At 43.0% G+C, this 115,343-nt stretch carries 122 protein-coding genes, 1 other RNA gene, 2 pseudogenes and 1 other annotated feature; of the genes and pseudogenes, 41 read left to right on the top strand and 84 right to left on the bottom strand.

Annotation, left to right across the window (positions count from 1 at the left end):
• Positions 1 to 118: 118 nt before the first annotated feature.
• Complete coding sequence (locus FB592_RS12870) at positions 119 to 490, bottom strand: YrdB family protein (RefSeq protein WP_072174161.1); 372 nt, start codon at positions 488 to 490, stop codon at positions 119 to 121.
• A gap of 683 nt (positions 491 to 1,173) precedes the next feature.
• On the opposite strand from FB592_RS12870, the gene FB592_RS12865 reads away from it, so the two are divergent.
• Both FB592_RS12865 and FB592_RS12860 read left to right on the top strand, forming a co-directional pair.
• A complete protein-coding gene (locus tag FB592_RS12865; protein ID WP_141949569.1) occupies positions 1,174 to 1,971 on the top strand; it encodes a Hook-associated protein 2 in 798 nt (265 codons plus the stop codon).
• Between the two features lie 25 nt (positions 1,972 to 1,996).
• Positions 1,997 to 2,263: a hypothetical protein gene (locus FB592_RS12860; RefSeq protein ID WP_049141109.1), complete on the top strand. Its 267-nt coding sequence runs from the start codon at positions 1,997 to 1,999 to the stop codon at positions 2,261 to 2,263.
• A gap of 52 nt (positions 2,264 to 2,315) precedes the next feature.
• On the opposite strand, the pseudogene FB592_RS21120 reads toward FB592_RS12860, so the two are convergent.
• From FB592_RS21120 to aadK, 3 genes and pseudogenes are all read right to left on the bottom strand, one after another.
• Positions 2,316 to 2,561 (bottom strand): annotated as a pseudogene (locus tag FB592_RS21120) (MFS transporter); the annotation flags it as partial.
• Between the two features lie 190 nt (positions 2,562 to 2,751).
• Positions 2,752 to 3,255, bottom strand: coding sequence for a DinB family protein (locus FB592_RS12855; RefSeq protein WP_015251612.1), 504 nt, complete (start codon positions 3,253 to 3,255; stop codon positions 2,752 to 2,754).
• A gap of 219 nt (positions 3,256 to 3,474) precedes the next feature.
• Positions 3,475 to 4,329: an aminoglycoside 6-adenylyltransferase AadK gene (aadK, locus tag FB592_RS12850; protein ID WP_021480175.1), complete on the bottom strand. Its 855-nt coding sequence runs from the start codon at positions 4,327 to 4,329 to the stop codon at positions 3,475 to 3,477.
• Between the two features lie 395 nt (positions 4,330 to 4,724).
• Here aadK and FB592_RS12845 point away from each other — a divergent pair, with 395 nt between their 5' ends.
• From FB592_RS12845 to FB592_RS12825, 4 genes are all read left to right on the top strand, one after another.
• On the top strand, positions 4,725 to 5,768 hold the full coding sequence (locus FB592_RS12845) for a nitronate monooxygenase (RefSeq protein ID WP_019712534.1): 1,044 nt from the start codon (positions 4,725 to 4,727) through the stop codon (positions 5,766 to 5,768).
• Positions 5,769 to 6,108: 340 nt separating this feature from the next.
• A complete protein-coding gene (gene murI, locus FB592_RS12835; RefSeq protein WP_041850111.1) occupies positions 6,109 to 6,906 on the top strand; it encodes a glutamate racemase in 798 nt (265 codons plus the stop codon).
• Positions 6,907 to 7,286: 380 nt separating this feature from the next.
• The gene (locus tag FB592_RS12830; RefSeq protein ID WP_032726255.1) at positions 7,287 to 7,994 is read left to right on the top strand and encodes a YrpD family protein; all 708 of its coding nucleotides are present in this window, start codon (positions 7,287 to 7,289) and stop codon (positions 7,992 to 7,994) included.
• Between the two features lie 571 nt (positions 7,995 to 8,565).
• The gene (locus FB592_RS12825; protein ID WP_072175780.1) at positions 8,566 to 8,643 is read left to right on the top strand and encodes a YjcZ family sporulation protein; all 78 of its coding nucleotides are present in this window, start codon (positions 8,566 to 8,568) and stop codon (positions 8,641 to 8,643) included.
• Between the two features lie 287 nt (positions 8,644 to 8,930).
• Here FB592_RS12825 and FB592_RS12820 read toward each other — a convergent pair.
• The 3 genes and pseudogenes from FB592_RS12820 to sigZ all read right to left on the bottom strand — a co-directional run bounded on the left by FB592_RS12820 (position 8,931) and on the right by sigZ (position 10,574).
• Positions 8,931 to 9,091 (bottom strand): annotated as a pseudogene (locus FB592_RS12820) (hypothetical protein).
• Positions 9,092 to 9,154: 63 nt separating this feature from the next.
• Positions 9,155 to 9,910 carry a metal-binding protein ZinT gene (locus FB592_RS12815; RefSeq protein WP_141949568.1) on the bottom strand — a complete coding sequence of 252 codons (756 nt, stop codon included), beginning with the start codon at positions 9,908 to 9,910 and terminating at the stop codon, positions 9,155 to 9,157.
• 133 nt (positions 9,911 to 10,043) lie between these two features.
• A complete protein-coding gene (gene sigZ, locus FB592_RS12810) occupies positions 10,044 to 10,574 on the bottom strand; it encodes an RNA polymerase sigma factor SigZ (protein WP_141949567.1) in 531 nt (176 codons plus the stop codon).
• 135 nt (positions 10,575 to 10,709) lie between these two features.
• Between sigZ and FB592_RS12805 the strand changes: the two genes are divergently transcribed.
• Positions 10,710 to 11,690: an aldo/keto reductase gene (locus FB592_RS12805; RefSeq protein WP_029318151.1), complete on the top strand. Its 981-nt coding sequence runs from the start codon at positions 10,710 to 10,712 to the stop codon at positions 11,688 to 11,690.
• Positions 11,691 to 11,848: 158 nt separating this feature from the next.
• Here FB592_RS12805 and csn read toward each other — a convergent pair whose 3' ends face one another.
• Positions 11,849 to 12,664, bottom strand: coding sequence for a chitosanase (gene csn, locus FB592_RS12800; protein WP_041850117.1), 816 nt, complete (start codon positions 12,662 to 12,664; stop codon positions 11,849 to 11,851).
• A 443-nt stretch (positions 12,665 to 13,107) separates the two neighbouring features.
• On the opposite strand from csn, the gene FB592_RS12795 reads away from it, so the two are divergent.
• Complete coding sequence (locus FB592_RS12795) at positions 13,108 to 13,371, top strand: CD3324 family protein (RefSeq protein ID WP_021480187.1); 264 nt, start codon at positions 13,108 to 13,110, stop codon at positions 13,369 to 13,371.
• Between the two features lie 136 nt (positions 13,372 to 13,507).
• Positions 13,508 to 14,323 carry an alpha/beta hydrolase gene (locus FB592_RS12790; RefSeq protein ID WP_041850118.1) on the top strand — a complete coding sequence of 272 codons (816 nt, stop codon included), beginning with the start codon at positions 13,508 to 13,510 and terminating at the stop codon, positions 14,321 to 14,323.
• Between the two features lie 407 nt (positions 14,324 to 14,730).
• Here the strand turns inward: FB592_RS12790 and FB592_RS12785 are convergent, their stop codons facing one another.
• The 4 genes from FB592_RS12785 to FB592_RS12770 form a co-directional block, all read right to left on the bottom strand.
• Complete coding sequence (locus FB592_RS12785; protein WP_004398671.1) at positions 14,731 to 15,087, bottom strand: SH3 domain-containing protein; 357 nt, start codon at positions 15,085 to 15,087, stop codon at positions 14,731 to 14,733.
• A gap of 52 nt (positions 15,088 to 15,139) precedes the next feature.
• Complete coding sequence (locus FB592_RS12780) at positions 15,140 to 15,499, bottom strand: SH3 domain-containing protein (RefSeq protein ID WP_004399021.1); 360 nt, start codon at positions 15,497 to 15,499, stop codon at positions 15,140 to 15,142.
• Positions 15,500 to 15,770: 271 nt separating this feature from the next.
• On the bottom strand, positions 15,771 to 15,872 hold the full coding sequence (locus FB592_RS12775; protein WP_119123071.1) for a hypothetical protein: 102 nt from the start codon (positions 15,870 to 15,872) through the stop codon (positions 15,771 to 15,773).
• Between the two features lie 142 nt (positions 15,873 to 16,014).
• A complete protein-coding gene (locus FB592_RS12770; RefSeq protein WP_004398984.1) occupies positions 16,015 to 16,401 on the bottom strand; it encodes a VOC family protein in 387 nt (128 codons plus the stop codon).
• A gap of 262 nt (positions 16,402 to 16,663) precedes the next feature.
• Here FB592_RS12770 and FB592_RS12765 point away from each other — a divergent pair, with 262 nt between their 5' ends.
• Genes FB592_RS12765 through FB592_RS12745 form a run of 5 tightly spaced genes read left to right on the top strand, consistent with a single transcriptional unit; the run spans position 16,664 to position 18,981 of the window.
• A complete protein-coding gene (locus FB592_RS12765; RefSeq protein WP_141949566.1) occupies positions 16,664 to 16,909 on the top strand; it encodes a spore gernimation protein GerQ in 246 nt (81 codons plus the stop codon).
• A 17-nt stretch (positions 16,910 to 16,926) separates the two neighbouring features.
• The gene (locus FB592_RS12760) at positions 16,927 to 17,295 is read left to right on the top strand and encodes a spore coat protein (protein ID WP_009967868.1); all 369 of its coding nucleotides are present in this window, start codon (positions 16,927 to 16,929) and stop codon (positions 17,293 to 17,295) included.
• Positions 17,296 to 17,313: 18 nt separating this feature from the next.
• A complete protein-coding gene (locus FB592_RS12755) occupies positions 17,314 to 18,450 on the top strand; it encodes a zinc-dependent alcohol dehydrogenase (protein WP_014477471.1) in 1,137 nt (378 codons plus the stop codon).
• Between the two features lie 18 nt (positions 18,451 to 18,468).
• Positions 18,469 to 18,666 (top strand): hypothetical protein, encoded by a 198-nt coding sequence (locus FB592_RS12750; protein WP_021480190.1) that lies wholly within the window; start codon positions 18,469 to 18,471, stop codon positions 18,664 to 18,666.
• 15 nt (positions 18,667 to 18,681) lie between these two features.
• Positions 18,682 to 18,981 carry a spore coat protein gene (locus tag FB592_RS12745; protein WP_003246006.1) on the top strand — a complete coding sequence of 100 codons (300 nt, stop codon included), beginning with the start codon at positions 18,682 to 18,684 and terminating at the stop codon, positions 18,979 to 18,981.
• A 261-nt stretch (positions 18,982 to 19,242) separates the two neighbouring features.
• Here the strand turns inward: FB592_RS12745 and adhR are convergent, their stop codons facing one another.
• On the bottom strand, positions 19,243 to 19,665 hold the full coding sequence (gene adhR / locus FB592_RS12740; RefSeq protein ID WP_004398725.1) for an aldehyde stress transcriptional regulator AdhR: 423 nt from the start codon (positions 19,663 to 19,665) through the stop codon (positions 19,243 to 19,245).
• Between the two features lie 182 nt (positions 19,666 to 19,847).
• Between adhR and FB592_RS12735 the strand changes: the two genes are divergently transcribed.
• From FB592_RS12735 to yraA, 3 genes are all read left to right on the top strand, one after another.
• The gene (locus FB592_RS12735) at positions 19,848 to 20,042 is read left to right on the top strand and encodes a carboxymuconolactone decarboxylase family protein (protein ID WP_041850119.1); all 195 of its coding nucleotides are present in this window, start codon (positions 19,848 to 19,850) and stop codon (positions 20,040 to 20,042) included.
• A 129-nt stretch (positions 20,043 to 20,171) separates the two neighbouring features.
• Positions 20,172 to 21,221, top strand: coding sequence for an NAD(P)-dependent alcohol dehydrogenase (locus FB592_RS12730; RefSeq protein WP_141949565.1), 1,050 nt, complete (start codon positions 20,172 to 20,174; stop codon positions 21,219 to 21,221).
• 132 nt (positions 21,222 to 21,353) lie between these two features.
• Complete coding sequence (gene yraA, locus FB592_RS12725; RefSeq protein WP_141949564.1) at positions 21,354 to 21,863, top strand: cysteine protease YraA; 510 nt, start codon at positions 21,354 to 21,356, stop codon at positions 21,861 to 21,863.
• 36 nt (positions 21,864 to 21,899) lie between these two features.
• Here yraA and sacC read toward each other — a convergent pair whose 3' ends face one another.
• From sacC to levR, 7 genes are all read right to left on the bottom strand, one after another.
• The gene (gene sacC, locus FB592_RS12720; RefSeq protein ID WP_260438896.1) at positions 21,900 to 23,903 is read right to left on the bottom strand and encodes a levanase; all 2,004 of its coding nucleotides are present in this window, start codon (positions 23,901 to 23,903) and stop codon (positions 21,900 to 21,902) included.
• Positions 23,842 to 23,973, bottom strand: coding sequence for a hypothetical protein (locus tag FB592_RS21115; protein ID WP_223497671.1), 132 nt, complete (start codon positions 23,971 to 23,973; stop codon positions 23,842 to 23,844). Before FB592_RS21115 ends, sacC begins: the two co-directional genes overlap by 62 nt.
• Positions 23,974 to 24,089: 116 nt before the next feature.
• Positions 24,090 to 24,917, bottom strand: coding sequence for a PTS fructose transporter subunit IID (levG, locus tag FB592_RS12715; protein ID WP_003229834.1), 828 nt, complete (start codon positions 24,915 to 24,917; stop codon positions 24,090 to 24,092).
• 21 nt (positions 24,918 to 24,938) lie between these two features.
• Positions 24,939 to 25,745, bottom strand: coding sequence for a PTS fructose transporter subunit IIC (gene levF, locus FB592_RS12710; RefSeq protein ID WP_014477476.1), 807 nt, complete (start codon positions 25,743 to 25,745; stop codon positions 24,939 to 24,941).
• Between the two features lie 16 nt (positions 25,746 to 25,761).
• Positions 25,762 to 26,250, bottom strand: coding sequence for a PTS fructose transporter subunit IIB (levE, locus tag FB592_RS12705; protein WP_004399158.1), 489 nt, complete (start codon positions 26,248 to 26,250; stop codon positions 25,762 to 25,764).
• Positions 26,250 to 26,690, bottom strand: a complete 441-nt coding sequence (gene levD, locus FB592_RS12700) for a PTS fructose transporter subunit IIA (RefSeq protein ID WP_003246144.1) — start codon at positions 26,688 to 26,690, stop codon at positions 26,250 to 26,252. The genes levE and levD overlap by 1 nt, the downstream gene beginning before the upstream one ends.
• A 189-nt stretch (positions 26,691 to 26,879) precedes the next feature.
• Entirely contained in the window at positions 26,880 to 29,687 is a 2,808-nt protein-coding gene (gene levR, locus FB592_RS12695) for a transcriptional regulator LevR (RefSeq protein ID WP_141949562.1), read from the bottom strand.
• 556 nt (positions 29,688 to 30,243) lie between these two features.
• Here levR and FB592_RS12690 point away from each other — a divergent pair.
• Positions 30,244 to 30,384: a hypothetical protein gene (locus tag FB592_RS12690; RefSeq protein ID WP_121517033.1), complete on the top strand. Its 141-nt coding sequence runs from the start codon at positions 30,244 to 30,246 to the stop codon at positions 30,382 to 30,384.
• Between the two features lie 38 nt (positions 30,385 to 30,422).
• Positions 30,423 to 31,811, top strand: coding sequence for an amino acid permease (locus FB592_RS12685; RefSeq protein WP_032726277.1), 1,389 nt, complete (start codon positions 30,423 to 30,425; stop codon positions 31,809 to 31,811).
• A gap of 93 nt (positions 31,812 to 31,904) precedes the next feature.
• Here FB592_RS12685 and FB592_RS12680 read toward each other — a convergent pair whose 3' ends face one another.
• Positions 31,905 to 32,537: a LysE family transporter gene (locus FB592_RS12680; protein ID WP_003229828.1), complete on the bottom strand. Its 633-nt coding sequence runs from the start codon at positions 32,535 to 32,537 to the stop codon at positions 31,905 to 31,907.
• A gap of 153 nt (positions 32,538 to 32,690) precedes the next feature.
• On the opposite strand from FB592_RS12680, the gene FB592_RS12675 reads away from it, so the two are divergent.
• The 5 genes from FB592_RS12675 (at position 32,691) to FB592_RS12655 (ending at position 37,507) form a co-directional block, all read left to right on the top strand.
• The gene (locus FB592_RS12675) at positions 32,691 to 33,518 is read left to right on the top strand and encodes a TrmB family transcriptional regulator (protein ID WP_004398526.1); all 828 of its coding nucleotides are present in this window, start codon (positions 32,691 to 32,693) and stop codon (positions 33,516 to 33,518) included.
• Between the two features lie 193 nt (positions 33,519 to 33,711).
• Positions 33,712 to 34,212, top strand: coding sequence for an RNA polymerase sigma factor SigV (gene sigV / locus FB592_RS12670; RefSeq protein WP_004398891.1), 501 nt, complete (start codon positions 33,712 to 33,714; stop codon positions 34,210 to 34,212).
• Positions 34,212 to 35,069, top strand: a complete 858-nt coding sequence (gene rsiV / locus FB592_RS12665) for an anti-sigma-V factor RsiV (RefSeq protein ID WP_014480396.1) — start codon at positions 34,212 to 34,214, stop codon at positions 35,067 to 35,069. Before sigV ends, rsiV begins: the two co-directional genes overlap by 1 nt.
• A 109-nt stretch (positions 35,070 to 35,178) precedes the next feature.
• Positions 35,179 to 37,083, top strand: coding sequence for a peptidoglycan O-acetyltransferase OatA (oatA, locus tag FB592_RS12660; RefSeq protein ID WP_141949561.1), 1,905 nt, complete (start codon positions 35,179 to 35,181; stop codon positions 37,081 to 37,083).
• Positions 37,084 to 37,216: 133 nt separating this feature from the next.
• Positions 37,217 to 37,507, top strand: coding sequence for a YrhK family protein (locus FB592_RS12655; protein ID WP_087614863.1), 291 nt, complete (start codon positions 37,217 to 37,219; stop codon positions 37,505 to 37,507).
• 243 nt (positions 37,508 to 37,750) lie between these two features.
• On the opposite strand, the gene cypB is transcribed toward FB592_RS12655, so the two are convergent.
• The 7 genes from cypB to FB592_RS12620 form a co-directional block, all read right to left on the bottom strand.
• Entirely contained in the window at positions 37,751 to 40,915 is a 3,165-nt protein-coding gene (gene cypB, locus FB592_RS12650) for a bifunctional cytochrome P450/NADPH--P450 reductase CypB (RefSeq protein ID WP_141949560.1), read from the bottom strand.
• Between the two features lie 15 nt (positions 40,916 to 40,930).
• Positions 40,931 to 41,515, bottom strand: coding sequence for a transcriptional regulator FatR (fatR, locus tag FB592_RS12645; RefSeq protein WP_141949559.1), 585 nt, complete (start codon positions 41,513 to 41,515; stop codon positions 40,931 to 40,933).
• 221 nt (positions 41,516 to 41,736) lie between these two features.
• Positions 41,737 to 42,279 carry a class I SAM-dependent methyltransferase gene (locus FB592_RS12640; RefSeq protein ID WP_046160639.1) on the bottom strand — a complete coding sequence of 181 codons (543 nt, stop codon included), beginning with the start codon at positions 42,277 to 42,279 and terminating at the stop codon, positions 41,737 to 41,739.
• Between the two features lie 188 nt (positions 42,280 to 42,467).
• Positions 42,468 to 42,626 carry a hypothetical protein gene (locus FB592_RS12635; RefSeq protein ID WP_003229817.1) on the bottom strand — a complete coding sequence of 53 codons (159 nt, stop codon included), beginning with the start codon at positions 42,624 to 42,626 and terminating at the stop codon, positions 42,468 to 42,470.
• Between the two features lie 156 nt (positions 42,627 to 42,782).
• On the bottom strand, positions 42,783 to 42,932 hold the full coding sequence (locus FB592_RS12630; protein ID WP_004399102.1) for a YrzI family small protein: 150 nt from the start codon (positions 42,930 to 42,932) through the stop codon (positions 42,783 to 42,785).
• Between the two features lie 389 nt (positions 42,933 to 43,321).
• Entirely contained in the window at positions 43,322 to 44,122 is an 801-nt protein-coding gene (locus tag FB592_RS12625; RefSeq protein ID WP_046160640.1) for a formate/nitrite transporter family protein, read from the bottom strand.
• A gap of 262 nt (positions 44,123 to 44,384) precedes the next feature.
• Positions 44,385 to 44,753, bottom strand: a complete 369-nt coding sequence (locus tag FB592_RS12620; protein WP_003229814.1) for a Na-translocating system protein MpsC family protein — start codon at positions 44,751 to 44,753, stop codon at positions 44,385 to 44,387.
• Between the two features lie 315 nt (positions 44,754 to 45,068).
• Between FB592_RS12620 and fdhF the strand changes: the two genes are divergently transcribed.
• The gene (fdhF, locus tag FB592_RS12615; RefSeq protein ID WP_134991384.1) at positions 45,069 to 48,011 is read left to right on the top strand and encodes a formate dehydrogenase subunit alpha; all 2,943 of its coding nucleotides are present in this window, start codon (positions 45,069 to 45,071) and stop codon (positions 48,009 to 48,011) included.
• Positions 48,012 to 48,029: 18 nt separating this feature from the next.
• Positions 48,030 to 48,512, top strand: coding sequence for a helical membrane plugin domain-containing protein (locus FB592_RS12610; RefSeq protein ID WP_103330419.1), 483 nt, complete (start codon positions 48,030 to 48,032; stop codon positions 48,510 to 48,512).
• A gap of 36 nt (positions 48,513 to 48,548) precedes the next feature.
• Here the strand turns inward: FB592_RS12610 and FB592_RS12605 are convergent, their stop codons facing one another.
• The 5 genes from FB592_RS12605 to FB592_RS12585 all read right to left on the bottom strand — a co-directional run bounded on the left by FB592_RS12605 (position 48,549) and on the right by FB592_RS12585 (position 52,348).
• Complete coding sequence (locus FB592_RS12605; protein ID WP_003237358.1) at positions 48,549 to 48,779, bottom strand: YrhC family protein; 231 nt, start codon at positions 48,777 to 48,779, stop codon at positions 48,549 to 48,551.
• Between the two features lie 82 nt (positions 48,780 to 48,861).
• Positions 48,862 to 50,001, bottom strand: coding sequence for a bifunctional cystathionine gamma-lyase/homocysteine desulfhydrase (locus FB592_RS12600; RefSeq protein WP_015714422.1), 1,140 nt, complete (start codon positions 49,999 to 50,001; stop codon positions 48,862 to 48,864).
• A 1-nt stretch (position 50,002) separates the two neighbouring features.
• On the bottom strand, positions 50,003 to 50,926 hold the full coding sequence (locus tag FB592_RS12595) for an O-acetylserine dependent cystathionine beta-synthase (protein ID WP_141949558.1): 924 nt from the start codon (positions 50,924 to 50,926) through the stop codon (positions 50,003 to 50,005).
• Between the two features lie 64 nt (positions 50,927 to 50,990).
• Positions 50,991 to 51,686, bottom strand: a complete 696-nt coding sequence (gene mtnN / locus FB592_RS12590) for a 5'-methylthioadenosine/S-adenosylhomocysteine nucleosidase (protein WP_009967881.1) — start codon at positions 51,684 to 51,686, stop codon at positions 50,991 to 50,993.
• A gap of 20 nt (positions 51,687 to 51,706) precedes the next feature.
• Complete coding sequence (locus FB592_RS12585; protein WP_015714425.1) at positions 51,707 to 52,348, bottom strand: class I SAM-dependent DNA methyltransferase; 642 nt, start codon at positions 52,346 to 52,348, stop codon at positions 51,707 to 51,709.
• Between the two features lie 192 nt (positions 52,349 to 52,540).
• Here FB592_RS12585 and FB592_RS12580 point away from each other — a divergent pair, with 192 nt between their 5' ends.
• Entirely contained in the window at positions 52,541 to 52,744 is a 204-nt protein-coding gene (locus FB592_RS12580; protein ID WP_014477495.1) for a YrzA family protein, read from the top strand.
• Positions 52,745 to 52,780: 36 nt separating this feature from the next.
• Here FB592_RS12580 and FB592_RS12575 read toward each other — a convergent pair whose 3' ends face one another.
• The 13 genes from FB592_RS12575 to FB592_RS12515 all read right to left on the bottom strand — a co-directional run bounded on the left by FB592_RS12575 (position 52,781) and on the right by FB592_RS12515 (position 66,063).
• Complete coding sequence (locus tag FB592_RS12575) at positions 52,781 to 53,482, bottom strand: YrrS family protein (protein ID WP_003246156.1); 702 nt, start codon at positions 53,480 to 53,482, stop codon at positions 52,781 to 52,783.
• A 64-nt stretch (positions 53,483 to 53,546) separates the two neighbouring features.
• Positions 53,547 to 55,301, bottom strand: a complete 1,755-nt coding sequence (locus FB592_RS12570) for a peptidoglycan D,D-transpeptidase FtsI family protein (RefSeq protein ID WP_024572771.1) — start codon at positions 55,299 to 55,301, stop codon at positions 53,547 to 53,549.
• Positions 55,302 to 55,354: 53 nt separating this feature from the next.
• On the bottom strand, positions 55,355 to 55,828 hold the full coding sequence (gene greA, locus FB592_RS12565; RefSeq protein WP_004399078.1) for a transcription elongation factor GreA: 474 nt from the start codon (positions 55,826 to 55,828) through the stop codon (positions 55,355 to 55,357).
• 250 nt (positions 55,829 to 56,078) lie between these two features.
• On the bottom strand, positions 56,079 to 56,714 hold the full coding sequence (gene udk / locus FB592_RS12560) for a uridine kinase (RefSeq protein WP_003225916.1): 636 nt from the start codon (positions 56,712 to 56,714) through the stop codon (positions 56,079 to 56,081).
• A 6-nt stretch (positions 56,715 to 56,720) separates the two neighbouring features.
• Positions 56,721 to 57,989 carry a peptidase U32 family protein gene (locus FB592_RS12555; protein ID WP_003229802.1) on the bottom strand — a complete coding sequence of 423 codons (1,269 nt, stop codon included), beginning with the start codon at positions 57,987 to 57,989 and terminating at the stop codon, positions 56,721 to 56,723.
• An 18-nt stretch (positions 57,990 to 58,007) separates the two neighbouring features.
• Entirely contained in the window at positions 58,008 to 58,937 is a 930-nt protein-coding gene (locus FB592_RS12550) for a peptidase U32 family protein (RefSeq protein WP_046160679.1), read from the bottom strand.
• 5 nt (positions 58,938 to 58,942) lie between these two features.
• Complete coding sequence (locus FB592_RS12545; protein WP_014480416.1) at positions 58,943 to 59,596, bottom strand: O-methyltransferase; 654 nt, start codon at positions 59,594 to 59,596, stop codon at positions 58,943 to 58,945.
• Between the two features lie 151 nt (positions 59,597 to 59,747).
• Entirely contained in the window at positions 59,748 to 60,830 is a 1,083-nt protein-coding gene (mltG, locus tag FB592_RS12540; protein WP_003229799.1) for an endolytic transglycosylase MltG, read from the bottom strand.
• A gap of 130 nt (positions 60,831 to 60,960) precedes the next feature.
• The gene (locus tag FB592_RS12535; protein ID WP_003246199.1) at positions 60,961 to 61,242 is read right to left on the bottom strand and encodes a DUF1292 domain-containing protein; all 282 of its coding nucleotides are present in this window, start codon (positions 61,240 to 61,242) and stop codon (positions 60,961 to 60,963) included.
• A gap of 17 nt (positions 61,243 to 61,259) precedes the next feature.
• Positions 61,260 to 61,676 carry a Holliday junction resolvase RuvX gene (gene ruvX, locus FB592_RS12530; RefSeq protein WP_003229795.1) on the bottom strand — a complete coding sequence of 139 codons (417 nt, stop codon included), beginning with the start codon at positions 61,674 to 61,676 and terminating at the stop codon, positions 61,260 to 61,262.
• Positions 61,677 to 61,683: 7 nt separating this feature from the next.
• The gene (locus FB592_RS12525; RefSeq protein ID WP_003225903.1) at positions 61,684 to 61,950 is read right to left on the bottom strand and encodes an IreB family regulatory phosphoprotein; all 267 of its coding nucleotides are present in this window, start codon (positions 61,948 to 61,950) and stop codon (positions 61,684 to 61,686) included.
• A gap of 84 nt (positions 61,951 to 62,034) precedes the next feature.
• Positions 62,035 to 64,671 carry an alanine--tRNA ligase gene (gene alaS / locus FB592_RS12520; RefSeq protein ID WP_015714431.1) on the bottom strand — a complete coding sequence of 879 codons (2,637 nt, stop codon included), beginning with the start codon at positions 64,669 to 64,671 and terminating at the stop codon, positions 62,035 to 62,037.
• Between the two features lie 330 nt (positions 64,672 to 65,001).
• A complete protein-coding gene (locus FB592_RS12515; RefSeq protein ID WP_033881628.1) occupies positions 65,002 to 66,063 on the bottom strand; it encodes an AI-2E family transporter in 1,062 nt (353 codons plus the stop codon).
• A gap of 155 nt (positions 66,064 to 66,218) precedes the next feature.
• On the opposite strand from FB592_RS12515, the gene FB592_RS12510 reads away from it, so the two are divergent.
• Genes FB592_RS12510 through FB592_RS12495 form a run of 4 tightly spaced genes read left to right on the top strand, consistent with a single transcriptional unit; the run spans position 66,219 to position 69,173 of the window.
• Positions 66,219 to 66,947 carry an amino acid ABC transporter ATP-binding protein gene (locus FB592_RS12510; protein ID WP_014480419.1) on the top strand — a complete coding sequence of 243 codons (729 nt, stop codon included), beginning with the start codon at positions 66,219 to 66,221 and terminating at the stop codon, positions 66,945 to 66,947.
• 20 nt (positions 66,948 to 66,967) lie between these two features.
• Complete coding sequence (gene glnH / locus FB592_RS12505) at positions 66,968 to 67,789, top strand: glutamine ABC transporter substrate-binding protein GlnH (protein WP_015251575.1); 822 nt, start codon at positions 66,968 to 66,970, stop codon at positions 67,787 to 67,789.
• Between the two features lie 60 nt (positions 67,790 to 67,849).
• The gene (locus FB592_RS12500; protein WP_038829647.1) at positions 67,850 to 68,500 is read left to right on the top strand and encodes an amino acid ABC transporter permease; all 651 of its coding nucleotides are present in this window, start codon (positions 67,850 to 67,852) and stop codon (positions 68,498 to 68,500) included.
• A gap of 16 nt (positions 68,501 to 68,516) precedes the next feature.
• Positions 68,517 to 69,173, top strand: coding sequence for an amino acid ABC transporter permease (locus FB592_RS12495; RefSeq protein WP_003229784.1), 657 nt, complete (start codon positions 68,517 to 68,519; stop codon positions 69,171 to 69,173).
• 34 nt (positions 69,174 to 69,207) lie between these two features.
• Here the strand turns inward: FB592_RS12495 and FB592_RS12490 are convergent, their stop codons facing one another.
• From FB592_RS12490 to cymR, 8 genes are all read right to left on the bottom strand, one after another.
• The gene (locus tag FB592_RS12490; protein ID WP_003229780.1) at positions 69,208 to 69,339 is read right to left on the bottom strand and encodes a YrzQ family protein; all 132 of its coding nucleotides are present in this window, start codon (positions 69,337 to 69,339) and stop codon (positions 69,208 to 69,210) included.
• Positions 69,340 to 69,360: 21 nt separating this feature from the next.
• Positions 69,361 to 69,552 (bottom strand): hypothetical protein, encoded by a 192-nt coding sequence (locus FB592_RS12485; protein ID WP_003225893.1) that lies wholly within the window; start codon positions 69,550 to 69,552, stop codon positions 69,361 to 69,363.
• 11 nt (positions 69,553 to 69,563) lie between these two features.
• Entirely contained in the window at positions 69,564 to 70,088 is a 525-nt protein-coding gene (locus tag FB592_RS12480) for a PRC-barrel domain-containing protein (RefSeq protein WP_072173323.1), read from the bottom strand.
• Positions 70,089 to 70,143: 55 nt separating this feature from the next.
• Positions 70,144 to 72,540, bottom strand: coding sequence for an SF1B family DNA helicase RecD2 (gene recD2 / locus FB592_RS12475; RefSeq protein ID WP_124072897.1), 2,397 nt, complete (start codon positions 72,538 to 72,540; stop codon positions 70,144 to 70,146).
• A gap of 24 nt (positions 72,541 to 72,564) precedes the next feature.
• Positions 72,565 to 73,185: a tetratricopeptide repeat protein gene (locus tag FB592_RS12470; protein WP_166444025.1), complete on the bottom strand. Its 621-nt coding sequence runs from the start codon at positions 73,183 to 73,185 to the stop codon at positions 72,565 to 72,567.
• An 85-nt stretch (positions 73,186 to 73,270) separates the two neighbouring features.
• Complete coding sequence (gene mnmA / locus FB592_RS12465) at positions 73,271 to 74,386, bottom strand: tRNA 2-thiouridine(34) synthase MnmA (protein WP_014480424.1); 1,116 nt, start codon at positions 74,384 to 74,386, stop codon at positions 73,271 to 73,273.
• A 30-nt stretch (positions 74,387 to 74,416) separates the two neighbouring features.
• A complete protein-coding gene (locus FB592_RS12460; protein ID WP_041850172.1) occupies positions 74,417 to 75,556 on the bottom strand; it encodes a cysteine desulfurase family protein in 1,140 nt (379 codons plus the stop codon).
• Positions 75,557 to 75,574: 18 nt separating this feature from the next.
• Positions 75,575 to 75,991, bottom strand: a complete 417-nt coding sequence (cymR, locus tag FB592_RS12455) for a cysteine metabolism transcriptional regulator CymR (RefSeq protein WP_003225879.1) — start codon at positions 75,989 to 75,991, stop codon at positions 75,575 to 75,577.
• A gap of 202 nt (positions 75,992 to 76,193) precedes the next feature.
• On the opposite strand from cymR, the gene FB592_RS12450 reads away from it, so the two are divergent.
• The gene (locus tag FB592_RS12450) at positions 76,194 to 77,459 is read left to right on the top strand and encodes a replication-associated recombination protein A (protein ID WP_014480427.1); all 1,266 of its coding nucleotides are present in this window, start codon (positions 76,194 to 76,196) and stop codon (positions 77,457 to 77,459) included.
• A gap of 39 nt (positions 77,460 to 77,498) precedes the next feature.
• On the opposite strand, the gene FB592_RS12445 is transcribed toward FB592_RS12450, so the two are convergent.
• From FB592_RS12445 to FB592_RS12425, 5 genes are all read right to left on the bottom strand, one after another.
• Positions 77,499 to 78,263 (bottom strand): tRNA threonylcarbamoyladenosine dehydratase, encoded by a 765-nt coding sequence (locus tag FB592_RS12445; RefSeq protein ID WP_014480428.1) that lies wholly within the window; start codon positions 78,261 to 78,263, stop codon positions 77,499 to 77,501.
• A gap of 81 nt (positions 78,264 to 78,344) precedes the next feature.
• Positions 78,345 to 78,537, bottom strand: a non-coding RNA gene (gene ssrS / locus FB592_RS12440) — 6S RNA.
• Positions 78,538 to 78,597: 60 nt separating this feature from the next.
• Complete coding sequence (gene aspS / locus FB592_RS12435) at positions 78,598 to 80,376, bottom strand: aspartate--tRNA ligase (RefSeq protein WP_015714438.1); 1,779 nt, start codon at positions 80,374 to 80,376, stop codon at positions 78,598 to 78,600.
• A 13-nt stretch (positions 80,377 to 80,389) separates the two neighbouring features.
• Complete coding sequence (gene hisS, locus FB592_RS12430) at positions 80,390 to 81,664, bottom strand: histidine--tRNA ligase (protein WP_038829644.1); 1,275 nt, start codon at positions 81,662 to 81,664, stop codon at positions 80,390 to 80,392.
• Between the two features lie 89 nt (positions 81,665 to 81,753).
• Positions 81,754 to 81,986, bottom strand: a binding site (T-box leader).
• Positions 81,987 to 82,045: 59 nt separating this feature from the next.
• Positions 82,046 to 82,216 (bottom strand): YrzK family protein, encoded by a 171-nt coding sequence (locus FB592_RS12425; protein WP_004399157.1) that lies wholly within the window; start codon positions 82,214 to 82,216, stop codon positions 82,046 to 82,048.
• Positions 82,217 to 82,348: 132 nt separating this feature from the next.
• On the opposite strand from FB592_RS12425, the gene FB592_RS12420 reads away from it, so the two are divergent.
• Positions 82,349 to 83,905, top strand: coding sequence for an N-acetylmuramoyl-L-alanine amidase family protein (locus tag FB592_RS12420; protein ID WP_029727135.1), 1,557 nt, complete (start codon positions 82,349 to 82,351; stop codon positions 83,903 to 83,905).
• Positions 83,906 to 83,931: 26 nt separating this feature from the next.
• Here FB592_RS12420 and dtd read toward each other — a convergent pair whose 3' ends face one another.
• The 8 genes from dtd to comN form a co-directional block, all read right to left on the bottom strand.
• Entirely contained in the window at positions 83,932 to 84,372 is a 441-nt protein-coding gene (gene dtd / locus FB592_RS12415) for a D-aminoacyl-tRNA deacylase (protein WP_004398689.1), read from the bottom strand.
• Between the two features lie 12 nt (positions 84,373 to 84,384).
• Positions 84,385 to 86,589 carry a GTP diphosphokinase gene (gene relA, locus FB592_RS12410; protein ID WP_003229747.1) on the bottom strand — a complete coding sequence of 735 codons (2,205 nt, stop codon included), beginning with the start codon at positions 86,587 to 86,589 and terminating at the stop codon, positions 84,385 to 84,387.
• Positions 86,590 to 86,756: 167 nt separating this feature from the next.
• Positions 86,757 to 87,269 (bottom strand): adenine phosphoribosyltransferase, encoded by a 513-nt coding sequence (locus tag FB592_RS12405; protein ID WP_003229745.1) that lies wholly within the window; start codon positions 87,267 to 87,269, stop codon positions 86,757 to 86,759.
• Between the two features lie 5 nt (positions 87,270 to 87,274).
• Positions 87,275 to 89,635 carry a single-stranded-DNA-specific exonuclease RecJ gene (gene recJ, locus FB592_RS12400; protein WP_015714440.1) on the bottom strand — a complete coding sequence of 787 codons (2,361 nt, stop codon included), beginning with the start codon at positions 89,633 to 89,635 and terminating at the stop codon, positions 87,275 to 87,277.
• A 66-nt stretch (positions 89,636 to 89,701) separates the two neighbouring features.
• A complete protein-coding gene (locus tag FB592_RS12395; protein ID WP_003229740.1) occupies positions 89,702 to 90,025 on the bottom strand; it encodes a LapA family protein in 324 nt (107 codons plus the stop codon).
• A gap of 75 nt (positions 90,026 to 90,100) precedes the next feature.
• A complete protein-coding gene (locus FB592_RS12390) occupies positions 90,101 to 90,598 on the bottom strand; it encodes a cation:proton antiporter regulatory subunit (protein WP_015714441.1) in 498 nt (165 codons plus the stop codon).
• 157 nt (positions 90,599 to 90,755) lie between these two features.
• Positions 90,756 to 92,969: a protein translocase subunit SecDF gene (gene secDF / locus FB592_RS12385; protein WP_015714442.1), complete on the bottom strand. Its 2,214-nt coding sequence runs from the start codon at positions 92,967 to 92,969 to the stop codon at positions 90,756 to 90,758.
• A gap of 38 nt (positions 92,970 to 93,007) precedes the next feature.
• Positions 93,008 to 93,304 carry a post-transcriptional regulator ComN gene (gene comN / locus FB592_RS12380; RefSeq protein WP_003229735.1) on the bottom strand — a complete coding sequence of 99 codons (297 nt, stop codon included), beginning with the start codon at positions 93,302 to 93,304 and terminating at the stop codon, positions 93,008 to 93,010.
• A 115-nt stretch (positions 93,305 to 93,419) separates the two neighbouring features.
• Between comN and spoVB the strand changes: the two genes are divergently transcribed.
• Positions 93,420 to 94,976 carry a stage V sporulation protein B gene (gene spoVB / locus FB592_RS12375; protein WP_015251562.1) on the top strand — a complete coding sequence of 519 codons (1,557 nt, stop codon included), beginning with the start codon at positions 93,420 to 93,422 and terminating at the stop codon, positions 94,974 to 94,976.
• Between the two features lie 3 nt (positions 94,977 to 94,979).
• On the opposite strand, the gene FB592_RS12370 is transcribed toward spoVB, so the two are convergent.
• Positions 94,980 to 95,636 (bottom strand): DUF421 domain-containing protein, encoded by a 657-nt coding sequence (locus tag FB592_RS12370; RefSeq protein ID WP_015483509.1) that lies wholly within the window; start codon positions 95,634 to 95,636, stop codon positions 94,980 to 94,982.
• Between the two features lie 197 nt (positions 95,637 to 95,833).
• Here FB592_RS12370 and FB592_RS12365 point away from each other — a divergent pair, with 197 nt between their 5' ends.
• Positions 95,834 to 96,223, top strand: coding sequence for a TIGR04086 family membrane protein (locus tag FB592_RS12365; RefSeq protein WP_031315243.1), 390 nt, complete (start codon positions 95,834 to 95,836; stop codon positions 96,221 to 96,223).
• Between the two features lie 57 nt (positions 96,224 to 96,280).
• Here FB592_RS12365 and yajC read toward each other — a convergent pair whose 3' ends face one another.
• From yajC to iolG, 9 genes are all read right to left on the bottom strand, one after another.
• A complete protein-coding gene (yajC, locus tag FB592_RS12360) occupies positions 96,281 to 96,547 on the bottom strand; it encodes a preprotein translocase subunit YajC (RefSeq protein ID WP_004398708.1) in 267 nt (88 codons plus the stop codon).
• A 36-nt stretch (positions 96,548 to 96,583) separates the two neighbouring features.
• Positions 96,584 to 97,729: a tRNA guanosine(34) transglycosylase Tgt gene (tgt, locus tag FB592_RS12355; protein ID WP_003229725.1), complete on the bottom strand. Its 1,146-nt coding sequence runs from the start codon at positions 97,727 to 97,729 to the stop codon at positions 96,584 to 96,586.
• A gap of 26 nt (positions 97,730 to 97,755) precedes the next feature.
• Positions 97,756 to 98,784 carry a tRNA preQ1(34) S-adenosylmethionine ribosyltransferase-isomerase QueA gene (queA, locus tag FB592_RS12350; protein ID WP_124072893.1) on the bottom strand — a complete coding sequence of 343 codons (1,029 nt, stop codon included), beginning with the start codon at positions 98,782 to 98,784 and terminating at the stop codon, positions 97,756 to 97,758.
• A gap of 29 nt (positions 98,785 to 98,813) precedes the next feature.
• Positions 98,814 to 99,014 carry a DUF2905 domain-containing protein gene (locus tag FB592_RS12345; protein ID WP_003222669.1) on the bottom strand — a complete coding sequence of 67 codons (201 nt, stop codon included), beginning with the start codon at positions 99,012 to 99,014 and terminating at the stop codon, positions 98,814 to 98,816.
• Positions 99,007 to 100,011 carry a Holliday junction branch migration DNA helicase RuvB gene (gene ruvB, locus FB592_RS12340; RefSeq protein ID WP_141949557.1) on the bottom strand — a complete coding sequence of 335 codons (1,005 nt, stop codon included), beginning with the start codon at positions 100,009 to 100,011 and terminating at the stop codon, positions 99,007 to 99,009. Before ruvB ends, FB592_RS12345 begins: the two co-directional genes overlap by 8 nt.
• A 10-nt stretch (positions 100,012 to 100,021) precedes the next feature.
• Positions 100,022 to 100,627 (bottom strand): Holliday junction branch migration protein RuvA, encoded by a 606-nt coding sequence (gene ruvA / locus FB592_RS12335; protein ID WP_141949556.1) that lies wholly within the window; start codon positions 100,625 to 100,627, stop codon positions 100,022 to 100,024.
• A gap of 138 nt (positions 100,628 to 100,765) precedes the next feature.
• Positions 100,766 to 101,278, bottom strand: a complete 513-nt coding sequence (gene bofC / locus FB592_RS12330; RefSeq protein ID WP_141949555.1) for a sporulation cell-cell signaling protein BofC — start codon at positions 101,276 to 101,278, stop codon at positions 100,766 to 100,768.
• A gap of 47 nt (positions 101,279 to 101,325) precedes the next feature.
• Complete coding sequence (locus FB592_RS12325) at positions 101,326 to 102,633, bottom strand: MFS transporter (RefSeq protein WP_085186634.1); 1,308 nt, start codon at positions 102,631 to 102,633, stop codon at positions 101,326 to 101,328.
• Between the two features lie 70 nt (positions 102,634 to 102,703).
• A complete protein-coding gene (iolG, locus tag FB592_RS12320; RefSeq protein ID WP_032726305.1) occupies positions 102,704 to 103,729 on the bottom strand; it encodes an inositol 2-dehydrogenase in 1,026 nt (341 codons plus the stop codon).
• A gap of 237 nt (positions 103,730 to 103,966) precedes the next feature.
• Here iolG and FB592_RS12315 point away from each other — a divergent pair, with 237 nt between their 5' ends.
• Entirely contained in the window at positions 103,967 to 104,614 is a 648-nt protein-coding gene (locus FB592_RS12315; protein ID WP_103803779.1) for a phosphotransferase, read from the top strand.
• A gap of 45 nt (positions 104,615 to 104,659) precedes the next feature.
• On the opposite strand, the gene FB592_RS12310 is transcribed toward FB592_RS12315, so the two are convergent.
• On the bottom strand, positions 104,660 to 104,782 hold the full coding sequence (locus FB592_RS12310; protein ID WP_141949554.1) for a hypothetical protein: 123 nt from the start codon (positions 104,780 to 104,782) through the stop codon (positions 104,660 to 104,662).
• On the opposite strand from FB592_RS12310, the gene FB592_RS12305 reads away from it, so the two are divergent.
• The 3 genes from FB592_RS12305 to FB592_RS12295 all read left to right on the top strand — a co-directional run bounded on the left by FB592_RS12305 (position 104,762) and on the right by FB592_RS12295 (position 107,078).
• Positions 104,762 to 105,313 carry a DUF5412 family protein gene (locus FB592_RS12305; protein WP_374953981.1) on the top strand — a complete coding sequence of 184 codons (552 nt, stop codon included), beginning with the start codon at positions 104,762 to 104,764 and terminating at the stop codon, positions 105,311 to 105,313. The two genes, FB592_RS12310 and FB592_RS12305, sit on opposite strands and share 21 nt — an antisense overlap.
• Positions 105,314 to 105,319: 6 nt before the next feature.
• Complete coding sequence (locus FB592_RS12300; RefSeq protein ID WP_029727127.1) at positions 105,320 to 105,460, top strand: hypothetical protein; 141 nt, start codon at positions 105,320 to 105,322, stop codon at positions 105,458 to 105,460.
• A gap of 163 nt (positions 105,461 to 105,623) precedes the next feature.
• On the top strand, positions 105,624 to 107,078 hold the full coding sequence (locus FB592_RS12295; protein ID WP_021480230.1) for an alanine/glycine:cation symporter family protein: 1,455 nt from the start codon (positions 105,624 to 105,626) through the stop codon (positions 107,076 to 107,078).
• Positions 107,079 to 107,118: 40 nt separating this feature from the next.
• On the opposite strand, the gene FB592_RS12290 is transcribed toward FB592_RS12295, so the two are convergent.
• The 6 genes from FB592_RS12290 to nadB all read right to left on the bottom strand — a co-directional run bounded on the left by FB592_RS12290 (position 107,119) and on the right by nadB (position 113,479).
• Complete coding sequence (locus FB592_RS12290) at positions 107,119 to 107,841, bottom strand: YebC/PmpR family DNA-binding transcriptional regulator (protein ID WP_038829636.1); 723 nt, start codon at positions 107,839 to 107,841, stop codon at positions 107,119 to 107,121.
• Positions 107,842 to 107,943: 102 nt separating this feature from the next.
• Positions 107,944 to 108,540, bottom strand: a complete 597-nt coding sequence (sgpA, locus tag FB592_RS12285; RefSeq protein ID WP_038829633.1) for a spore germination protein SgpA — start codon at positions 108,538 to 108,540, stop codon at positions 107,944 to 107,946.
• Positions 108,541 to 108,687: 147 nt separating this feature from the next.
• Positions 108,688 to 109,851 carry a spore coat assembly protein SafA gene (gene safA / locus FB592_RS12280; protein WP_021480233.1) on the bottom strand — a complete coding sequence of 388 codons (1,164 nt, stop codon included), beginning with the start codon at positions 109,849 to 109,851 and terminating at the stop codon, positions 108,688 to 108,690.
• 116 nt (positions 109,852 to 109,967) lie between these two features.
• The gene (gene nadA, locus FB592_RS12275; RefSeq protein ID WP_021480234.1) at positions 109,968 to 111,074 is read right to left on the bottom strand and encodes a quinolinate synthase NadA; all 1,107 of its coding nucleotides are present in this window, start codon (positions 111,072 to 111,074) and stop codon (positions 109,968 to 109,970) included.
• Complete coding sequence (gene nadC / locus FB592_RS12270) at positions 111,061 to 111,930, bottom strand: carboxylating nicotinate-nucleotide diphosphorylase (RefSeq protein WP_103803778.1); 870 nt, start codon at positions 111,928 to 111,930, stop codon at positions 111,061 to 111,063. Before nadC ends, nadA begins: the two co-directional genes overlap by 14 nt.
• Positions 111,884 to 113,479 carry an L-aspartate oxidase gene (nadB, locus tag FB592_RS12265; RefSeq protein ID WP_103803777.1) on the bottom strand — a complete coding sequence of 532 codons (1,596 nt, stop codon included), beginning with the start codon at positions 113,477 to 113,479 and terminating at the stop codon, positions 111,884 to 111,886. The genes nadC and nadB overlap by 47 nt, the downstream gene beginning before the upstream one ends.
• A gap of 102 nt (positions 113,480 to 113,581) precedes the next feature.
• Between nadB and nifS the strand changes: the two genes are divergently transcribed.
• Complete coding sequence (gene nifS / locus FB592_RS12260) at positions 113,582 to 114,769, top strand: cysteine desulfurase NifS (protein ID WP_103803776.1); 1,188 nt, start codon at positions 113,582 to 113,584, stop codon at positions 114,767 to 114,769.
• A complete protein-coding gene (locus FB592_RS12255) occupies positions 114,729 to 115,271 on the top strand; it encodes a transcription repressor NadR (RefSeq protein ID WP_004398582.1) in 543 nt (180 codons plus the stop codon). Before nifS ends, FB592_RS12255 begins: the two co-directional genes overlap by 41 nt.
• Positions 115,272 to 115,343 lie beyond the last annotated feature (72 nt).

Below are 115,343 nucleotides of genomic sequence, written 5' to 3'. Positions count from 1 at the left end.
ATGCGTTCTAAACTGCAACTGTGTCCAAGCCGTTAACCTTCAATAATCTAATCTGAGAATCACTGGCTCTACAGAGAATGATAAAAAGCACTCTAATAACGAGTGCCGATATGAAAAACTATTGATTTAGAAGCCATTTGATACGCTCAGCTGAAAAGATGTAGTGGAGTATTATTAGACATAAAAAGACAATACCAACTGGTTTTAAATGACTAAAATAAAGCGCTGCAACAGCCATTGCAAAGATCAATAATTCAATAACTAACCTTGTTACCCCGTTTACAGCTATTACAGTTTGTCCACTTCGACTAGGATCATTAGGTACTGCAAATACAGACCAGACAATCATAACTGCAATAGGTAAAACCCAAGTTAAAACATATTTAAAATAACCATTAAAGCTTATCCAAGCAAACACCCCTAAGGAGATTAGTGCAGCGATTTCAAGGGTGAATCTTAAAAGTAAATTAGTCTGATTCAGTTTTTCCAACTCCTCTATAAAAAACACCCCCGTAGGAGATGCTCTTTCTCTGCTTTATTTCAGCGTATAAAAACTTTTCTGTTCTTCCTCTTTAGATTTTATTGTAGTTTTCGGCGAGATTACCTCTACTTTTGAAGAGATGATACCGACTGCTGCTGTTACCAATGCTCCGATAATAGAACGATGATAAGTATAATGAAATATGACAACTTTTCCCCTCCTATCCAGTTAATTATCCAAATAATTAGGAAGTTGTCTACAATTTGCAGAATTTGTCGAACGAAGTAAAGATTATACCTGGGAGGCTTTACTCATTGTATGAATTACAGTAATACACTACCTTCCCTTTTGAGAAAACGTTCCCCTCTTGTATCCATTTGTTGCAACTTAGCTAGACTCTTCCAATAGGCTTCCTTTTGGCGCAGCTGCTTCTAGTCGAAATTGAGCAACACCTGAATGTTTCATTGGAATTTCTGAACCATAGAGTAGCCTCCGCAATCGATGAACCTCAATAATATGGTTCTCCTAAGTTGTGAATATTATCTACTCAATTCATCTTTTCATATATTGAATATCTCTCAATCCCTCTTTATCATTTTTTTCAATCAATTGAAAATTTATGATGAAAATACTTTTTTTTCTTGTTAGTTGCGTTATAATACTTGAGTAACAGATAAAAAGGAGGAAAAAATATGAAGAAAGTTTTATTGACAATACTTACTTTCAGTCTACTTATTTCTTTATTTGCTATTGATGGCAGTGAAGTCAAAGCAAAAGAAGTAGAAAGTGCGCATCTCCAAAAATCAATAATTAATGGTTTAGATAAAATTGTTGATAAAAACGGCAAAAAACTTATAACTGAGGAAGAGTTATTAGAATTATTTAATTCAAGCGATTTTAGTCCAAATTCAACAAACCAAGTAAATTATTTCTATACTAATATTGATAACAAAACAACCATTTTAAAGTTAAATTTAGTTGTACATAACAACAAATTAACTTCAGTATCTTTAACAGATACCGAAGAACAATCAGCGACAATTACAACAGCAGTTACAAATCAAGAAAAGGCATCGCCACAGTTTCAAATGCTTAGAAAGGTGCCAAAACCTAAACCGAAGCCTAAGCCGAAAAAACCAAAAATCACTAAAGATGTTCCATATAAAAAGAATGGTGGTACAATTAAAAAAGATTTTATAAGTGAACATGCGTATAAAAGACACAAGTATGACGCAAGCCGAAAATCTACAAGTAATAGAACTCAATATGGAAAAGATGTAGATGTCGCTGAACTGAGAAGATTAACGATGACACAGCCCGATCAAGCTTGGTCTTCTCGTGACAAAGGTGGTCCATGGCGGACATTCTATAGAAAGCAATTTAATAAAAATATAAGCACAAAAGACACTTCTACGACTCATCATCGTGTCATTATTAATACAGCAGACAGTAGTAAAAATACACAATTTCCGTTATCCTTTAAGAACTAAAACATTCATTAGCGGGGAGCTAACCATGATTGAAAAATATACAACTGAAGTTTCTTTAGACTTTTTTAATGGTGACGAGACAGATTTAAAGGATACAATTGAGGAAATTAGACTTTTTGCAAAGACATATGAGAACGATAAAGTAACCGTCCTAAGTGTTATTGAAGACGAATCTTCAAAGGGAAAAAACTATAAGGTCCTTTTACAGCACGAAAGAGATACAGATAATCTAGGACGTAAATATGAATATGATGAAGAAAAACTATTTGGTTTCTTTGAAGATGAAGAATAGTTAACACCCTTAAAACGAATTCAAAAAAACCCCACTTTTAAAAGCGGGGTTTTTAAAGCAAATGTATTCCCTGTCTAGAAAGTTGTTGTGCAGAAGAGAACATATAAGTTCTTAGAAAAATACTTACCCAACTTAGTATCAATGGTAGAATTCCCACCAATATGACGTTTTTTGTACCCATTTCTGATATAAATAACCCGCCTACAGCTGAACCAATTGTTGTTCCTATGTTACAGGATGATATAAATAAGCCATTTGCGAAATCAGGAGCTTCAGGGGCTGAAGGTGCAATCAAATATTAATTAATATTAGCCATTGATAGTGCCGTTTCGTATGAAATGGCGATGGCATTCTTGTTTGGAATAAAAATGATTCGAATATGTTCTTATCATTGGTAAACGAACAAAAAAAGAACATGTTTTGAAAAAAGATTGATCAAAACATCTTCTTATATGTTGTCATAGCGTAACTTTTTATAAAAAGGTTGATTACATTTTCGGGGCTTCCAAACCAAATTTTGCCCATTCTTCTTTTGCTGGACCATAAATACCTGGAACAGTTAAACCTGCTTGTCTCATAAGAACAGTCATTTGTCCCCGATGGTGATTTTGATGTTGAATTAAAAACATCAAAAGTGAACCGTTAGGCAATTGTTGTCCGATAAAGTTGATACGTTCTTGAAGTGTATGGTCAGTCCATTGGGTTTTTAATGCCTGTACAAATGCATTACTGGCTTGATGATAGCTGTCAGCTATAAACTGAGCCGAAGTTGGAACAGGATAATCTTCAGCTGGGGCATGGAACGTTAAGTCTGTGTTTGAGGTAATGATGCGAATGGCAGCAACAGTATGCCAAGCAATACGGCCTAGAGTCCAATTTTGTGAAGTTATTTCTTGTTTAAGTGATTCATCAGTCAGACTATTTAATAGTTTCTGTGTAGCATCTGCTTCGAACTCCCAAGATTTCAAAAAATGGTCTAAGGTTTGAAACACAAAAATCCTCCTTTTTGTTTTTTCAATGTGCCTATAGGTTAATTATAATGCCTCGTTTCGTTAAAAAGAACAAAAAATTTTGGACAAGAATAATCATAGTAAAATGCGTAGACATTCTTAAACATAATGATTTACGCATCTTTTTAAAAACATGGTGACTCCTTGGTCTCCATTGTCAGCGAGAATCAAATATCATATGAAGACAATCCTATATTCTTATCACTTTACTGAGCAATAAATACCTTCCGTATACTTAGTGATGCCTTCATCGTAATCAGGATACTGATATGCAAGACTTTCTGATACAGCTTTTGAATACTTTCTAAATAATGCATAGCAAGTAAATAAAGACTTCCACATTTCCTGATACCCATTCACAGAATATGTAGACATGAGTTTCTCCCATTCTTTATATGAAAGGTACCGTTTCATAAATTTATAGTTCTTCCCCATACTAAATGAATACCCTTTCTGAGATGCGATATGCCAGGCCATCATTCTCAATAAATTAGGACGTACAATTTCATTTAAATGGTCAATGGCAAAAAGGATTTCATTTCTTGCTAGTCCTTTTACTACGTAAGTCGAAACCATCCAGAACTCATTACAGCAATCATCAAATTCCCTTGCAGTCGGCTTTTTCATCCAGTATTGGCGATCATTTGGGGTCACTTTATAGTTGATGAACGAATCCTTATCGAGCAAGACCTTAACCAAACCATCGTTATTAGCAAAATAATCTTCTGCTTCACGAATTGGAATAAGGGTTAGATCTAATTTGTTGCCATCCTCAAAAAGAATGATGTATGAAAACCAATTACCTAATTCGGGAGGAAAAAGCTCCATATCTTCTGGTTTTTGCATCATAATGCGCTTCCCAAAGATTTCGAGCCACTGATCATTTTCTTTAAAAGATTCTACATCAGTTACAAAATACGAGATGTCATAATCTTGGAAGTTGTCAGGAGGGATATTTCTGTTTGTACGTGACCCTTCCAAAGTGACCAATCGGATTCTCTCATCGTTCAAAGCAAAGTCCAAGAAAATGTCCATCATTTCCTGCTCACTTCGCATCGCATGTTCCTCCGTTTCAGCCTTAATATCTAACTGTAAAACCGAATATTGATCTGTACGTCTTATAGATTTTTTTACTCTTGAATGTGATGTATTCTTCTAAGCTTTATTTTACATGAAGTCCTTCTATATATCATTCAAAATTAAGATGCAAGACATCTCAAAATCAGATATCAACTATGAAGGACTACATGAATATTCAGTTTTTTGTAGAGCCGCCATGGGACGACACTATCTTTGACACACTTTAATCCCCCCTGCTTTATCGACATGTTAACTGGTATGAGAGATTGACAAAAAGAAGGAAAACGATATATTTAAGCGAATACGAGTTTTTGAGCAAATTTTAAAATGACACTTTTTTCAAAAATCATGTCTTAACGGGGGGATTCGGTATGAATGAATTTATGAAGAAGTTTTCCTTAACAAAACCGATTATTCAAGCTCCAATGGCTGGCGGTATTACAACGCCCCGACTTGCATCTGCAGTTTCGAATCAAGGTGCTCTTGGCAGCTTAGCATCGGGGTATCTTACGCCAGACCTGCTAGAACAACAGATAAAAGAAATGTTTGAGCTGACAGACGCTCCTTTTCAAATTAATGTGTTTGTTCCGCTTGGTCTAGAAATGCCACCAGAAGATCAGATTAAAAAGTGGAAAGAAAACATACCGTTAGCTAATCAAGTAAATCAATTCACATCTGTACAAGAAGAGTGGGATGACTTCTATCAAAAAATTGATCTAATTTTAAAATATAAGGTTAAGGCTTGCTCATTCACTTTTGATCTGCCGCCTGAAGACGCAGTAAAGGAGCTAAAAACCGCTGGATGCTGTTTAATAGGAACCGCTTCAACAGTAGAAGAAGCATTGTTAATGGAAGAACGGGGAATGGATATAGTAGTCCTTCAAGGAAGTGAAGCCGGTGGACATCGCGGAGCATTCTTACCTTCCAAAGGTGAATCTGCCGTAGGTTTAATGGCTCTGATTCCACAAGCAGCAGATGCACTGAGCGTACCTGTCATAGCTGCTGGGGGAATGATAGACCACAGAGGAGTAAAAGCAGCTTTAACCCTTGGAGCCCAAGGCGTTCAAATCGGTTCTGCCTTTTTAATTTGTCACGAGAGTAACGCACATCCAGTACATAAACAGAAAATACTAGAGGCAAACGAAGCAGATACAAAGCTTACGACATTATTTTCAGGTAAAGAGGCCAGAGGAATCGTAAATAAATGGATGGAAGAAAAAGAACAGTTTGAGACACAAACCCTTCCGTACCCTTATCAAAATACACTAACGAAGGCAATGAGACAGAAGGCTTCACTTCAAAATAACCATGATCAGATGTCTTTATGGGCAGGTCAAGGGATACGGTCATTGACTGAGGAAATATCGGTTAAGCAGCTTTTAAATCAGCTTTGCCAAGAGGATATAAAAATATAGGCACACCTCATTGATAGAGCAAAAAGCAAACTTCGACAGGCAGTTTGCTTTTTTTTCGTAATTTCATCCTCTGACTCTGGAAATCTCAATACTCCTACATTTTCAAAGCTAATTGATTCGGGTTATCAATCATCCCATTGATTTGGTGTGATCTTGATGAATTCACCACAATACATCACCAACATTTCGATCTTATCTCCCCTTCTCAAGTTTTGCTACCTATTCGAAAAATCGATAACTCCCATATTAAATCCGAATAGTAAAATGGTTTTTTTCGTTTGATTTAGATGATATAAAGTCATATGATAAAAAAAGAATGAGACAGAAAGCGTGAGAAGTGATGAAAATAGGATTTTTTGATTCTGGAATTGGTGGCATGACTGTATTGTATGAGGCCATAAAAGTTCTTCCTAATGAAGATTACATTTTTTATGCAGATACGGTAAACGTTCCATACGGTGAAAAATCAAAGGGTAAAGTTAAAGAATATATTTTCAATGCAGCTGAATTTTTGGCCAGTCAAAATATCAAAGCTCTTGTTATTGCGTGTAATACAGCTACTAGCATTGCGATAGAGGATCTTCGGAGAAATTTCGACTTTCCGATAATCGGAATCGAACCCGCTGTAAAGCCTGCTATAAATAAATGTACAGAGGAAAGAAAAAGAGTTCTGGTAGTTGCTACTAATTTGACCCTTAAAGAAGAGAAATTTCATAATCTAGTTAAAGAAATTGATCACCATGACCTTGTTGATTGCTTAGCTCTTCCAGGACTAGTTGAATTTGCTGAGAACTTTGATTTTGGTGAAGACAAGATCATTAAATATCTAGAGAACGAACTATCTTCTTTTGATCTGAAACAATATGGAACGATTGTGTTAGGATGCACTCATTTTCCGTTTTTCAAAAACAGTTTTGAAAAACTGTTTGGGATAACAGTTGATATTATTTCAGGCAGTGTCGGTACTGCAAAACAGTTGAAAAAAGTTCTTACAGATCGTAATCAGCTTGGTAAAGGATCGGGCTCAATCACCTTTTTCAATTCTGGCCATAAAATTGTGGACCAAGAAGTCATATCAAAGTACAAAAGATTGTTTGAAATATTAGATGAAACTCAAAGGAGTCATGTTGGATATTGAATGTAAATGAAAAAGACAATCTCCTGAAGAGAAACATGAACTAAGAAGCGGGCTTAAAAAGCCCACTTTTTTTCTAACAAACAATTGAGTTATACACACATATCTGATTACAGTGTTTTCTCTCTTTCCCCTCTTATTTCTCCCCCCTCTCTATAGCTTTTCTATTTCAATAAAACACAAGTCTCGATTGAAAAGTTATCGTAACATTTACACTTCACAGGAGATTTTTCACGATTGCGAATCGACCGTTTGCCAGATGCACAAAGTCATAATGTGTAAATTCTGTATCTATGTGCATGTTTATTATGGAATTATTTTCATAATGTTTTATAATACAAGATGATAGCGTTTTCTAATTATAATGATAGGGGGAAATAATGATGATGAAAAAAGGTCTGCTTGCGGGTGCGCTTACGGCAACCGTGCTTTTTGGCACATGTGCAGTAGATGTGCCGGGTATTATTAGTCCAAAAACCGCAGAAGCTGCATCACAGCTAACTGATGGAATCGGCGGGAGGGCTTACTTGAACAGTAATGGTGCCATTCTTGTTACGAAAATCCAGCTTCCTAGCTCCACTCAGGTTTCAAATGGGACAGCCTACATCTACTCTGGTTTTAGCGGAGGCACAGAATCCGATATTGGGCTTCAGTACAGTGATAAATATAATGTATGGAAACCATATATGAAAGTTGGTTCAAAAGGACAGGATCAGGTTCAGTACCTCGAAGGAGGAAGCCAATTCACGAATACGAAAGGCTTCCGTCCCGGCAGCACCGTACAACTTACCATCTACAAAAACCTTAACGGCAATACCCGCGCTACATACTGGGGCACGAACAATGCCGGATACAACGGCCGTCTCATCTCAGAAATCAGCAAAACAAATGTCGGCTCCATCTCAAAATGGAAAGCGCTCGCTACAGTTGCAACAACAGGGTCACGCCAATCTATCAAATCAAATTTTTCAACATCTTTTACAAACATCACCATCGACAACAAAGCAATAACACCTGTAATTGATACACAAGACTTCGCTAAAGTAACAGTCTCAGGCAACAGTGTCAGTTTGTCCGTTGTCAAAAATTAAAACATGTTAAACATACAATGCGTTAGGCTATTGAGAAGCTCTCGATAGTCTTAAAGGGGGCTTAACATGCCCCTTTTTTCATTTCAATTTAACTTTCAGTTAGCTTCGGTACATGCCGTCTATCTCCGTCTTTTATCTGGGTGAAGTAAGGGCAGCTTGCCCCTTCTGAACCTATTCCATTTGCTCAACGCAAAAGGTGTGCATCACTGTCTTAAAAATGTTAAAACAAATGGCAGATGGTGCACTTTATTTTTAGATGAGGCATGCTTACGCTCGATATGCAAGTCAAATGATTAAGGGTCTGCAAGAGAGAAGTTTTGGGTGTACTTTCATAAAAGAGGGATGTCCATATGGCTCGATTGCATCAGGAAGATTAACCAGCGATTGGCCGAGAACAACACATCACTTTGAAACGGATTCATTCCAAAATGATAAGTATGATCCAATAACTAATAAAGATCAGTTAGCAGTCCAGCCTTAAAAATATTTTTACATCAATTAAACTAGCATCACTATCGAATAAGCTCGATCTGCATATCATGTACTATCCTCTTTTAAGGAAGGTGATGTTATGAGGTCATTTCCATTAATTGTAGTTCTATTCATCCTATTAATCATCGTTGGGACATCTTTCTTTGGTGGCTATTAAGAACACACCTTACCTCATATCCATCAGACGCCATAAGAAATCTTTATGGCGTCTGTTTTTTATTAGATTTAAACAAAACCATTAAAGTGGGGCCATGCAAACACACCTATGGAGATTACTGCCACGACTTCTTTGTGAGGGAAATATCCTTCCCTTTATGGACTATTGTCGATCAAAAGAGAAAGTTGAAATACCTTTTTATGGTGAGATGAATCGAGGCTTAGACATATAAAAAACCGCAAAGCTTTCTTGAAGAAGCTTTGCGGTCTTTGGGTCTCTTCTTTGCTTCATATAAGCCAATAGATTTCAAGCGTAATCCACTGCCATACATCCAATGATTTTTTATTTTGAAATAGGTTTCTTCTACTCTTCCTGTGAGATGCTCAAGGTATGCCACGTCACAATAATGTGGCGGATCCTGAGTGGTCTCAATCAGTTTTTTCCCCATTCTATCAATTCTCCACAGAAAAAAATGGCTATGGCAGAACAACTTTCATAGAGTAATCATCATTTAATGAGCCATCATCTCATGGGCAATATCGTGTCCATCCATTTTTGACGGGTAGTAGGTAGGCCAGTTTTTGACTTCATCAAGTAAAGCTTCACGGTCGTCCCCCCAATAGAGATGGTAATGACTAGCTTTAGTCGAGTAAATACTATGATCACTAAACTGAATATACTGAGGCAGCCCTTCTGCTTTTTTAGCTAGTTTGAATATGTATCTTACCCCTCTATTGCCCGCATCATAGGTTAGAATTTCGTATCCGTCATACGTATACTTACCAGAATATTCTTTTCCATTTTTGAAGAACGTTACAGTATCTTTCTGGATTACAATACGGTCAACATCTGTTTGATAGCCCTTTTTATAATACTCTTTATATTCTTCAGCTGTCTTGCCGCCATCGTGTTCTGATTTATATGAAAACACTTCGTCAAGAGTACCATCTTGCAGGTATGGATATACAGATTGCCAATCTCCTTCCCAATCAGAAAGTAAGCGATCCTTTACTTGGCTGTTTTTAAAATAGCCTTCATATATTTTTTCTGTTTCTTCATCATGCGCATGACTATGATCGTGAGAATGTTCGTGTATATGCCTGTCAGATGTTTGCTCTTGCATTTTGGAAGAGTCTTCTTCAACTGCTGAGGATGATGTTGTTTGATTAGACTCACCTGCAGAAGAACCGGAAGTCTGACATCCTGCCAAAACTAGTAATGAACCAATCGTTAATATGCCTAGCGGCTTTGAAAATAAAATGTTCATTCCAACACTCCTTTTTTATTAAATCGAAAACGTTACGATTTATATTATACATACATCTTTTGCAAACATCAAAGGGAAAATGCTCTTCATGCGGATGGCCTATTTTAAAGGAATAACTGACTTTGTTCATCAGTTATTCCTTTAAAATACGAAAGTCTACGATATTTCCATATCGATCCGCTTCAATATGACAGCACCCCTCAAGCAGCTGTTTTAATTTTCTCCGTCCGCGTTGTACCCTTGATTTTGCTCCCGAGTAAGAAATGCCGAGCTTTTCACTCAACTCTTTTTGTGATAACCCCTGAAATTCAGTTAACTCGAGAGCCTCTCGATACTTTTCAGGCAACCGTTTGATGGTCGATCGAATACACACAGTTGCTTCCTTGGTGAAATTTTCTTCCTCTGCACTGTCATTAAAATGTAGAACATCAGGCAATATTTCGCTCGTTTTTTTTGTACGGTAAAAATCAATAATCGTATTTCTAGTGATCCGATAAATCCAGCTGTCGATCTTTCGTTCATCGATCAGATTTGGGAGATGCACTTGTATTTTCATAAATACGATTTGCAAGAGGTCATCAACGATAGATTGATCGTTAACCCTATATGAAATATATGTTTTTAACGGCTGATGAAATTGATCCCATAGATCCTCTATATTCATTTGAAAAAACCTCCTATAATTTTGCGTCTGCTTTACATTTGCTTCGTCTTTTTAATCGTAACAAAGAGCGAAACAATTGTTGAATCAATTGTATTGCAGCTGTTGCAAAAAATAATGATAAAGGAGAGGTTTGTTGTGGAGTATACCTATTTAGGGAGAACAGGATTGCGGGTGAGCCGTTTATGTTTAGGCACGATGAATTTTGGAGTTGATACAGACGAAAAGACTGCGTTCCGTATCATGGATGAAGCGCTTGATAACGGCATTCAATTTTTTGATACTGCCAATATTTACGGCTGGGGCAAAAACGCAGGATTGACAGAGAGCATCATTGGAAAATGGTTTGCACAAGGAGGACAGCGCCGCGAGAAAGTTGTTCTGGCGACAAAAGTATATGAACCGATTTCTGATCCGAATGACGGACCAAATGATATGAGGGGCTTGTCTCTATACAAAATCAGACGTCATCTGGAAGGATCACTGAAGCGGCTTCAGACAGATCATATCGAATTGTACCAAATGCATCATATCGATAGGCGGACACCGTGGGATGAGATATGGGAAGCTTTTGAGACTCAGGTTCGCTCCGGCAAAGTAGACTATATTGGATCCAGTAATTTTGCAGGCTGGCATTTAGTTAAAGCGCAAGCTGAAGCTGAAAAACGGCGATTCATGGGACTCGTCACTGAACAGCATAAGTATAGTTTATTAGAACGAACAGCTGAGATGGAAGTGCTGCCGGCTGCACGGGATCTTGGTTTAGGAGTAGTGGCGTGGAGTCCCCTTGCAGGAGGGCTTCTTGGCGGGAAGGCATTGAAAAGCAATGCCGGAATTCGTACAGCAAAAAGAGCAGATTTAATTGAAAAACATCGTTTGCAACTCGAGAAATTTTCAGATTTATGCAAAGAACTAGGAGAAAAAGAAGCAAATGTGGCTTTGGCATGGGTGCTGGCGAATCCAGTTTTAACTGCGCCGATCATTGGACCACGAACGGTTGAGCAGCTGCGTGATACGATAAAAGCCGTTGAAATCAGTCTGGATAAGGAGATTCTCCGCATGTTAAATGATATCTTTCCCGGACCTGGAGGAGAGACACCTGAGGCATACGCCTGGTGATATATTCATTACTCAATACTAACATTTTTCTTATATATTTATACTGAACTATCATATTAGGAAAGACAAGAGCTTGTTTGTCTCTTGTCTTTTCCACATCATGCTGAAAATGCTGGCTAAACATCGACAAAAACGCTGCCGTTTTATTCATTTAATGCTTATTTGATTACGAAATTACCGTACTCGTTTGAACGAACATGAATCGGTCCGTTTAAATTGTAGTTGTTCTCCTTGGCGATAGATCGAAGCACGTCCACACGGGCAACTGATTCTCTCCATTCGTCACGGGTGTCATGATTGGCCGGATTCATCAGATCGTCATAGCGTACGTCCAAGAATTTATTTAACCACTTCTTCTCGTCTATTCCTTCTTTAGGTGATCCGCCTGCTTTTTTGTTCGTACGTTTAATCAAGGCATAAAAAGAGTCAGGGTCATCACCATCGCCATGTTGAATAACCGTATCGTACATCACAGCTCTAGCCAATGCTGTTTTTAGTCCGGCATTGTCCGATCGTTTCATAGCAGGCTGATAATACAAATGGTCATTTACTTTGTCTTGAGCGGCGCGAAATTCCTTATCATTTGCAAGCGACTTCCAGGCAGAAGCGAATCCCTTGAGATTGCTTGTATCATCGCTTTCTTCCTTGGCCAGACGGCGCAATTCAGGCAGATACTTTTTCAGTTTGTTATTCGGAACTGCCTTTGTGTATACTTCCACTACTTCCAATGCATCCCCGGTAGCCGTTGTAAAGCCTGCCCGTCCGCATGTATAGCCTCGCCCGTCATCCAATCGCTCTACATATCCATATTGGATCTCCGTTGTGCCGTTTTCAAAGATACTTGTCAGCTGTTCCGCCCGGCGCTTTTGATCTTTATTCAGTCCCGCCGCAAAAACCGTTTCGCTCATCATCAGGGTAAAAAACATGGTGAAAACAAGTAATGAGATCGCTGCTTTTTGCATACTGATTTTCATTGCACTTCCCCTTTCCAAATATTGTAAATACAGACTCAGTATACATGAAGAGACTGCCCTATTGTTGAAAATACATCAATTTGTCAATATTTTGAAACTAAAGTAATATAGCTTGAATCTTACTCTTTTCATTGCCAATCAGCCTTAGCCCCTTTCACTGGGAAGGTCCCTTGATTTTCATACTGCTTCAACTTTCATTAACAAGATGCCATAAGGCTTTACTCTATTTTATAATGGAAGTGATCATCGAAAATCGTTAGGGAGGTGATGTAAATGGCAAGCAAGATGAGAATGCCAGATTCCGCAACGTCCCATGCAAAGCCTACTATTGGGAAGGCAATACTTTGCATGGGGTAGACTTTCTAAAAGATCGCCCAAGTAAGCTTTTCTGATATAGTGGCTTTGCACCTTATTTGACATAAAAAAATAAGGAGCTGGCAGAAATGGCATATGTAAAAGCAACCGCTATTTTACCTGAAAAGCTGATATCGGAAATTCAAAAGTATGTTCAAGGAAAAACAATATATATCCCTAAACCTGAATCCTCTCATCAAAAATGGGGTGCGTGTTCAGGAACAAGAAAGCTGATCGATGACAGAAACGCTTCTATTAAAAAAGCATTTAAAAACGGCAAAACCATTCATAATTTATCTGATGAATATCACCTCTCTATTGAAACAATAAAAAAAATTGTCTACTCTAAATAAACAAAACGGAAGCACTGATGAAATATAATCAGTGCTTTTTTTATGGCGAGTTTGTTTCTTAGCTATTTCCTGCATATGAACATTTTGGCCAATTGTGTAAAGTTAAAGGAGATGAGAAGAAAGGAAGGTCCTACAAATGACGATAAACAATGGAACGTTGCAAGTACCTGGAGCGAACATCCACTATAAAGTGCGTGGCTCAGGTCCCATCATTCTTTTGGTCCACGGCGGAGGCGGTGATGCCGACAAGTTCCATCATATTGCCAATCATCTGGCTAACAGGTACACGGTTGTTACTTACGATCGCCGCGGCCATTCCCGCAGCAATCTCACCAATCAGATTGAGGATTACCGTGTGGAAACACACAGTGACGATGCTCACCGTCTTCTAGCCAAAATCACCAATAAGCCGGCATACGTATTTGGAAGCAGCTCCGGGGCTGTTATCGGGCTTGATCTGTGCATACGCCATCCCGAACAAGTACATGTCATGATCCCACACGAACCGATCTTATTGCAGCTTCTGCATGGAAATGAGCTGAAACAAGCCGAGCAATTTATGGAAGACCTTAAGAAAAATCATCGAAGTGAAGTCATTAAGTTAATGTCAAGATTAGAGACAGACGAACAATCAAAGGCTGTGCTGACAAAGCGGCTTCTCGGCAATTCAACGTATTTCACTGAGTATGAAATTCAAGGAATTCTCAACTATACATTAGATTTCGAAGCATTAAAAACTGTGTTTACATCTTCACCGATGAAGGTACTCCCAGCTGGCGGAAGTGCTTCTCGGGAGCTTTTTCCTTATCGTTGCGCGAACGCCCTAGCGGAACAATTGAAAACAGAATTGGTTGAATTCCCCGGAAATCATACGGGGTACACAATATACCATAAAGAATTTTCTGAGAGGTTACACGACATGTTAGAAAAAGAAAAGAAACATACGTGTTAAGGATTAATTAAAATTTTCATAATAGGACAGGTAAAACTAACTATGGAATTAGAGAAGATTTCACGAAGCGTAAAAAGAACTTTTCACTAACGAGAACGCAATGTGAGATGTTTAACCAAAGTGATATTAGGAATTTCATCGAAAAATAGGTTTGTACATTACGTTCTCCTATTGATTATTTCCTATCTTAATTCCGTATTTATACCATTAGATTACAACTCTAAAGCGGCTCGTTATTTTGTCCTCAACAACAACCAGTGTCTAACATCATGAATCTCTTTTGAAAATCACCACAAATGCAGATATGGAAGACTTCATCGCAACAAAAACCATACCAACTATTGTTGTTGGTATGGTTCGTCCTAGATAGGCCCTTAAGAAGAGATTCTATTGTACGGAGTATTTAGCTAATTGCATTTGTAACCGACAGGGCCGTCTGATCCTGTGTACACATATGTGTCAGACACATATCCAATATTCACGACACCCCGGGAATCTTTCCACTGGATTTGGTCCCAGATATTACTCGTTCCATACTTCCCTGTAACAGTCGTTCCATAAGCGTAACAATAATAAGGAACACGGGAGCCGCTCGGAATGGAAAGCATAATAGGATAATTTGTACCAGGACCGCTGCGCATATTGACAGGCGCACCGCTGCTTGTTGAGACAGTAAAGTATTGAACGGCAAGTGCCTGACTGGAAAAAATAAATAATGATGCAATCATAACGGTTAACATACTCAGCATTTTCAGTTTAGTCAATGTCATCCCTCTTTCTTCAATTCCTTCATTTTAAAAAACGATAGAACATAGGCTACCAGCTGCATTTAGGAACAACCGGACCGTCTGAGCCTGTATACATATATGTATCAGAGACAAATCCAGGAACGATCTCCCCGCTGGCAAGCGTCCGCTCTGTGTAATTCCAAATATTACTCGTTCCATACTTTCCAGTTACAGTTGTACCGGTTTTGTAGCAATAGATCGGGATGCGGGTTCCGCTCGGAATGGTCGTTACAATTCCCCAACTTGTACCTGGGCCGCTGCGCATGTTGACAGGAGCACCGCTGCTTGTTGAAACCGTATAATACTGAGCCGCAAGTGCATGGCTAGAAAAAATGAACACAGATGCAATCATCACCGTTAGCATACTTAGCCTCTTTAACTTATTCACCTTATACCCTCCCCTTATAAATGCCGTACGTTTGACTTTCTTACATCCAGTTAAGGATTTACTTTCAGATACCATGCCCCCTCCCCTCCCATATATTTATCAATGTACCATAAACTAGATCTTTCAAAAGTGGAATTATTCCTATGTTTTCGACAATTAAGGATACAAAATAAATGGTAGTCAGGCTTGATATTGATGGTGTGTTACATTTGGCTCTTAATCATTTGTCCAGTCGGTAATCACGATTGACAATCAGGAAAAAGGACATGGATCAAGCGGCTTCGTTTCCACCAATTAACTCAATCAGTGTACTGCTTCCTTGTATCCACGCTTCTTCTCGATTCATAGATACTCCACCTTTTTCACCAATCAAAAACGGACACCATACAAATCAGCGTAAATGCTGCAAGTTCAGTGTCCGCAACCTATTATGACTTTGCTTTCTTTTACCAGGGCGTATAAAAATGATAAGGTACGTTATCAAACGTTATTCTATGATTTTGCGAGTCGAAAAATCATAACATTTTATATATTTCAATCAGATTATGATCTGGATCTCTAAAGTGAGCAACTCGGGCACTCCATTCCTTGCGATCATGCGGTTTATTCTCACATTTAACTCCTTTTTCGTGTAAATCGTCATACGTTTTATCAACATCTTCTACCTTAAACTGAAGCAAAAATTTTGATTGAGCTTCTCCTTCCAAGGACTTTTTTTCCTCTCCAACGATTTCAGCCATCGTTTCTCGAGATAAAAGCTCTATTTTCGTTTCCCCATTATCAAAGAGTGCATATTCCATTTCATTCTCTAACCAACTTATTGGAAGTCCTAATGAATCTTTATAAAACTCGACGCTTTTCTTAAAATCATTCACCAACAGTCTAATTTGTAACAGCTTCATATCGAGTGCCTCCTATAAAACCATACTTTTACTGGTCATCCAATTTAATGATACCAAAGAAACCTGACAGCCCTATGTCAAGTTTCCATAAATAAATTTCCACACTTCACCCTTATATCTGATTTAAGTGCAGTTTAGTCCATGTCATAAGAACGAGCAAAAACAGCGATTCTTAAAACAAAAAATGATACCGAGTGTATTTTCTGTATGCTTCAACTTCATTTCGGGAAATGTAACGTTGATAAAAGGAGGTTACATCAATATGGATCATCAAACATTGGCAGCTCATGAGGCTGTTGACTTACATGAAATCGTGAACTTTAAAACACTTTGTATAGCGAAATCAAAGTTAATGCAAGGGCTTGTGTTTGACCAAGAACTGAAGGAATTGATGGAAAAAGATGTACAGCAATCCATTCAAGACCTTACTGAATTACAAGCGGTTTATGAGCGTGCCTCATTTCAGGCCCCTGTCCCTCAAAGCCGCCCAACGCCAATCATCAATTGAAAGGAAGGTAAGCCTCTTTGAATAATGATCATTTAGACCCCATTAATTCGCTGAATGTGCCTGAACTAGCAGACACTACATTCGCGATGGATTTTCTTATACGAGCTAAGGAAGGCGTAAGGAATACTGCTGTAGCTTTGACAGAAACCGCTTCACCAGATGTAAGAGCACTGCTTCGGAAACAGCTGATGCAAGGAATTGCGATGCACCAAGAGATTACGGAACTGATGATCAGCAAAAAGTGGTTCCATCCATATGAGCTGAGCGAACAGTATAAGCTGGATCAGCTCTCTGCAAAAAACACGATCATGGTCGGCAATATGAACCTCTTTCCTGATGAAACAAATCGCAAAGGAATGTTTGACCGGACACCTGATGAACACTAACACTGGAGGTTTTACAGCATGAAGGCAGTAACGTATCAAGGCATTAAAAATGTTGTTGTCAAAGATGTCCCCGATCCAAAGATTGAAAAATCCGATGACATGATTATCAAAGTCACCAGTACAGCCATTTGCGGATCAGATTTACACTTAATCCATGGATTGATTCCTAATCTCCATGAAGACTATGTCATCGGCCATGAACCGATGGGAATTGTTGAAGAAGTTGGGCCAGGGGTTACAAAGGTCAAAAAAGGTGACCGCGTCATTATCCCTTTTACGATCGCCTGCGGTGAATGTTTTTTTTGTAAAAACCAACTGGAAAGCCAATGTGATCAGTCTAATGACAATGGGGAAATGGGTGCTTATTTCGGCTATTCAGGGCAAACTGGCGGTTATCCAGGCGGGCAAGCGGAATATTTAAGAGTGCCGTTTGCGAATTTTACCCATTTTAAAATCCCTGAATCTTGTGAGGAACCCGATGAGAAATTAAGCGTGATTGCCGATGCCATGACCACCGGCTTTTGGAGTGTGGATAATGCCGGCGTAAAAAAAGGCGATACAGTTATCGTTCTCGGCTGCGGACCAGTCGGCCTGTTTGCTCAAAAGTTTTGTTGGCTAAAAGGCGCAAAACGCGTCATAGCAGTTGACTATGTAAACTATCGCTTACAGCATGCGAAACGTACAAACAAAGTAGAAATCGTTAATTTTGAAGACCATGAGAATACAGGGAATTATTTAAAGGAAATCACGAAAGGCGGAGCGGATGTAGTCATTGACGCTGTTGGGATGGATGGTAAAATGAGCGATCTCGAGTTCCTTGCCAGCGGATTAAAACTTCATGGCGGAACTATGAGTGCATTGGTCATTGCCTCTCAAGCTGTACGCAAAGGAGGAACCATACAAATTACAGGTGTGTACGGAGGCAGATATAACGGTTTTCCGCTAGGAGATATCATGCAGCGAAACATCAATATACGCTCTGGACAGGCTCCTGTGATCCACTATATGCCGTACATGTTTGAACTAGTATCAACGGGCAAAATTGACCCGGGAGATGTTGTCAGCCATGTCCTGCCGCTTAGTGAAGCCAAGCATGGCTATGACATTTTTGATTCAAAAATGGATGATTGTATCAAAGTTGTGTTAAAGCCTTAAAAAACGGAGGTTACAGAAATGGAATACGCCTTACACGAAGTGCTTGAGGTTCAGGAAATGACTTCATTTAAGACACTTTGTTTGACGAAATCTAAAACAATGAAAGCACTGGTATCTGATCCGAAGCTGAAAGAAATCATGCAGCAAGATGTTGATATCACCACACGCCAGCTGCAGGAATTTGCCTCTATTTTATCTAATGCAAAGCACGAATGAGGAGATGAATAAATCATGAATCCTATCATAGAATATCTGACTGGCATGAATGTTCTAACAGACCAAATCATTGCTATGGACTTATTAATTTCAGCAAAAAACGGAGTCAGAAATTATGCGATGGCAGCCACTGAAGCCGGAACGCCTGAAGTAAAAGAAGTCCTTATCCGCCATTTGGAAGAAGCACTCGATATGCACGAACAACTCTCGAGCTATATGATGGAAAAAGGCTGGTACCATCCTTGGAACCCTGACGAACAAGTCAAGCTGAATTTAAAAAATATTGATACAGCCATTCAATTGCCGACCCTTTAACATACAATGACTGATTTGCTGAGGAACAGTATTGATTGGCCACAACTGTTCCTCAGCTTCAAAATGAGCACTGTTTGTTCGGGTCCTATGACCGTAAATAGATTAACCGCTTTTCTCCATCTGATCTCCGATAATGTTTGCAATTTCTCCAATCCAAATAAGGAATCGTAACCACCTCTTTTTATGCGATCTCTTGATGGAGAAAACAGGCCAGAATCAAAATCCTTCGTTTTAACCTGCCCTCTTCAAACGCAAGGAATGCTACCTTCTTTGCTCCACTGATCCGTGAAGACTTTCCGTTTTAGGCCTGCTTTTGAGCTTTGCCTCGTTTTCGCGCAATTTCCCATCATAATCTTTAATTTTTGTGTCTAATCTTTTAATTGTTTCATCAATTTCTTTCCGCTTCTCTATCAGCCGCTGTCGTTCGTCAGCCAGGATATTTTTTCGAGCTTCTACTGTACGGTCACCTTCGGTAAATAATGTTGTATATTCAATTAGCGCTTCTATCGATAGTCCCGCATTTCGCATGCATTTAATGAATTCAATCCATTTGATATCTTCTTCATCATAGTCGCGAATGCCGCTGTCTTTTCGTTTTACAGGCGGGATTAATCCTACACGTTCGTAATATCGGAGTGTTGCGGCTGTCAGGCCAAACTGCTTTGCCACCTGAGCAATATTCATGATCTTCACCTCTCTATCCTGTATGTTGTGAAGGTAACACTTAAAGTTAACTTTAAGTCAAGCTCAAAACAAGTGGTTAGCTGCTGAATCTGGGTTTATATATTCGGGACTTGCCTTAAAGCACACTTTAAACTCTATACTTCTCCATGCAATAAAAACAGGTTAGATGGAGGGATTGCTGAATGGCAAATAAACAAACTGCCGGAAGAGAACAATTAGGAGAATTTACGCCAAAGTTTGCTGAACTTCATGATGATGTTCTATTCGGTGGCATTTGGGCAAGAGAGGAACAACTTTCACCCCGGGATCGCAGCATGATTACAGCTTCTGCATTAATTGCTGACTGTATCTCACCTTATAAATCAGGTTCATTTTAAATGGTTTTTTAAAAAACCCTTGCCTTAAAGCAGACTTTAAGGTTTATCGTTATGTTGAAGACACCATAAAACATAAATAAGTGCATGTTTTTATTTACAACACTTATGATGAAGAAAGGATAGGTTCATATGTGTAATCAACATCAAACCCGTGTATTAAGCGTGTCACATGCAAAAGCCAAATTTGAACAAACGACGATTGAGCGAAGAGAATTACGGCCGCACGATGTCTTAATCGATATTAAATTCAGCGGTATTTGCCATTCAGACATTCATAGTGCTTTTGATGAATGGGGCGGTGGCATCTTCCCAATGGTGCCTGGACATGAAATAGCCGGTGTTGTAACAGCCGTTGGAACAGAAGTCACCAAGTTTGCTGTCGGAGACCGCGTTGGTGTCGGCTGTTTTGTTGACTCTTGCGGAGAATGCGAATACTGTCTCATCGGAGAGGAACAATTCTGCACGAAGGGTGTTGTTCAAACGTATAACTCAGTAGACTACGACGGAAACCCCACTTATGGCGGGTACAGCCAAAAAATCGTTGTCACTGACAGATTTGTTGTTCGAATCCCAGATCGTTTGGAAATGGATGTTGCCAGTCCGCTGTTGTGTGCAGGTATCACAACATATTCTCCGCTGAAACACTGGAATGTTGGCCCTGGTAAAAAGGTTGCGATTGTAGGCGTGGGTGGCCTTGGACATTTGGCGATTCAATTTGCACATGCGATGGGTGCAGAGGTAACCGTTCTGAGCCGCTCCATGAATAAGAAAGAGGAAGCTCTGGAACTCGGGGCAAATCATTACTTTGCAACAAGTGACCCAGCCACATTCACTACATTGGCCGGGCGTTTTGATGTGATCTTAAATACGGTATCGGCAAATCTCGATGTAGATGCCTATTTATCAATGCTTCGTATAGACGGGACACTTGTAAACGTTGGAGCTCCTGCCAAGCCGGACACATACAGTGTGTTTTCCCTAATCATGGGGCGCCGCAGCATTGCAGGTTCTCTAGTCGGCGGAATTCAAGAAACTCAAGAGATGCTGGATTTCGCAGCTGAGCATGGCATCGAACCTAAAATCGAAGTCATCGGAGCTGACCAAGTGGACGAAGCATACGAACGTATCCTCCGAAGCGATGTCCGTTATCGATTTGTGATTGATATTTCCACATTGTAATAGGTTAGTCCTTATATGGGCTGAACCGCTTATAATGAAACTCACGAAAAACGATCTCGTTAAGCAAATGTTTTGAAGGTCGGTCAATCTTCCTGTTATTCTATGAATAGAGAGTTATTAGGAGGGTTTTTTATGAGCAAAAAAATTGCAGTTCTTGTTACAGACCAATTCGAAGACATCGAATATACAAGTCCGGTAAAAGCATACGAAGAAGCTGGCTACAATGTTGTGGCTATCGATTTGGAAGCCGGCAAAGAAGTTACCGGTAAGCATGGCGAGAAAGTAAAGATTGACAAAGCCATCTCTGATGTGGATGCAAGTGACTTTGATGCACTTTTAATTCCTGGGGGATTCTCTCCGGATTTGCTTCGTGCAGATGACCGTCCGGGTGAATTCGCAAAAGCATTTGTCGAAAACAAAAAACCTGTTTTCGCAATTTGCCACGGCCCGCAAGTACTGATTGATACGGATCTTCTAAAAGGCAAAGATATCACAGGCTACCGCAGCATCCGCAAAGATTTAATCAATGCCGGTGCAAACTACAAAGATGCAGAAGTAGTCGTCAGCCACAACATTGTCACAAGCAGAACACCTGATGATTTGGAAGCATTTAACCGCGAATCATTAAATTTGTTAAAATAAAACGAGAAGGCACAGACTGTTCAGGTCTGTGCCTTTTTAAGACTCCTTCTTTACATTCTGAAAGACAGCAGTCGCGTCCCACACATTCAAGCCAAATTGGCCTTCTGAAAATGCGGAATCATTTGCATCAATCACAAGACGATCATCTAAATAGATTTTAAAGCGATCGCCCTCGGCCTCTGTTTTCAGATGATACTTTTTATTAACGTCTATCGGTGTTTTGTATTCAGCAATGACAGAAGCAGCACCATTCTCAAATTTAAAGAATTTCACTAGATCATGCTTCGCATCCACATTGGCAAGGTAACCGTTTTTGGCATCTTTGTCAGAGCGAAACATAAGTGCTCCTGCCCCTCTTCCGTTTCCATCCTTAATGGTGATATCAGATTCATAAGTGAAGTCTGACCCGGATGCTGAAGACAAGATAAAGGAATCTCCGTCCGACCTCCCTTGTTTCCCCTCAATTGTGTCGGCCCATGTGCCATTTACAGTCGTCCAGCCGGTCAAATTGGACATAAAAGGTGACGTTCCCCATACCTTTTTCAAAGGGTGTATCGTTAAAGATTTTACCTTTACACCGCCATTTGCAGCATATAATTCAAGCCCTTTGCTTGATCGGTCTGGGAGAATAATATCCGTTATGACCTGCTTTCCGTCATTCCCAAATACTTCAACCGAAGAGCGGTCAACAAAAATGCGCATCTTAACCTTCCCATTTACCGGCTTCAATGGGGCTGTTTCTTTTCCGGTGTTAAAGGCCGGATTAAAGGTGTTGTTGCCCGACTCGCTCCGGTCAACGAACAATTTGGCGTTCCTTCGGTCATAGCCGACCTTCGTAAATTGATTTTCACCTGTTCGGACCTTAAAACCAAATTCAGCAGCTGAACCAGGGCTTACTTTAAATTCTGCATTTATTTCATAGGCATCTCCAGATTGCCCTGCTAACACATTATGACTTGCAGGCGATATGGTCAGATTCTTCCACTTCTTAGAGGTCCCGCGAATGGTTTCCAGCTCTTTCACTGGTGTTTGGACCACTCTAACCCCTTCGGTAAACGCTTTCAATTCTAACTCTCTTGGAATGGACGTTGCACTTCTCCATGGGGATGTCGGAACATCATTCGCATATTGCCAATTGCTCATCCACCCTAACCATAGCCGGCGGCTGTCTGTTGATGGAATATCGGACCAGGATACAGCCGCATAAAAGTCTCTGCCGTAATCCGTCCAGAGAACTTTGTTTGACGGGTTTTCATTTTTAAAATGAGTTCCATCAAAGTCCCCTACAAAATATTGCATGCCTGATCCTCCCGAGACCGCTCCGTTTCCGACACTGACCTGCATGACCCATTTCTTTTGATTCGGATTGCCGTCTACCGGAAGCTCAAATAAATCCGGGCATTCCCATACTCCCCCGTGGCTTCCTTGATCCTGTCCAAATTCACTTGCATACGTCCACTGCTTCAGATTTTTTGATGTATAAATGAGGATACGGTCACCGGCCGCAAGCACCATTACCCACTTTTTTTCTTTTTCATACCAAAAGACTTTTGGATCGCGAAAATCTTTTTTACCCGGGTTTGGAATGACAGGGTTGCCAGCGTATTTCGTCCATGTTCTTCCTTTGTCGTTGCTATAGGCAATACTTTGCACTTGATGGCCTTCCCGATCCTGTGTATAAATGGCCACAAGCGGCTTCTCTTTGCCTGTTTGAAAACCGCTTGTGTTATTTTTATCTACAACTGCGCTTCCAGAAAAGATCGTGCCTTTTTCATCCGGATACAGCGCAACAGGAAGGTGTTCCCATGTAACCAAATCTTTGCTGACGGCATGCCCCCAATGCATGGGCCCCCACTGAAGCCCGTATGGATGGTATTGATAGAACAAGTGATATTCCCCGGCATAATATACCATTCCGTTTGGGTCATTCATCCAGTTTGCCTCTGGTGTGAAGTGGTATTGAGGACGGTAATCCTCATCATAGTAGCTTGAATCGGCTGCATCTGCCGAAAATGCCATAGTCAACAGCAGGGTGAACATGATCATGACTTGAATAAGTCTCTTTTTCATTTGTTCCTTCGCTCCTCTCTTCATGTTTGAACACTTTCAAGAGAGACTGCTAAGCAAGCTGGTCCGTTTCTGGCAATTCTCCTCTGTTTCGCTGTTATCCGAATGATTTATATATGAAAAGACTGCTGCAGTTTCTCTCTTTTTCCTTCACACACCTTATGCTAAGAATCCAGCCCAATACCCGAGAATCCCGATGACAAAGATGCCGCAAATAATGAGAAGAGGATTCACCCCTTTGCGAAGCATCCATGCCACCAATAACGTTAATCCGAGAGGCAGCGCACCCGGCATAATGCTGTCTAACACATTTTGTACCGTTTGAACATCTACTTTTCCGCTTTCATCCTTAATCCTGGATACAACGATTGGAATGTTGATGGTGGTCCATTTGGACACGAGAGCCCCCATAACAAATAATCCGAGAATCGAAGCGCCCTCTGTAAGCTTTTGAATGCGATTCCCCGCTAAATCCTGAAGAATCTCCATTCCTTTCACATAGCCATACTTTAATCCATAATATTTTGTGCTTAATCTTATGGCATTCAGCAAGAAAAAGAATAGCAAAGGGCCGGCAATGTTTCCTCCTAAAGCAAGGGAGGCTCCTAGCGCAGCTAAGACAGGACGAATCGTTCCCCAGAAAATTGGGTCGCCTACGCCCGCTATTGGTCCCATCAAACCAATTTTCATTCCGCTTATCGCTTTTCCGTCAATTCCTTTATTGTTCGCCATTTCTTCTTCCATGGCTGCCGTCACACCAAATATAGGCGCTGTCAGCCACGGATGTGTATTAAACCATTCCAAATGCCGCTGCAAGGCTTCGTTTCTTTTCGCTCCGGGACCGTACAATTTTTTGATCGCCGGTATCATGACATAACAATATCCCATTGCCTGCACACGTTCGAAGTTAAAGGAACCGAGTAAAAAATTTGAACGAATAAACATGCTGAAAATTTCTTTCTTCGTTAATCGTTTTTCTTTCTCCATTTTTTCTTCCCCCCTCATCGTTTAGGCATCAAGATCATCATCGTCATCATAAACAGCAACACTGCCACTGTCTGATGCGGCCGCGACTGCTCCGTGAGCGCTTTGTTTTTGCATCACCTGCTGGTATAAAAGCGCCAGACAGAGACCAAGGGCTCCAAATCCCACTAAGTTAAAATCGGTAAACGCCGCTAATAAGAAACCAATATAGAAAAATGGCTTTAAATAAGGAATATTCATCATATTGATCACCATGGCATACCCGACAACCACAATAATGCCTCCGCCTATTTGCAGTCCTTTTGTAATGACATCAGGAATATTTCCCAGGAACGCCTGAACAGCGCTGACACTAATTAAAGCAACAATCAATGTAGGAATCATGACGCGCAAAGCTTGAAACACCATCGCGGTAATATGCATAATTTCAATTCCTTTTATATTTCCCGCTTTCGCATATTGATCAGCGCGGTGGATGAAAAAGACAGTGATCGTCCGAACAAAAATCGTCAGCGCCTGACCCGCAGCTGCTAAAGCAACAGCGACAGCAATCCCTTCGCCAATTCCTTGATCAGCGGTAATAACTAAAATGGTTGAGATGACAGAGGCGATCGCTGTATCAGGTGCCATGGCAAGCCCGACGTTCATCCAGCCGAGCGCCATCAGCTCCAGTGTGCCTCCAAGAATAATTCCCGTTTTTAAGTCCCCGAGCACCAAGCCAACCAACGTACAGGCCACAAGCGGACGGTGTGTCTGCCCTTCATCCAATACACTTGCGATTCCGGTGATTGCTGCAATGATTAACAACAAAATAATTTGTAATGAAGACATATTCTCATCCCCTTGATTATTTTGTTACGTTCCGTAAAATCTGCACAAAATCCTCACTGGCATCTGAAGGCAGCTGCCTCAATTCCAGTTTCACGCCCTTGTCACTTAATGTTTCAAATGCCTTTATATCTTGTTCTGTGACACTGACTGATTTTGTGATTTGCCTGCGGTGATTTTCAAAACGCATTCCCCCGACGTTTACGGTTTTGATCGGTACACCTGCTTCTATAAGAGATACAATATCGGACGGATTTTCAAACAAGAGCATTGCCGTTACCCCTTCGTAGCGCGGACTATGAAATGCTTTTGCCATTTTAGAAACCGAGACGGCACTCGCCTTTACATTTGAAGGCGCAACAGAAAGGATCAGCGTTTTTCTCATTTCGTCCTGAGCAATATCGTCGGAGACAACGATGATTCGGTCGGCTGCATGGACTTTTATCCACCTTGTCAGGATTTGGCCGTGAATAAAGCGGTCATCAATTCTTGCTAACACAATGTTCATCATAATTCATCCTCTCTTGTATCTTGATTGGCTGTTTTTACTTTTTCTAAATGTTCACTGCACACTTGAAAGCTTTGCTGACTCATTGCTTTTAAGTTGTTCAGCAAATCTTTGAGAGCCAGATGTTCTCTCAGGCTTAATACCTCCAGCAGAATCGGCAGGTTTACGCCGGCTGCCATATCCATTCTTTGATCCTCAGCAATAAAGGAAGCTGCCGCGTTATATGGCGTCCCTCCAAAAATATCGACTAAAAAAAGCACTTCATGTTCTTCCGGGATATCCTTGAGCGCCTGATGATATTTTTCTTGCAGCGTTTGTATTCCTTCCCCTTTAAAAAACGGCACTGCAATCAGGTTATTTTCTTCACCGAATATCATCCCTGAAGACTCTTTTAATGCTATGGGAAAATCTCCATGACCGCTGATAATAACTGAAATCATGTCTATTGCTCCTTTCCTGTTTTGTACATCCATATATAATGCAAGGATCGTGCCAACACAGTTGTGTTAAGCGTTTTCATTGTTATTTCAGCCAATCGCAATTTGTTGTTGAAACACTTAAAACGAAAAAAATAAACCTGTATTAAAATGGTGTTCCATTTAATACAGGTTCATATGAAAATACTGTTTTTAAAACAGCTGGCCATGCACTTCTTCAGCAAATATGGCGGCTATAAATAATTTTTCATCATCACTTATGCGAAGTCCGAGCTTTTCTTCATAAGGGGCTAATGTTCGCTCTGTCACGTACACCATTTCCTTCAGCTGATCATTGATCTCTTCTTCCTCTGAGAAAGCGATCGGATTTTGCTTAATTACCCTTTCAAAGGCGAAAGCCGTGTGCATAATGACTTTGATCAAAACCGCATTATTGAAAATGACCCCCAGCTCATCTTGAACGGTTTGCAGCCACTCCAATAACATTTCGATCACATGATGGGGATTCAAGAAGACAAGGTATTTTTTCAGGCTATCCTCGCAAAGCTCCCTAACAATAATATTTGCTTCGTTCAATCCATTGCTCAAGGGGATGCTTCCTTTTGTAATCGCCTGTTGAATCAGCTTCTCTCCCTCCCCTTCAATTAACACTTCTAAAGATACATGTGGAGCATTGATTTTAGGGTCTTTCGTTCCGACTGTCGCAAGGATTTCATACTCTTTTTCGATTTCTTTTATGCTGTTGGCCAGCTTAATCGATGATACGGTCAATATGTGAATCGGTGTATCATAGGCCTTGTTTACGATCGTGGTTAGAATGTCTTCCAGCTTTTTGGCCGTCCCGCTGCCCGTGGTGCAGATGGATACCAATGCCTTCTTTTTGCCGGGTGCCGCTGGCTGACGCTCCCACAACTCGATAAAATCCTTCGTGACCGATTGATAGATCGCATGCAAATTTAAATTCAAATAGTTGACCTTTCTGACAGCATCCAGCACCATTGAAGTCGTAACATTGCTGATCGTTTTAATAGAAATACCTGTCTTTTCCTCCAGCCTGCTTTCCAGCATTGCAAGCGACCCCATATCTACCAGCATTAAAACACCTTCGCCTTCATCAACCTGTTTCATTTTTTCTGCTACGCATTCAAGAATGTCCGAAGGTGAAACAGTAAGCGGCATGTCAACTGCTGCAATCGGCGTACTCCCCAGCAGTTCTGTCGCGACTTCAACCATTGAACTCGCCGTGCTGTTTCCATGAGCAGCCACGATAATACCGACTCTTTTGTTCTCCTTTAACGATTTGATGGAATGAATTAACATCGTTAAGTAGATGACTTCTATTTCAGGAATAGCCACTTTAAAATATTCCTGAATTTTATCTTTAAAAATCAACGCCACCCGATATTCTTTCACATGAGTATCACGAATTTCATCTGTCTCCTGTGTATTCAAAACATCAATTTGCTTTCCTCGCTTTAAAAATGCGTCAATATGCATACTCAAGAAATAAATAAACTTACGGTCAAATGTGCAATCAAGCTCATGTTCAGCTATTTCTTTTAACTGTTTTGTCATTTGAATCACATCATCTTCAACGAATGTCAGCAGGTTGTCTTTTTGAAAAGCTTGATGATGAAAAAAACTTCTGACATGCAAATGGACATCAGTCAAGATGTACTGGTTAATATCCTTTTTGGATAAACCTTCTTTCATAAGCGTTTTCACTTTTTCCTCAATCAAATGATATAAGTTAAATGAGAGGTCTTCGTCAATTTTTGTTGTTTCATCTTCTACAATCGGAGAGATAATCGTTGTAATATTGACATATTCAGAAATGGCTTTGCTTCTTTGCATGTTTTTGCTGCTGGACATCCATTCTTGCTTGATTTCATCAGGCAGATCGCGAACAGTCAGTTCAATAACTTCATTTCTGTCAAGGTTATGCAAAAATCCGTGTGCGCAAACTAACTGGACATTTGATTTCAGCTGTCCGACATTCCCAAATTTCGCAGAGTGAATAAGCGCATTATAGACATCGATATGCACACTCAGATTCTTCTTAATTCGCTCTGCTTCTTTCCCTAATAAAAACGTCGTCAGATCCACTCTTTCTTTAAGCGATCGTTCTTCAAGCGAAGGAATATGAATGGTCATTGGGATTCTTCGCAAAAACGTTTTCAATAGTGCAGAACTCGGATTTTCTGTAGTCGCACAAATAAACAATACGTTCGATGTTCGTTTATGTTCAGATTCTCCAAGCCTGTTATAAGAACCGCTGTCAATAAAATAAAACAGCATTTCTTGTCCCTCGGGAGGGAGACGGTGGATTTCATCCATAAAAAGAATGCCCCCATTGGCCTGTTCGACTAAACCCGCCTTATCCTCGGCAGCACCTGTAAATGAACCTTTTTTGTGTCCGAATAATTGAGAAAGCAATAATTGAGGATTGTTGTAGTAGTCTGCACAGTTAAATGTAATAAATGGTGCGCCGGCCTTCAATATGTCAGAGTAAATGGCAAACTGGTAAATTCGGTTCGCAAAAAGGGATTTACCGGAACCAGTCGGCCCTAGGAGGAGCATATGCAGACCGTTCGGCGGATAAAAGACAGCTGCTTTTGCCTGGGAGATCGCTTTCTTCAAACTCCCTTTTGCCCCTATCATAAGCTCTAGGGGATTCGTGGAAATGTGTTGATGATTTTGCTTTGAATTTCCGGAAAACGCCTGAAGGTCTTTCACTTCCATCATCTCTGTTTCCCATTTCTTGTTGAATAATTTTTCTGCTATCTCGACTGGGATGTATCTTACAGGAAACGTTTTAATTTTGATGACCTTTTTGGACCGGACGAGATTGTTCAATTCAAAGCTGACATTGGACCGCTCCATTTTCAGCTGCTCGGCAATCTCCTTTGCTGAATTCCCTTGTATTTTTAAAAGATGATCTAAGGTTGAATCATGAAAATTATGCTTGAGCTGATGGTATATTTTATCTATTCTTCTCACGTCTATCATCCTTTGTCCTTATTAGATAAGCCATTAACAAGAATATTTCGAAACTTTATAGTCCGCGTTGAGATTATCTGCTGATACACGTTTAAAAAGGTCTCTATAGCAGATTGACAAAACTGGCTTTTATGCGTATATGTTTACATGTTGAATCATTTGCATCTCATATTAGTATGATAGATGCTCAGTTCTGGAGGGCCAGTCCCCTTCAAAAGTAATAATCAGTAAACAGTTTATCATTCTCGGGGAATGTAATGATGTCAAAATCATCAATGACAAAAAATGAATCTTATAGATCATGACAAATTACCCAAATATAACCCCTTAAGTTCGCTCACAACTAAAAAGACGGACACAATATGTGACCGCCACAGTATTACAATTTGCAAAACTTCGTCATTTTTGCAATCCACTTTGAAGGTTAAGAAATCTGTAAGCTTAAAAACTTTATCTCCGATTCTCTCGATTTGATCCCCCCTGCAGGTCTCAAACATAGTGGGTATGCAATTATACAAATCGTTACCGATTCAAACTAGCCTGTCAGATTGTCCAAATGACTTTCCTGTTTTACTCTGCTATTCAGGTAGAATCACGAGTGAAAAATAGAGCCAGAAGACATGTAACAGCACTTAAAATAGTTTTAAAATTTAAAAATAAAAGTATCTATTCTTTTAAATGTTATAATATCCGATAAAACTTTACTCATCTTTTTATTACTGGAGGAAAATAAAATTGATAGGCAATTCTAGCAAAGACAATTTTGGCCAGCAACAGAAATTGTCTAGAGGCCTTAAAAACAGGCATATACAATTAATGGCGATTGGAGGTGCAATCGGTACAGGTTTATTTTTAGGTTCAGGTAAATCCATCCATTTTGCAGGACCATCCATTTTATTTGCTTACTTGATCACCGGCGTATTTTGTTTTTTCATTATGCGTTCGCTCGGAGAACTGCTCTTATCAAATGCGGGATACCACTCTTTTGTTGATTTTGTAAGGGACTATTTAGGAAACATGGCAGCATTTATCACTGGGTGGACCTACTGGTTCTGTTGGATTTCCCTCGCGATGGCTGATTTAACGGCGGTCGGCATTTATACGCAATATTGGCTTCCCGATGTGCCTCAATGGCTGCCGGGTCTTCTTGCGCTTATTATCCTGCTGATCATGAACCTTGCCACCGTTAAACTTTTCGGAGAATTAGAATTTTGGTTTGCATTGATCAAAGTCATTGCCATACTGGCTCTGATCGTAACTGGCATTTTCCTGATTGCAAAAGGTTTTTCGGCAGCTTCCGGCCCTGCCAGCCTCACCAACCTTTGGAGCCACGGCGGCATGTTCCCAAATGGATGGCATGGGTTTATCCTTTCTTTCCAAATGGTCGTCTTCGCTTTCGTGGGTATTGAACTTGTTGGACTGACAGCAGGTGAAACAGAAAATCCCCAAAAAGTGATCCCTAAAGCCATCAATCAAATCCCTGTCCGGATTTTACTTTTTTATGTTGGCGCACTTTTCGTGATTATGTGTATCTATCCTTGGAATGTGTTGAATCCAAACGAAAGCCCATTTGTTCAGGTCTTCTCTGCAGTAGGCATCGTTGTGGCTGCCAGTTTGATCAATTTTGTTGTATTAACATCAGCCGCATCAGCTGCAAATAGCGCTTTATTCAGCACAAGCCGAATGGTCTATTCGCTTGCAAAGGATCATCACGCACCTGGACTATTAAAGAAATTAACTTCTTCTAACGTGCCAAGCAATGCGCTGTTCTTTTCATCCATCGCCATTCTGATTGGCGTTAGTCTGAATTATTTAATGCCCGAGCAAGTCTTCACACTGATTACAAGTGTTTCTACAATATGCTTCATTTTTATTTGGGGCATCACGGTGATTTGCCATTTGAAATATCGAAAAACAAGGCAGCATGAAGCGAAAGCAAACAAATTTAAAATGCCTTTTTACCCATTATCCAACTATTTAACACTTGCATTTCTCGCGTTCATTCTTGTCATATTGGCACTCGCGGATGATACACGTATTGCTTTGTTTGTCACCCCGGTCTGGTTTGTTTTATTGATTATTTTGTATAAGGTGCAAACCCGCAGAGGACATAAGATGAAATAAAAAAAAGACAAGGGATACTCACTCCCTTGTCTTTTTTATGGGTCAAACACAAATTAAACTTTGGTTTCAAATTTCATTCACTTCATTTAAGTGTTAACTCAAACCAGTTTTGATGCCGAAACCTACTAATATTATTCCGGTAATTTTTTGAAACACTTTCTGGAACTTCGAGTTTTTCATCCATTTTTTTGCGTAATCAATAATATAAACAAGAAACAGGAACCACAACACCGCTAATAAGGTTAGGATTGAAGCTAAAATAATGAGCTGCTGGTTTATATTTCCGTTCAAATTGATAAATTGGGGCATGATTGTAACATACACCAAAACAGTTTTAGGATTGAGAATGTTACTGAGTGATCCCTGCATAAAGGAAGTTTTATAATAACGTTTCGGAGAACTTGCCATATTTTTTGCTTGGGATTGCATGTCATCTAACGAAAACATACTTTTAGCAAAAAAACTTTTTACACCTAAATAAATTAAGTATGCCGCTCCCAAATATTTGATCGTTGTGAAAAGAATCACTGACTTTGCGATCACCACTGATAATCCTAAAATGGCAATCACCGTCCAAAAGGAAAGTCCTGTTGCCAATCCGAGAATGTTATAACGGCCGGCTTTCGGGCCATACCTAAGCGTATTTTTCATCACAAGCATCGTATCTGCCCCCGGTATGATAACCATCATGGCAGCAATCGGTATGTATGCGAGTAAGCTGTGCATTGTTCTCTCCCCCTTTAAAAATCCCCTTAATCATATAGTGGCTACAAAAGTAACTACTTATAAAAAGTGTATCAATGTGTTTGGAATAAATCAATATGGTTTGTTAAAATAGCGATTACTAAGGCAGCGATTGCTCTTTATATTGGAGGATATATGAAAGAAAATATGTTAGACATTTTAAAAAACCTCAATTTTACAGAATATGAATCGAAAGCGTATTTGGCATTATTGCAAGAATCACCTTTAACAGGCTATGCCGTTGCTAAAAAATCCGGAGTTCCCCGTTCTAAAATTTATGAAGTCTTGGAAAGCCTTGTCATAAGGGGAGATGTTTTTGTCAGTCATGGAAATACGCCTCAGTATGTTCCTGTCCCCGCAAAAGAACTGATTAAAAACCGCCGGCTCAAAGCGGAAGAGCATTTTGATCAGGCTGAGAAATATTTTGAAAAGTTCGAGCAGACTGCTAATGACCGGGAAAACATCTGGAATATCACCGGCCGCAGTGAAATTCTTGAAAAGGTGAAGGCTTGTATCTTATCTGCCAAAAAAAGAATCCTCTTAGAAATATGGAAAGAGGATTTTAAGGAGATAGAAGCAGAGCTCAAACAGGCGGCAGAACAAGGCGTTATTGTCACCATTATTGCGTACGGAGACATCGTATCTGATTTTGCCAATGTTTATCTTCATGATATGAGCAGTGAAATTACAGAAGAGTATGACGGACGGTGGCTTGTCTATAGCGGAGATGATTCAGAAGTCGTAGCAGGCATTGTCTCACTTGGCAACGACAGCCGTGCTGCATGGACGATGCATGTAGGTTTAGTCATGCCTATTACTGAAGTGATCATTCATGATCTGTACCTCATGGAAATTCTGAAAAAGCATAGAGAGCTTTTAGAAGAGAGCTTCGGGAAAAATCTCATCCAGTTGCGCCGTAAATTTTCTATCCATTCAGATTTCAAAAAACATTATTTGGAATAATATTCGCATCGCTTAACCAAAACAAGGCTTGTACAAAACAAGCCTTGTTTTTTTATGCATAACCCCCCCATGCTGATTTACTTCTCTCTTTTAAAAAAATGTGATTCTGCGCAAACTATTTTTCAGCCTGCCGCGTCTATCCTAGGTAACAGCCTACGATATACGTATATTCAAAAAGGAGCCCTTTATTGCAATGAAGAAAAAACAAACAACAAAAGCGTTGCTTGTCACATGCATAACTGACCATAAGCAAGATTTCTACAGGTTGGCTTTCAGTTATGTGAAAAATCAAGATGACGCATTAGATATTGTTCAGGAATCGATAAAAAAAGCGCTGAGCTCAGTTGAAACGGTCAGGAACCCTGAGACGATAAAAAGCTGGTTTTATAAAATTTTAGTGCGGACAGCCATTGATTTTTTGCGCAAACAAAAAAAGATAAGAGTGATGGACGACGAAACGATAGAATTTTTAAGCAAAGGAAAGGAAGACCATTACAAGGATACTGATCTCCATGAAGCGCTTGACGAATTGCCGTACCGCTATAAAACCATTATTATTTTACGCTTTTTTGAAGACCTCAAATTAGAAGAAATTGCGGAAATTACAGGAGAAAACACGAATACCGTCAAAACGCGCCTATACAGAGCATTGAAGCTGATGCGCATTCAGCTGACGAAGGAGGATCTTTCTTAATGGATAAGAGATTACAGCAATTAAGAGAAGAATATAAAAATGTTCCGATTCCTAAAGAATTGGATATCATTGTTGAAAAAGCCCTTCAGCAAGAACCAAAAAAGAAAAGAATCGTCATGTGGCCGACATCAGCAGCAATCGCTGCAGCTATTTTATTCACTGCGCTTGTTAATATCAACCCTGACGCTGCTCAGGCTATGTCAAGGATCCCTGTCATCGGCAAAATCGTCAAAGCGATCACCTTTATTGAAATCAAAGAGGAAAAAGACCAATCAAGCATTGATGTCAAAACACCTGCTTTGTCCGGGCTTTCTAATAAAGAGCTGGAAAACAGCATTAACCAAAAATACTTGAAAGAAAGCCAGCAGCTGTATAAAGAGTTTATACAGTCCACATCCAAAAACAAAAAAGGGCATCTCAGCATCTACAGTGATTACGAGACGGTCACAGACACGCCAGATTTACTCTCGATCCGGCGCAATATTGAAAAAACACAAGCATCTTCCTACACACAAAGCCGTTATATTACAATTGACAAAAAGAATGATATTTTACTTACATTAAAAAGCTTATTCAAAGATGAGCGCTATATTAAAGTCATCAGTCAAAATATTAGAGAGCAAATGAAACAGCAAATGAAGGAAGATCCAAATAAAATATATTGGCTCACTGACGAAGATGCAGAACCGTTCAAAACGATTCTTCCTGATCAGACGTTTTACATTACTGAAGACCATAAACTTGTGATCTCATTTGACGAATATGAAGTCGCCCCCGGCTATATGGGCGTTACCGAGTTTACAATTCCAACCAGCGTCATTTCTAACTTGCTCGTGGGAGAACGTTATATTCGATAAAATAAAAACATCCATCTAAGATTATGGATGTTTTCTCTCTTCTCTTTCGAGGTCGTAACCTCGCTATCAAAAACAACGAGAATATTTGCATACTATTGGAGGAATTCCCATGTATCACAAGACACAGCATCATCGATACATCCCTGGACTTGATGGCCTTCGCGCTTTTGCCGTCCTGTCAGTTATCGCTTATCACCTAAATTTCAATTGGGCTAACGGAGGTTTTATCGGAGTTGATATCTTTTTTGTTTTATCCGGATATTTGATTACATCTATTCTATTACCGGCATATGGAAATGATATCAATCTTGATTTTCGGGACTTTTGGGTGCGCCGCATTCGGCGGCTTCTGCCGGCAGCGTACCTTATGATCTTTTCCACTGTTGTGTGGGTCGTATTGTTTGATCGAGAACTATTGCACACTGTACGTGGAGATGCGATCTCTTCTCTCTTTTATATGAGCAATTGGTGGTTTATTTTTCACAAGCTATCATATTTTGATAGTTTCGGTTCCCCATCACCTCTAAAAAACCTTTGGTCGCTGGCGATTGAAGAACAATTTTATATCATATGGCCGATGTTTTTAGTTGTTGGAATGTACATAATGAAAAGCCGCGCCAGATTGGCTGCGGTGATATCATTGCTTGCGCTTTGTTCAGCCGTGATGATGAGCGTACTGTATGAACCTGGCGGAGATCCGAGCCGCGTTTACTATGGCACAGACACTCGTTCGTTTGAACTTCTCATCGGATGTGCCTTGGCTTTGGTATGGCCAATGAAAAGGCTGTCTTCCAACAGGCTGCCAAGCAAACTGAAGCACACTTTGCACGCCACTGAATTTTTGGCATTTTGTATTTTAGTGTTGTGTGTCTATTTCACAGATGAATACGAGCCTTTTCTTTACAGAGGCGGAATGCTATTCATTAGCGTGACTGCCGCAATCCTTATTGCATGTGTTTGCCATCCGAGCAGCTTTTTAGGCAATCTGCTTTCATGGAGGCCGCTTCGGTGGCTTGGAACGAGGTCTTACGGAATTTATCTTTGGCACTACCCTGTTATTGTGTTAAGCACGCCAGTTCAAGAAATCGGAAACCCTGTTCTTTGGCATATCGTGCTAAAGGTCATTGTGACATGTATACTTGCCGAGCTTTCCTATCATTTTATTGAGAAGCCGATACGGACACAGGGATTTAGGTCATTTTTCCGCCGTGTTTTTATACATAGAATCAAGGAATGGAAAACGACATCTGTCATCAGCAAACTGTCAATTGGTTTCGTCATTTTCGCTATACTTATTTTTGCAGGAGGGCTGTCTGGGTTAGCCGGAGAGCAAAAGCACCCTACCAAATGGACCTATAGCTCACAAGAAACAAATGCTGACACCAGCCAGGCTTCTGGGGATAAAAAGAACGCTGCAGCAGATAAAAAACACAATCCTGAACAAAAGACAACAGAATCGGATCAACGTCAAAAGGAAAACAAAGATAGTGGGCAAGAGACTCATAAAAAGAAAGACACGCAATCCCAACAGCAGAAAAAACCAGCAGACACTGCGAAAGAAGTTTTAGCTATAGGAGATTCCGTCATGCTTGATATTTCTTCACACCTGCGTCAGTCATTTTCAAATGTGACGATTGATGGAAAGGTAGGAAGACAAATGTCTCAAGCTTTGGAACTCGCAAGGGAGTACAAGTCTTTTAATCAGCCGAACAAGGCTGTCATCATTGAGCTTGGAACCAATGGCTACTTTACAAACAGCCAAATCGAACAACTGCTTCAATCTTTCTCAAAAGCCCATATCTATCTTGTCAATACACGGGTTCCCCGCCAATGGGAAAGCAAGGTTAATGAATCTTTACAGCACCAGGCAAGCGCACATCAAAATGTTACGTTAGTTGACTGGCATACAGAAGCCCTTCAGCATCCGGAATATTTTACCCCTGATGGTGTTCACTTGGTTCCTAAAGGGGCAAAAGCTTTGACCGCTCTTATTGTTCAGGCGATGAAATCATAAAAAAGAGATCCTATGCGGATCACTTTTTCACTTTAGTTTCTGATCGTTGATTATGTCTCCTTTCAGCAAGGCTGCCCTTATGTTTACATTCCGTTTACGTAAGGGTAAGCCAAAATAGAATGGAGGGATGATGGTGACAGTAAATGAAGAACATGACTTCCAAAAAGAGCTGAAACGATATGAACTTTTTTTCAAAAAACGATATAAGATTCTTTATACAGTAAACGATTTTATCATTGGTGCTTTGTTTCTCGTCGGGAGCTTTTTCTTTTTTTATGACCGATTAATGTCGGCAGGGATATGGCTGTTTGCGATCGGAAGTTTGCTGCTGTTAATTAGGCCGACCATTCGGCTGATTCATGACTTTCATTACCGTAAGCATGTGGAACAGCAATTCAAGCATCAATCTTCAACAGATGACTGATCTTAAGGAATAAGCAAGAACAAAATGCCAAAAGCCTGAGTTGAAAATCAAAAACAAGACTTTTAGACTATTTATTTTTAAAAATAAGGTAAAAAGAACTAAACTTTTGCCTCTGCATGCCGATATGAATAATAAGGCCGGCACGATACTCCCTATAACATCCTTTTCAGTAGATTTCATTATCGTGCCGGTTTTCTCATATGCAAAGCAATCCCGCCAATCAGATTGGCGGGATTTTATATTTTACATTCCTGTCCAAACGTCTTTCACATAACGTCTTTGATCTTGCAGCTTTTGCAGCCATTCAGCTGATTCTTCCTGACTTGCTCCTTTTTCAGCTTCATACGCCAATCGCAAAGTCTTCTCTACATCAGGAGCCATTTGTGATCCATCACCGCATACGTAAATATGAGCCCCTTTTTCAATGAGTGTCATCAATTTCTGCGTATCTTGCTTGAGCAAGTGCTGGACATATTCTTTTGGTTCGTTTTTGACGCGCGAGTAGCATCGGCGGATTGTGACCAAACCTTCCTGTTCCGCTTGATCCAGCTCTTCTCTGTAAAGGTCGTCATGGTCCGGGCGGCGGCAGCCGAAGTATAAAAGTGCTTCACCAAGGGTGCTTCCTTCCTTCTTCAAAACCGATCTTGCCTGAATAAAGCCCCTGAATGGCGCAATTCCTGTGCCCGGCCCGACCATAATCATAGGCGTTTCAGGCTCATCCGGCATCTGGAATCCGGACTGCGGCGTACGAATGAAGCAGGCTGCTGCATCACCTGTATTCAACTCTGCTAAATAATTAGAGGCGACACCCCGGTATTCACCTCGGCCGCTCCATGCTGAGGCTTTCACAACTCCTACCGTCATGCTCACGATATTTGCATGAACTTTCGGTGAGCTTGAAATGGAATAGTATCTCGGTTTTAGTGATGGCAAAAGTGCTAAAAACCGTTCAAACGGCATTTCGCAAGCAGGATAATCCTCTAAAAAATCAAGCATGGTAAGACGTTTTGCAAGTACCTGCTCTTTGTAAATGCCATCATCTGAAACGAGCTGTTCCAGCTCTTTTTGATGCGGCGGACAAACTGTATAAGAGGCCAGCTCCCGAAGCTGAAGCCTTGATGCCGGTTCCTGCAGCTCTACATAGGACGACAATAAATCCACTACTTTGATCGGCCGATCCATCGGCAGATGAGCCATATGAGCGCTTCCGCTTACTTTTATCACATGATTGGACTGCAAACCGAATCGGCTGAGAACCCGCTGAACAAGCTCCCTGCTGTTCTTCGGCAGGATTCCGATATGATCGCCTTCTTTATATGTTTTACCAGCCGGAATTTCCAATTCAATATGGCGGGTTGAACGCGTGCTGTCAGCTGTCTGGAGTTCTCGATTCTCTAACACAACCCCTTCAAACGCGCCATATGCTTTAGCAACCGGCGTTTCCGTCGCTTCACTGAGAAAAGCAATCGATAATGAAGGCCTGTCTTCTTTCTGGGCTATTTCGTTAATATCAAATGCGTCCATCGTTTCCTTCCAGAAGCGGTTTTCCCAAGACTCGCGATCGCTTTCAAAATCATCGGCGGCGTCACCTTCCCCAATCTCTGTTAAACGCGATGCCCCCTTTGCTTTCATCATGTCATCAATCAGGCGGGGAATCCGCTGATACGTGCTGGCCCAGCTCCGGTTCCCGCAGCCGAATACCGCATAGGAAACACCTTTCAATTGGCCTTCCTCAAGCTCTTTCAGCCACTCTACAAAGCCGGCAGCATTATCAGGCGGCGACCCATTATAAGAAGCCGTTACAATGACGACTGCCCCTTCTTCAGGGAGCTTGCCGATATAATCATCAAGCGGAGCCGTTTCAGCTGTAAAGCCCATCTGGCGGCCTTGAGAAGCCAATTCACCGGCTATTCCCTCAGCTGTCCCAAGGTTTGAACCGTAAAGAACGAGTAAAGGTGTGCCGTGTTTAGGTTTGGTTTCTTTTGGCTTTGTTTCTGATTTGATTTCTGCCTGTTCTTTTCTCTGTACATTGATTGCCGCTGTTTTCCGCGGTTTCACAGTAATTTTAAAATCATCCGGCTTGATCGTTAATGCTTCTTTGATTTTTAGTTCGTAGCCAGTATGGTTAATCAATTCAAAATGCTTTAATACAAGACCGAGAACCATTGTCGCTTCTTGAAGAGCAAACTGCATGCCAATACAAGCGCGCTGTCCGTTTCCAAACGGCTTATACGCATGGTGAGGGATACTTGAAGGATCCTCAAACCGTTCCGGACGGAAATCTTCCGCATCCGGCCCCCAAGCGTTTTGGTCCCGGTGCAGTTTTGGAATTAAAACAGTGACTGGCTGCCCTTTGCTGATCGGATATTCCCCGCCTAGAACAGTATCCTCCTTCGCATATAGAGAAAAAGCCGGAGCTGTTGGATACAGTCTGAGGGTTTCATTTAAAACCATCCGAGTGTATTTGAGCTGCTGGATTTGTTTATATTCAGGCGTGTCATCCGTTAACACGCGATCCGCTTCCTCCTGAGCTTTTTTCAGTTTTTCTGGATGTGTAAGCAGACAATAAATCGCAAAGGAAAGCAAACCGCTTGTTGTCTCATGTCCAGCAATTAAAAATGTGATGATTTGATACCTTATGTTTTCATCATCCAGCGTTTCACCGGTTACTGGATCTTTGGCATAAAGCATGAGAGACAAGAGATCCTTGATGTTATCATCCGGATTCGCCTTTCGCTCCGCTATCATTCTATCAACCAGGGAGTTCATGACTTCTATATCCTTTTGAAACTGCAGCTTCGTTTTCACCATCATCTTATCTTGCAGGCCCAGTCTTTTTGATTGATTCATCGCCTCTTTTAAGGCACGGAGCATACTGGTGATAAACGGATGCTGTGAATCACGGTAAAAGCTGTTGAATCGATAGTTAAATCCGCATAACCCAATCGTATCAAGCGTCAGACGTGTCATATCGTCTGCTACATCAATTTCTTCATTAGGGTTTAACCGGCTCCATTTTTGAATCAGCTGGGTTGCGATATCCAGCATCATAGAATGGTAGCCTTTCATCGCTTTTTGACTAAAACTCGGCAGCAAAATGCGGTGGGCTTTTTGCCAGTTCGGTTCGTGCGTCCAGCTTGTAAATAAGCCATCTCCCCCGAATTCGCGCACCTTTTGCAAGCCTTTGCCAAGGTTCTTGTCAAAGCGGCTTTCATCACACACTTCAGCCACAAGATTGTGGCCCGATACAAAAACACTGGATACTCCCGGAAAATCAAAACGGAAAATCGGCCCCAATTCATCAGCTATCCGCCATAAGGATTGAGAAAGCTGTTCTTTTTCAAGATGCGGAAGATTTTTTAAAGGTCCGTATGTTTTGGGCTGAGGTATTGCGCTTGCCTGTTTCATTAACATCTCCCTTTCCTATTTTTGTGATGAATGAAGCTTAATGGCGTCCCAGCAGCATTGTTCCAATTCAGTAATTAAATCAGTGTCCATCTCTATATCACCTGTTTGAACGAGCTGATATATCTTGAGAAACGCCCCTAATACAATCGCAATTAACACATTAGAGGGCAGGCTGCGAATCACGCCTTCCGCTTTTCCCTTATTAAAATAGTCATCAAGCATTTGAGTCAGATTTTCTATCAGTTTTTTGCTTGTATGATTTAAGTAATGAGCATCTTTTTTGGTTTCAAGAAAAAAAAGCGCATAGTCGCTCTCTTTCGTAAACTGAACGAGACAGCAAAATACGTGGTGAAAGCCTTCTCTGACAGGCAATTCTGAAACGTCTTGCTTCAGTTTTTCCGTAAATCGCTGGATGCTTTCTTGAAACAGCACGTTTACGAGTGTTTCTTTGCTGTCAAAATAACGATAGATCGTTCCTGTCCCTACATGAGCACGTTCAGCTATCATAGGAATAGTGGTAGCGTCAAAACCCCTTTCCGTAAAAAGTGAGACCGACGCTTTCATAATCATGTCGTATTTACTGCTGGATGCGGATAGCATATAATGTTACAACCTCCGATTCGTTGCGGAATGAATATTCATTCCTTTTGTTCACAAAGAATGTCTGCCCTGTCTGAAATCACCTCTTTGTTCTCTCTTCTGTTATAAGTTTAAATGAAAAAAACTTTTTTTAATATAAAGTATATGCAAAAAATAAAAAATTAAGAAAATATACCCAAATCCAGATGTAAGAATCTTGGATATATTTCCCGAGAAATTTTTTATTTAACAGCCACAATACATAGACAGGAATCACGCCTGATAACAGAAAGATCCCTAAAATGCTGATCTTTCAGCAGTTGAATATACGTTTTCTCTTTTTCACCGGTATTTGTGTCAATACTGATATAAAACCGGCCGTCAATTTGAAGCACCCTGTAAATTTCTCTTAATGCAAGCCTAATATCGGTGCAGCTCTGAACTGTATGTAAAGAAAAGACTTTATTAAAGGTACGGTCATCAAAGGGAATGTCCTCTGGATAGCCATGAAAAACCTCCCCGTTCCCCATATTCTTTCGATTCGCACGTGATATCTGTCTTACCTTTCGCTTTGAAGGATCAATGCTTTTTAGGCTTCCCTTTTCTAGTTTCTTGGTTATGCTTTTAAAGACAGTGCCATTTCCGATTCCAATTTCTAAAATTCTGTCATTTTCTTGTATATCTATAGAGTCAATCATCATATGCTCAATTGTTTTGGTTAGCTTATATTTCCGAGAAAATAATTTCCGAAAATTGGATCGTTTATAGAGTCTATTTTCTAGCAATTTAAACACCTGCTTTTGGTTTCCTATGTTTATTTATTATCTTAAAAAAATAAACATCATCTTCATTTCTAAAAGTGAAGGAAGGTACCAACTAGACGGCAATGTATTGAAAAATGTTTCAATAGAACTAAACTTTTTCATTTTTTTCCGCAAAAAAAGCAGAAAACATAATGTTTTCTGCCCTCTTTCTAATGCCAATGATAAGGGAATACATACAGCCTTTGCTGCTGCATTGCCATCAGCCTCTGCTGTCGGAATGGATTTCCATAACCATGTTTGAAGGAATGCGGCATGGACGCATAACCATGGCCAATCGACGGCAGTCTTTTTTGATAATCGTTCATCATGCCATCACCTGCCTCACAATAACGTTGATTTACTATATGCAGGCGCGCATTTTCTTGACAGCTATTTCGCTAAACTTGGTCCTTCTCCATTGTATAATGCATCAATAATTCCCTTCTAAGCATATGCCATTCCCCCTTCAGTTTTTTTCGTTGCTTTTAGCGCCAGTTCGTTAAATAAAGATGCTTTAACTGAGACTCTTTCATTTCATCATAAATCTGCTCAATCTGCTGTTCTCGTTCGAATTCTTCCAGGCTTTTAAACCGTTTTTTAATCGTTAACGTTAAAAAGAATAGGTTAATCGTCATATCGCTCACCCCCTTTCAAAGTCCGCATCAAGCGAAATAACCCGCGGCACAACCCTTCTGCCGCGGGCAAATAAAAACCGCAGACAAAAGAAGACACCAATGCCTCTACTGCCTGCGGGGAGTTGCGTATGTCCGACTATTCCGAATTTAATGCGTGCGATAAGCATCGGTTAAGGAAGGACACGAACTCTTCCACAGGCTGAATAAATCATGAACTTTTACATGTGTATCACGTACAGGTTGACGTCGTTGTCTCATTGTCATTTTGGTTCAGCCTCCTTTGCTTTTTTCTTACTTTGTAAGTATATCCACCAAATTCCATTTTGTAAACATCTTTTTCTAAAAATGGACGGAAATTGTGCAAATCATCGAATGGATTTGCCCGTTGGTCATGACACCTGCTTCATTTCTTTTCTGGAGTGGTCTTTCTTATGATATGCAATAAAATAAATGAGACCGACAAATACAGCTCCGCCGATGACATTACCGATAAAAGCCGGAATGATGTTTCCGATGAACTGCCCCCACGTGAATGAACCTGCAAAAATGGCAGCAGGAATCACAAACATGTTGGCGACAACGTGCTGAAATCCGATAGCCACAAAAGCCATGATTGGGAACCAGATGCCAAGGATTTTTCCTGCTGCGTCTTGGGCGCCGAAAGAAAGCCACACTGCAAGACATACAAGCCAGTTACAGCCGATGGCGGAAATGAGAACCTTGCCAAAGCTCATATCAAGCTTTCCTTGGGCAACGGCAATCGTTTTTTCTAAATAAGGACCTGTTTCAGTCAATCCAACCAAATGCCCGAAAAAGTAAGCAACAAACAATGCGCCGATTAAGTTCATAATTGTGACGATTCCCCAGTTAATCGCTAACTCTTTTACTGATATTTTTCTCGAAAATAACGCCATCGCAACTGACATCATATTGCCTGTGATCAGTTCAGCGCCAGCGAGAACGACAAGGATCAGGCCGACTGGAAATACTGCTGCACCAATCAAACTGGACAGGCTCCCCCATTCTTTCGGAAGATCGCCAATTACCCTGATATCAAGCAAATACCCAAGCGCGATAAATGCACCGCCTAAAAACCCCAGCACAAGCAGTGACGGCAGCGGGAGCTTGATTTTTTTCATCCCTGCTTCAATTGCTGCTTCCGCTATTTCATCCGGTTTTCGAAAAGCCATAATTAAACGCCTCCATTACTTCTTCTTTTCTGACAGTTATGCAAGAAAGGCAATAAAAAAGGCAGCACTCAAATAACCTGTGTCAAACCAGGCGTTTGAATGCTGCCTAACTTGTATGCATACCCATACAACAATATCAAGCAGTATATAAGATATTGAAAGAGAATATATACAGTTCGTGCATACATTCCATTGCTTTAGCCTTCTATAACTGTAGCAACATCATAACAAATGTGACAAATTTGTGTCAATGACAAATATACTAGCTTTGCAGAACTTCTTTTTGCTCATCTATTTTTCGGTCAAAAACAAATACAGATACAGCTATGTTTTCCTCAATTTTAATATCAGAAAACAAATGGACTAGCTTAGCTCCCATGAGTTCCTCCATTCCTTCCGGTGTTTGTTTGGAATAAAGGTCTTGAATTAGGCTTGTCCGGGCCGCATGTACCATCTCTCTTCCTTCAGGCGTGCGGGCGATAAACTGCTCGCTTGCACTCAGATTTCCGTATAGTGTTGAAACTGCCATGTTTTCTACAAATACAGTATGAATTCTCTCAGGCCCTTTTCCGAACAATTCTTTACGAAGTTTTCGAATAATATCATTGAATTCATGAATTTTTTTAGACATGCTGATTACCCCTTCCGATATTGCCTTATAAAGGCTTTTCCCGGTTCCCCTCAGGACATTTCACTTGGTTAAAATTTTCCTGCCATATTGTATTATAATAAATATCACATTATAATAAAAGCAGTGTTGATGGATTTGTAATAGGATCTTGTTATGAGTCTATCGTTTTATAAAAATCAAGGATTGGTCTGTTAGTAAGACTTGCTAGTGAACTATTCCGCCATGTGTGTTTACACCTTCTTAGAATTAAGGGCAGGTGTATCTATACATGGCTTTTTTTGACTTCTTGAAAGAAAGATGGAGGGGAATATGAATATGATGGACGTTAAGTCGATCAGTGTCCGTGTAGACGGAACAGAAATTCAAGCACGAGCAGGGGCCACAATTTTAGATATTTTAAATGAAAACGGAATTGAGTACCCGCAGATTTGCCACGTACCAGAGGTTGACCCGATTCAAACTTGTGATACTTGCATAGTAGAGGCAAACGGCAAGCTGGTTCGTTCATGCGCGACGGTTGCAGAAAACGGGATGTCTATTGATCTTTCAGGAAATCGAGTGAAAGAAGCGCAAACCGAAGCGATGGACCGCCTTCTTGAAAATCATTTGCTGTATTGTACAGTTTGCGATAACAACAATGGCAACTGTACGCTGCATAATACAGCGGAAATGATGGGGATCGAGCATCAAAAATACCCATACACGCCAAAAGAAGATCCTTCTTGCGCGGTTGATATGTCTCACCCTTTTTACCGCTATGATCCAAACCAATGTATTGCCTGCGGCCAGTGTGTTGAGGTCTGTCAAAACCTTCAGGTAAATGAAACACTCTCAATCGACTGGGAACGCGAACGCCCTCGCGTCATTTGGGATGAGGGAGTTCCGATCAATGAATCTTCCTGTGTCAGCTGCGGTCAGTGTGTAACAGTATGTCCATGTAATGCACTGATGGAAAAATCAATGCTCGGGCAGGCTGGTTTTATGACAGGCATTAAAGAGGACGTCATGGAACCGATGATTGATCTCGTGAAAAATGTTGAACCGGGGTATGGCAGCATTTTTGCCATTTCTGAAGTCGAAGCGGCAATGCGTGAAACAAGAACGAAAAAAACGAAAACTGTATGTACGTTCTGCGGTGTCGGGTGTTCATTTGAAGTATGGACAAAAGGACGGGATATTTTAAAGATCCAGCCTGTTTCTGATGCTCCGGTTAACGCTATTTCCACATGTGTCAAAGGGAAATTCGGCTGGGATTTTGTCAATTCAAAAGAGCGGATCACAAAGCCTTTAATCCGTAAAAACGGAGCCTTTGTGGAATCTTCTTGGGAAGAGGCCCTCGATCTTGTCGCAAGCAGATTAGGATCAATTAAAGAGCAGTACGGTAAAGGCTCTGTCGGGTTTATTTCTTCTTCTAAAATTACGAATGAAGAAAACTACGTCATTCAAAAACTAGCGCGTCAGGTATTTGAAACAAACAACGTCGATAACTGCTCACGCTACTGCCAGTCTCCTGCTACAGACGGATTGTTCCGCACTGTCGGCATGGGCGGTGACGCCGGCACGATTAAAGATATTGCCAAAGCAGGTCTCGTCATCATTGTCGGTGCCAATCCGGCGGAAGGACACCCAGTGCTCGCAACACGCGTCAAACGGGCACACAAGCTCCACGGTCAAAAACTGATTGTTGCCGACCTGCGTAAAAATGAGATGGCTGAGCGATCCGATCTGTTCATCAGCCCTAAACAAGGCACAGACCAAGTTTGGCTGATGGCTGTTACGAAATATATGATCGACCAAGGCTGGCACGATCAGGCGTTTATTGATGAGAACGTCAATTACTTTGAAGATTATAAAGAAACCCTTAAAACGTATACGCTTGATTATGCAGAACGCATCACAGGCCTTTCAAAAGAAAACATCATTCAAATTGCTGAAATGATTCGTGATGCTGACGGCACTTGTGTCCTTTGGGGAATGGGTGTCACACAAAATACAGGCGGTTCTGATACATCAGCAGCCATTTCAAACCTGCTTCTCGCTACGGGCAACTATCGCCGTCCAGGTGCCGGCGCTTATCCTCTGCGCGGACACAATAACGTGCAAGGCGCATGTGATATGGGAACATTGCCAGGCTGGCTGCCGGGATATCAGCATATTACAGATGACAAGGCCCGTGCTAAATTTGAAGAGGCATATGGTGTCGAGATTGATGGAAAGCCTGGTTTAGATAATATTCAAATGCTTCATGCCATTGAAGAAGGAAAAATGAAAGCTATGTATCTTGTCGGTGAGGATATGGCACTGGTCGATTCAAACGCGAACCATGTGCATGATATTTTATCAAGCCTTGATTTCTTCGTGGTACAGGACATCTTCCTGTCAAGAACAGCTCAATATGCTGATGTCGTCTTGCCGGCCACTCCTTCACTTGAAAAAGACGGAACATTTACCAACACAGAACGCCGTGTCCAGCGATTGTATCAGGCGCTTCCGACGCTTGGTGACGCAAAACCGGACTGGTGGATTATTCAAGAGGTGGCAAACCGTTTAGGAGCGAATTGGAATTACAGCCATCCAAGTGACATTTTCTCTGAAATGGCGAGTCTTTCTCCTCTGTTTGCCAAAGCAAGCTATGAGGTGCTTGAAGGCTGGAACAGCTTCCTATGGGGCAGCTTCACAGGTGAAAGCACACCGCTTCTGTATGAAGACGGATTTAATTTCCCTGACAAAAAAGCCCGTTTTGCCCTTTCTGATTGGACCGAGCCAGCGGCATTTCCGGAGGAATATGACCTTCATATCAATAACGGCCGGATGCTGGAGCATTTCCACGAAGGAAACATGACAAATAAATCGAAAGGCATCCAAGCGAAAGTGCCGAATGTATTCGTTGAGATCTCACCTGAGCTTGCACAAGAGCGAGGTGTTTGTGACGGTTCGCTTGTACGGCTCGTTTCTCCGTTCGGAGCAGTCAAATTGAACGCGCTGATCACAAATCGGGTACGGAAAAATGAACTCTATCTGCCAATGAACTCGACAGACAAGGAGTCAGCGATTAACTTCTTGACGGGCCCTGCAGCTGATAAACGGACGAACACGCCTGCTTATAAACAGACAAAGGTCCGCATGGAAGTGCTTGGCGGCTGTGAAACAGCGCCGCTTCCAAAAACAAATCCGCGCAACAAAAAACGGCATCCGCAAAACGGAGTCGAAGCGGAAAGAAAATGGAACCGCCCTGGCTATGTCCATCTGACTGATTAAACGATAGGAGGAAAACGAATGGCCACTCCGATTACAACGATCAAAAAAGAAACAAAAACAGCTGAGCAAATTAAGCTTGAAAAAATAGAAGAACTGAAAGAGCTGCTGGCGGAAAATGAGGACTCCGTCTCTAAAACGATGACGTTAATGAATGAACTCAATGATCTTGGAATTTTTGATGCGGCAACAAGCATGCTCAGAGCGAAGGAAGACATTGCCAAGATTGCGCTTGGCCAAGTTTCCCGCGAGCCTGTCACCAACCTCATCAACACGATGATGGCCGCCGGAGGCGCATTGACAAAAGCCGATCCTGAGTTTACAGCAAAGCTTTTAGAAAGCGTAATGGCTGGGACTGAACAGGCACAAAGCTTTTTAAAAGAAGACAAGAAAGTCGGGGTTCTCGACCTGTTAAAAGCAATGAACGACCCTGACATTAACAGAGCCGTCGGCTTCGGCCTTCAGTTTTTAAAAGGCATGGGAAAAGAACTTCGAGAACAATAACAGAAAAACAGCCATCGCTTGATGATGGCTGTTTTTTTATTCGTCGGCTTCTTCCAAACGCTTCTTGTAAATAAGTGAACGGTCAGCGCAAAAGAAGGCACCGGCTAAAAATACGCAATCCGCTAAAAACATCGTCGATTTCTGGCCTAATGTTAAGCCTTGATCAGGGAGAACTGCGCCTATATATAAAAAAGTGCTGACTGCAAGCAATGTAAAAGCAAAATGCTTGTAGTCTTCTTTTAAAGATTTCATTCTATTTTTGTTCAAAAGAATCACCTGCCAGATTCATAGTATACGACTATTATAATATAATCCGGCGACTTACAGAGAAAGTAATTCTATCCATTTGTTATATATTTTCAAGCGCTTGGCCGATATCTTCCAACAAGTCTTGCGCATCTTCAATTCCTACAGAAATTCTGATCAAGCCGTCCGTAATGCCGAGCTCAAGCCGGCGTTCTCTCGGAATAGAGGCATGTGTCATTCTTGCAGGAACAGAAATTAAGCTTTCAACCGCCCCCAGGCTTTCAGCAATGGTAAACAGTTTCAGATTTCCTAAAAACGCATCAACCCGTTCTTCACTGCCAATATCAAAGGAGATCATGCCGCCGAAGCCCGATCCTTGCGTTTTTGCAAGCTCATGTCCGGGATGATTTGAAGAACCAGGGTAATATAACGTTTGGACAGCAGGGTGATTCTCAAGAAAGCTTGCGATTTTCCGCGCATTTTGATCGATCGCTTCCATTCTGAGTCCCAACGTTTTGATTCCTCTCATTAACAGCCAGGAATCTTGAGGGCCAAGCACGCCGCCTGTGGAGTTTTGCACAAAATGCAGCTCTTCTCCAAGCTCTTTCGAAGCTGTCACAACTAAACCTCCGACGACATCACTGTGTCCGCCAAGATATTTTGTCGCACTGTGAAGTACGATATCAGCGCCTAAAGTAAGCGGCTGCTGAAAATAAGGAGTGTTAAAGGTATTGTCTACAATAAGCAGAACACCCGCTTTTTTTGCGATATCAGCCATGAGCGTCAGGTCGGTGATTTTGAGCAACGGGTTTGTCGGTGTTTCAATATAAATGGCTTTTGTATTAGGGCGAATCGCTTTTTCAACTTCTTCCCTGCTGCTCGTATCAACAAATGTTGATTCAATGCCAAGACGGTTAAGCACCTTTGTCATCACGCGATATGTTCCGCCGTACACATCATCAGTCAACACGACATGATCTCCGCTGTTAAACAGCATCATAACCGCTGTAATGGCAGCCATTCCTGAGCTGAACGCATAGCCTGCTTCCCCGCTTTCCAGTTCTGTCACAAGTGCTTCGAGAGCGGTTCGAGTAGGATTGGCCGTTCTTGAATACTCGTAGCCTGTATGCTGTCCTGCTTTCGGCTGCTTGTACGTGCTTACTTGATAAATGGGCACGGAAACTGCGCCTGTTTTCTCATCACCTGTGATTCCGCCATGTATCATCAATGTTTTTTTCTTCATATCAGATGCCTCCTTCGTATATTTGTTTGCTGATATATCGATCGCTGCTGTCAGGAAATACTGTGACAATGTTAGTTCCAGCGGATGCTTTTTTCGCTTCCTCCAATGCCGCATAAAGCGCTGCACCTGAAGAGCTTCCGATCAGCAGGCCTTCTTTTTCTGCCGCTTCTTTCACAAGTCTAAACGCATTCTCATCTGTTACGGTGTAGATCTCGTCAAAATGGCTCTTATCCATATAATCGGGGATAAACTCCATGCCGATGCCTTCTGTTTTATGAGCGTGAGGCTCTCCTCCGTTTAAAATCGAGCCCTCCGGTTCAACAATCACCGTTTTGACTGCTGGATTTTTTTCTTTTAAGAAGGAAGCTGTTCCTGCGAACGTGCCCCCTGATCCTGCCCCTGCGACAAACGTATGAATATTCCCGTCAAGCGCTTCCCACATTTCAGGTCCAAGCGTCTTATAGTAAGTCGATGGATTTACTTGGTTTTTGAATTGCAAGACGCAATAAGAATTTTCAATTTCAGTCTCCAGCTGAATGGCTTTTTGAATGGCTCCCTGCATTCCGTCTTGACGCGGTGTATGAATGATTGATGCGCCAAGCGCTTGCATAATTTGCTGTTTCTCTCTGCTGAAATGTTCAGGGACACAGAAAATCGCTTTCAGCCCATATTTTCTGGCACTTAACGCAAGGCCGATCCCTGTATTGCCTGCCGTAGCTTCTATAATCACTCCGCCGGGTTTCACCTTGCCTGAATCGAGCGCGTCACGAATCAGCATATCTCCCAGTCTGTCTTTGATGCTTCCCCCTGGATTCATAATTTCAAGCTTGGCATACACCGCGACTCCTTCTGGAACATCAAAGTTCTTCAAGCGGAGAAGCGGTGTATTCCCAATCAGCTCGGTAATGTCCGTAATCACTGTCATATATGTCCTCCTCCTAATTAGAGGTTGTTTTTAGAGAAAAACGGAGGAGAACGTTCTCCCCGTTTTAATGAATTCGTTTGATCACCTTTAACACAAGCTCTGTTGAATGGACAGCCGCCTGCTCTAAAAATTGGTCAAATGAAACATGTGATTCTTTTCCTGCAATATCAGATAACGCTCTGATGACGACAAACGGCGTTTTAAATTGATGGCACACTTGAGCCACTGCCGCAGCCTCCATTTCAACCGCGTACAGATCAGAAAATCTCGCACGCACCTCTTCAACCCGCTTCGGATCGTTCATGAAAGAATCGCCTGTTGCAATTGTTCCTTTTGCAACCTGAATGCCGTCGAGTTCAGATACCGCTTCTTCAGTGATGCTAATCAGCTTTTCATCCGCTGCATAAGCAGCCGGAAGACCCGGCACTTGGCCGTATTCATAGTCAAAAGCCGTTACGTCTACATCGTGGTGACGAACGTCAGTGGAAATAACGACATCCCCTACATTCAATGTATGATGAAATCCGCCGGCTGAGCCTGTGTTAATGACATAATCAGGCTTGTAACGGTCAAGCAGAAGCGTCGTGCTGATAGCAGCATTTACTTTTCCAATTCCTGATTTTAAAAGAATCACTTCAGTTCCTTCATATTCGCCTGTTGTAAATTCACAGTGTGCGATCGTTTCTGTTTTTGCATTTTCAAGTTTGTTTCTTAAGATGGTAACTTCCTCTTCCATTGCTCCGATGACTGCTAGTCTCATCTATTCACATTCCCTTCACTTTACCGTTTGATCGCCTCCATTATCCACACGAAGTCGTTTTGCTGAGTGAATCGGACTGCAAAACCTTCAGCTGTAAACATTTCTTTCAACGCATCCAATGTAGGATAATGCTCTGTCTCTAAATCATTTGCAAGCTGATAAAAGCCTTGAGAACGGGCTTTATCGATAGCCTGTTGATACGCTTGCGCATTTTCAAAGACGGTATCGGCAAACACTATTTTATCATGCAAGTGAAGGTATTTGCCATATTGCTTTATGGCAGCCCGCTTTTCTTCGTCAGTCAAATGATGAAAAGCATATGAACTGACAATTGTATCAGCCTGAAATGGCGGCTCAGGGAATGTCAGGAAGTCTCCATCAACGATTTCCGACCTGCCTGAAAGCTTGTCAGAAGCCAGTTTACGCATTGCTGGAGAAGGTTCGATTCCAAATACAGTTTTGCCTGCATCGAGCAGCTTAGCCGTCAAATTCCCTGTCCCCGGGCCAAATTCTAACACATGCGTTCCAGATTTGCTGACGATGGCATCAAGGATATGATCGTAGCCTCTGAATGCTTCTTTATACTGAATATCTAAACCTTGTACTGTTTGATCATAAGTTGCTGCCCAATCTTCAAAGAGAGGGATAAATTCACGTCCCATATTTGTCACACTCCATATTTAATAATTCCTATAAGCATACTATGAATTAATGATGGAACAGTTCCTATAATACCACATCTTCTGAAAAGCAGGTACTAAAACACTTTGTGTATTTTATGCCATCTCATATTGCGCATTGACCGCAAAAAAGCTTATACTTCATATGACTTGTGAAAGCTGGAGGGTCAAGACATGAATTTTCAATTAGATCTGATTAAAGACAAAGTGGAATTTTTTGAAGCGGCTTCATTGCAGGAGCTTGAAAAGAAAATCAATACACAAATTGAAAACAATAAAGCCATCATGCTCCGGGTGAAATCTGTTTCACACCAAACTGCTGTGGCAGAAGGAAGAATATTGTACAGCGCGGTGGTTCATTTCGCAGCTGAAGCCTAAAACAAAAGCAGCCGGTTGTAACCCGGCTGCTTTTGTTTATTTTAGCTTTTCTACTTTTGTCGGCTTCCAGCCTTTTTCATCGACCCATGTAATCGTGACTTGATACTTATTCCCAGTCGCCTTGTCCAAAATTTTGCCTTTGGCATCCTGAGGGCTGCCGTTATTTCCAAGCCAGAGCACCGTCATGTTATCTGTTGAGACACCAGTTGCGTACGAAATGGCTTTCAGCATCTCAGCCCAGTCTTGCGAGCTTGAATCATAAGTAGCGGCATGCTCGCCTGTTTGCTCAGTTCCGACTGCTTTCCAGTCAGGATTTTCATACGTTTTTTCCACATCGCTCGATGAGCCGCCTTCTGTTACTTTTGCATCTTTAAGCCCATCACCGGCTGAATCTGAGCTTGAATCTGAATCAGAATCATCCTTTTTAGAAGAAGAATCATCTTTTTTGGAATCAGAGTCAGAAGACTTCTCAGAATCCTTTTCGCTGTCAGATGTATCTTTCTTGCTGTCTTTTATATCCTCATCCGATTTCTTTTCCGTCTTTCCTGAAGCCGGAGATTCCTGTTTTTGCGCCGTTTCAGAATCCTTGCTGACATCTTTGCTAGAAGGACTGTTAATGAAGAGATTCGCTGCTACTACGACAATTAGTATGGATACGATTGCGATTAAAATGTTAAGCACTAAATTGGCTTTTCTGCGTTTATCACGATTTTCATAACGAGATTGATTATTGCTCAATAATTCTGCACTCCTTTATCCCTCTTGGCTCAGCATATATTTTAACATGTGCTGAGAAGTTGTTCTATTTCTGATTGATTTCAATTTCGTGTACTTTTTTAACAATATCATAAAACACCGAATTTGTCAGAGCCTTATCGCCCGGTGTATCCATGTGTAAAACAACCAGAGCGTATTTCGGCTTATCCGCGGGAAAATATCCGGCAAACCATTTTTCATAGAGCGTTTCCTTCTCTTTTGAAAGCTTGCCTGTCTGGGCTGTGCCCGACTTCCCTGCTACAGTATACGGAAGATCTTGAAACCTTCTGCCCGTTCCGGAAGGAGATTCTACCACCCGCCGCAGTATTTTTTGAAGCTGCTGTGACGTATATTTGTCTATCGTCTCCCCTTTGAGCTTCTGATCTTTAAACGTAACGAGCGTTGTGCCGTTCTTATACTCAATTTGTTCGGCAATTTTCACCTGCCGTTTTTCTCCGCCGCGGGCGATTGTCGCCATCATATTGGCTACCTCCAGCGGGGTTACCTTTACATTTTTCTGCCCAATTGCTGTTTGCGCAATGGCTTTTTTGACTGATTTGTCTTTTTCATCCCCCCAAATCACGCCACTTTTTTCGTTATACAGCTGGCGGAAATCGGTTTCGTGGTACAGTTTTCCCTCCCAGCCTGCCCGATCAGTGAGAGCCAGCTTCTCGGACATATCTTCAATAACCGAGCTGTCTTTTTTCATTAATTGTTCTGCAAGACTCGTAAATGTGTAATTACAGCTTTGTGCAAAGCTTTCATCAAAAGACAAGGTTCCTTTGTCGTCCCCCGGTTCCCCGTACAGGTTTAAATTGCAATTAAAGGTTTGACTAGGCTTCACCATATTATTTTCGATTGCAGCTGCGGCAATGACTGTTTTAAAAACTGATCCGGGATAGATTGGCGTCAGCATATAATTTTGAAGTGTGTTTTGCCGGGACACATCCGCATCTGGTTTGCTTACAATTCCCAGAACACTGCTATTTTCGATGTCCAGCAGCACAGCTCCTCCTTTTTTCAGCCCCTGTTCATCCAATACCTCCTCCATCGCTTTTTGAATGCTTTGATCGATCGTTGTTTTGACCTGGAGCGGATAAAATGTATTGGCTTCAGCTGTATATTTGACGTCCATGCCAAACAAAGGGTTTCCTTTTCCGTCCACATGATATAAAAGCTTTGTGTCTTGTTCCGGAAGCAAAAACTCGTCAAATGTCCGTTCTAAACCGGTTGTTCCGATTTCTGTTGTAATCGGAAGGCTCTCCTTGTCAGGATATTTCTTGCGAAGCAGCGCCGGATCTTGGTTCGTGCTCCCTATCGTATGTGAAGCAAGGCTGGGCTTGTCTTCATTCTCCATATATACGCCGTAAATGCCGGGATATTTCAAAGAATTGATTTTTGTGATAGATTGTTTTGAAAGTGTTTTGATTTTCTTTTGCTGCAAAATGACCGGTTTTTTTGCCTTACCTAGTGTCTGGCGCAAATCATCTTCAGACATGCCGAGGATGTCCGCAACTTTTTTGATCGGCCAATCCTGCGTCAGCAGAAAAGGGAACAAAACAACCGCAGGCTCGCTTTGTCCTGTCAGCGCCCGCCCGTTTCGATCTAAAAAAGAGCCTCTTCCATCTGAAATGAGCACTTCCTCCGTCCGCTGTTTCACGCTTTCTTGAATCAAATTAATTTTCTTTTTAGAAAATGATTCTGTGAAAAACAGCTGGATTTCTGCAAGCCTCAGCAGAAGCAGAAAAAATACAATCAAAAATGCGATGACTGCCAGCTTCATTCGTTTCGATATCTTCATAAAAAAACACCTCACCCACATTGTGGACGAGGTGTTTCGCTGCTAAACAAATATTATGAAATTTTCACAATTTTCACGAGCATTTCTCCGCCCGGTGTTTGTACTGTGACTTCTTCATCTACTTTTTTGCCCAAGAGGCTTTTTGCGATCGGTGAGTCGTTTGAGATTTTCCCTTCAAACGGGTCAGCTTCCGCGCTTCCGACGATCGTATATGATTCTTCATCACCGTCAGGCAGTTCGACGAAAGTGACGGTTTTACCCAAACCGACAACGTTAGAGCCGCCGTCATCTTCAATGATTTTCGCATTGCGAATCATATTTTCAAGAGTCGTCACGCGGCCCTCTACAAATGCCTGCTCTTCTTTCGCTGAATCGTATTCAGAGTTCTCGGAAAGGTCTCCGAAGCTTCTCGCAATTTTGATTCGCTCTACTACTTCTTTTCGTTTAACCGTTTTCAAATATTCTAATTCTTGTTCAAGTTTTTGTTTTCCTTCTGCAGTCATAGGAAATACTTTCTCTTGTGCCATGTCCCTTCACTCCTTCTGGTTGTCCCTCAACATCTTCGATTATGTATGAGAGCATAAACTAAAAAATACAAGAATGAGAACACAGGGCAGTCCTCGTTCTTCTCTCCCATATAGGTACTGTTTATCTTAAACTGAATCGTGTCGTTCTGCAAATATTTCGCGTTTATAAACAGGGAAAGAAGGGAATTCGCACATTCCCTTCCTGCCTATACATAATATGGTCAGAGTTATTTATGTCTATGCTATGGTATTACAAAATCGCGTTTTGTTCAAGAATGGTTTGAATTTTTGTGACCATCAGATCAATTGCGACGTGATTCTGACCGCCTTCCGGGATAATAATATCAGCGTATCGTTTCGTCGGCTCGACGAATTGGTTATGCATCGGACGGACCACTGACACATATTGTTCAATGACAGAATCAATAGAGCGTCCGCGCTCATTAATATCTCTCATAATCCGTCTGATGATACGCAAGTCAGCGTCCGTATCAACATAAAGCTTGATATCCATCAGATCACGAAGCCTTTTGTCTTCAAGAACAAGAATGCCTTCAAGGATAATAACATCCTTTGGCTCTACGTGAACCGTTTCTTCTGAACGTGTGTGAAGCTTATAGTCATAAATCGGCTTTTCAATCGGGCGGTAATTCAATAGATCCTGAATATGCTCGATTAAATAGTCATTATCAAACGCAAGCGGATGATCATAGTTTGTGTTCAGCCTTTCTTCAAACGGAAGATGGCTTTGGTCTTTATAATAAAGGTCCTGCTGGATCATTAAAATTGAGTGTCCTTTAAACTGTTCATAAATGGACCGTGTGACACTCGTTTTTCCTGAACCGGAACCTCCTGCGATTCCAATGACTACTGGATTCTTACCCATGGGCTGTTACTTCCCCTTTCTCATCATGTTGCTCGGATAAATCTTTTTGTCTAGTTTGAATTTGACAATTTGCAGGGGATGGCGGGCAGCATCTAGCTCATTTCCGTCTTCGTCCCAAATGGTTTCAATCGTATGTGTAAAGTTTTCGATTTCTGGACCGAAAAATTCCACTTCGTCGCCTTTTTTGAAGAAATTGCGCTGCTGAAGCGTGACCATTTGTGTATCTTCATCATAATTCAGCACTAAGCCGACAAAATCATATGTCGTTTTCTTGGCGTGTTCGCCGAACATTTGCTCTTCATAGCCTGGCGTTCCTTCAAAGAAAGCTGTCGCAGTGTCCCTGTTGGCGCACTTATCAAGCTCTTCAAGCCATTCTTTTTGAATCACAAAGTTTTCTGGATCAGCGCAATAAGCATCGATTACTTTGCGGTATACGCTGACAACAGTTGCTACATAGTGAATGGATTTCATGCGGCCTTCAATCTTTAAGCTGTCGATCCCCATTTCAATCATTTTTGGAATGGATTCAATCAGCTTCAAATCTTTCGGGCTCATCGCAAATGGTGCATCTTCTTCACCATACAAAGCAACGGCGTTGGCACCGTCTGTTTGGTAGAGATCATAATCCCAGCGGCATGACTGGCAGCAGCCTCCGCGATTGGAATCCCGCGCTGTCATGTGATTGCTCAGCACACAGCGGCCGGAATATGCAATACACATTGCGCCATGAATGAAGGATTCGATTTCGATATCTACCTTTTCTTTCATTTCTCTGATTTCAAGAGCGCTAGTTTCACGTGCCAGCACGACGCGGTCGAGACCTTCTTCCTTCCAGAATTGGACAGCCTTCCAGTTCGAAAGAGACTGCTGTGTGCTCAAGTGAACCTCAACATTCGGCGCAACTCTGCGGCATGTTTCGATAATAAGCGGATCTGCCACAATGATACCGGCAACGTTGGCGTCTCCAAGTGCTTTTAAATAGTCTTCAAGCCCGTCCATATTTTCATTATGGGCGAAAATATTCGTTGTTACGTAGATCTTCGCGCCATATTTCTTTGCGAATTCAACGCCTTCTGCAATTTCTTCGATCGTAAAGTTATCGGCATTCGAGCGCAGCCCGTATTCCTGTCCCCCGATAAAGACCGCGTCCGCTCCGTAATGAACAGCGATTTTCAGCTTTTCAAGATTACCCGCAGGTGCGAGAAGTTCCGGCTTTTTCGTAATCACACGCTTTCCATTAACGATTGTGGATATTTTATCATTTACGGCAGTCATAGCTTAACCTCCTTTTGATTAATAAACCGTTTCCTTGAAGAAGAATCCGGTATCAATTTTTCTGTTTACTGGCTGGATGCTTTCAATGTGTTCGATCCAGTCTTCTTTTTTCGCTTCGTATTCGTCACGGTTTTCCACGCACAAATCAATTGCTTCTCTGTACATTTTGGTGACTTCTATTAGGTATTCAGGCGTTTTCAAAACACCATCGATTTTGAAAGAATCAATTCCGGCATCTATCAATTCCTCGAGCTCATCAATGATGCACACATCGTTCGGGCTCATGATGTGAGTGCCGTTTTCATCTTCGAAAATCGGATATTTATTATCGCGTTCTTTATCGTGTAAAAACATGCCTGATTCTTTTTTCTTTCTTTCAATGTCCATGACTTTGCCCTGATATTCAAAATAGTTTCCAATCAAAGAACGCTTCGATTGGAACATGCACGTCATTCCATGCACCTGGATTTCAATTTCGACTTCAGCATTTTCTTTAATCTCAACAATGCTGTCCATGTTTAATTCTCTGGCAAGCACAGAACGCGCCGCACCCTTGCGTCCCCAGTAGTTGCATGTATAATAGTTGGTGCCTGTCGTTTCTGTGCTCCAATGAAGCTTCAGATCAGGCGCAGATTCACGGGCAGCCATCAGCACGGCAGGATCGCCGAATACCGCTGCATCGACACCGGCTTCTGCTAAGAAAGCCAGATATTCGCCAAGCTCACCCACTTTATCGTTATGGAAAATTGCATTTACAGCAACGTATATTTTTGCCCCTTCTTTGTGAGCAATCTCTACGGCTTTTGTTACATCTTCACGAGAAAATTCTCCGGCTAATCTCAAGCCGTATCTCTGTTCCCCAACTAAAAACGCAGTTGCCCCAGCCTGTATGAGCGGCAAAATGTCCGCTGTACTCGTCGGCGTCACCAAGAGCTCTGGTTTTTTCATGACGTTCACCTCTTCTTTTTACTAATCGCAAGTCCGTCCCCGACAGGAATAATCGCAGTTTGATAATCCGGATGATTCATCAGCCAATGATTATATTCATCAATTTTTGCTACAAGCCTGCGCCTTCTCTTCGGTTCTATTTTGCTGTAATCCTCTGCCACCAGACCTTTAAACAGCACGTTGTCTGTTATAATCACCCCGTCCGGTGAAAGCATCGGTTCATATAAATGAAAAAAGTTTTGATACTGACCTTTTGCAGCGTCAATAAAAATGACATCGTAAGGCGCGGTTACATGAACGGCGTCGGCTAATTCAAGCGCATCTCCGTAAAAAACATGAATCCGGTCATCAAGCTGAAATTCCTTGATATTGTTTACCGCTTCTTCATGCCGTTTCTCATTGCGTTCAATTGTATATATTTCAGCAGACGGCAGCTCCAGCGCCATCCGAATGGCTGAATAACCAATGGCCGTTCCGATTTCTAGTATTTTTTTCGGCTGTTTCACAGACAAAATTTGAAGCAGCACCTCCATGCCCGCTTTTTCCATAATCGGGACATGATGTTCTTCTGCATATGCTTCAAGCTTCTTCACGTTATCCGGCCGAGGCTTTAATAATGCTTCTATATAGTCATTTATTTGTTCATACCGGTCAGTCACTACAAACAGCCTCCCGTTCTAAAAAGGAGTGCCCCAGTCTTATGCGCAGGACACTCTCTGAATACATCATGATACATCGGTAAACAACCCGATATATTTTATCATAAAACCTTGCGGAAAGCGAACAAAAGGAGAGCTTTTTGCTCTCCTTTTATTTCTCATTTTTTGAGGAAATGTATTTTTCTTTTGCTTTATTATGCTCTTTTAGCGTTTTTGTAAATACGACCTCACCATTTGATTTGGCCAAGAAATACAGATAGTCCGTTTTATCCGGATGCAGCGCCGCTTCCCATGACGACATGCCGGCATTGGCAATCGGCCCTGGCGTCAGCCCTGTGTTTTTATACGTATTGTATGGTGAATCGATTTCCAGATCCTTATAAAGAACCCGATCTTTATGCTTGCCTGCCGCGTACAGGACGGTCGGATCTGTTTGGAGCGGCATTTTCTTTTTCAGGCGGTTATAAAAGACGCTCGCAATTTTATGGCGGTCGGCTTTTTCAGTCGCTTCTTCTTCTATCAAAGAAGCCATTGTCAGCAGCTTATGCACAGAAACTTTGTTTTTCTTCATTTCTGATTTATATGTTTCCACATAAGAATTTGTCTGCTTAATCATTGCCTTGATAATGTCTTCAAGTGATGTGTCCGGATCGTTAAAAGGGTATGTAGCCGGGAATAGGTACCCTTCAAGCGGGTGCTTAATGTTTTTATTGAAAACATCATTTGTCACAGTGTCCGGGAATTCTTTCTTCAGCTGATTGATAAATGTTTCATCGTCCAGCTTCGCTATGACTTGTTTTTTAGAGTATTTTGTTTCATCCGCAATAGCAGCCGCGATTTGGGTCAGCTGTGCTCCCTCAGTCACTGTGATTTGAAAAGCGTAACCTGTAGCCCCGCTTGTCAGCTTCTGAATAATGGCATCTAAATCCATACCTTTATTCAGATGGTAGAATCCGGCCTGAAACCCGGAAGCACCTTTATATTTCACATAGTACTGAAACGCCTTCTCGCTTTTTATGACATCATTTTTCTTTAATATCGATGCGATGGCTGAAACAGACGAACCGCTCGGAATGTTAATATTAACTGTCGTTTTACTGTCTTTTTCAACAGGTTCAAGCAATGATTTCCCATATAAAAATGCCCCGCCAATGATGAGAAACAGCACAACAATGGAAGACAGTATGATTCTTTTTTTATTAAAAAACGATTTTTTTTGCTGATTGATATACATTAGGTCTCCTCCCATCAGCTCTTATACTACATGATTCATTGTATTTCGGCAATTTATTACAAAAAGAGGCCTGCATAAAGCAGAAAAAAGCCGGAGCAGTATAGCTCCGGCTTTGGTTTGGCGCGATGTTTTACTCTTCGTCTTCGTCCGCTAAGAATGTGTTTAATGTTTCTTCGATCATATCCCATTCTTCGTCAGTTTCAATCGGGAATAGCTCACCGTTTTCACCGTCTTCGTTTGGCGTGAAGCTGGAAGCAAGAATTTCTACTTCTTCGTCATCTTTTGATTCGATTGGATAGTACAAGACATAAGACTTGCCAAACTCTTCGTTTTCAAATGTAAACAGCACTTCACAAAGCTGTTCATTTCCTTGATCGTCAACAATTGTAATATTTTTTTCGCCGTGTTCCATTTTCTTCACCTCTGGCTTTAATTTAAGCTGTCAAGATATCCTTGTAAAATCATAACAGCCGCCATTTTATCAATGACTTTTTTTCGTTTTTGCCTGCTGACGTCAGCTGCAATCAGCATTTTTTCAGCCGCCATTGTGGTAAGACGCTCGTCCCACAGCACAACAGGAACATTGTACGTTGTTTCAAGCACTTTCGCAAATGTTTGGCTGGCTTCGCCTCTCGGGCCGACTGTTCCGTTCATGTTCTTAGGAAAGCCGAGCACGATTTTATCTATAGTATAGTCCTTTATCAGTTCAGATAAACGGGATAAACCATAATCGCCTTCTGCTTCATTTATCTTTATGGTCTCAATGCCTTGAGCAGTCCAGCCCATTTCATCGCTCAGAGCTACACCGAGTGTTTTGGTTCCTAAATCGAGTCCTAATATTCTCATTCTTTATTTACGCCTCTTTATGCTGTTCTAAATAAGACTTTACCAATTCCTCGATTAATTCGTCTCTTTCAAGTTTGCGAATTAAATTGCGAGCGTCACGATGCCTAGGAATATAAGCGGGATCACCTGACAGCAAGTATCCGACAATCTGGTTGATTGGATTGTAGCCCTTTTCCTGAAGCGCGTCATACACTGTAATCAGCACCTCATTTACGTTAGTCTCAGCAGAATCATCGGAGAAATTAAATTTCATCGTTTTATCAAACGAGCTCACCGTTTTGCACCTCTTTCCCAAATTCGCAGGCAAAGTTCAGCCTGGGGTCCTAATCTTACCATCATTCTACACTACATGGGCGAATTATAAAACGGATTTCACCCAATCTTCTACAGAAGCCAAAGCTTCTTCTAATTTTTCCGGCTGTTTACCGCCTGCCTGCGCCATGTCCGGACGGCCTCCGCCGCCTCCGCCGCAAACTTCCGCAGCTTGTTTAACCAGCTTGCCGGCGTGAAGGCCTTTCTCAATGAGGTCCTTTGTGACTCCGGCAGAGATATTAACTTTATCGTTTTGTACCGCACCAAGCACGATCACCGCAGAGCCAAGCTTTGCTTTGAGTTCATCGACCATAGTGCGGAGATGATTCATGTCTTTTGCATTTACTTTTGCCGCAAGCACGTTTACGCCGTCAACTTCTTTTACTTTCGACAGGATTGCTCCTGCTTCCACGTTGCCTAGTTTTGCAAGAAGAGATTCATTTTCTCTTTGTGCATCCTTCAGTTCAGCCTGCAGAGCCGCGACCCGTTTCGGCACTTCTTTGATATTTGTTTTCAGCTCGTCAGCGGTCTGCTTCAATACAGAAATCTGGCTGTTCATTTCGACGTAAGCGCCTTGTCCCGTTACAGCTTCAATCCGTCTTGTGCCTGCTCCGATTCCGGATTCAGAAACGATTTTAAACAAGCCGATTTCTGCTGTATTTCTGACATGGCAACCGCCGCACAGCTCTAAGCTGTAATCTCCAACTTGAACGACACGGACAATATCGCCATATTTCTCGCCGAACAGTGCCATCGCACCCATTTCTTTTGCTTCAGCGATCGGTTTCAAATCAATGCTGACCGGGATGCTCGCCCAGATCTTTTCGTTTACGATTCTTTCAATTTGTTCGAGCTCTTCTTTTGTCACTTGGCCAAAGTGCGAGAAGTCAAAACGAAGACGGTTTTCCGTTACAAGAGAGCCCGCCTGATTGACATGAGTTCCAAGAACATCTTTTAGAGCCTGATGCAATAAATGCGTTGCCGTGTGGTTTTTAATGACGCCGCTTCTCATATGGTCTTCAACTTCAGCCGTAACATGCAGGCCTTTTTGAACAGTACCGCTCTCTACAACACCTTCATGCACATGCTGGCCGTTCGGCGCTTTTTGAACATCTTTAATTCTTACAACTGCCTGCTCGCTTCGGAGATAGCCTTTATCGCCAATTTGGCCGCCGCTTTCTGCATAGAACGGTGTTTCATCAAGAATGATTTGAACGCTTTCTCCTTCATGAGCCTCTTCGATTAATTGGCCGTCCTGAAGAAGCACAATGATATTGGCATCAGCTTGGGTTTGAGAGTAGCCGACAAATGTGCTTTCATCTGTCACGTCGCGCAGTGCGCCGCCCTGCACCTGCATGCTGCCGACATCCTGGCGGGCGTTTCTTGCCCGTTCACGCTGCTGGTTCATTTCCTCCTCAAAGCCCTCATGGTCAACCGTCATGTTCTCGTCTTCTGCGTATTCTTCAGTCAATTCAACCGGGAATCCATACGTATCATACAGTTTAAACACATCAGCACCTGAGATAACGCTGCTGCCCTTGTCTTTTTCTTTTTTGATCATTTCTGACAGGATCGCAAGCCCTTCATTAAGGGTCTCATGGAAGCGTTCTTCCTCGGTTTTAATGACTTTTGCGATGAAATCCGCTTTCTCTTTCACTTCAGGATAGAAATCAGCCATGATTTCTGCGACAACCGGCACTAAATCAAACATGAACGGACGATGGATGTTGATCGTTTTGGCATAACGCACGGCACGGCGTAATAAGCGTCTTAATACATAGCCGCGGCCTTCATTTGACGGCAGCGCACCGTCACTGACAGCAAAGGCAACCGTTCTGATATGGTCAGCAATCACTTTAAACGCAGTGTCTTTCACATTGTCTTTGCCATATGTTTCACCAGAAATCGATTCTGTTGCTTTAATGATCGGAACAAACAAATCGGTGTCAAAGTTTGTCGGAACATTCTGGATGACAGATACCATTCTTTCAAGACCCATGCCTGTATCAATGTTTTTCTTTGGAAGCGGTGTGTACGTTCCGTCAGGGTTATGGTTGAACTCTGAGAACACAAGGTTCCATACTTCCAGGTAACGGTCGTTTTCCCCGCCTGGGTAAAGCTCCGGATCTTCTGGATCATTACCGTATGCTTCACCGCGGTCGTAAAAGATTTCCGTATTCGGTCCGCTCGGCCCTTCACCGATATCCCAGAAGTTCCCTTCCAGACGGATAATTCTTTCTTCAGGAATACCGATTTTTTTCGCCCAAAACTCATATGCCTCTTCATCTTCAGGATGAACCGTAACAGAGAGAAGCTCTTTGTCGAAGCCAATCCACTTGTCGCTCGTTAAAAACTCCCAAGCCCATGTAATGGCTTCTTCTTTGAAATAATCGCCGATGGAAAAGTTTCCGAGCATTTCAAAGAAAGTGTGATGGCGCGCAGTTTTACCTACATTTTCTATATCGTTTGTTCTGATCGCTTTTTGAGCGTTTACGATTCTTGGATTTTCCGGCACGACACGGCCGTCAAAATATTTTTTCAGTGTCGCAACACCGCTGTTGATCCAAAGCAGTGAAGGATCCTCATGAGGCACTAATGACGCGCTTGGCTCTACCGCATGTCCTTTTTCTTTAAAGAAATCCAAAAACATTTGACGCACTTCCGCAGAAGTTAAGTGTTTCATTGTATTTCCTCCTCTATAAAAATCGAAATTCTCTTCAGTGACAGCAAAAAAGCCCTCCCCCTATGCAAACCAACGTTTACACAGGGACGAGAGCTGTCTCGCGGTACCACCCTGATTACGGGCATTCATGCGCCCGTCACCTTTAACCCTGTAACGCAGGATAAGCGGCAGTGATTAACTGCACTCAGGATTAGCTTCCTCCGATCTTCTGATAAAGCTCCTTTCAGCTTATGGAGCTTCTCTCTTTAACAGGGCTTCGGCGTACTCAGATCCGTCACTCGAGATTCGTATGTATTCTACGAGAAATTATAGACAAGCGGCACGCCGATGTCAATGCTCCGTCCTCATCCGCAAAAAATGGATCATCATTACTTTTAAAACAGCCGTCGCAGGAACAGCCAGAATCATCCCGACGATTCCCGCAAGCTCCCCTCCGGCAAGGAGTGCAAGCATGATAACGACCGGATGCATTTTAAGGCTTCTGCCGACAATGAACGGACTGAGGATATTTCCTTCCATAAACTGCAGAATAAACACCGTAATCACCACAACAAGAACCGCCTTCACTGAGATCGTCATCGCAATTAACAACGCAGGAACAGCTCCGATGAAAGGGCCAAAATACGGGATGACATTCGTTACTCCAGAGATAAGGCCAAGTATCAGTGGATACGGAAGCCCAAATACCCAGAACGAAATGCCTGCAATCACGCCAAGAATCAAGCAGACCAAAAGCTGGCCGCGGATATAATCGCCAAGCGAATCATCCACATCCCGCAAAAAGGCGCTGCCCCGCTTTCTCCACGACTTCGGAGTCAAGTACCATACTGTCTTTTTCATTAATTCAATGTCCTTCACCATATAAAACACGAGAAAAGGGATTGTTGCAGCAATTAAGAAGTAATCAAGCACATTGCGGATCCCGCTGATCGCACCCTCGATCGTTCCCGCAAAAAACGTCTCCGTCTGGCGGATCATTTTATCTATACGGTGATGCATACCATCAGGCCAGTCATCCGTATGGTTATGCACATGAAGAAGAAGCCCGTTATACGTTTCGGCAAACATGGGTATATTTTCTGACAAATCCGTCAGCTGCACGATTAAAACAGGCACCCCTTTATACAACGCCCAGCCAATCCCGCCAAAAAAAAGTACATAAATGACCAAGATGCTCAAAGTCCTAGGCAATCCTTTGCCATGCAGCCATTCCGTGACCGGAAGCAATAAATAAGATATAAAAATAGAAATGATCAAGGGAATAAAGATCGTTTTTATGACGAGCCAAAAGGGTGACCATAACATATCAAGCATAAAAAAGACATAGACTGTTAACAGAACCAGCAAACAAATAGCCACCCACAACAAAAGCTGCACCGGTTTTTGGAGCATCTGCTTTCACCTCACCTATATCTTTTGAGGTTTACACGGAATTATTCTTTATGTTTCTTTAGTTAGTCAGAAGTCATGGACATTTTTTCACATTTAATTTTCAGAAAAGTTTGATCATTTACTTTTTGGTCAAATTTTCTGATAGGAGGATTGCGATGATCACATTTCAAAATGTAAACAAGCATTACGGAGATTTTCACGTGTTAAAACAAATTAATCTTCAAATCGAAAAAGGTGAAGTCGTTGTTATCATCGGCCCATCCGGTTCCGGTAAAAGCACATTGCTCAGATGCATCAACAGACTTGAGACGATCAATGAGGGAGTGCTCACAGTAAACGGCACCGCCATTAACGACAGAAAAACTGATATCAATAAAGTGCGGCAAAATATCGGGATGGTGTTTCAGCACTTTCATTTATATCCACATAAAACAGTGCTGCAGAACATCATGCTGGCTCCGGTAAAAGTGCTTAGACAATCACCTGAACAAGCAAAGGAAACGGCGCGGTACTATCTTGAAAAAGTCGGCATCCCAGACAAGGCTGACGCCTATCCTTCCCAGCTTTCCGGCGGGCAGCAGCAGCGTGTTGCCATCGCAAGAGGACTGGCGATGAAGCCGGAGGTCATGCTGTTTGACGAGCCGACATCAGCACTTGATCCTGAAATGATCGGTGAGGTGCTAGATGTCATGAAAACACTCGCCAAAGAAGGCATGACAATGGTTGTCGTGACACACGAAATGGGGTTTGCCAAAGAAGTTGCCGACCGGATTGTCTTCATTGACGAAGGAAAGATTTTAGAAGAAGCAATGCCGGCTGAGTTTTACGCGAACCCAAAGGAAGAACGGGCCCGCTTATTCTTAAGCCGTATTTTAAATCATTAAAACAGAATGGGGGAGCTTGTATGAAAAAGATTTTTTCTTTAGCATTGATTTCTTTATTCGCTGTCATCTTGCTTGCCGCTTGCGGCAGCAAGGGATCAAATGGAGAAGCCTCAAAGGAGAGCAAAAAAGATACGCTAGCCGCCATTAAAGACAATGACAAAATTGTCTTCGGTGTAAAAACGGACACTCGACTGTTCGGTCTTAAAAATCCAAGCTCAGGTGAGATTGAGGGTTTTGATATTGATATTGCCAAACAAATCGCTAAAGACATTTTAGGTGATGAGAAAAAAGCTGAATTTAAAGAGGTCACCTCAAAAACAAGGATTCCTATGCTGCAAAACGGGGATATCGACGCCATTGTCGCCACAATGACGATCACTGATGAACGAAAAAAGGAAGTTGACTTTTCTGATGTCTATTTCGAGGCCGGGCAATCGCTTCTCGTGAAAAAAGGCAGCAAAATCAAGAGTGTCGAGGATCTTGACAAAGGCTCAAAAGTTCTTGCAGTAAAAGGCTCCACCTCCTCTCAAAACATTCGTGAAAAGGCGCCTGAAGCATCTGTTTTAGAATTTGAAAACTACGCAGAAGCCTTTACAGCCCTTAAATCGGGGCAAGGCGATGCCCTCACCACAGATAATGCGATTTTATATGGAATGGCCGATGAAAATAAAAATTATCAATTAACAGGAAAGCCTTTTACAGATGAGCCTTACGGGATCGCCGTGAAAAAAGGGCAATCTGCTCTCGCGAAAGAAATCAACGCTTCACTTAAAAAGATGAAGTCGGATGGCAGATACGATGAAATTTATAAAAAATGGATCAAAGAAGACCCAGCTGAATAACAACCATCCCGGGATGAGCAGGCGATGCTCATCCCAATTTGATAAGGAGTGAATAGGCAGATGAATGTGTCAATTCTTTTCGATAACTTCGGCATGTATATGGACGGTTTTTACCATACCTTGCTCGCAAGTGTTATCGCGCTGGCCGGCAGTTTTGTCCTCGGCGTCGCTGTAGCGGTTATGAGAATAACAGTCTTTAAGCCGCTGCAATGGCTAGGGACCGCATATGTAGAATTCATCCGCAACATCCCTCTTCTTTTAATTACCTTTGTTTTCTATTTCGGACTTCCAAACGCAGGCCTGAGGCTTGACGGTTTTCAAGCGGGAACGGTTGCTCTCACCATTTATACCTCTGCGTTTATCGCTGAAGCCATCAGAGCAGGAATCCAGTCTGTTTCAAAAGGGCAGATGGAAGCGGCACGCTCGTCAGGCTTTACCTACAGCCAAGCCATGCTCCATATCATTTTGCCGCAGGCAATCAAAATCGTCATTCCGCCTTTAGGCAATCAATTTTTAAACTTAGTCAAAAACTCTTCGATTCTTGGGGTTGTGGCCGGATTGGATCTTATGTACCAAGCCGATTTAGTTTCGTCGAGCACACTCGTTGTATTTGATGTTTATATTTTTGTGGCGCTTTTTTACTTAGTGCTGACGATTCCGCTTAGCATCGGTGTTAACTATCTGGAAAAACGGCTGGAAAAAAGCTATTGATAAGGAGTGAGTTACATTGGATTTCATCGGTGCTTATTCACAGGAGCATTTAGCGTTTTTATGGGATGGCTTTCTCGTCACCTTGTACGTTGCTTTCATCTCCATCATTCTGAGCTTTTTCTTCGGTTTAATCGCAGGCACCCTGCGTTATGCGAAAGTTCCCGTTCTTTCTCAATTGATTGCGGTTCTCGTTGAAACGATCAGAAACCTCCCCTTGCTGTTAATTATTTTCTTTACGTTTTTTGCCCTTCCGGAAATTGGTATTAAGCTTGAAATTACAGCTGCTGCAATTACAGCACTAACGATTTTTGAATCCGCTATGCTATCTGAAATTATCCGAAGCGGACTGAAATCAATTGACAAAGGACAAATTGAAGCGGCGCGCTCCTCCGGGCTGAGCTATACACAGACCCTGTTCTTTATCGTTATGCCGCAAGCGCTTCGCCGCATGGTTCCGCCCATCGTAAGCCAGTTTATTTCTTTATTAAAAGATACATCGCTCGCTGTTGTGATCGCCCTGCCTGAACTGATTCACAACGCGCAAATTATTAACGGCCAAAGCGCAGACGGCAGTTATTTTTTCCCGATCTTTTTACTTGCGGCCCTTATGTATTTCGCAGTCAACTACAGCCTTTCACTCGCAGCAAGACGCCTCGAGGTCCGGCAAACATAGAAAAGGATACTCTTTGGAGAGTATCCTTTTTGCATTAAAACATTTTCGTAATTCTTCTTCTCATCCGCTTCATGCTTCGATTATTCAGCATGTCAGATTGAGTCGCCATTCGGTACACGAGAGCTCCGGCTCCCATTGCCAAAAGAGAAGTCATCGTCCGATTCATCCTGCGCATCTCCTTTCATGATTAAAAATTGATGCTGCGTTCATCCTCAGAAAACAAATCATCCAAGCTGCTTAACGTTCCGTCTTCTTCCACCTGATGAGTTGCAATCTTCCCTTTCGCCACTGTCAGTTCAATAAAACAGCCCCAACAATAATATTGGTTCACGCCGATTTTGCCGATATCCTTACTTTTGCAATTCGGGCATATAAGCATAACTCACACCTCTATCCGTTCAGAACGATCTCGTCTTTCCGCACCTCGACAAGCGAATCCGCTCTTTGGATCTGGCGCTTGCTTCCCGCCAGGTCAGAAAAGAAACCGTCCGAGAGTTCATATGCTACGATTATGCCCCTGTCCAAACAAAAGTATACATCTTCCAGCATCCCCAATATATCGCCCTCTTGCGATTTCACAAGCTTCATCTTCATCTGCTCGTATGTGAAGCATGATTTCGGAAGAGGCAAAAGCTGTTCTGAACTGACCGAAGCCAATATGCGGTCATCAAGAATGGAAGAGATATCACACGCCCGTAATAGCGCATGATGATGATGCAAAAAGCGTTTTTGTGCAAGAATAAACCCAAGACAATCTCCTTTCAGAGAAAAACAAATATCGGAAATTGTCCCAAGATAACTAGAAGTTCGTTCTGAGTATACTGGGAATCCTTCTACTTCATGGCATGTTCTCAAAGTGTGATCAACCACCTTTTGTTGAACAGGCTTAGGTTTTGCTTTGCGCCTTAGACTCATACGATGAAATCAATTCCACTGCAAATGAAAAAACTCCCGCTTGCACGGGAGCATTTTATTGCTGTTCTTCTTTCATAAAATCGAATGGTGTAATGCCTTCCATGCCAATGTTGGCGTCGTGTACGCTGAACGGGAGCTCTTTTTGCAAAGCTTCAAGCTCGGCATCCATTTCCTCAACCTGTACGGACAGCCTGTTTTTCAAAGAGGTCTGTCTGACAGTTGCATCATTATTTTTTACGCCCCACTCCAGCGCCTCCTCCTCACCGCATAAAATGAGAAATTTCTTCGCTCTTGTAATCGCGGTATAAAGAAGGTTTCTTCTGAGCATTCTATAATAGCCTTTCACAACAGGCAAAACCACAATCGGAAATTCACTTCCCTGCGATTTATGAATAGAACAGCAATACGCATGGGTAAATTGATTAAAATCTTTTTTCGTAAACGTCATTTCATTGCCATCAAAAGAAACAACGGCCATGTCTTCTTTTTCTGTATTTTCCTTTGCATAAAATATCGACGTGATTTCGCCAATATCTCCGTTGAATACATTGTTTTCCGGCTGATTGACAAGCTGCAAAATTTTATCTCCGGTTCTGTAGACAACATCCCCGAACTTCAATTCTCTTCGTTTTTCTTTAGGAGGATTTAAAATGTCCTGCAGCATCACATTCAATTCATTAATGCCGGCTTTTCCTCTGTACATCGGAGCGAGGACCTGAATGTCCTTTGCTGTATAGCCTTTTTTCAATGCATTGGCGACAACCTTCTCAACTACTTCTTTGATTTGCGACCCGCCGCAGCGAATAAAGGAACGGTCCTTTGTCGGGGCAGTCAAATTGTTCGGCAGCAATCCATTTTTCATCTGGTGGGCAAGCTCGACGATTGATGACCCCTCCGCCTGGCGATAGATGTCTGTCAGTCTCACAGTCGGAATCACCTGGGATGCCAGCAAGTCTCTGAGCACTTGTCCCGGACCGACAGAAGGCAGCTGGTCTTCGTCTCCGACAATGATGATTTGTATATGATCAGGGATCGCCTTGAACAAATGATTCGCCAGCCAAATATCAAGCATACTGGCTTCATCGATAATTAACAGCTTCCCTTCGATCGGCTGATCCTCTGTATGAGTAAAGCCTTCAGCACCGTTCCAGCCAAGCAGCCTGTGTATCGTGACTGCAGGGAGTCCCGTTGATTCACTCATCCGTTTTGCTGCTCTCCCTGTCGGAGCGGCCAAAACAACCGGAAAAGCTTCATCCTTTTTATAAGCTGACGGATCTAGTGACACACCGTGAAGCTCTCCGTAGAGCTCGACAATCCCTCTGATTACCGTCGTTTTTCCTGTTCCCGGGCCGCCTGTTAAAAGAAGCATCGGCGAGGAAAGGGCTTTTTGAATCGCTTCCTTCTGGCTGGGGGCATACTGAACGTTCATCCGTTCTTCCAGTTCTCCCAACGCGAGCAAAAACTCTGATTCGGGAAACTGGTTCTCATATTCGGTTTGGCTAGCGATATGTTTCACACGCTTTGCAACGTTTTGTTCTGCGTAAAACAGCGAAGGAAAATAACAGCGGCCATCTTCTATGACAATGTCTTTATTTTCTCCAAGGGCAATAATCGCGTTAGCGGCATCCATTTCTGTGATGCGCTGCCCTTCCCTTGCTGACTGGTTTAACAGTGATTGAGTGTCGATGATCAGCTGTTCCGTTTCTATGTACGTGTGCCCCTCTGACAGACAAGTCGTTTCAAGCGTGTACAAAATAGCAGCTTTTACCCGCTCAGGATGGTTACCCGAAAGACCCATTCTGCTGCCCAGCTCATCCGCTTTCCCAAACCCGATGCCTTCTACATCCTTCACAAGCTGATAAGGATTTTCCTGAATCTTTTCAAGCGTCTCGGATTCATAGGCTTGATAGATTTTCATAGACAGCTGCGGGCCAAAGCCAAACTGATTCAAGGAAATCATGATTTGCTCCAGTCCCTGATGCCGCTGCAATGCGCCAGCCAGCGTGTCGGCTTTCTTTTTTGAGAGTCTGGGAACATCATAAAGCACTGAAGCATCAGCCAATATTTTATTAATGGCGCTGTCGCCCAGCTTTTTCACAATTTCTTCAGCTGTTTTTTTGCCGATCCCCTCGAATAAATCACTCGATAAATATTGAATGATGCCTTCCTTAGTCGTTGGAATCTCCTTTTTGAAATGCTCCGCCTGAAATTGGAGCCCGAACTTTGGATGGGTTACGATCTTTCCGTAAAACGTGTAGGTCTCTTCTTCTTGAAGCGCAGGGAAGTAGCCCGTCACGGATACGGCTTTATCTTCAATGGCTTCGGAGGTCTCTGTGACTTTCACTTTCAGAACCGTATATAAATTGGTGTCATTATGATAGATGACTGTGTTGACTGTCCCTTTTAAATAGGGCTCTTCCTCCAGTTTAAGCTGATCCGGATGCTGCTGCACGAGCTGTCCCTCCTCCTGTGCCTGTTATGATGGATCAATCAGTTTTTTAGCATGAAGCGCAAGCATATGATCTGGCTGGATATCGATTGCCTTGTCCAGCATTTCAATCGCTTTTTCTCGGTTTTCTTTATAAGCATAAGCGACACCGGCATTATAAAATGCATCTGCATGCCCCGGGTCTTGCTCTGTCACAGCTGCGAATTGGCTGAGCGCTTCGTCCAGCATGCCCTCGTTGGCTAAGCACATCCCGAATTGAAAACGCGCTTCCGTATCGTTTTCATTCAGTTCGACCGCTCTTTGTAAATATGGCAGTGCAAGCTTAGGCTGTTCGAGCTTGACAAGTACCGTTCCGAGCATGTAAAACAGGTCACCGTTTTCCATCCCCGCACGTAACGCTTTTTCAAACATGTCTTTGGCTTCTTTGTACATTTCTTTTACAACATAGACATTTCCTGCTCCATAATAAGCAGTGGCTGCGCTACTGTCTAATTCAAGCGCTTTATCATAAAACGCAAGCGCACGTTCCAGCTCGTTTACGGATGAAAGCAGGTTGGCAAAATTGATATAGGGAATCGCGTCTTCTTTATTTTCTTCAATCGCTTTTGTAAATGCCTCTGCCGCTTTCTCGTAATCGCCTTCCTGCATCGCCTCTATACCGAGTTGATTATAATCCACCGATCATCTTCCTTTCATTAAAAAACCCCAACTCAGTGTTGAGGTTTTTCATCTTTTATACGTACCACAATTTTGTTCCGTCTTTGTACACATCATCAATTGTCCCGCCGCCAAGGCATTCTTCGCCGTCATAGAAGACAACGGCTTGTCCCGGCGTTACAGCGCGGACTTGTTCATCAAAGATGACTTCCGCTTCACCCTCGCCAGTCATGCGCACCGTTACTTTATGATCTTCTTGGCGGTAACGGAATTTAGCCGTGCAGGAAATCTCTTCGCCCTTCATGATATCCGAACGTACCCAGCTGATATTTGTTGCTGTGATTTTATCGGAATATAAAAGAGGGTTATGGAACCCTTGATCTACGTAGAGGATGTTCTTTTCAAGATCTTTCCCTACCGCAAACCACGGCTCGCCGCTTCCGCCGATGCCAAGGCCGTGACGCTGTCCGATCGTGTAGTACATCAACCCGTCGTGGCGGCCTTTTACTTCGCCGTCCATCGTCATCATATCGCCCGGCTGTGCAGGGAGATATTGGCTGAGAAACGTTTTGAAGTTGCGTTCGCCGATAAAGCAGATGCCTGTACTGTCTTTTTTCGTCGCCGTTGCAAGTTCTGCTTCTTTGGCGATTTCACGCACACGGCTTTTTTGAAGTTCGCCGATCGGGAACATGACTTTGCTCAGCGTATCTTCTGTCAGCTGATTCAAGAAGTACGTTTGATCCTTGTTTTCATCAATGCCGCGCAGCATTCTGACTTTTTCGCCGCTTCTGTCTACTCTTGCATAGTGGCCAGTCGCTAAATAGTCGGCGCCAAGTGACAATGCATGCTCTAAAAAGGCCTTGAATTTAATTTCTTTGTTGCACAGTACATCCGGGTTTGGTGTTCTGCCTGCTTTATATTCATCAAGGAAGTATTGAAATACCTTCTCATAATATTGCTTTTCAAAGTTTACGGCATAATACGGAATTCCGATTTGGTTGCAGACGCGGATCACATCTTCATAATCCTCTGTCGCCGTGCAAAAACCGTTTTCGTCCGTATCATCCCAGTTTTTCATAAAGATTCCGATTACATCATAGCCCTGTTCTTTTAACAGCAGGGCCGCCACAGATGAGTCTACTCCGCCGGACATGCCGACGACGACTCTTGTATCCTCCGGCCGTTTTTCCATTTCATTCACTCCAATTACTACGCCGCCTTATTATGTCAGCCGTTTGACAACGTCGGCCACATGTTTGGCAGCAGTTTTCACTTGCTCAGCCGTATTGCCGAGGCCGAAGCTGATTCGAATAGAGGACGTCAGCCGGTCACTCTCTTCTCCGAACATAGCAGTCAGAACATGTGACGGCAGGACTGAACCGGCCGTACACGCTGAACCGCTGGAGACAGCGACACCCGCCATATCAAGATTGACCAGCAGCGCTTCCACTGACACACCGGGGAAATAAAGATTCAGAACATGCGGCAGACTATGCTCTTTGTCCCCGTTGATCTCGAATGCCACACCTGCATCTCTAAGCGTGTCGGCAAAGATTGCTTTAAACGATTGATACTTCTCGTTTTTTTCGTCCCGTTCTTCACTTGACAGCTTGATCGCTTCTTTCAGCCCGACAATGCCTGGAACATTTTCGGTTCCGGCACGGCGTTTTCTTTCTTGCTCTCCTCCGAATAAAAGCGGTGAAAGCTTCACATCTTTACTAGCATATAAAAAGCCTGTCCCTTTTGGCCCGTTGAGCTTGTGCCCGGAAACAGACAGAAGGTCAATATGGCTGTTTTTCACGTCAATTGGCAGCAACCCGAATGCCTGAACAGCATCGGTATGAAAATAAGCTTTGTGTTCCTTTAACAGCTCACCGATTTCTTCGATCGGCTGCACTGTTCCAACTTCATTATTTCCATACATCACTGTCACAAGGATTGTATCATCACGCAGTGCTTCTATCACCTGTTTTGCACTGACTCTTCCATTTTGGTCAACGTCCAGATACGTTATGTCAAATCCGTCTTCCTCAAGTTTTTCACATGTGTGAAGCACGGCGTGATGCTCAATTTTTGTTGTGATGATATGTCTGCCAAGATCTTTTCTTGCAAGTGCGGTTCCCATGATCGCCAAGTTATCAGCTTCCGTTCCCCCGCTTGTAAAAATGATCTCCTGCTCTGCCGCTCCGATTTCTGCTGCGATCTGCGCTCTTGCTTCATCCACCCATTTTCGAGATTCTCTGCCAAATGAATGAATACTGGAGGGATTACCGAAACTGCCGGAGAAGTGCGGTATCATTTTTTCCAGCACGCGCTCATCCATCGGAGACGTTGCGGCATGATCTAAATAAATCCGTTCCATTATGTTTACACCTCTGATCTAAATATAGAACATATAAGCTTCTTGCTCTCCGTCTGTATAGCTGGCAAGATCCTCTAATGTTGTACTGTCTAAAACCTCTTTTACAGCATCCCGGATGCGAATCCAGAGCTCACGCTTGGCAGGCTCCTCATCTTCCAGCACTTCAACAGGGCTGATCGGCCCCTCAAGCACACGGATAATATCTCCCGCGGTAATGGCATCCGGCTCACTGCCTAATACATATCCGCCATATGCGCCTCTGATGCTTTTCACTAAACCGGCATTTCTGAGCGGCGATACCAGCTGCTCCAAATAATGCTCGGACAAATTATTCGTCTGTGCGATGCTTTTTAATGAAGTCGGGCCTTCACCGTGCTTTTTTGCAAGCTCGATCATAATGGTGAGCCCGTATCTTCCCTTAGTTGATATTTTCAACATGAACACCTCTGTTATTTCATGATTTTCCACATTTATAATGGTAATTTCTATATGTTTCGTCCGTTTATTATCTTATAGACCAACTGTTATTATAACATACCTTCAGCGAATTTTCATTGAGGCAGAAGGAAAGGGGCCTTTACCCTTTTCTAATGTACGGTTTTCCGTTACCCTGTAATTAAGTAAGGAGAGATGATAGATGAAGCCATTGGCATATCGGATGCGTCCGACAAAAATAGAGGATATTATCGGCCAGCAGCATCTGGTGGCTGAAGATAAAATTATTGGCAGAATGGTCCAGGCAAAACATTTGTCATCCATGATTTTGTACGGGCCGCCCGGAATTGGAAAAACATCAATCGCAACAGCAATCGCCGGTTCAACAAGTATTGCTTTTCGAAAGCTGAATGCTGTCATTAACAATAAAAAAGATATGGAAATCGTAGCTCAGGAAGCCAAGATGTCCGGCCAAGTGATTTTGATTCTGGATGAAGTCCACAGGCTGGATAAAGGAAAACAGGATTTTCTATTACCCTATTTAGAAAACGGGATGATCATTTTGATCGGAGCAACGACGGCTAACCCGTATCATGCCATTAATCCGGCGATCAGAAGCCGGACCCAGATTTTTGAGCTTGAACCGTTAACACCTGATCTGATTAAACAGGCACTGGAACGCGCGCTCCATGATGAGCATCGGGGCCTTGGCACCTATTCTGTATCCATTGATGATCAGGCGATGGAGCATTTTGCCCACGGATGCGGAGGAGATGTCCGCTCCGCTTTAAATGCGCTTGAGCTTGCCGTGTTGTCAACGAAGGAGTCAGCAGACGGTGAAATTCACATTACATTAGAAACCGCGGAAGAATGCTTGCAGAAAAAAAGCTTTTCTCACGATAAAGATGGTGACGCGCATTATGATGTACTGTCCGCTTTTCAAAAATCGATCCGCGGCTCTGATGCCAACGCTGCTCTTCACTATTTGGCTAGATTAATTGAAGCCGGTGATCTGGAGAGCATCGCAAGACGATTGCTTGTTATCGCCTATGAAGATATCGGTTTAGCAAGCCCGCAAGCCGGCCCTAGAGTGCTGAACGCTATTCAGACCGCTGAGCGAGTCGGGTTTCCTGAAGCGCGAATCCCGCTGGCCAACGCAGTTATTGAGCTTTGCCTCTCACCGAAATCAAACTCTGCCATTCTGGCAATCGATGAGGCCCTGGCAGATATCAGAGCCGGAAAAATTGGTGATGTCCCGAAGCATTTAAAAGACGCGCATTATAAAGGAGCTCAGGAATTAGGAAGAGGAATCGACTATAAATACCCGCACAATTACGACAGCGGTTGGGTCGAACAACAATACCTCCCTGATTCTCTGAAAAATAAGCAATACTATAAGCCGAAACAGACAGGAAAATTCGAATCCGCCTTAAAGCAGGTGTATGATAAATTAATGAAAAGAAAATAAAACAAAAACAGCCTTGATCATCAAGGCTGTTTTTATACATTATTTATCCTTCACACGTTTGATTTCTATGTCTTTCAAAAGATCCATGACAACATGTCCGCCCATAATCAAACCTGCAACTGACGGCACAAAAGCATTAGAGGAAGGCGGCATTTTTGCTTTACGGATTTTCGCTTCGTCATTTCCCACTTCTTTTCTGACATCTTCCCGAATGACAATCGGGCTTTCATCAGAGAAAATCACTTGGACGCCTTTTTTGATCCCCTCTTTGCGTAATTTCGTACGGACGACCTTCGCAATTGGATCAGTGTGCGTTTTTGAGATATCAGCGATTTGGAAGCGTGTCGGATCCGTTTTATTTGCAGCACCCATGCTGGAGATGAGCGGAATATCCCGTTTTAGACATTCTTTCATTAAATGAATTTTATAACAAATGGTGTCTGACGCATCAATGACATAGTCAAGATCATAGTCAAAAAACTGCTCATACGTTTCCTCCGTATAGAACATTTTTAACGAGATTACTTCACACTCCGGGTTAATGTCTGCGATCCGCGCCTTCATTAAATCAACTTTCGGCTGTCCGACAGTTGAAAGCAGCGCGTGAAGCTGACGGTTTACATTTGTAATGTCGACATCATCTTTGTCGACAAGCAGAATGCGGCCGACGCCTGACCGCGCGAGCGCTTCCGCCGCGAACGACCCAACTCCTCCGACTCCAAGCACAGCAACTGTGCTGTTTTTCAGCGTTTCAAGGCCTTCTTTTCCGATAGCTAATTCATTGCGTGAAAACTGGTGTAACAAGAACCTCACTCCACATTCGTATTCTGGTTTCATCTATAAAATGGCTGATCCATGAGCAGCCGTTTTTCTGCGCACAAAAAATAAAGTCCCAATAGTGCCGTTGCAGCTTTCCTTTGTTTTGAACCCGCTCTCAGCAGGTGGGTGCCCTCTTTTAAATCTTGTAAGTCCTCTTTACCGAATGAAAAGAGGCATGTACGCCATTTAAAAATGCGGGCTCCCAAATCAAAAAAATGTTCGGTCAAAACTAGGTGTACAACTAACACATCAGGACTTTATTTAACTTGTCAAAATCATATCACAGACGATTTTGATTTTCAAGAATCGAACTGCACATTCAGTTCTTAACTTTTTTCTTGATAGAAAGATGAAGCTCGTCAAGCTGAGCGTCACTTACTTCTCCAGGCGCCTCTGTCATCAGGCAGCTTGCACTTGCCGTTTTCGGGAATGCAATCGTATCTCTCAGGTTCGTACGTCCTGCGAGAAGCATAACGAGACGGTCTAAGCCAAGTGCGATTCCGCCGTGCGGAGGAGCGCCGTATTCAAATGCTTCCAGCAGGAATCCGAACTGTTCAGCCGCTTCTTCTGGTGAGAAGCCGAGAAGCGCAAACATTTTTTCCTGAATATCCTTTTCGAAAATACGGATTGAACCGCCGCCAAGCTCATAGCCGTTTAAGACGAGGTCATAAGCTTGTGCTTTCATGTCTTCAGGCGCTGTTTCAATCAGCTCAAGGTCTTCCCGGACAGGCATTGTGAACGGATGGTGCGCTGCGTAGAAACGGCCTTCTTCCGGATCATGCTCTAATAGCGGCCAGTCAATGACCCATAAGAAATTGAACAGGTTTTCGTCAATCAGCCCACGCTCTTTCCCAAGCTTTAAACGCAGCGCGCCGAGTGATGCGGCCACAACTTCAAATTGATCCGCTCCGAACAGCAACAAATCACCTTCAGCAGCATCAAGTGCTTCAATCAGCTTAGACTGCTTTTCTTCATCAAAGAATTTAGCGATCGGTCCTTTCACTCCGTCTGCTTCAACTTTCACCCAGGCAAGTCCTTTCGCCCCATAGTTTGCAGCAAAAGCGCCAAGAGCATCGATGTCTTTTCTGGAGTAATCTCCGGCACCGCCTTTTACGTTGATGGCTTTGACCACACCGCCGTTTGCTACAGCTGATGAGAATACTTTAAATTCCGTATCCTTCACAATGTCAGACACATCTGTCAAAAGCATGTCAAAACGCGTATCCGGTTTATCAGAACCGTACTTGTTCATTGCTTCGTCATACGTCATTCGAGGAAGAGGAAGCTTAATTTCCACGCCTTTTGTTTCACGCATAATCTTTGCCATCATATCCTCAGCCAATGACATAATGTCTTCCTGGCTCATAAAGGACATTTCAATATCAATTTGCGTGAACTCAGGCTGGCGGTCCGCACGCAAGTCTTCATCACGGAAACAGCGGGCAATCTGATAATACCGTTCAATGCCTGATACCATCAGAAGCTGTTTAAATAGCTGCGGAGACTGCGGCAGCGCGTAGAACTCACCTTCGTGCACACGGCTCGGCACCAAGTAGTCACGTGCGCCTTCAGGCGTGCTTTTTGTTAAAATCGGCGTTTCAATATCAAGAAACCCGTTTTCATCTAAAAAGCTGCGGACAGCTTTCGTCACATTATGACGCATCTGCATCGTTTGAAACATAGCCGGTCTGCGCAAATCTAAGTAACGGTGTTTTAAACGAACGTCCTCTGACACTTCTTCTGCTTGATCAGAAATCGCAAATGGAGGCGTCTTTGCAGCACTTAGTACTGTCACTCCGTCAGCGTGAATTTCGATCGCACCTGTCTTCAAATTCGGATTGACTGTTCCTTCTTCCCGCGCCACTACTTTTCCTTGAACATCAAGCACGTATTCATTTCTGATGCCTTCCGCAACAGCAAGCGCTTCTTTTGACACATCAGGGTTGAAAACGACTTGAACAATTCCCGTACGGTCACGCAAGTCAATAAAAATCAATCCGCCGAGGTCTCGTCTTTTTTGGACCCAGCCTTTCAGCGTTACAGATTCGCCAATTGCTTTTTCAGTTATATCACCGCAATAATATGTTCTTCCAAACAATGCGTTTCACTCCTTATCCCTTTTGGTTTGCCTTCATCACATGTATAAATTCATCAAGTGCCACTTCAATCTGTTCGCCCGTCTGTGCATCCTTTACATTGATTTTGTTTTGGGCAAGCTCATCTTCACCCAAAATCGCAATAAATCTGGCCTTTAAGCGATCAGCTGTTTTAAACTGGCCTTTCATTTTCTTATTTTCATAATCGATTTCACTGGAAATGCCTGCTTCTCTCAGTTTGTACACCAATGAAACAGAATAATCCTTTGCTTTTTCGCCGAGTGTGACGATATAGCAGTCGATTCCCTTATCAACAGGCAGCTCTCTTTTTTCAGCATCAATTGCGGCAAGCAAGCGTTCGATGCTCATCGCAAATCCGATGCCCGGTGCTTCAGGTCCGCCGATCTGTTCGACAAGCCCGTCGTAGCGTCCGCCGCCGGCAAGTGTCGTAATCGCGCCAAAGCCTTCCGCATTGCTCATAATTTCAAATGCGGTGTGGTTGTAATAATCCAGCCCTCTCACAAGGTTCGGATCGATTTCATACGAAATGCCAAGATCATTTAAGTATTGTTTCACTTTGTCAAAATAAGCGGCTGATTCTTCATTTAAATATGTCAAAATCGAAGGTGCCGATTTCATCAGCTCATGATCTCGGTCTTTTTTGCAGTCCAAGATTCTAAGCGGGTTCGTGTGCAGACGGGACTGGCAGTCTGAACAAAATTCTTCGATGCGAGGCTCGAAGTGTTTCACGAGCGCTTCTCTGTAGCTTTTGCGGCTATCTTGATCGCCGAGACTGTTTATGACAAGCTTAACGTTTTCTAAACCTGCTTTTTCATAAATACTCATCGCAAGCGCCATTACTTCAGCGTCGATTGCAGGGTCTTTCGAACCAATCGCTTCAATTCCAAACTGATAAAACTGGCGGTAACGGCCCGTCTGAGGACGTTCATAACGGAACATCGGCCCGACATAATAAAGCTTTGTCGGCTGTACAGGATTTGCGAACAGCTTGTTTTCATTAAAAGCGCGAACCGCAGCAGCTGTTCCCTCCGGACGAAGCGTCAGGCTTCTGCCTTTGCGGTCCTCGAAGGTATACATTTCTTTTTGTACGATATCCGTTGATTCTCCGACGCCTCTGGCAAACAGTTCTGTATGCTCAAAAATCGGTGTGCGGATTTCTTTATATTGATAAGTGCGGCAAGTGTCTCTCATAATTTGTTCAACATACTGCCAGCGATCTGATTCTCCAGGCAGAATATCCTGTGTTCCTCTCGGAATGTTATATCCCATAGGTAGACCTCCTTATGTATTCCTTATAAAATATCCAATGATCGTTAATGATGAAAATGAAAAAAACTCTCGCCCCTACTATACATGATAGTAGGGACGAGAGTTATACCCGTGGTGCCACCCTAGTTGGAATACGTTCATATTCCCGCTCGATCCTTTAACGCAGGTTCACGTTCACTGCCTAATGGCGTTATTCACGCGTTCAGCAGGAAACCTCCGGAGTGTTGTTTCGAGAAAGACGCAATGGGATCCGCTTTCAGCCTGGGGCGGGTTCCTCTCTAATCATGCAATCTGACCTACTCTTCTCCATTATTGGTTCAAATCTTTCATCATTTGCTATGTACTCAATTTCTATTATAATAATGGGATTGGGGTTCTCTGTCAAGCTTTATTCCGGTTGTTTTTCCTCAGCGCTGCTTCTTTGGACATAAGACCAAATTCAGATGCTGTTTCCGTAAGATAACCAGTCGTATCGGGATCTGCGTGATCGCTGTAATGCAGATTCGCTTCACCGTCGTGAAATGCACGTCCCATTTTTGGATGATATTTCATGATTTGCACACCTTTTTGATTGTATTTACGCTTAGTATAAACAAATCATTTTATTTTTATTTAAAAATCAGAAAGGACTTTACGATATTAAACAAGAATGCTTTTTTAATGATCATCAGAAAGGAGGACACAATGAACAAGAAATACTTTGTCCTTATTGTATGTATTATTTTCACCGCAGCGCTATTCCCGACCTTTTCATCCGTTACAGCTGCTCAAGGAGAAGCGGTCATCGCAACAGATGAAATGAACGTCAGAAGCGGCCCTGGGCTTAGCTACGGCATTACAGCGGAAGTAAAAAAGGGAGAACGCTATCCGATTTTAAAGGAAGATGGAGACTGGGTGCAGATACAGCTTGGTTCCGGAGAAAAGGGCTGGGTAGTCTCCTGGCTTATTACAAAGGAAGACCAGGCCAGCACAAGCTCCTCAGGAAGCAGTGACACTGTGACATCAACAGACCCCGATCTGCGGATGAGAAGCGGCCCGGGCACTTCCTACGAAGTCATCGGCAAATTCCCGCAAGGCAGCCAAGCATCTGTCATTGATAAAGATTCGGGCTGGATCAAGATATCCTATCACAGTGCCACCGGGTGGGTATCATCTGAATATGTCACATCAGGAGGCAGCAGTTCAGCGTCTGATGAGAGTGACCAAACCGAGGATTCCGGTGCGTCAACGACGGGCACAGTCGGTGTTTCTTCGCTAAATGTAAGAGCCTCCGCCTCACATGACGCGGCAATTATAACAAAACTTGATCGCGGAACGAAACTGACGGTTCTCAACGAGAAAAATGGCTGGGCTCACATTGAGGTGAACGGGCTAAAAGGCTGGGTTGCAAGCCATTACCTTTTGACTAGTTCTGTTCCAGCTGATGATTCAGCAAATGCCGGCAGTTCATCCTCCGCTAAAAAAGCCTATATCATGTACGGAGGAACGAATCTAAGAAGTGATGCGTCAACATCAGCTTCAATCGTTGAGCGTGCTGCCAAAGGAGATTCATACACCATTACCGGTTCAAAGGGAAGCTGGTATGAAATAAAGCTTGATAACGGGCAAACTGCTTATGTAGCCAATTGGGTGGTCCAAACGTCTAAAAGCGCAGAAGAAGCAGGTGAACCGCCAGTCTCTGATTCCCCGTCTGGAAACGGCTCTCTAAACAATAAAACGATTATTGTTGACCCGGGACATGGAGGAAAAGACAGCGGAACGATCGGGTATTCGGGGAAATTCGAGAAAAACCTGACGATCAAAACGGCAAAACTGCTCGCCAGCAAACTTAGATCGGCTGGAGCGGATGTATATGTGACACGCCAGGATGATACCTTTGTCAGCCTGCAGTCACGGGTCTCTACCTCTCACTACCGTAACGCTGACGCCTTTATCAGCATTCATTATGACAGCTATGCGGATACCTCTACAAGAGGCAGTACAGCATATTACTACAGTCCTGCCAAAGATCAGGAACTCGCATCAGATGTCCACTCAGAAGTGGTGAAGCGTTCTTCCATTCCAGACCGCGGCGTATTATTCGGAGATTATTATGTGCTCCGGGAAAACAGACAGCCCGCTATGCTGTACGAGCTGGGATATGTAAGCCATCCGCAGGAAGAAGCCATTGTACATAGCAATTCATACCAAGAAAAAGTAACAGATGGGATCGAAAGCGGATTAGAGAAATACTTCCAATAAAAAAAGCTGCCTTTTGGCAGCTTTTTTTATTTTGAATCCATAATGAGCGTAACCGGTCCGGAGTTTGTAAGCTGAACATCCATCATTGCTCCAAACGTTCCGGTCTCCACTTTGATTCCTTTTTCACGAAGCAGGTCATTCCATTTTTCATAAAGACCTAAAGCTTTATCAGGTTTGGCCGCGTTCATGTAGTTCGGCCGGCGCCCTTTTTTCGTATCTCCATAAAGCGTAAACTGTGAGACGGATAAAATCTCTCCTCCTATATCTACAAGAGACAGATTCATTTTTCCTTCACTGTCATCGAAAATACGGAGATTGACAACTTTATCGGCTAAATAAGCTGCATCATCTTCTGTATCATCATGAGTGATGCCGACCAGCACCATGAGGCCTTGTCCAATTTGGCCGACGACCTCTTCGTCCACTGTAACGCTTGCTTCTGTTACTCGCTGAACAACTAATCTCATTTTCTAACCCCTTTAGTTCATGACGCGGCGCACAGAGTAGATATCTCTAATCTGTTTAATACGCTCGACGACTTTGTGCAAGTGATTGATATTCTGAATAAAAATCGCCATATGAATGGTTGCCACTTTATTGCGATCCGATTTGCCAGAGACAGATGAAATATTTGTTTTCGTTTCATTCACTGCCTGCAGCACCTCGTTCAGCAATCCGCGGCGGTCATACCCAAGAATCTCTATCTCAACATTGTATTCTTTGCGCTTTTGAACCTGTGACTCATGCTCCCACTCTACCGGGATCAGCCGCTCTTGGGCTTCATTCGTTTTGACATTCGGACAGTCTTCGCGATGGACCGAAACCCCTCTGCCTTTTGTGATAAAGCCGACAATATCATCACCTGGCACAGGATTGCAGCATTTTGATAAACGGACAAGGAGGTTGTCGATGCCCTTGACACGAACGCCAGCTTCCCGTTTTCTTCCTTGCGGGTACGGCTTAGGTTCCCCAGTAACTTCCTGAACGATCTTTTCCTGTTCTTCCTGATCGCGCTGCTTTCTCTCTTTTTCTGTTAGGCGGTTCGCCACCTGCAGAGCCGTAATGCCGTTGTAACCGACCGCCGCGTACATATCCTCTTCATTTGAGAAATTAAATTTGTCAGCAACCTTTTGAATATTCTCCGGCGTTAAAACATCCTTCAATTCAAAATCCAGGTTTTTAATTTCTTTTTCGACCAACTCACGGCCTTTTTCGACATTTTCTTCACGCCGCTGTTTCTTAAAGAATTGACGGATTTTATGCTTCGCTTGGGATGTTTGGGCAAGCTTCACCCAATCCTGGCTCGGACCGTAGGAATGCTTAGAGGTGAGAATTTCAACGATATCACCTGTCCGAAGCTTATGGTCAAGCGTAACCATTTTTCCGTTTACTTTGGCACCGATTGTTTTATTGCCGATTTCAGAGTGAATCCGGTAAGAAAAATCAATCGGAACAGAACCGGACGGAAGCTCGATTACATCTCCTTTTGGCGTAAAGACATACACCATATCAGAGAACAAATCAATTTTGAGCGATTCCATAAATTCTTCTGCATCTGTCGATTCATTTTGAAATTCTAAAATTTCACGGAACCAAGAAAGCTTTTTCTCAAAGGTTGCACCTTCATTGGCTGCTTTTCCTTCTTTATAAGCCCAGTGAGCCGCAACCCCGTATTCCGCTATTTCATGCATTTCAAAGGTGCGGATCTGCACTTCAAGCGGATCGCCTTTAGGCCCAATAACCGTTGTATGAAGCGATTGATACATATTCGGCTTCGGCATTGCGATATAATCTTTGAATCTGCCGGGCATCGGTTTCCAGCATGTGTGAATGATGCCAAGCACCGCGTAGCAGTCCTTTATGCTGTTCACAAGAATACGGACAGCCAGCAAATCGTAAATTTCATTGAATTGCTTATTTTGCAGCACCATTTTTCGATAAATGCTGTAAATATGTTTCGGGCGTCCCGAGAAGTCAGCCTTGATATTTACTTCTTCGACACGTTTCTTCACTTCATTGACAACCTCATCAACATAAAGCTCACGTTCTGCACGTTTCTTCTTCATGAGGTTGACAATTCTGTAATATTGTTGAGGGTTCAAATAACGGAGCGCCGTATCTTCCAATTCCCACTTAATTTTTGAAATCCCGAGACGATGCGCCAAAGGAGCAAAAATTTCCAGCGTTTCATTGGAGATTCTCCGCTGTTTTTCCTGAGGCAGATGTTTCAGTGTCCGCATATTGTGAAGACGATCCGCCAGCTTGATCAATATGACCCTGATATCTTGAGCCATAGCGACAAACATTTTGCGATGATTTTCCGCCTGCTGTTCCTCTTGAGATTTATATTTAATTTTGCCGAGTTTCGTTACGCCGTCTACAAGCATTGCCACTTCTTCGGAAAATGCTTCTTTCAGGTCATCGAGCGTCACATCTGTATCTTCCACGACATCGTGCAAAAATCCGCCCGCGATTGTGGAAGGGTCCATTTCAAGATCGACGAGAATCCCCGCAACCTGAATCGGATGAATAATATATGGCTCGCCCGATTTGCGGTATTGCTCGCGATGAGCATCTTCAGCGTACAGATATGCTTTTTCGACAAATGCGATATGCTCATCAGATAGATAGCTGCGCGCTTTATCTATAACTTGCTCGGCAGTCAATACTTGTTCGTTCGCCATGGAATCACCTTTTTTAAAATGTAAACTGTATTGTAGTTTATTATCAAGAAAAAAACGAAAGATGTAAAGAGCAGAAGTTCAAATAGCCAAATATTATATAAAATAAATGCAAAACAATAGGAAAAAAGCACCCTGACATGGAGTGCTTTTTCGTTATGCGGTTATCCTTAGTATTTCATCAATGTTAAGATGTCGTAATCTTCGAGCTTATTTCTGCCGTCAAGGTAAGAAAGCTCGATTAAGAAAGCGATACCAGCAACAACGCCGCCAAGTTCTTCAACAAGTTTGATTGTCGCTTCAATTGTGCCGCCTGTCGCAAGCAGGTCATCTGTAATAAGCACACGCTGACCAGGCTTAATCGCATCTTTGTGGATCGTTAATACGTCTTTTCCGTATTCCAAGCCATAATCCACTTTGATTACTTCACGAGGCAACTTGCCTTCTTTGCGGACCGGCGCAAAACCTACGCCAAGCGCGTAAGCAACGGGACAGCCGATAATAAAGCCGCGCGCTTCAGGGCCAACGACCAAATCAATTTGCTTTTCTTTCGCATATTCAACAATTTGATCTGTGGCATAGCGGTATACATCGCCTTTATCCATCAGTGTCGTAATATCTTTAAATTGCACGCCCTCTTTCGGGTAATCCGGTACAATTGTTACGTATTGTTTTAAATCCATCTGTTTTATGTCCTCCTCGTACTTTCATAAGCCTCTGAATCTTGTTTCATCAGCTTATTCAGCCATTCCTTCAGCTCTTCAGCAGAAGAATAATTCAGCTTTTGATCCAGTTCCATCAGCTGCTGTTTCGCCTGATATGTTTGTGAGTCTGTTAAGTCGCGTTTCTTTGCTCCGCTCACAACAGACAGCACACCATTCTCTATTTTAACAAAACCGAGATCAAAAAACACCTTTGTCATGAAATTGATTGTTTCAACGGACCAGCCTTTATGTTTTGCAAGCTCTGAACCGTGTTTTTTCACGTCAAAAGCGCCTCTTTTCAGCAAGAACGCATAATACCATTTAAAGTGGTCTCTTGCGGGAAAAGTTGATAAAAAGTGGTCCTCATGATTGAGAAAAATAAAATATATCCGCTCAGGCGCCTTGCCTTCCAGCAAACGGGCGAGCATGTCCAGCGAAGGCGGCGGATCCAGTAATACAATATATGCACCATCGAGGTCAAACGCCTTTGCTTGATCTTTAGAACTGATGACGTGCACTTCTCGGCGAAGGTCTTCAGTTTGAAGTAATGTTGTTGAGTCTTCTTTGAAAGAGACAATGGCCCGTTTAGCAGATGGAAGGGCGGAAACTGTGTCTTCCCACGTCCGTTTTCCCCTTAAATCAAACAGCTGCCATTCAGAAACAGCGGCATCCTTTATCATAAGCTGCGGCTTTTTTCGATTGTTCCATTCGTTGATTGACATCTCACCGACAATGGAAATTCTTGAACCCGGTACGATGCCTTCTTGAAGCTCGCCTTTATTAAAACCGACGCAATCAAGCTGGGACGACTCGTTTCTGATCGTCATTTTGACATGAGTTTTATTTGCCCCTATCTTGCGGACATCTTCCAGTACTGCGTTTTCTACGAGAACGTGCGGTTTCGGGTTAAGCATGCCAAAAGGAGACAGCATGTTCATTTCTGCGATGCTTTCAACTGTAATGTCCTCGACGCTGCAGACAAGGTCGACTTCCTGTACGGGAATAAAATCCTCTTCCGTAAGCGTATTGTCCGCTATTTCGTTCAGCCTGCTTCGCAAATCCGGCACATCTTCAGCTTTCAGCGTCATCCCCGCAGCCATTGGATGGCCGCCGAAATGAGGAAGAATATCTCTGCATTCAGAAAGGCTCTCAAATAAATTAAAGCCTCTGATGCTTCGGGCCGAACCTTTAGCGATTCCCTTTTCTTCATCAATGCCAAGAACAATGGCCGGTCGGTAGAAGCGGTCCACAAGCTTTGAAGCCACAATCCCGACGACTCCCGGGTTCCATCCAGCTTTGGCCACGACAATTGCAGTTTGATCGAGCCCTTGCTGTTCAACCATTTCAATCGCTTCATCCGTCATTTTGCTGACCATTTTTTGGCGCTCTTTGTTCAGCTGGTCAATTTCTGCGGCAAGCTCTTCCGCTTCAAACGAATCCTCTGACATAAGCAAATGAACAGCGGGATCCGCCTGTTCGATTCTTCCGACGGCATTCAGCCTTGGTGCGAGCTGAAATCCGACTGTTTCTTCGTTCGCTTCTCCGATGTCTCCGCCTGACAGCTTAATCAGCTCTTTTAAGCCGAGCCGATTTGTCCGTCGAAGCCTTTCAAGTCCTAGTGTTGCAATTAATCTGTTTTCGTCATGCAGCGGGACTAGATCGGCAATGGTGCCGATAGCCGCCAGGTCAAGCAGTTCATCAGGAAGTTCACCCAATAAAGCGTGGGCAAGCTTAAACGCGACTCCAACCCCGGCAAGCTCTTTAAACGGGTAAGTGCAGCCAGGCTGCTTCGGGTGGACGATCGCATGGACATCCGGAAGCTCCGGTCCCGGTTCATGATGATCGGTAATGATGACATCCAGTCCGAGTTCCTTTGCCACCTTCGCTTCATGCACAGCGGCAATTCCTGTATCAACCGTAATGATCAAAGAGAAGCCCCGATCTTTAATCGAACGAAACGCCTGTTCATTAGGTCCATATCCTTCTTTAAAACGGTCAGGTATATAAAAATCAACTTGAGCCGACAGTTTTTGCAGCGTGTGAAGCATCACTGACGTACTTGTAACCCCATCGGCGTCATAATCGCCATATATCATAATCTTTTCTTGTTGTGAAATCGCCTGTTTTATTCGATCTGCCGCTTCTTTCATGCCTTTCATTTCAAAAGGATCATAAAAATCGGCATCCTTTGTATGTAAAAACAGCCTAGCGCTTTCTGCCGTATCAAAGCCTCTTTTTACAAGCAGGGACGCAACAAGAGGTGTTATATGCAATTGTTCTGTGAGTGATTTGACCTTATCCTGATCTGGTCGCTGGATTTCCCATCGCATTTTTGACGCTAACATAAATTCACCCCTCAACCACCCTATTATACTAGAGCAGGCTGAGGGGTTTCAAATAATATTCGAAAACTAGTCTTTTTTCTCAATCATGGCTGATGCATCCTGTGTGTCAGTCTGATCAGCAAGATGAGTATCCTCTTGTTTATGTATTGCTGTTCTATTTTCTTTCCGCAAGGTTTTTATTTCCCGCTTCAATTTCATTACCTGAAAAATGCCGACAGAAAATACGATCAGCGCTCCCATTAAAACTGAGCCCAAAATAACAAGAATGAGCGGCCATTCTGATCTTCCAAACAGGTAATCAACTTCTACGGATCGAACATTAATGACTGCGAAAATAGCGACAATTAAGGTGAAAATAAGTGCGAAAATAATGGTCCATTGTTTATTCATTCTCTTTTCCCCCAAACTTCTTATTGAGGTAACTTTCCCCATCAAGACTGGTTTTAAACATGGCTTAACACTAGGTTAAGCTCCCTTTGCTGTTAATTTTTCCCAGATCAGCCTCTTCAGTCCGGTTCCCTCACCGGAAATCACAAGTGTATCGCCTTCGTCAATGACTGTTTCAGAGCTCGGATTCAGTTGTTTATCCTGATTCTTTTTTACAATTGCAATGACCGTTACATGATATTCCTGACCCACATTCAAATCACCAATCGTCTGATGAATGGCAGGCGCTCCCGCCTCTGCTTTACACCACTCTATAATCAAATCATCAAGGGCTGACTCGACCTGTTCTAACGCTTTCGGTTTATATGCCATTCCGCCAAGAATTGCAGACATTTGCCTTGCTTCAGCGTCATCAAACTGCACGGAGGCAACACATTCCTCATGGTCGTTTTCGTCAAAATAGTAAAGCTCTCTTCGTCCGTCATGATGAATGATAATTGAAATTTTATCACGGTTTCTAGTAATCATTTCAACTTTTTGTCCTATGCCCGGCAGCTCTGATTCGCGAACCCTCATATATAAACCCTCCTACATATCTGAAAACCAGTCATAAACACTTTTAATACCATATATATGTTTAAATGTAAGCGTATTTCATTATAGCAAATGTCTATTTTAAGTTCAATGAAACTTCAAAAAACAGGCTGCCCTGCAGAGGACAGCCTGATATTTTTTATTGCGCCGAATCTTTTTTCAGTTCTCTTCCTTTCCATGCAAGCCAAATTTGTGCGGCAATGTATAGAGAAGAATAAACGCCTGTTAACAGCCCGACCAATAAAGCAATTGAGAAGTTAGTAATAGAAGATGCTCCAAAGATCAGCAATGTCACAACAACAATCACAACAGTTAATACAGTGTTAATTGAACGTGTAAAGGTTTGCTGCAGGCTCAGGTTTACAATATGGTTCAGATCGGCAAATGTTTTCGGCTTGCGCTTTTTCATATGCTCGCGGACCCTGTCAAATGTAACGATTGTATCGTTAATGGAATACCCGATTATCGTCAAGATGGCCGCGATGAACGTAACATCTACCTCAAGCCTTGTAATACTGAAGAACGTGACGATAAAGAATGCGTCATATAGCAATGAGGCGATGGCAGCAATCGCCATTTTGTATTCGAATCGGATTGAAACGTAAATAATGATGCCAATAGAAGCTATAGCAACTGCGTACAGCGCATTTCTTGCCAGCTCCTTACCGACTGTCGGTGAAACTGTGCTGACATTTGGCTCTGATCCGTATTTGTCTTTAAAATACGTTTTTACTTTTGCTATGGTTTCTTTATCTGGCACCCCGACAAAACGGGCAACACCGATATTGCTCTTTTCGCCTGACAGAACTACAGTATCAGGGTCCATACCCAGAGATTCAAAATCCTTCTCAACTTGCTCTGTTGTCAGCTTATGGTCGCTTTGCACTTCAATCCGTGCACCGCTAGCAAAGTCAATGCCAAGATTCAGCCTGAACACAAGCAGGATAATAATCCCGGCAACCGTGACTGCACTGGAGAAAATAAAGAAGTATTTGCGTTTGCTCGTGAAATCCCATTTTTGGAATGGCGTATGCGGCTCTGTATTTTCATCCGTATCCTGAATATCCATGATATGTTTCTTATTGACACCAAACCAGCCTTTTTTCCGATCAAGCCATCTGCTTTCCACAAGGAGAGCGAGGAGAAATCTCGATAAGAAAACGGCAGTGATAAAGCTTGTCAAAATCGATAGGATCAGCATTGTCGCAAACCCTTTAACAGAGCTTGTCCCAAAGATAAAGAGCACAACCGCTGCAATAATGGTTGTAATATTCGCATCAAAAATCGTCGCAAATGACCGTCTGTTTCCTGAACGGAAGGCAGAGCGGACTGACTTTCCTAGCTTGAGCTCTTCTTTAATCCGCTCATAGGTAATAATGTTGGCGTCAACAGCCATCCCGACACCTAAAATGAGAGCGGCAATTCCCGGAAGCGTGAGTACGGCATTCATCCAGTCAAAGATCTGGAGTGTAATGTAGATATAAACAGATAGCGTAATCACCGCGATTAATCCCGGCAGACGGTAATAGAAAAGCATAAATAAGAAAATAATTGCGATACCGACAATACCGGCAAACACCGTATCATGGAGAGCCTGCTGGCCGAATTGTGCGCCTACTGATGTTGAATATTTTTCAGTCAGTTTCACAGGAAGTGCGCCTGCGTTTAAAATGCTGGCTAAATCTTTTGCTTCTTGAACCGTAAATTGCCCTTCAATTGTAACGTCAGTTGTGTTTAATTCCTGACTTACATTTGGGGCGGATACATATTTAGGGTGCTCTTTTTGAACCTCTTTTTTAAAGGAATCCCCTTTTTCATAATCCATCCAAATAACAAGCTGGTTGTTCGGCGCCATTTTCATGACCTTTTTGGTCACTTCGCCGAATTTATCAGCATCTTTTAGTTTAATGCTGACAATCGGTTCATTTGTTTTGGCGTCATACGTTTGTTTAGCTCCGTTTTCGACGAGGTCAGAGCCATTCAGCAATTCTTTGTCATTCGTATCTCTGAAAGAAAGCTGCGCTTCAGTCGCCAAAATTTCACGCGCTCTGTTTTGGTTTGTCACACCAGCGAGCTGAACGCGAATCCGGTTATTCCCTTCAATTTGGATGTTCGGTTCGCTGACACCGAGAACATTGGCCCGGCGGTTCAATGCCTCTACTGTGCTGACCAGAACGTCTTTTGTGATTTTGTCACCTTTTTTTACAGGCTGTACATCATACAGCACCTCAAATCCGCCTTGCAAATCCAATCCTAACGTAATATTGTTAGCGGCAGGCTTCGTAAAGTAGCCCAAGCCCGTGCCGATCAATAGAACGAAAAGGAAAAACGCAATCAAGCGTCCTTTTTTCATTATGTATATCCTCCCTTAAACCTGTGCGAATCAACCTGCTATCTCAGCAGTTCTTCCAATGCTTCCTGGCCCTCTTCACTGCCCAGCCAATTAGACGTTTTAAATGACTCAACGGTTGCATAGTTCATAAATTCGCCAATTTTCACTGATAAAATATCACTCGCCAGTTCATAAATGTTCAGTTCCGTTTTCTTTTTCCACTTCTTATCTGTTAAGTATGACCACAAACTTTCGAGTTCAACATCATCATACCCGAGAATCTTAAACTCTTCCAGTTTGCTGTAAAGAAACGGCCTGACGTGGTCTTTATATAGATCGGCTGGATGCTTCTCCACGAATTCCACGCTCCTTTTTTATTGTTTTTCAAGAAGACTTGTCATGCTTGGACGATATATACGCATATCTTTATTGTATATGATTCCAGGTAGTTTGAGAAGGCAGGGGGTAAAAATGGCGAAACAGACGTTTTTAAAGGGCACTCTTATCCTTATCGCAGCAGGAATGGTTACAAGAATGCTCGGGTTTGTCAACCGGGTGGTTATCGCCCGTTTTATCGGTGAAGAAGGAGTCGGGCTTTACATGATGGCGGCGCCTACCTTCTTCTTGGCCACTACATTAACTCAATTCGGTCTGCCGGTCGCGATCAGCAAGCTAGTCGCTGAAGCCAGTGCGCGCGGAGATCATCAAAAAACGAAAAATATTTTAGTCATGTCTCTGACCATCACGGGAGTGCTCAGCCTCATCTTTACACCGCTGTTTCTGTTTTTCGCCCCGGTTATGGCTGAAACGATGCTGACAGATAAGCGAACACTGTATCCGCTCCTGGCCATTACGCCGGTAGTGCCGATTATTGCTATATCGAGTGTGCTGAGGGGATACTTTCAAGGAAAACAGAATATGAACCCGCTTGCTATGTCACAAGTCCTTGAACAGGTCGTCCGCATTTCACTCGTGGCTGTCTGCACAACGATTTTTCTCCCTTACGGAATTGAATATGCTGCAGCGGGGGCAATGCTATCCTCAGTGGCAGGGGAGCTGGCATCACTTCTTTATTTATTCGTTTGCTTTAAGTATAAAAAGACAATTAAAATCAGAAAGCATTTTTTCCAGTCAATTAAAAACGGAAAACAAACCTTTACCCAATTAATGAGCGTGTCCCTTCCAACAACCGGGAGCCGCTTTATCGGAAACCTCTCTTGGTTTTTCGAGCCAATCGTCGTCGCTCAAAGCCTTGCCATCGCCGGTGTGGCAACAGTTGCCGCAACAAAGCAATACGGGGAACTGACCGGCTTTGCCATGACGCTGCTGACTCTGCCCAGCTTTATTACATATTCTTTGTCGACCGCGCTTGTTCCTGCGATCAGTGAAGGAATGGAGCAGAAAAAATTGCAGGTGGTGGAATACCGCTTGGAACAGGCGATGCGTCTCTGTCTGCTCAGCGGAGGCATTTCAGTTGTTATTTTATTTGTATTTGCAGATGAGCTGATGAGAGTGATGTACGGTTCCTCAGGCGCAGCTGTATTTATAAAAGTAATGGCCCCATTTTTTCTGCTTTATTATTTCCAAGGCCCGCTTCAAGCTGTGCTGCAGGCGCTTAATTTGGCTGGAGCTGCGATGATGAACAGCTTAATCGGAGCGCTTGTCAAAACAGGCCTTATTTTTGTCCTTGCCACAAGGCCTTCTCTTGGCATTATGGGCGCGGCATTAGCCATTGTGACAGGCATGGTGCTCGTCACGCTATTGCACGCAGCAACCGTAAGCAAAGTGCTGCCGATCAGCATCAAAATCAAGGAGTATGCGCTCAGCTTCGCTGTTATTGTAATTTGCGGATTTATCAGCTCCGCCATCAAACAATATATAAGCTTTGGAGCATCTGAGGCTGTCAATCTAGCCGGATGGATTGCGGTGAGCGCCGCCATTTATATAATCCTCCTGCTCGTTTTCCGTTTAATTAAAAAAGATGAGCTTCGCCGCATTCCCATTATCGGACGTCTAATCGTCCGATAACGGTTACGGGCGGTGCCCATCTTTTTCATCAATAAATAATTCTCCGTCTGTAAACGAGCAAAAAGAAATATCTGAAGGGTTTGTGTATCCGTGTTTTTGCAAACTTTCGAGCAGCCATTTTTTATCTTTACTGATTCTGGACAGGTTTTCTGTTTGAATGAAGCCGTCTATAATGAGCGGCATTTCGAGCTGTCGATGCTCTCCGCTGTTTTCTTTCTTTACAATAGTCAGTTTGCCCGACGGCTCTAAAATAGCAAATGATACGTCAGCTACTCTGTCGATGCTATTTTCTCTGAGCTGAACCATTAAATCATCAAAATTATAACGCTGTGATTTCATGGCGTCTTCGTCAATTTTTCCATATTTGATAATTATGGTCGGCTTACCGTCAAGAAGCTGGCGGACTTTTCGGTTTTTTAAAGAAAAGTATGCCAAAGTCACTTGAATGATCATTAATACAAGCATTGGCAAAATGGTATGAAATAGATGATCGTCTACGTTTTCTATGGCTAAAACGGCAATTTCAGCCATCATGATAAAGACAACGAGATCTAATATACTAAGCTCTCCGATCTCCCGCTTGCCCATGAGACGAAAAATGATCAATATCACAAAATACAATACGACTGTGCGAAACGCAATAGTGAGAAGCTCTTCCATCATGCACCTCCAACTCATTATAGGTTGCAACAAAATGATCAATTTATGTAAGAAAAACCGATTGCATTTCACAAAGCTTTTACGTCTAATTCATGGGATAAGGGAATACATTTTTACAAAGACGAGCCATCAGCATGTCTGACGGCTTTGTGCCAAAAGAACAGAAGCCTTTTAATACAGGCAGAAAGGAGACAATCATGGAGGAGACGAAACAAGTTGGAAAAGGCATTCTTTACGGCTTAATCGCCATATTTGCAGCCATGCTCCTGACAAGTTTGGCGGTTTCACTTTTATTGACCGCAACCTCGCTGGAAGAATCATCATTTAACTGGCTGATCACAGCTATCTCATTTCTCTCTTTATTTATCGGCGGGTTCATTTCAGGCGGGAAAGGCAAGGAAAGAGGCTGGATGATTGGAGCATTGACTGCCTTAAGTTTTTCTCTGATTATCTTATTGTTTCAGTATTTAGGATTCGGAAAGACATTTACAGCAGAACAGCTGATCTTCCATCTGGGATTTTTAGGGGTGTGCATGCTGGGCGGGATTTTCGGCGTGAACATGAGGGGAAACAGGTCTTCCACATAAAAAAAGAGCGGGCTCACTTGCCCGCTCTTTTTTGTTTGCTATGTATAGCTCCTGCTGTTATTCAGCAGCAGAAACTTCTCTGATCGCGCGGCGGTCGAACGTAAGACGTGTGTTATCACCAGTCTTAATTACGACTTTGCTTTCGTCGATAGAGTCAACAGTACCGTGCAATCCCCCGATTGTCACTACTGAATCGCCTTTTTTCAGTTCCTCTTGCATTTGGCGTACAGCCTTTTGCTGCTTTTGCTGAGGACGAATCAGCAAGAAGTAAAGGACCGCAAACATTAAAATAATAGGAACCAATGTACCTAAAGTGCCAGTCATCATTTTCACCCCTTTCTGTAAGCCTGTTATGTTTATTTAGAAGCTTTTCGCATTTGGCTTGTTATAGCCGTAACGCTCAAAGAACTCTTCTCTGAAATCACCCAGACGATCCTCGCGAATAGCCTGTCTTACCTGCTCCATTAAGTGTAACAGAAAATGAAGGTTATGGTAAGTTGTTAATCGAAGGCCGAATGTTTCATTGCAGCGAATCAAGTGCCTAATGTACGCGCGAGTGTAGTTTTTACATGTATAGCAATCACACTCTTCATCAATCGGACGGAAGTCTCTTTCAAATTTCGCATTTTTCATATTGAGTCGTCCTTCAGCAGTAAACACTGTGCCGTTTCTTGCAATCCGTGTAGGCAGCACACAGTCAAACATATCGACCCCGCGGATCGCTCCGTCGATCAGTGCATCCGGAGAACCTACTCCCATCAGATATCTCGGTTTATCCTTCGGCAAGAGCGGTGTTGTAAATTCGAGTACACGGTTCATGACATCCTTCGGTTCACCTACAGACAATCCGCCTATAGCATATCCCGGAAAATCAAGGGAAATCAAGTCCTTCGCACTTTGTGTCCGCAGATCTTCATATTCTCCGCCTTGTACAATACCAAACAGCCCTTGTTCATCCTGACGATTGTGGGCATTCAGGCAGCGTTCCGCCCAACGGCTTGTCCGTTCAACTGACCTCTTCATGTAGTCGTACTCCGCCGGGTATGGCGGGCATTCATCAAACGCCATCATAATATCAGAGCCGAGTGCGTTTTGGATCTCCATCGCTTTTTCCGGAGATAAAAACAGCTTGTCTCCATTTAGATGATTGCGGAAATGGACACCCTCTTCCTCTATATTACGAAACTTGCTTAAAGAAAAGACCTGAAAACCGCCTGAATCTGTTAAAATTGCGCGGTCCCAGTTCATAAATTTATGGAGCCCGCCCGCTTCTTTGACAATGTCTTGGCCCGGACGAAGCCATAGATGATAAGTGTTGCTCAAAATGATGCCTGCATCCATTGCTTTCAGCTCTTCAGGCGACATTGTTTTGACTGTCGCCAGTGTGCCGACCGGCATAAAAACCGGCGTTTCGAAGGAGCCGTGAGGCGTATGCACTTTGCCCAGCCGCGCTCCTGTTTGTTTGCATTCTTTTATAAATTCATAGCGTATTGGTTGTTCAGCCACTTTTGATGAGGCCTCCTGTTCTCAAATTATATAATCAGCATCGCGTCTCCGAAGCTGAAGAAACGGTATTCCTCTTCGACTGCATGGTTATAGGCACGCAGAATGTTTTCTCTTCCAGCAAGCGCGCTGACCAGCATAATCAATGACGATTTCGGCAAATGGAAGTTTGTAATCATTCCGTCAATGGCTTTAAATTCATAGCCCGGATAAATAAAAATAGATGTCCAGCCGCTTGATGCTTTAAATTGCCCGTCATGTTCCCCGGCAATCGTCTCAAGCGTGCGTGTCGAGGTCGTGCCGACAGAAATGATCCGACCGCCATTTTCTCTTACTTTGTTTAAGGCTGCAGCCGTTTCTTCTGACATTTGATAAAACTCTGCATGCATATTATGCTCTTCCACTTCATCGGCACTCACAGGGCGAAACGTTCCAAGGCCTACGTGCAGTGTGATGAACTCAATTTGCACGCCTTTGTCTTTCAGCTGCTGTAAGATTTCTTCCGTGAAATGAAGGCCAGCTGTAGGCGCAGCAGCAGAGCCGATTTCTTTTGAATATACTGTCTGGTAGCGCTCTTTGTCATCAAGCTGTTCTTTGATATATGGAGGGAGCGGCATCTCTCCAAGGGATTCAAGCACCTCGTAGAAAATACCGTCATATTGAAATTCCATCTTTCTGCCGCCGTGCTCAAGCTCTTCCGTGCAGATTGCCTTCAATCTTCCGTCTCCAAATGTGACAACAGTTCCTTTTTTCACCCGTTTCGCCGGTTTGGCAAGTGTTTCCCATTTATCACCGGTTTCCTGTTTCAACAAAAGAAGTTCCACTTTCGCGCCGGTATCCTCTTTTGTGCCGAATAACCGCGCAGGCAGTACCCGGGTATTGTTCAGGACTAGACAATCGCCTTCGTTAAAGAAGCTGATAATGTGTTTAAACGAGCTGTCAGTAAGCTGCCCTGTATGTTTATCGAGCACCATCAGCCTTGAAGCATCACGCTGCTCCAACGGTACTTGTGCAATTAAACGTTCTGGTAGTTCAAAATCAAATAAATCGACTTTCATGATGATTTCACCTTTATTCTAGTCTTTTGTTATTTCATTCTGCCAAAAAGATTAAGCAAAATTGATAATACCACACTTATAATAATACAAGTGACAACCGGGAAGAAAAACGTGACATTTCCTTTTTTTACAAAAATATCTCCCGGCATCTTGCCGACAAAATGCAAAACTGCTCCGATAATAAGCAAAACAGCACCAAGAATCATAATGATCTTAGGAAATTCAGTCATATCGGGGAGCCTCCATTTGGAAATGATGATAAACGGCCGGTGTCACGATCCTTCCACGCGGCGTTCTTTGTATAAATCCAATTTGCAGCAGATATGGTTCATATACGTCTTCAATCGTATGCGGTTCCTCGCCGATGGTAGCTGAAATCGTATCAAGGCCTACTGGGCCGCCGTTGAATTTTTCGATCATGCCCATCAGCAGCTTATGATCAATATGATCCAAACCGAGGCGGTCAACCTGAAGCCGCTCCAGCGCATTCTGAGAAATGTCTTCCGTAATCCTGCTGTCACCCAGCACTTGGGCGAAATCGCGCACCCTTCTCAGCAGGCGGTTCGCCACGCGGGGCGTCCCTCTCGATCTTCTTGCAATTTCAAGCGCCGACGGTTTATCAATCTCAACCTCGAATACATCAGCGGTTCTTGTGACAATATCCGTCAGTTCTTCTTGTGTATAGTACTCAAGGCGAGACATGACGCCGAATCTGTCTCTTAAAGGAGCCGTCAAAAGCCCCACCCTCGTCGTGGCTCCTACCAGCGTAAAAGGCGGAAGGTCGAGCCGAACCGAGCGGGCAGATGGGCCTTTGCCAATCACAATGTCCAGGCAAAAGTCTTCCATTGCAGGATAAAGCACCTCTTCGATCGATCTGTGCAGCCTATGTATTTCATCAATAAATAATACATCTCCCGGTTCCAGCGCCGTTAATATAGCAGCCAAATCACCAGGCCTTTCAATCGCAGGCCCTGATGTCGTCCGCAATTCCACTCCCATTTCATTAGCAACAATCGAAGCAAGCGTTGTTTTTCCGAGTCCGGGCGGCCCGTACAGAAGAACATGATCCAGCGTCTCCTGTCTCATTTTCGCCGCATCTATAAACACGCGCAAATTTTCTTTTACCTTATGCTGCCCGATATACTGTGCCAGATTTTGCGGCCTCAGGCTTTGCTCTATCACTGATTCATGGTTGTCTGCTTCACTTGAGACGAGCCGTTCATCCATGAACATCACCTTACTTTAATAGTTTTTGTAATGCTTTTTTCACATATTGGTCTGTTGTCAGCCCAATTTCTTCTTTAAGGTGAGGAAGCACATTTTTGATTTCTTTTTCAGCATATCCGAGAACCCTGAGGGCTTCAAGTGCTTCTTCAAGAGCCGTTTCCGCTGTTTGCTTTTCAAGCCTTTCTTCATGATTAAACAGATTTTCAATCATTTCAGGCACAACATCTGCCAGCTTTCCTTTTAAATCTAGAATTATCTGGCGTGCGGTTTTCTTTCCTACTCCAGGAAACTTGACCAAAAAAGCTTCATCTTCATTTTCAATTGCTTGGATGACCGCTCCGGGATCACCCGAGCCCAAGATGGCAAGTGCTCCTTTCGGGCCAATTCCGGTCACGTTTAACAGCTTTGTAAAGAGCGCCTTCTCCTCTCTTGTTGAAAAACCGTAAAGCGAAAAAGCATCCTCTCTGATATGATGGTATGTAAAAATCGTTTCCTGGCTTCTCTCCTTATATATAAACGGATTCGGCGTGAAAATCTGATAGCCGATGCCGCCGTTCTCTATGACAATATATTGGGGAGATACATAATCAATCGTCCCTTTAACAAATTCAATCACGCAAATTCACCTCTTTGACTGTTCTTCATTGTACCATAAAAACAGCCAAAGTCTTATAGAAAAGTTAACATATGTTCGCTTCTCTCTCATTCTTTCACGAAAAAAAAGACATGAATACATGTCTTCAATCAGCGGACGTTACCCGCTGTATGTCTTCATATGTTCGATGACATCCTCAAACTCCGCTTTTGTCCGAAATGGAATGCCTTTCAGCAGATTTTTTTGCATATGGCTTTCCAGCCTTTCTAAATCAATTTGAAAAAAAGACTGAATTGGTTCGGAAGCTGGCTCAGGCCGCCCATGAAAAGTGGAAATCACTCCATTATCCGATACACCGATATACCCGTTGACCTTGCTGAGCGGAGATATATCGTCCATTTGCTTCCGGAAGAGCACATATCCCTTTTTTTGTTCCACAAGCGTCCATCCGGCATAAGCTGCCCAAAAATCATCCATAGAAAACACTTTTTCATGCCTATGCTCAATGCTGACATCGCCGTCCAAATACACCTTTTCAAGCTGCACATGCACCTGCAGCGAATCATAGTGCTCCACTTCCGCGCCAAGTGCGCGGGAAGGAGCTCCTATTAAAAATACTGCCGCTGAGCAAAGAATGCCCAGCAAAAGATACGCCGTGCTGAATCGTTTCACCCTCTACACCTCTTTGCACACGTTTATGATTAGTTTGACCAAAGAGGCTACTGCTTAACCGTTTTATCAAAATTTGTCTGCACATTTTCCCTGACAAACCGTTCCTCCGTATACACATCTGTGCTTTGCTCAGAAATTGTCAAGAATCGCGTCAGAAAGGCACTGAAAAAATACAATGCCGCAAAGATCCAAATCACGCCGCCTGCACCGAGCGGCCCAATGAAAAGACTCACGATGCCCGGCGCGATAAACGCACATAAACCAGATCCCAAATTCAACACTGACATGGCAGCACCTTTATTATCAGGTGCAAGCGTCGGCAAAAGCGCGCTTAATGGAACGTACCCTGCTAAAGCCGCGCCGTAGCAGCAGGCGATAATCATGAGCACCCAATACTGATGCCCGATCAGCTGAGGCGTGTAATACAGCGCCAGCGTAAAAATACCGCATCCGACACCGCCAAACCACATGACCGTATTGCGCCAGCCAAGTCTATCTCCGACTGCACCGAAAATGATATTAAACACAATATTCACAAAAAACAGCGTCCCCCATATTTGCAGCCATTCCGAAACCGAATACCCGTATCGTGCTAAATAAGTAGGAAGAAAGATGGCAAATCCAAATTGTCCTATCGCATTAATCGTCTTGACCACTCCGCCGATGCCTACCTTTGGGTTTTCAAACATAATCGTAAATGCCTTCGACAGTTCTTTCCATTTCGGCTGATCTTGTTTTTGTATCGGAGTAAATTTATCTTTGTTAAAAAATAAGGCAAGAATTCCGCCTGCCGCCACAAACAGTAAAGCGCTCCAAAGCGTATTGATTTCTCCAAAGGCCGGAACTGCATAGCTGGAATAGAACGGACCGAGCACGTTAAGGCCGCACGTAAACATAAACCAAAACCAGCCGACGGCTTTGCCGAGAATATTTTGAGAGGTGCTGTATGACACCCATACGAGAAAAGAGTATGCAAACAGCGGATATCCCAAGCCTCTAAGAGCATAGCTGCCCAAGAGAGCCGGATAATACATATGAGGAATCGCCCAGCCGATAAAAGCGGCCGAACCGAGGATAAATGCAAGCAATCCGACAGTCATCGTTTTTCTCGGCCCCCAAGTTTGGACAAACGTTCCTGAAAGCCAAGCTGAGATGGTGACAGCAATGCCGTACATGGTAAATAACGATGCGGATTGCTGCATACTGAGACCATGATCAACGAGAAAAGGAGACAGCCAGCCTTGTTCGAGGCCGTCTCCAACCATAAAGATGACAACGCCAATATAACCCCAAACCATGTGAGAAGGAATTCCGATTTTGTTCAAAACATTTCCTTTAGCATGTACTGTATTCATTTTCTCCACCGCCTACTTAAAGTATCAATGGAGTATATACCCAAGCTTGCTGAATTGTAATCCTGTTAGATTAAAAAGCGATTTTTTCAGTGTGCTCAATGCTGACAGGCATGCCAAAAGCAAGCGATTGCTGTGCTGCTCTGGCGATCCTTCCGGCCTGTAAACCGTCATTGCCGGTGCAGGGAGTCTCCTGGTTTGTGCCGATCGCTTCTGCAAAACGGAGAATCTCCTCCTCATATGAATCCTTATAGCGTTCAAGGAAAAAGAAATGCGGTTTATCCTTCATCACAAAATCAGCTGTTGACACCTCAACCGTTGTCGGCCTGCTATTGTCAGCCGCTGCAGAGCCTTTCGTCCCGAAAACCTCAACCCGCTGGTCATATCCGTACACAGCTTGGCGGCTGTTATCAATCACAGCCATGGCACCGTTTTCAAAAGTCAGTGTAATAACAGCTGTATCAATATCACCCAGCTCCGCAAAAGAAGGATTCACCAAAGCCGCCCCTTTGGCATACACTTCCGTCACTTCGCTTCCCATAATATATCTGGCCATATCAAAATCATGGATCGACATATCCATAAACAATCCGCCTGACGTACGGACATAATCTATATTCGGGGGTTCTGGGTCCCGGGACGTGATTTTTAATAAATGAGGTGTACCGATTTCACCATTTTCAACAATCGTTTTGATTTTCTTAAAATGAGGATCAAAGCGGCGGTTAAATCCGACTTGAAGTGTTACCCCGTGTTTCCGGACAGCCGCAAGCGCTTCACTCGTTTCGTCCAGAGAGAAACTAACGGGCTTCTCACAAAATATATGCTTTTTCGCCTCGGCTGCTTCTTTGATCATCTGTGCATGTACGGCTGTAGGAGAGCAAATAAAAATAGCATCAATATCAGGATCATGTAATAAATCACGATAATCAGAGGTTATGTATTCAATCTGATGACTGTCGGCCCAGCTTTTTATACGGCTTGCCTGAATGTCAGAGACTGCTTTTATTTTCATGTGAGGAATCCGGCTTATATTTTGAACATGAAGTTTGCCGATGCGGCCTGCACCGATAATCCCTGTCACAATCTGTTTTGTCATGGCTTCTTCCCCCTTGATCATTCACGAAAGCGCTTTATTTAAAATTAATACTATCCCATTTGTAAGCGCTTTTCAAGAATGGAAATTAAAAGTTCTATGTCACTTTTATCACAATTCATGCTTATAAGTAGCCTTCTTCTTCAAGACCAGATACACTAGAATTAGGCTCTTTTTCCTGAACAGTTTATGATTTTCCTATAAACAGCTGCATAAAATAGAGCAAAGAAGGTGAATGAAATGCTGACAAAAGCAGAGGCACTGGCCCATTCCGTCATATACCGCAAGAACAGCAGATTTGATAAAGTCAAAGAGAAATCCGAGGAATTAACACTAATCGGCAAGGGAAGAAGCGCCTATGTGTTTGCCTTAACAGAAGGCGGTCGAAAAATGGCGCTGAAAGTATTTTTTCCGGAATATCGAGCGACAGCAGTCAAAGAAGCAGCGATCTATGAAAAATTAGCCGGGTCCGCATTCTATCCTGACATTTACGAAACTGGCGATTCATTTATTCTCATGGAATATATTAAAGGTGAAACCTTTTATAACTGTCTGAAGAAAGGCATTGCAATCAGTGATGACATGATTCAGCAGGTTGAAGAAGCGCTTTCTGACGCCCGGGCAGCCGGACTGAACCCGTCAGATATTCATTTGCGAAATCTGATATTGACAAAAACCGGGGCGGTGCGGGTGATTGATGTTGCGAGATTTGAGCAAACAAAAACATGCACGCAGTGGGACGACTTAAAATCCGCATATCATGCACTCTACAAAAAACCGATATTCCCCAAAAAGATTCCGGGTTTTTGGCTGGAGATCATCGCATTTTTATATAAGAAAGATTGGTTTCAAAAGCATTTCGCACAGCGGAAAAGAAAATATTCTTAAATCAAAAAGGCAGCCGCACAAGCGGCTGCCTTTATCATGTATTTTTTACTTTCTGACGGCAGAAATCAGTTTCATTTGTTCAGGCGACAGCTTAATTCGATAGCCTCTCACAGTTAAGTAGACCGCTTCTGGGTCCTTCTCGTCGGAATGACAATACGTTTTTTCCATTTCTGTCTCCCCTCACCCTTTATTGGCTTTATTTCATCTTATCATTGCTTTATTAAGGTAATTTTAAAGAAATGTAAAGATCATATGAATCCGATATATAGTAAAATGAGAGAAAAAAAGGGAGAGAGTCACATTAAGACACGCAGCAACATCCCGCTTATTATGTTTGCCCTGCTGGTCTTCTTCGGCGGCGCCATCTATTGGATGTTATTTTCACTAAAAAACGTTCCGAAAGGCAATCTCGTCCAATCGGTTGAATCGCCGGACGGCAGCTATACGTTAAACACTTATGTATCCGAAAACACCTTGAGCTTAGATGCAGCCAGAGGTGAACTTGTAAATGAAAAAACACTTGTCAAGAGAACAATCTACTGGAATTACCCGGACAGCCGCCCAGCAGTGACGTGGATCAATCACAATACAGTGAAAATCGGCAATCAGACTTTACATCTTGATACTGGTGAAACGTATGATTGGCGAAAAGATGATCATTGGATCCGTGAAGAACCGCCGCAGGCGTCAGTGAGGTGATGAAACATGAATAAGATGAACGGAACAAATGATGACAAGCATTTCAATCATTTTGTGATTGCTTTATCCTTTATATACGGTTTGACTGAACTAGGCTATTTGTTGCTGAAAGATTTTATAACAATTGCCATAAGTTTACCTCTGTAGAAAAACGCAGCGTAGTCGATACGCCGCGTTTTTTCTTTTTCCCTTCCTCTTCTTATTGATAATTACAGGTCATATAATGTGACAAATCGATTGTAGAAATAGTTCGATTAGACCAAAATCCTTTTTATACATGTATTCGAATTTGAAGTGAGGGGGAAGCTTGATGGCAGATTTTGTTGCTAGTTTGAATGCGGTCTTATGGAGTACGCCCGTCATTTATATTTTATTGGGAATTGGATTCGCCTTTTCAATTATGACCCGTTTTTTACAAGTCCGACATTTAAAAGAAATGATTGTTCAGATGTTCAAAGGCAAGAGCTCTGAAGCCGGCGTTTCATCTTTCCAAGCGTTATCGATTGCGCTGTCCGGCCGTGTGGGCACAGGAAACATCGCGGGAGTGGCGACAGCAATTGCATTCGGCGGACCCGGTGCGGTGTTCTGGATGTGGGCGATTGCCTTTATCGGGGCGGCGAGTGCCTTTGTAGAATCAACGCTTGCTCAAATTTACAAAGTGAAACAAGATGGTCAATATCGGGGCGGCCCTGCTTATTATATAGAAAAAGGCTTAGGCATTAAGTGGTTTGCCGTCTTATTTGCCGCTGCTGCCCTTATTGCAATGGCCTTTCTAATGCCGGGCGTACAGTCCAACTCCATTGCGGCTGGGATCCAAAATGCATTCGGCATCTCTCCTTTCGTCACAGGGTGTGGTCTGGTTTTATTATTAGGGTTCATTATTTTTGGCGGCGTCAAACGAATTGCCAATGCGGCGCAAATGATTGTTCCATTTATGGCAATTGGATATATCCTGCTGTCTTTGATTATTATTGTCATGAATGTGTCTGAATTGCCTGCTGTGATCTCATTAATATTCAAAAGCGCCTTTGCATTGGATTCCGCTTTTGGCGGCTTAATCGGCATGGCGATTTCCTGGGGCGTTAAACGTGGCATTTATTCAAACGAAGCCGGCCAGGGAACAGGCCCGCATCCGGCAGCTGCTGCAGAGGTTTCTCATCCGGTCAAGCAGGGACTGGTTCAGGCATTTTCTGTTTATATTGACACCTTGTTTGTATGTTCCGCTACAGCTTTCATGATCTTGTTTACCGGCATGTACAATACCCAGGCTGCAGATGGTTCCTTTATCGTTCACCAGCTTAAAGGCGTAGAAGCGGGACCTGGTTTCACACAAGCGGCAATTGACAGTGTTCTTCCCGGATTCGGTGCAGGCTTTGTTGCCATCGCTTTATTCTTCTTCGCTTTTACAACAATTATGGCGTATTACTACATCGCAGAAACAAATATCGCCTATTTAGCACGAGGCAGAGAAAGCAAATGGGCGATGCTTGGCTTAAAACTGATTATTTTAGCCGCCACGTTCTATGGTACTGTGAAAACAGCTTCACTTGCTTGGGCATTAGGGGATGCAGGGCTTGGCATTATGGTATGGCTGAACGTCATTGCCATTGTGCTGCTTGCCAAGCCGGCGCTCCTTGCTTTAAAGGATTATGAGCGCCAAAAGAAGCAGGGCTTAGACCCTGTCTTTGATCCAAAAGCGCTGGGTATCAAAAACGCTGATTTCTGGGAGAAAGAATACACTCATGAAAGTGAACGTGTCTCCTGAACATACTAATACCGGCCCGATATGACATCGTGCCGGTTTTTTATGAGCGATAGTTTGTATACACTTCTTGAACATCATCGTCATCTTCAAGGACGTCTATTAATGTTTCCAGCTTCTCAACAGCCTGATCATCGGCTTCTGCATAGGTATTGGGAAGCATGGTCACCTCCGCCGAAGAAATTAGATATTTCGATTCGAGGGCTGTTTTCACCTCTTCAAAATGCTCAGGCTCTGTGAAAACCTCATATAGGTCTTCTTCAATTCGCAGCTCTTCTCCTCCTGCTTCAAGCACATCAAGCATGAGCTCATCTTCTTCTATTTGCCGTTCAGTACGGTCTATCGTAATGAACCCCTTTCGTTCAAATAAAAAGGCTACACATCCGCTTTCTCCCAGACTTCCGCCATTTTTATTAAAGGCTGTCCGCACATTTGACGCCGTTCGGTTTTTATTATCTGTTACGCATTCAACCATGACGGCAATCCCTGAAGGGCCGTAGCCTTCATAGGTGATTTCTTCATAGCTGCTTCCATCTTGGCCTCCCGCAGCTTTTTTAATGGCCCGATCTATATTTTCATTCGGCATATTGGCGCCTTTTGCTTTTTCGATGACAAGACGCAATGCTGAATTTGCATCTGGATCCGCTCCGCCTTCTTTCGCTGCCACATAGATTTCTTTTGCAAGCTTCATAAATATTTTGCCGCGCTTTGCATCCTGTGCATTTTTTCTTTTTTGAATGTTTTTCCACTTGGAATGGCCTGCCATGTTTTCACCTTCTTTTACATTTTCTATGTACACTTTAATGGGAATTGTTCGCTGATGCAAAGAAAAAGGCTGCCGAATATCACTTCCGGCAGCCCTTCCTTCCTAGCGGTTGTTCATTTTATGAAGTTTTCTGAACAGCCCTTTATCTGTTGATACCTGGACATCACGGCCATTTGCATAGTTGCGCGCTGCTTTTACGACATTATCTCTGTCAGACTTTGTGAACTCTCTATGGCTTCTGACTGCGATAACTACTCGGTCATCCGATACCATAACTTGTGTGTCATTGACGTTTTTCACTTGTTTCACACGGTTGGCAATTTTTGCAGCCAGTCTTCTGTTTTCTTGGTTGTCATACCCGTTGTTCGCTGCATTCCGATTCATGTTTCGGTTATTCGTGTTGTTATATGTTCCGTCAGTTGCCAAAGGAACACGATCGTCAGCAGTAACACGGTCACGGTTATTTACATTCGTGGTGTTTCGGTTACCGTCGTTCTGATCCTCCATTAATTCAGAAACAGGACCATCGTGGTCGATTCCGTCTCCCTGTCTATCGGCGTCATTTTCATTTGTATAATATCCGATTGGACGGGTATTGCCGTTATTGCGCGTATCATTCATAGCATTATCGTTTGCTCCGCATGCTGTTAAGCCGGCTGTCATTAGAATCAGGCTAGCGATCGTCATTTTTTTACCCAATGGAAAAACCCCCCGTGGACGAATTGAGCATGTTTGCTCGCTTTTATCATGTGCGTATGGGGGGCATGTTAAGCTTGTCAGTTCTCTCCATTTGGCAGTGATCTGCTTGAAAACAAAAAAAGGAACGATTTACATCGTTCCGAACGATCACTCATTTTCTTCTTCCGGCCGGCCAAACATTTGGTTTACAGAAGGCTGGTTCGTCATTGGCATAGAAACTCCTGCCGAATATGGGTTTGGATTTGGGTTAGCTGTGCCATATGGCATATTAGGGCTTCCGTAAGCTCCCATTCCCGAATGGCCAGGCGCAGAGAAATATGGCTGATGATCACCGTCACAGCCGCAGTCGTCATGATCTTTGTATGGCATGTAACCATGAGCCGCAGCAGGCTGGTATGCTCCCATTACTTGGGGAGTGCCGTAATAAGGGCCATACGGCATATGTCCATACGGAGATCCATAAGCCGGAGATGCGTATTGCGGCGCACCGTATGAACCGTAATGTCCGTGATGGCTGTTTTCATGATGCTGGTTTTCATAACCCGGGTCATACTGAGGCGATACAAAGCCTGGCTGGTATCCATGCATCGGATGCATTGGATAAGCTTGTGCCGGATAGTACGGATAGCATAATCCTGATCCTGGAAGAATTGGCGAAACAGGCACCGGACACGGTACGAAATGAGCCGGATAATGATAATAAGGCTGAACAGCCGGCATCGGCATATTCGGAACTGTGTGATGAACGTTTTCCTCTTCTACACCGCCTACCTCTGGCGCCTTTGGCATATTAGGCATATTCGGATAATTTGCATTTTCCATATTACTCATAGCCTCCTGTTGTGGAAATTGGTCTTGCATATGATACATATGATCCATATTTCCGTCATGATGTTTTTTCGGCTCCTCCGGTTTAGGAGGCGACCAAGGCTGGAAAAGCTGTTTCATATCATAATAATCGTTCACATCAGCTTCAGGGTACACATTTTCCTGCAAATTAGGCATCGGCGGGACATACGGCATGGACTTCTTTTCTTTCGGCTTTGTGTCTTCTACATCGACAACGGATTTAGGCTTCTCTTTCGCATATGGATGTTCTTGCTTCACACTCCCGGCCGCAGGACTTTTGCCCGCTTTTGGCTCTTTTCTGACCGGGACTCCTTCTGACGGCACTTTTATTTTCATTCCAGGCATGATTAAGTCTGGATTGCTAAGCTGTGTATTGAGTTTTTTCACTTCCTCAACATCGACTCCGTACTTTTCAGCTATTTTCCAGAGCGAATCACCTTTTTGAACGATATGGATTTTCAACGTTTTCCCCTCCTATGCAAAACGTGAACAGTTCAGCTGTGATTACAATATGTTTCTTCACAACATATGCCTGAACAAAAGAAGTTATGAGTAAAGGAAGGGAAAATATTTCTGATCTACGTGATCGAAAGCATTCGATTCAGGGCAAGGAGTGCATCTTCCTGAATGGCTTTTGGCACTTTGATGACGCCTGAAGGTTCTCCTTTTCCAATTTGTTCCAGCGACCACAACAAATGCGGCAAATCAATTCGGTTCATTGTCAGGCAAGGGCACATGTCAGGGTTAAGTGATTCGATTTGTTTATCTGGATGCTTTTGAATGATCCGCTGGACAAGATTCATTTCTGTCCCGATTGCCCACTTACTTCCCGCCGGAGCCTGGTTGATTGTGTCGATAATATATTTCGTTGATCCGTTATCATCGCTTAATGTCACGACTTCGTGTGAACATTCCGGGTGCACAATGATCTGAATGTCGGGGTCTCGCTCTCTCATATCATGGATATTTTTAGTGGTGAATTTCTCGTGAACAGAGCAATGCCCTTTCCACAAAATCACTTTCACATTCGTATGCCCGGATTCAGCTACTAATTCATCTTTCATCGGGTCCCACACAGCCATATCTTCAAGCGCAATGCCCAGATCATAAGCCGTATTTCTCCCTAAATGCTGATCAGGCAAAAATAAAATTCTTTTTTTCTGTGTAAACGCCCATTCAAGCACTTTTTTCGCATTTGAAGAAGTCACAGTTGCTCCGCCATGTTTTCCGACGAATGCCTTGATCTCCGCAGTGGAGTTCACATAAGTTAAAGGTATGATCGTATCTCCAAATATATGCTGAAGCTTCTTCCATGCCCTATTGGTCTGCTGCATGTCAGCCATGTCAGCCATAGAACATCCTGCTCTCATATCTGGCAGGACGACCGTTTGCCGCTCGCTTGTCAGCATATCGGCGGTTTCTGCCATAAAGTGAACGCCGCAAAATACGATATAATCCGCTTCTTTGTTTTTTTCCGCTACTTGGGCCAATTGCAGGGAGTCGCCTGTTTGGTCAGCAAATTGTATCACTTCATCCTTTTGATAATGATGGCCTGGTATAAAGAGCCTGCTGCCGAACTTTTTTTTAATGGCGGCAACGCGCGTTTCCATATCCTTTCTCGATAGTTCTTTATAACTTTCGGGCATCATATCATTCGATTGTTTGATCACATCAAGAATTGACATAACGGCATTCCTCCACAGATTCATTTGATAACGTAACATCCATGCTGATATCTAAACTTTTGACGGAATGAGTCAGAAATCCTAATGAAATATAATTCACACCCGTCCCTTTAAAAGCAGGCAAAGATTCTAACGTAATCCCGCCGGAGGCTTCAGTTTTTATATGATCCGGTGTGAGCTTTGCAAAATGACGGACCGTATCAGGCGGACAGTTGTCAAACATAATAACATCCGCGCCAGCTGCAATTGCTTCCCGCAGCTGTCCCTCCGTTTCAATTTCCACCTCGATATTTACCATGTGCCCTGCGGCCTGACGGGCTTTTTTGCATGCCTCTAAAATAGAGCCGCATGCTGCGATATGATTATCTTTAATCATGATGCCGTCATACAAACCGAATCGATGATTATACCCGCCGCCGGCTCTGACAGCATATTTCTCCAGCATTCTGAGCCCCGGTGTTGTTTTTCTCGTGTCACAAATTTTAATCTGTTCATCATCCAGACACCGAACAGCCTCTCTTGTCATTGTCGCAATTCCTGACAGCCTCTGAATAAGATTTAATACGACCCGCTCTCCTGAAAGGAGCGCAGCTGCGGGACCGTGTAACTCGGCAATCACTTCACCTTTATGCAACATGTCCCCATCTTTTTTGTGTAAAATGATTTGAACATTTTCGTCCAATAACGAAAAGCCTTCTTTTATGATCGCTGCTCCTGCAAAAGTACCCTCTGACTTTACAACAATCTCCGCTTCACAGCTCTGTTCTCCAAAAATAGACTGCGATGTAAGATCCCCTGTCCCAATATCCTCAAGAAAAAAGTGATTCAGTAATTTTTTCAGCTGTAAATGATTCATTGTTCCAAATCCCCTCGTTTTTTCTGATCTTCGTTCCTTTTTTTGTATGGACAATTTGTCTTCCTTGCCAGCTCACCTCAGCATGAGGAAAATCGGTGCGGAAGTGAGCCCCTCTGCTTTCCTCCCGCAAAAGCGCAGAAAACGTCATCAGCTTTGCAGTTTGCCATAGATGAGAAAGTTCCATCTGCCGAATTGTGATATCCTTCACATTTACTTCCTGAAAAGGCAGCGTATGAAGCCAGATGCTAAGCTCAATCAAACTGCTTTGTTCCCGCAAAATAGACATGTGGCTTGTCATTTTGCTTTGCAGTTCATGCACCTCTATATCCGGCACCTCGTAGACGACACTGGTTTCTAGCCCTGATTGATATTGCCTGTTATAAACCGGTTTTTGGATAATATGCTCTGCTGCCCTTTTTCCAAATACCAGCGCTTCCAATAAAGAATTGCTTGCAAGCCGGTTTGCTCCATGTAAACCGGAGCATGCTGTCTCGCCAATCGCATAAAGCCCCGGCACTGTCGTTTCTCCCCAGCGATTAACTGAAACACCTCCCATTAAGAAATGCATTCCCGGAGCAACAGGAATTTTTCCGCTTTGAATATCAACCTCTGCTTTTTCACAAATAGCGGTGATGGTAGGGAAACGCGTTTCAAAATCAGAAATCGCACTGAAGTCTATATAAACGCGATTTCCTTTTGCCATTTCTTCGTGAATAACCCGTGAGACAATATCTCTTGGAGCCAGGTCACCTAAAGGATGCCGTTCAGCCATAATCCTGCGGCCGTTTTCGTCTACTAAACATCCGCCTTCCCCTCTGACAGCTTCTGAAACAAGCCCGTAGGATACACCATTTTTCACAAGCAGTGTCGGGTGAAACTGAGTAAACTCCAAATCCGTTAATTCCGCCCCGGCCCGGTAAGCCAGAGAAAGACCGTCACCTGTGACAGTAGGATCATTCGTATGGTGAAGAAACAGGTTTCCACAGCCGCCGGCAGCCAGCACAACTTCGTCTGCGTGCCTTACCTTGAGCCGCCCTTTGCTGTCTTTTGTCATGACGCCGATACATCGTCCGTCCTCTATAAGCAAATCTGCTGCCATTTCATTCTCGATTAACTTGATTTTGCTGTTGATCCGTTTGAGCAAATAATCGATAAGCAGCCTGCCTGTTGCGTCTCCGCCTGCATGAAATATGCGGTTGTATGAGTGGGCCCCTTCTCTTCCAAGACAAACACCGCCTCGTTCATTGCGGTCGAATGGAAATCCACGCTCCAATAGGCTTTGAACCATCATTTTTCCATCATGTAAAATGTCTGCTGCAATAGCTAGATTATTATGGCCGCACCCTGCGTATAACGTATCCTCCAGATGGGCTTCAATCGAGTCATCTTTTGCATAGGCCGCAGCAATCCCGCCTTGTGCATAGACAGAATTGCTGTTTTTGACGCTTTTTTTTGTGATAACAGTCACTTCGTATGAGGGTGGGAAAGCTGCAGCTAAGGAAAGTGCCGCCGCCCCTGAACCGATGACTGCAATCGTCTTTTTAGACATATGCCATCCTCCTGTTGTTTACACCTGTCTTGACACCTATATTTACACAAGGATAAAATAAACTCAAGAGTTTTTTATGGAGAACGGATGGAGGAAGACCGGATGATTTATTTAGATTATGCAGCGACAACGCCTATTTGTGAGGAAGCCCTTACTGTATATCAGAAGCTTAGTATGGATATGTACGGAAATGCCAGCAGCCTGCATGATGCAGGAGGAAAAGCAAAGCACATACTGGAGTACTGCCGTGAAAAAATCGCCAACATCATTGGCGGAGAAGCAAGCGGCATCTATTTTACAAGCGGCGGCACTGAATCCAATTTTCTGGCCATTCAATCATTGCTAAACGGCCTGCCAAAAACGAAAAGACATTTTATTACGACTGCCATGGAGCATCAGTCCATTCACAATTGCGCTGCTTTTTTGGAACAGCAGGGATATGATGTAACAGTCATTGAACCGAATGAATACGGGCTTATTACCGAGGAAATCTTACTAGCCCATATCCGGCCGGAAACAGGCCTTGTATCTATTCAGCATGCAAATTCTGAAACCGGGATCATTCAGCCCATTCAACACCTGTCTTCATACCTGCACAATAAGGGGATTCTTCTTCATTGCGACGCTGTTCAAACGTTTGGAAAGATCCCGATCAATACAAAAAATCTGGGAGTAGATGCACTCTCAATGTCCAGCCATAAAATCCACGGTCCTAAAGGAGTAGGGGCGGTCTATATCCGGCCGGATGTCCCTTGGAAACCCGTTTATCCTCTGACTACTCACGAATACGGATTCAGAGCCGGCACCGTAAATGTTCCCGGGATCGGTGCCTTCACTGCCGCTGCAGAATTGATCGTAAGCGAAATGGAAAAACAGATATCCCGCAATGAGGCATTAAGAACATACTTTCTAGACCAAATCCGTATTCGGTCTCTCCCTGTAACCCTTGCGGCAGACACTTCGCAAGCAGAATGTCTTCCGCATATTATAGGGTGTTTTTTTCACTCATTTGAAGGACAATATGTTATGTTAGAATGTAATCGGAGTAATATTTGCATTTCAACCGGCAGCGCTTGTTCTGCAGGTTACCACGGTCCGTCTGAAACAATGAAAGCATTAAGAAAAACCGAACAAGAAGCTCTGCAATTTATCCGCATCTCTTTTGGCAGGCATACAACAGCTGAACAGCTGGAACAGTTATTACATACGTTTACAGTGCTTTGGGAACAAAAGAAAGGAGAATTTGATATTGACCGAAGAATTAAAGCTAATGGGCGCCAACAGGCGTGACCAGCTTCTTCTGTGGCTGAAGGAATCTAAATCACCGCTGACAGGAGGAGAACTCGCAAAAAAAGCGAACGTTTCAAGACAGGTTATTGTACAGGATATATCGCTCTTGAAAGCGAAAAATGTACCGATTATCGCCACAAGCCAAGGATATGTATACATGGATGCAGCCGCTCAGCAGCACCAGCAGGCAGAAAGAATCATAGCATGTCTGCACGGTCCTGAACGGACAGAAGAGGAACTGCAGCTCATCGTCGACGAAGGCGTTACAGTAAAAGACGTAAAAATCGAGCATCCCGTGTATGGAGATTTAACTGCAGCCATCCAAGTAGGCACCCGGAAGGAAGTTAGCCATTTCATTAAAAAAATCAATTCTACGAATGCTGCCTACTTATCACAGCTGACCGACGGCGTGCACCTGCATACACTGACAGCACCTGATGAACATCGCATCGATCAAGCTTGCCAAGCCCTCGAAGAAGCCGGCATTTTAATTAAAGACTAAAAAAAGCCCTCTAGAGGGCTTTTTTATAATTGGTAAGACTGGTATGCACCCAGGAGCTTCACTTTGCAGCCG

It is taken from the genome of Bacillus sp. SJZ110 (assembly GCF_006715455.1).
Taxonomy (GTDB): domain Bacteria; phylum Bacillota; class Bacilli; order Bacillales; family Bacillaceae; genus Bacillus; species Bacillus subtilis.
Note: the sequence above shows the minus strand (reverse complement) of the source record. Positions and strands in the feature narration are given on the sequence as shown.

Coding starts and splice junctions, on each gene's coding strand:
- secDF (WP_015714442.1), bottom strand. CDS start 92,969: ATGAAAAAAGGACGCTTGATTGCGTTTTTCCTTTTCGTTCTATTGATC.
- FB592_RS12860 (WP_049141109.1), top strand. CDS start 1,997: ATGATTGAAAAATATACAACTGAAGTTTCTTTAGACTTTTTTAATGGT.
- hisS (WP_038829644.1), bottom strand. CDS start 81,664: ATGGGATATAACATTCCGAGAGGAACACAGGATATTCTGCCTGGAGAA.
- FB592_RS12755 (WP_014477471.1), top strand. CDS start 17,314: ATGAAGGCAGTAACGTATCAAGGCATTAAAAATGTTGTTGTCAAAGAT.
- FB592_RS12395 (WP_003229740.1), bottom strand. CDS start 90,025: ATGAATAAACAATGGACCATTATTTTCGCACTTATTTTCACCTTAATT.
- FB592_RS12765 (WP_141949566.1), top strand. CDS start 16,664: ATGGATCATCAAACATTGGCAGCTCATGAGGCTGTTGACTTACATGAA.
- iolG (WP_032726305.1), bottom strand. CDS start 103,729: ATGACAAAACAGATTGTGACAGGGATTATCGGTGCAGGCCGCATCGGC.
- levF (WP_014477476.1), bottom strand. CDS start 25,745: ATGTCTTCATTACAAATTATTTTGTTGTTAATCATTGCAGCAATCACC.
- FB592_RS12490 (WP_003229780.1), bottom strand. CDS start 69,339: ATGAATCGGACGATGACTTCTCTTTTGGCAATGGGAGCCGGAGCTCTC.
- murI (WP_041850111.1), top strand. CDS start 6,109: ATGAAAATAGGATTTTTTGATTCTGGAATTGGTGGCATGACTGTATTG.
- sacC (WP_260438896.1), bottom strand. CDS start 23,903: ATGTTCACCCTGCTGTTGACTATGGCATTTTCGGCAGATGCAGCCGAT.
- ruvB (WP_141949557.1), bottom strand. CDS start 100,011: ATGGATGAACGGCTCGTCTCAAGTGAAGCAGACAACCATGAATCAGTG.
- FB592_RS12290 (WP_038829636.1), bottom strand. CDS start 107,841: ATGGCAGGCCATTCCAAGTGGAAAAACATTCAAAAAAGAAAAAATGCA.
- FB592_RS12630 (WP_004399102.1), bottom strand. CDS start 42,932: ATGACGATTAACCTATTCTTTTTAACGTTAACGATTAAAAAACGGTTT.
- FB592_RS12510 (WP_014480419.1), top strand. CDS start 66,219: ATGATCACATTTCAAAATGTAAACAAGCATTACGGAGATTTTCACGTG.
- FB592_RS12750 (WP_021480190.1), top strand. CDS start 18,469: ATGGAATACGCCTTACACGAAGTGCTTGAGGTTCAGGAAATGACTTCA.
- sigV (WP_004398891.1), top strand. CDS start 33,712: ATGAAGAAAAAACAAACAACAAAAGCGTTGCTTGTCACATGCATAACT.
- FB592_RS12325 (WP_085186634.1), bottom strand. CDS start 102,633: ATGAATACAGTACATGCTAAAGGAAATGTTTTGAACAAAATCGGAATT.
- FB592_RS12555 (WP_003229802.1), bottom strand. CDS start 57,989: ATGACTGCCGTAAATGATAAAATATCCACAATCGTTAATGGAAAGCGT.
- FB592_RS12625 (WP_046160640.1), bottom strand. CDS start 44,122: ATGGCTTTTCGAAAACCGGATGAAATAGCGGAAGCAGCAATTGAAGCA.
- FB592_RS12690 (WP_121517033.1), top strand. CDS start 30,244: ATGACTTTCCTGTTTTACTCTGCTATTCAGGTAGAATCACGAGTGAAA.
- FB592_RS12745 (WP_003246006.1), top strand. CDS start 18,682: ATGAATCCTATCATAGAATATCTGACTGGCATGAATGTTCTAACAGAC.
- FB592_RS12795 (WP_021480187.1), top strand. CDS start 13,108: ATGGCATATGTAAAAGCAACCGCTATTTTACCTGAAAAGCTGATATCG.
- FB592_RS12770 (WP_004398984.1), bottom strand. CDS start 16,401: ATGAAGCTGTTACAAATTAGACTGTTGGTGAATGATTTTAAGAAAAGC.
- FB592_RS12305 (WP_374953981.1), top strand. CDS start 104,762: ATGACAATACGTTTTTTCCATTTCTGTCTCCCCTCACCCTTTATTGGC.
- FB592_RS12535 (WP_003246199.1), bottom strand. CDS start 61,242: ATGGAACACGGCGAAAAAAATATTACAATTGTTGACGATCAAGGAAAT.
- FB592_RS12295 (WP_021480230.1), top strand. CDS start 105,624: ATGGCAGATTTTGTTGCTAGTTTGAATGCGGTCTTATGGAGTACGCCC.
- nadA (WP_021480234.1), bottom strand. CDS start 111,074: ATGTCAATTCTTGATGTGATCAAACAATCGAATGATATGATGCCCGAA.
- yajC (WP_004398708.1), bottom strand. CDS start 96,547: ATGACTGGCACTTTAGGTACATTGGTTCCTATTATTTTAATGTTTGCG.
- FB592_RS12480 (WP_072173323.1), bottom strand. CDS start 70,088: ATGAGTCTAAGGCGCAAAGCAAAACCTAAGCCTGTTCAACAAAAGGTG.
- fdhF (WP_134991384.1), top strand. CDS start 45,069: ATGATGGACGTTAAGTCGATCAGTGTCCGTGTAGACGGAACAGAAATT.
- FB592_RS12790 (WP_041850118.1), top strand. CDS start 13,508: ATGACGATAAACAATGGAACGTTGCAAGTACCTGGAGCGAACATCCAC.
- queA (WP_124072893.1), bottom strand. CDS start 98,784: ATGAAAGTCGATTTATTTGATTTTGAACTACCAGAACGTTTAATTGCA.
- FB592_RS12830 (WP_032726255.1), top strand. CDS start 7,287: ATGATGAAAAAAGGTCTGCTTGCGGGTGCGCTTACGGCAACCGTGCTT.
- FB592_RS12315 (WP_103803779.1), top strand. CDS start 103,967: ATGCTGACAAAAGCAGAGGCACTGGCCCATTCCGTCATATACCGCAAG.
- FB592_RS12550 (WP_046160679.1), bottom strand. CDS start 58,937: ATGAAAAAACCAGAGCTCTTGGTGACGCCGACGAGTACAGCGGACATT.
- FB592_RS12485 (WP_003225893.1), bottom strand. CDS start 69,552: ATGCTTATATGCCCGAATTGCAAAAGTAAGGATATCGGCAAAATCGGC.
- FB592_RS12620 (WP_003229814.1), bottom strand. CDS start 44,753: ATGTCTAAAAAAATTCATGAATTCAATGATATTATTCGAAAACTTCGT.
- yraA (WP_141949564.1), top strand. CDS start 21,354: ATGAGCAAAAAAATTGCAGTTCTTGTTACAGACCAATTCGAAGACATC.
- nifS (WP_103803776.1), top strand. CDS start 113,582: ATGATTTATTTAGATTATGCAGCGACAACGCCTATTTGTGAGGAAGCC.
- FB592_RS12580 (WP_014477495.1), top strand. CDS start 52,541: ATGAATTTTCAATTAGATCTGATTAAAGACAAAGTGGAATTTTTTGAA.
- FB592_RS12470 (WP_166444025.1), bottom strand. CDS start 73,185: ATGCAGGAAGGCGATTACGAGAAAGCGGCAGAGGCATTTACAAAAGCG.
- FB592_RS12570 (WP_024572771.1), bottom strand. CDS start 55,301: ATGAAGATATCGAAACGAATGAAGCTGGCAGTCATCGCATTTTTGATT.
- mnmA (WP_014480424.1), bottom strand. CDS start 74,386: ATGGAAAAACGGCCGGAGGATACAAGAGTCGTCGTCGGCATGTCCGGC.
- FB592_RS12370 (WP_015483509.1), bottom strand. CDS start 95,636: ATGGAAGAGCTTCTCACTATTGCGTTTCGCACAGTCGTATTGTATTTT.
- FB592_RS12300 (WP_029727127.1), top strand. CDS start 105,320: ATGAATAAGATGAACGGAACAAATGATGACAAGCATTTCAATCATTTT.
- FB592_RS12825 (WP_072175780.1), top strand. CDS start 8,566: ATGAGGTCATTTCCATTAATTGTAGTTCTATTCATCCTATTAATCATC.
- FB592_RS12815 (WP_141949568.1), bottom strand. CDS start 9,910: ATGAACATTTTATTTTCAAAGCCGCTAGGCATATTAACGATTGGTTCA.
- FB592_RS12420 (WP_029727135.1), top strand. CDS start 82,349: ATGAACAAGAAATACTTTGTCCTTATTGTATGTATTATTTTCACCGCA.
- levE (WP_004399158.1), bottom strand. CDS start 26,250: ATGAACATTGTGTTAGCAAGAATTGATGACCGCTTTATTCACGGCCAA.
- ruvX (WP_003229795.1), bottom strand. CDS start 61,676: ATGAGAATATTAGGACTCGATTTAGGAACCAAAACACTCGGTGTAGCT.
- FB592_RS12365 (WP_031315243.1), top strand. CDS start 95,834: ATGGAGGAGACGAAACAAGTTGGAAAAGGCATTCTTTACGGCTTAATC.
- FB592_RS12585 (WP_015714425.1), bottom strand. CDS start 52,348: ATGGGACGTGAATTTATCCCTCTCTTTGAAGATTGGGCAGCAACTTAT.
- oatA (WP_141949561.1), top strand. CDS start 35,179: ATGTATCACAAGACACAGCATCATCGATACATCCCTGGACTTGATGGC.
- FB592_RS12515 (WP_033881628.1), bottom strand. CDS start 66,063: ATGCTCCAAAAACCGGTGCAGCTTTTGTTGTGGGTGGCTATTTGTTTG.
- FB592_RS12865 (WP_141949569.1), top strand. CDS start 1,174: ATGAAGAAAGTTTTATTGACAATACTTACTTTCAGTCTACTTATTTCT.
- FB592_RS12730 (WP_141949565.1), top strand. CDS start 20,172: ATGTGTAATCAACATCAAACCCGTGTATTAAGCGTGTCACATGCAAAA.
- FB592_RS12405 (WP_003229745.1), bottom strand. CDS start 87,269: ATGGATTTAAAACAATACGTAACAATTGTACCGGATTACCCGAAAGAG.
- mltG (WP_003229799.1), bottom strand. CDS start 60,830: ATGTATATCAATCAGCAAAAAAAATCGTTTTTTAATAAAAAAAGAATC.
- aadK (WP_021480175.1), bottom strand. CDS start 4,329: ATGCGAAGTGAGCAGGAAATGATGGACATTTTCTTGGACTTTGCTTTG.
- FB592_RS12595 (WP_141949558.1), bottom strand. CDS start 50,926: ATGACAGTGATTACGGACATTACCGAGCTGATTGGGAATACACCGCTT.
- FB592_RS12635 (WP_003229817.1), bottom strand. CDS start 42,626: ATGATGAACGATTATCAAAAAAGACTGCCGTCGATTGGCCATGGTTAT.
- csn (WP_041850117.1), bottom strand. CDS start 12,664: ATGAAAATCAGTATGCAAAAAGCAGCGATCTCATTACTTGTTTTCACC.
- relA (WP_003229747.1), bottom strand. CDS start 86,589: ATGGCGAACGAACAAGTATTGACTGCCGAGCAAGTTATAGATAAAGCG.
- udk (WP_003225916.1), bottom strand. CDS start 56,714: ATGGGTAAGAATCCAGTAGTCATTGGAATCGCAGGAGGTTCCGGTTCA.
- adhR (WP_004398725.1), bottom strand. CDS start 19,665: ATGAATATTGCTCAGGTGGCAAAGCAGTTTGGCCTGACAGCCGCAACA.
- FB592_RS12425 (WP_004399157.1), bottom strand. CDS start 82,216: ATGAAATATCATCCAAAAATGGGACGTGCATTTCACGACGGTGAAGCG.
- cypB (WP_141949560.1), bottom strand. CDS start 40,915: ATGAAACAGGCAAGCGCAATACCTCAGCCCAAAACATACGGACCTTTA.
- fatR (WP_141949559.1), bottom strand. CDS start 41,515: ATGCTATCCGCATCCAGCAGTAAATACGACATGATTATGAAAGCGTCG.
- alaS (WP_015714431.1), bottom strand. CDS start 64,671: ATGAAACACTTAACTTCTGCGGAAGTGCGTCAAATGTTTTTGGATTTC.
- FB592_RS12610 (WP_103330419.1), top strand. CDS start 48,030: ATGGCCACTCCGATTACAACGATCAAAAAAGAAACAAAAACAGCTGAG.
- FB592_RS12600 (WP_015714422.1), bottom strand. CDS start 50,001: ATGAAGAAAAAAACATTGATGATACATGGCGGAATCACAGGTGATGAG.
- nadC (WP_103803778.1), bottom strand. CDS start 111,930: ATGAATCATTTACAGCTGAAAAAATTACTGAATCACTTTTTTCTTGAG.
- FB592_RS12845 (WP_019712534.1), top strand. CDS start 4,725: ATGAATGAATTTATGAAGAAGTTTTCCTTAACAAAACCGATTATTCAA.
- FB592_RS12460 (WP_041850172.1), bottom strand. CDS start 75,556: ATGGAACGGATTTATTTAGATCATGCCGCAACGTCTCCGATGGATGAG.
- FB592_RS12680 (WP_003229828.1), bottom strand. CDS start 32,537: ATGCACAGCTTACTCGCATACATACCGATTGCTGCCATGATGGTTATC.
- levG (WP_003229834.1), bottom strand. CDS start 24,917: ATGGAGAAAGAAAAACGATTAACGAAGAAAGAAATTTTCAGCATGTTT.
- levD (WP_003246144.1), bottom strand. CDS start 26,690: ATGATTTCAGTTATTATCAGCGGTCATGGAGATTTTCCCATAGCATTA.
- FB592_RS12675 (WP_004398526.1), top strand. CDS start 32,691: ATGAAAGAAAATATGTTAGACATTTTAAAAAACCTCAATTTTACAGAA.
- FB592_RS12735 (WP_041850119.1), top strand. CDS start 19,848: ATGGCAAATAAACAAACTGCCGGAAGAGAACAATTAGGAGAATTTACG.
- greA (WP_004399078.1), bottom strand. CDS start 55,828: ATGGCACAAGAGAAAGTATTTCCTATGACTGCAGAAGGAAAACAAAAA.
- rsiV (WP_014480396.1), top strand. CDS start 34,212: ATGGATAAGAGATTACAGCAATTAAGAGAAGAATATAAAAATGTTCCG.
- FB592_RS12310 (WP_141949554.1), bottom strand. CDS start 104,782: ATGGAAAAAACGTATTGTCATTCCGACGAGAAGGACCCAGAAGCGGTC.
- spoVB (WP_015251562.1), top strand. CDS start 93,420: ATGGCGAAACAGACGTTTTTAAAGGGCACTCTTATCCTTATCGCAGCA.
- recJ (WP_015714440.1), bottom strand. CDS start 89,635: ATGTTAGCGTCAAAAATGCGATGGGAAATCCAGCGACCAGATCAGGAT.
- FB592_RS12345 (WP_003222669.1), bottom strand. CDS start 99,014: ATGACTGAATTTCCTAAGATCATTATGATTCTTGGTGCTGTTTTGCTT.
- glnH (WP_015251575.1), top strand. CDS start 66,968: ATGAAAAAGATTTTTTCTTTAGCATTGATTTCTTTATTCGCTGTCATC.
- nadB (WP_103803777.1), bottom strand. CDS start 113,479: ATGTCTAAAAAGACGATTGCAGTCATCGGTTCAGGGGCGGCGGCACTT.
- sigZ (WP_141949567.1), bottom strand. CDS start 10,574: ATGAATATAGAGGATCTATGGGATCAATTTCATCAGCCGTTAAAAACA.
- FB592_RS12390 (WP_015714441.1), bottom strand. CDS start 90,598: ATGAGGGTTCGCGAATCAGAGCTGCCGGGCATAGGACAAAAAGTTGAA.
- dtd (WP_004398689.1), bottom strand. CDS start 84,372: ATGAGATTAGTTGTTCAGCGAGTAACAGAAGCAAGCGTTACAGTGGAC.
- mtnN (WP_009967881.1), bottom strand. CDS start 51,686: ATGAGACTAGCAGTCATCGGAGCAATGGAAGAGGAAGTTACCATCTTA.
- FB592_RS12500 (WP_038829647.1), top strand. CDS start 67,850: ATGAATGTGTCAATTCTTTTCGATAACTTCGGCATGTATATGGACGGT.
- FB592_RS12450 (WP_014480427.1), top strand. CDS start 76,194: ATGAAGCCATTGGCATATCGGATGCGTCCGACAAAAATAGAGGATATT.